This window comes from Ruania albidiflava DSM 18029 (assembly GCF_000421225.1).
GTDB lineage: Bacteria > Actinomycetota > Actinomycetes > Actinomycetales > Beutenbergiaceae > Ruania > Ruania albidiflava.
Genome location: NZ_ATWL01000003.1, coordinates 227,429 through 341,121, shown reverse-complemented (window position 1 = coordinate 341,121; position 113,693 = coordinate 227,429). Strand labels below are relative to the sequence as shown.

General features: G+C 70.3%; 101 protein-coding genes and 4 tRNA genes (2 of these 105 running past the window's edge). 25 read left to right on the top strand and 80 right to left on the bottom strand.

Going from position 1 to position 113,693, the window contains the following annotated elements; all coding sequences use genetic code 11:
• The 9 genes from K338_RS0105845 to K338_RS0105805 all read right to left on the bottom strand — a co-directional run.
• Nucleotides 1-2,638 carry the 5' portion of a DNA-directed RNA polymerase subunit beta' gene (locus K338_RS0105845; RefSeq protein ID WP_022917243.1) on the bottom strand. 1,253 nt of this gene lie to the left of the window's left edge, so the window shows 2,638 of its 3,891 coding nt (coding positions 1-2,638); the start codon lies at nt 2,636-2,638; its stop codon lies beyond the left edge, outside the window.
• Between the two features lie 94 nt (nt 2,639-2,732).
• Nucleotides 2,733-6,251 (bottom strand): DNA-directed RNA polymerase subunit beta, encoded by a 3,519-nt coding sequence (gene rpoB / locus K338_RS0105840; protein WP_022917242.1) that lies wholly within the window; start codon nt 6,249-6,251, stop codon nt 2,733-2,735.
• Nucleotides 6,252-6,612: 361 nt separating this feature from the next.
• A complete protein-coding gene (rplL, locus tag K338_RS0105835) occupies nt 6,613-7,005 on the bottom strand; it encodes a 50S ribosomal protein L7/L12 (protein ID WP_022917241.1) in 393 nt (130 codons plus the stop codon).
• A 75-nt stretch (nt 7,006-7,080) separates the two neighbouring features.
• Nucleotides 7,081-7,608 (bottom strand): 50S ribosomal protein L10, encoded by a 528-nt coding sequence (gene rplJ / locus K338_RS0105830; RefSeq protein WP_022917240.1) that lies wholly within the window; start codon nt 7,606-7,608, stop codon nt 7,081-7,083.
• A 304-nt stretch (nt 7,609-7,912) separates the two neighbouring features.
• A complete protein-coding gene (gene rplA / locus K338_RS0105825) occupies nt 7,913-8,593 on the bottom strand; it encodes a 50S ribosomal protein L1 (RefSeq protein ID WP_022917239.1) in 681 nt (226 codons plus the stop codon).
• A gap of 83 nt (nt 8,594-8,676) precedes the next feature.
• The gene (rplK, locus tag K338_RS0105820; protein WP_022917238.1) at nt 8,677-9,108 is read right to left on the bottom strand and encodes a 50S ribosomal protein L11; all 432 of its coding nucleotides are present in this window, start codon (nt 9,106-9,108) and stop codon (nt 8,677-8,679) included.
• Between the two features lie 97 nt (nt 9,109-9,205).
• Nucleotides 9,206-9,898 carry a transcription termination/antitermination protein NusG gene (gene nusG / locus K338_RS20795; RefSeq protein ID WP_022917237.1) on the bottom strand — a complete coding sequence of 231 codons (693 nt, stop codon included), beginning with the start codon at nt 9,896-9,898 and terminating at the stop codon, nt 9,206-9,208.
• 65 nt (nt 9,899-9,963) lie between these two features.
• Nucleotides 9,964-10,569: a preprotein translocase subunit SecE gene (gene secE / locus K338_RS24970; protein WP_022917236.1), complete on the bottom strand. Its 606-nt coding sequence runs from the start codon at nt 10,567-10,569 to the stop codon at nt 9,964-9,966.
• Between the two features lie 53 nt (nt 10,570-10,622).
• Nucleotides 10,623-10,695: transfer RNA gene (locus K338_RS0105805), tRNA-Trp, on the bottom strand.
• A gap of 232 nt (nt 10,696-10,927) precedes the next feature.
• Between K338_RS0105805 and K338_RS0105800 the strand changes: the two genes are divergently transcribed.
• Together K338_RS0105800 and K338_RS0105795 are read left to right on the top strand one after the other, a co-directional pair.
• Nucleotides 10,928-12,403 carry a sensor histidine kinase gene (locus tag K338_RS0105800; RefSeq protein WP_022917235.1) on the top strand — a complete coding sequence of 492 codons (1,476 nt, stop codon included), beginning with the start codon at nt 10,928-10,930 and terminating at the stop codon, nt 12,401-12,403.
• Nucleotides 12,400-13,059, top strand: coding sequence for a response regulator transcription factor (locus K338_RS0105795; RefSeq protein ID WP_022917234.1), 660 nt, complete (start codon nt 12,400-12,402; stop codon nt 13,057-13,059). Before K338_RS0105800 ends, K338_RS0105795 begins: the two co-directional genes overlap by 4 nt.
• 82 nt (nt 13,060-13,141) lie before the next feature.
• Here K338_RS0105795 and K338_RS25465 read toward each other — a convergent pair whose 3' ends face one another.
• From K338_RS25465 to K338_RS20780, 3 genes are all read right to left on the bottom strand, one after another.
• Entirely contained in the window at nt 13,142-13,600 is a 459-nt protein-coding gene (locus tag K338_RS25465; protein WP_157612242.1) for a hypothetical protein, read from the bottom strand.
• A 164-nt stretch (nt 13,601-13,764) separates the two neighbouring features.
• Nucleotides 13,765-14,223, bottom strand: coding sequence for a hypothetical protein (locus tag K338_RS0105785; protein WP_022917232.1), 459 nt, complete (start codon nt 14,221-14,223; stop codon nt 13,765-13,767).
• Nucleotides 14,220-15,518 (bottom strand): phosphotransferase, encoded by a 1,299-nt coding sequence (locus K338_RS20780; protein ID WP_022917231.1) that lies wholly within the window; start codon nt 15,516-15,518, stop codon nt 14,220-14,222. The genes K338_RS0105785 and K338_RS20780 overlap by 4 nt, the downstream gene beginning before the upstream one ends.
• A 91-nt stretch (nt 15,519-15,609) precedes the next feature.
• Here K338_RS20780 and K338_RS0105775 point away from each other — a divergent pair, with 91 nt between their 5' ends.
• Nucleotides 15,610-16,650: an adenosine deaminase gene (locus K338_RS0105775; RefSeq protein WP_022917230.1), complete on the top strand. Its 1,041-nt coding sequence runs from the start codon at nt 15,610-15,612 to the stop codon at nt 16,648-16,650.
• A gap of 75 nt (nt 16,651-16,725) precedes the next feature.
• Here the strand turns inward: K338_RS0105775 and K338_RS0105770 are convergent, their stop codons facing one another.
• The 3 genes from K338_RS0105770 to K338_RS20775 form a co-directional block, all read right to left on the bottom strand.
• Nucleotides 16,726-17,451, bottom strand: a complete 726-nt coding sequence (locus K338_RS0105770) for a hypothetical protein (protein ID WP_157612240.1) — start codon at nt 17,449-17,451, stop codon at nt 16,726-16,728.
• Nucleotides 17,452-17,557: 106 nt separating this feature from the next.
• On the bottom strand, nt 17,558-18,652 hold the full coding sequence (locus K338_RS0105765) for a UDP-N-acetylmuramate dehydrogenase (protein WP_022917228.1): 1,095 nt from the start codon (nt 18,650-18,652) through the stop codon (nt 17,558-17,560).
• Nucleotides 18,636-19,898: an MFS transporter gene (locus K338_RS20775; protein WP_022917227.1), complete on the bottom strand. Its 1,263-nt coding sequence runs from the start codon at nt 19,896-19,898 to the stop codon at nt 18,636-18,638. Before K338_RS20775 ends, K338_RS0105765 begins: the two co-directional genes overlap by 17 nt.
• A gap of 148 nt (nt 19,899-20,046) precedes the next feature.
• On the opposite strand from K338_RS20775, the gene K338_RS0105755 reads away from it, so the two are divergent.
• Nucleotides 20,047-21,081 (top strand): LacI family DNA-binding transcriptional regulator, encoded by a 1,035-nt coding sequence (locus K338_RS0105755; protein ID WP_022917226.1) that lies wholly within the window; start codon nt 20,047-20,049, stop codon nt 21,079-21,081.
• A 62-nt stretch (nt 21,082-21,143) separates the two neighbouring features.
• Here the strand turns inward: K338_RS0105755 and K338_RS0105750 are convergent, their stop codons facing one another.
• From K338_RS0105750 to K338_RS0105725, 6 genes are all read right to left on the bottom strand, one after another.
• A complete protein-coding gene (locus K338_RS0105750) occupies nt 21,144-21,566 on the bottom strand; it encodes a MaoC/PaaZ C-terminal domain-containing protein (protein ID WP_022917225.1) in 423 nt (140 codons plus the stop codon).
• Nucleotides 21,566-22,015, bottom strand: coding sequence for an FAS1-like dehydratase domain-containing protein (locus tag K338_RS0105745; RefSeq protein ID WP_022917224.1), 450 nt, complete (start codon nt 22,013-22,015; stop codon nt 21,566-21,568). Before K338_RS0105745 ends, K338_RS0105750 begins: the two co-directional genes overlap by 1 nt.
• Before the next feature lie 4 nt (nt 22,016-22,019).
• Nucleotides 22,020-22,190 carry a 50S ribosomal protein L33 gene (rpmG, locus tag K338_RS0105740; RefSeq protein WP_022917223.1) on the bottom strand — a complete coding sequence of 57 codons (171 nt, stop codon included), beginning with the start codon at nt 22,188-22,190 and terminating at the stop codon, nt 22,020-22,022.
• A 51-nt stretch (nt 22,191-22,241) separates the two neighbouring features.
• Nucleotides 22,242-22,315: transfer RNA gene (locus K338_RS0105735), tRNA-Met, on the bottom strand.
• Nucleotides 22,316-22,362: 47 nt separating this feature from the next.
• Nucleotides 22,363-22,435: transfer RNA gene (locus K338_RS0105730), tRNA-Thr, on the bottom strand.
• Nucleotides 22,436-22,607: 172 nt separating this feature from the next.
• Nucleotides 22,608-22,688 (bottom strand) — tRNA-Tyr (locus K338_RS0105725).
• Between the two features lie 95 nt (nt 22,689-22,783).
• Between K338_RS0105725 and K338_RS0105720 the strand changes: the two genes are divergently transcribed.
• The gene (locus tag K338_RS0105720) at nt 22,784-23,284 is read left to right on the top strand and encodes a YajQ family cyclic di-GMP-binding protein (RefSeq protein WP_027286488.1); all 501 of its coding nucleotides are present in this window, start codon (nt 22,784-22,786) and stop codon (nt 23,282-23,284) included.
• A gap of 126 nt (nt 23,285-23,410) precedes the next feature.
• Here the strand turns inward: K338_RS0105720 and K338_RS0105715 are convergent, their stop codons facing one another.
• The 6 genes from K338_RS0105715 to K338_RS20765 all read right to left on the bottom strand — a co-directional run bounded on the left by K338_RS0105715 (nt 23,411) and on the right by K338_RS20765 (nt 30,348).
• On the bottom strand, nt 23,411-24,091 hold the full coding sequence (locus K338_RS0105715) for a DUF624 domain-containing protein (RefSeq protein ID WP_022917221.1): 681 nt from the start codon (nt 24,089-24,091) through the stop codon (nt 23,411-23,413).
• A 4-nt stretch (nt 24,092-24,095) separates the two neighbouring features.
• Nucleotides 24,096-24,965 carry a carbohydrate ABC transporter permease gene (locus tag K338_RS0105710; protein ID WP_022917220.1) on the bottom strand — a complete coding sequence of 290 codons (870 nt, stop codon included), beginning with the start codon at nt 24,963-24,965 and terminating at the stop codon, nt 24,096-24,098.
• Nucleotides 24,965-25,918, bottom strand: coding sequence for a carbohydrate ABC transporter permease (locus K338_RS0105705; RefSeq protein WP_022917219.1), 954 nt, complete (start codon nt 25,916-25,918; stop codon nt 24,965-24,967). Before K338_RS0105705 ends, K338_RS0105710 begins: the two co-directional genes overlap by 1 nt.
• Nucleotides 25,919-26,004: 86 nt before the next feature.
• A complete protein-coding gene (locus K338_RS0105700; RefSeq protein WP_022917218.1) occupies nt 26,005-27,306 on the bottom strand; it encodes an ABC transporter substrate-binding protein in 1,302 nt (433 codons plus the stop codon).
• A gap of 94 nt (nt 27,307-27,400) precedes the next feature.
• Nucleotides 27,401-29,335, bottom strand: coding sequence for a DUF2264 domain-containing protein (locus K338_RS20770; protein WP_022917217.1), 1,935 nt, complete (start codon nt 29,333-29,335; stop codon nt 27,401-27,403).
• Complete coding sequence (locus tag K338_RS20765; protein ID WP_051154679.1) at nt 29,332-30,348, bottom strand: hydroxyacid dehydrogenase; 1,017 nt, start codon at nt 30,346-30,348, stop codon at nt 29,332-29,334. The genes K338_RS20770 and K338_RS20765 overlap by 4 nt, the downstream gene beginning before the upstream one ends.
• A gap of 179 nt (nt 30,349-30,527) precedes the next feature.
• Between K338_RS20765 and K338_RS0105685 the strand changes: the two genes are divergently transcribed.
• Nucleotides 30,528-31,649 carry a LacI family DNA-binding transcriptional regulator gene (locus K338_RS0105685; protein ID WP_022917215.1) on the top strand — a complete coding sequence of 374 codons (1,122 nt, stop codon included), beginning with the start codon at nt 30,528-30,530 and terminating at the stop codon, nt 31,647-31,649.
• Nucleotides 31,650-31,757: 108 nt separating this feature from the next.
• Here K338_RS0105685 and K338_RS0105680 read toward each other — a convergent pair whose 3' ends face one another.
• A complete protein-coding gene (locus tag K338_RS0105680) occupies nt 31,758-33,149 on the bottom strand; it encodes an FAD-dependent oxidoreductase (protein ID WP_022917214.1) in 1,392 nt (463 codons plus the stop codon).
• A 236-nt stretch (nt 33,150-33,385) separates the two neighbouring features.
• Between K338_RS0105680 and rarD the strand changes: the two genes are divergently transcribed.
• The 7 genes from rarD (at nt 33,386) to K338_RS0105645 (ending at nt 40,803) form a co-directional block, all read left to right on the top strand.
• Nucleotides 33,386-34,342, top strand: coding sequence for an EamA family transporter RarD (rarD, locus tag K338_RS0105675; RefSeq protein ID WP_022917213.1), 957 nt, complete (start codon nt 33,386-33,388; stop codon nt 34,340-34,342).
• 152 nt (nt 34,343-34,494) lie between these two features.
• Complete coding sequence (locus K338_RS0105670; protein ID WP_022917212.1) at nt 34,495-35,664, top strand: sensor histidine kinase; 1,170 nt, start codon at nt 34,495-34,497, stop codon at nt 35,662-35,664.
• The gene (locus K338_RS0105665; protein WP_022917211.1) at nt 35,661-36,401 is read left to right on the top strand and encodes a LytR/AlgR family response regulator transcription factor; all 741 of its coding nucleotides are present in this window, start codon (nt 35,661-35,663) and stop codon (nt 36,399-36,401) included. The genes K338_RS0105670 and K338_RS0105665 overlap by 4 nt, the downstream gene beginning before the upstream one ends.
• 39 nt (nt 36,402-36,440) lie before the next feature.
• On the top strand, nt 36,441-36,800 hold the full coding sequence (locus tag K338_RS0105660; protein ID WP_022917210.1) for a DUF485 domain-containing protein: 360 nt from the start codon (nt 36,441-36,443) through the stop codon (nt 36,798-36,800).
• The gene (locus K338_RS0105655) at nt 36,797-38,554 is read left to right on the top strand and encodes a sodium/solute symporter (RefSeq protein WP_022917209.1); all 1,758 of its coding nucleotides are present in this window, start codon (nt 36,797-36,799) and stop codon (nt 38,552-38,554) included. Before K338_RS0105660 ends, K338_RS0105655 begins: the two co-directional genes overlap by 4 nt.
• A 246-nt stretch (nt 38,555-38,800) precedes the next feature.
• Nucleotides 38,801-39,190 (top strand): DUF485 domain-containing protein, encoded by a 390-nt coding sequence (locus K338_RS20760; RefSeq protein WP_022917208.1) that lies wholly within the window; start codon nt 38,801-38,803, stop codon nt 39,188-39,190.
• On the top strand, nt 39,190-40,803 hold the full coding sequence (locus K338_RS0105645; RefSeq protein WP_022917207.1) for a solute symporter family protein: 1,614 nt from the start codon (nt 39,190-39,192) through the stop codon (nt 40,801-40,803). Before K338_RS20760 ends, K338_RS0105645 begins: the two co-directional genes overlap by 1 nt.
• 147 nt (nt 40,804-40,950) lie before the next feature.
• Here the strand turns inward: K338_RS0105645 and K338_RS0105640 are convergent, their stop codons facing one another.
• The 17 genes from K338_RS0105640 to K338_RS20740 form a co-directional block, all read right to left on the bottom strand.
• A complete protein-coding gene (locus tag K338_RS0105640) occupies nt 40,951-41,955 on the bottom strand; it encodes a polyprenyl synthetase family protein (RefSeq protein WP_022917206.1) in 1,005 nt (334 codons plus the stop codon).
• On the bottom strand, nt 41,952-43,526 hold the full coding sequence (gene nuoN, locus K338_RS0105635) for an NADH-quinone oxidoreductase subunit NuoN (protein WP_022917205.1): 1,575 nt from the start codon (nt 43,524-43,526) through the stop codon (nt 41,952-41,954). The genes K338_RS0105640 and nuoN overlap by 4 nt, the downstream gene beginning before the upstream one ends.
• Entirely contained in the window at nt 43,523-45,061 is a 1,539-nt protein-coding gene (locus tag K338_RS20755; RefSeq protein WP_022917204.1) for an NADH-quinone oxidoreductase subunit M, read from the bottom strand. The genes nuoN and K338_RS20755 overlap by 4 nt, the downstream gene beginning before the upstream one ends.
• 13 nt (nt 45,062-45,074) lie before the next feature.
• A complete protein-coding gene (nuoL, locus tag K338_RS0105625; RefSeq protein ID WP_022917203.1) occupies nt 45,075-46,985 on the bottom strand; it encodes an NADH-quinone oxidoreductase subunit L in 1,911 nt (636 codons plus the stop codon).
• Between the two features lie 16 nt (nt 46,986-47,001).
• A complete protein-coding gene (nuoK, locus tag K338_RS0105620) occupies nt 47,002-47,301 on the bottom strand; it encodes an NADH-quinone oxidoreductase subunit NuoK (protein WP_022917202.1) in 300 nt (99 codons plus the stop codon).
• Nucleotides 47,298-48,248, bottom strand: coding sequence for an NADH-quinone oxidoreductase subunit J (locus K338_RS20750; protein ID WP_022917201.1), 951 nt, complete (start codon nt 48,246-48,248; stop codon nt 47,298-47,300). The genes nuoK and K338_RS20750 overlap by 4 nt, the downstream gene beginning before the upstream one ends.
• Nucleotides 48,245-48,982, bottom strand: coding sequence for an NADH-quinone oxidoreductase subunit NuoI (gene nuoI, locus K338_RS0105610; protein ID WP_022917200.1), 738 nt, complete (start codon nt 48,980-48,982; stop codon nt 48,245-48,247). Before nuoI ends, K338_RS20750 begins: the two co-directional genes overlap by 4 nt.
• Nucleotides 48,975-50,342, bottom strand: coding sequence for an NADH-quinone oxidoreductase subunit NuoH (gene nuoH, locus K338_RS0105605; RefSeq protein WP_022917199.1), 1,368 nt, complete (start codon nt 50,340-50,342; stop codon nt 48,975-48,977). The genes nuoI and nuoH overlap by 8 nt, the downstream gene beginning before the upstream one ends.
• On the bottom strand, nt 50,339-52,972 hold the full coding sequence (locus K338_RS0105600) for an NADH-quinone oxidoreductase subunit G (protein ID WP_022917198.1): 2,634 nt from the start codon (nt 52,970-52,972) through the stop codon (nt 50,339-50,341). The genes nuoH and K338_RS0105600 overlap by 4 nt, the downstream gene beginning before the upstream one ends.
• Nucleotides 52,969-54,273 (bottom strand): NADH-quinone oxidoreductase subunit NuoF, encoded by a 1,305-nt coding sequence (gene nuoF / locus K338_RS0105595; protein ID WP_022917197.1) that lies wholly within the window; start codon nt 54,271-54,273, stop codon nt 52,969-52,971. Before nuoF ends, K338_RS0105600 begins: the two co-directional genes overlap by 4 nt.
• On the bottom strand, nt 54,270-55,145 hold the full coding sequence (nuoE, locus tag K338_RS20745) for an NADH-quinone oxidoreductase subunit NuoE (protein WP_022917196.1): 876 nt from the start codon (nt 55,143-55,145) through the stop codon (nt 54,270-54,272). The genes nuoF and nuoE overlap by 4 nt, the downstream gene beginning before the upstream one ends.
• Nucleotides 55,145-56,503, bottom strand: coding sequence for an NADH-quinone oxidoreductase subunit D (locus tag K338_RS0105585; protein WP_022917195.1), 1,359 nt, complete (start codon nt 56,501-56,503; stop codon nt 55,145-55,147). Before K338_RS0105585 ends, nuoE begins: the two co-directional genes overlap by 1 nt.
• Nucleotides 56,503-57,240, bottom strand: a complete 738-nt coding sequence (locus K338_RS0105580) for an NADH-quinone oxidoreductase subunit C (protein ID WP_022917194.1) — start codon at nt 57,238-57,240, stop codon at nt 56,503-56,505. Before K338_RS0105580 ends, K338_RS0105585 begins: the two co-directional genes overlap by 1 nt.
• Nucleotides 57,237-57,794 (bottom strand): NADH-quinone oxidoreductase subunit B, encoded by a 558-nt coding sequence (locus tag K338_RS0105575; RefSeq protein WP_022917193.1) that lies wholly within the window; start codon nt 57,792-57,794, stop codon nt 57,237-57,239. Before K338_RS0105575 ends, K338_RS0105580 begins: the two co-directional genes overlap by 4 nt.
• Nucleotides 57,795-57,809: 15 nt before the next feature.
• Entirely contained in the window at nt 57,810-58,172 is a 363-nt protein-coding gene (locus K338_RS0105570; RefSeq protein WP_022917192.1) for an NADH-quinone oxidoreductase subunit A, read from the bottom strand.
• A 79-nt stretch (nt 58,173-58,251) separates the two neighbouring features.
• Entirely contained in the window at nt 58,252-59,565 is a 1,314-nt protein-coding gene (locus tag K338_RS0105565; RefSeq protein WP_022917191.1) for a geranylgeranyl reductase family protein, read from the bottom strand.
• 187 nt (nt 59,566-59,752) lie between these two features.
• Nucleotides 59,753-60,502 carry a demethylmenaquinone methyltransferase gene (locus K338_RS20740; protein ID WP_022917190.1) on the bottom strand — a complete coding sequence of 250 codons (750 nt, stop codon included), beginning with the start codon at nt 60,500-60,502 and terminating at the stop codon, nt 59,753-59,755.
• 155 nt (nt 60,503-60,657) lie between these two features.
• On the opposite strand from K338_RS20740, the gene K338_RS0105555 reads away from it, so the two are divergent.
• Complete coding sequence (locus K338_RS0105555; RefSeq protein WP_022917189.1) at nt 60,658-61,956, top strand: isochorismate synthase; 1,299 nt, start codon at nt 60,658-60,660, stop codon at nt 61,954-61,956.
• Nucleotides 61,957-62,048: 92 nt separating this feature from the next.
• On the opposite strand, the gene K338_RS20735 is transcribed toward K338_RS0105555, so the two are convergent.
• The 4 genes from K338_RS20735 to K338_RS0105535 form a co-directional block, all read right to left on the bottom strand.
• Nucleotides 62,049-63,485, bottom strand: a complete 1,437-nt coding sequence (locus K338_RS20735) for a S1C family serine protease (RefSeq protein ID WP_245542896.1) — start codon at nt 63,483-63,485, stop codon at nt 62,049-62,051.
• Between the two features lie 84 nt (nt 63,486-63,569).
• On the bottom strand, nt 63,570-65,231 hold the full coding sequence (menD, locus tag K338_RS20730) for a 2-succinyl-5-enolpyruvyl-6-hydroxy-3-cyclohexene-1-carboxylic-acid synthase (RefSeq protein WP_022917188.1): 1,662 nt from the start codon (nt 65,229-65,231) through the stop codon (nt 63,570-63,572).
• Nucleotides 65,228-66,175: an o-succinylbenzoate synthase gene (locus tag K338_RS0105540; RefSeq protein ID WP_022917187.1), complete on the bottom strand. Its 948-nt coding sequence runs from the start codon at nt 66,173-66,175 to the stop codon at nt 65,228-65,230. Before K338_RS0105540 ends, menD begins: the two co-directional genes overlap by 4 nt.
• Before the next feature lie 87 nt (nt 66,176-66,262).
• A complete protein-coding gene (locus K338_RS0105535; RefSeq protein WP_022917186.1) occupies nt 66,263-67,219 on the bottom strand; it encodes a helix-turn-helix transcriptional regulator in 957 nt (318 codons plus the stop codon).
• A 91-nt stretch (nt 67,220-67,310) separates the two neighbouring features.
• Here K338_RS0105535 and K338_RS0105530 point away from each other — a divergent pair, with 91 nt between their 5' ends.
• Together K338_RS0105530 and K338_RS0105525 are read left to right on the top strand one after the other, a co-directional pair.
• Complete coding sequence (locus tag K338_RS0105530; RefSeq protein WP_022917185.1) at nt 67,311-67,550, top strand: hypothetical protein; 240 nt, start codon at nt 67,311-67,313, stop codon at nt 67,548-67,550.
• A 91-nt stretch (nt 67,551-67,641) separates the two neighbouring features.
• Entirely contained in the window at nt 67,642-68,583 is a 942-nt protein-coding gene (locus tag K338_RS0105525; protein ID WP_027286478.1) for a 1,4-dihydroxy-2-naphthoyl-CoA synthase, read from the top strand.
• Nucleotides 68,584-68,729: 146 nt separating this feature from the next.
• Here K338_RS0105525 and K338_RS0105520 read toward each other — a convergent pair whose 3' ends face one another.
• Nucleotides 68,730-68,915: a hypothetical protein gene (locus K338_RS0105520; protein WP_022917183.1), complete on the bottom strand. Its 186-nt coding sequence runs from the start codon at nt 68,913-68,915 to the stop codon at nt 68,730-68,732.
• Between the two features lie 123 nt (nt 68,916-69,038).
• Here K338_RS0105520 and K338_RS0105515 point away from each other — a divergent pair, with 123 nt between their 5' ends.
• A complete protein-coding gene (locus tag K338_RS0105515; protein ID WP_022917182.1) occupies nt 69,039-70,739 on the top strand; it encodes a cation:proton antiporter in 1,701 nt (566 codons plus the stop codon).
• Between the two features lie 121 nt (nt 70,740-70,860).
• Here K338_RS0105515 and K338_RS20725 read toward each other — a convergent pair whose 3' ends face one another.
• The 15 genes from K338_RS20725 to K338_RS0105440 form a co-directional block, all read right to left on the bottom strand.
• Entirely contained in the window at nt 70,861-72,429 is a 1,569-nt protein-coding gene (locus K338_RS20725; RefSeq protein ID WP_022917181.1) for a glycoside hydrolase family 183 protein, read from the bottom strand.
• Nucleotides 72,430-72,458: 29 nt separating this feature from the next.
• Nucleotides 72,459-75,038 (bottom strand): GH116 family glycosyl-hydrolase, encoded by a 2,580-nt coding sequence (locus K338_RS20720; RefSeq protein WP_022917180.1) that lies wholly within the window; start codon nt 75,036-75,038, stop codon nt 72,459-72,461.
• A 19-nt stretch (nt 75,039-75,057) separates the two neighbouring features.
• A complete protein-coding gene (locus K338_RS0105500) occupies nt 75,058-75,951 on the bottom strand; it encodes a carbohydrate ABC transporter permease (RefSeq protein WP_022917179.1) in 894 nt (297 codons plus the stop codon).
• A complete protein-coding gene (locus K338_RS0105495; RefSeq protein ID WP_027286476.1) occupies nt 75,951-76,871 on the bottom strand; it encodes a carbohydrate ABC transporter permease in 921 nt (306 codons plus the stop codon). Before K338_RS0105495 ends, K338_RS0105500 begins: the two co-directional genes overlap by 1 nt.
• Nucleotides 76,872-76,951: 80 nt before the next feature.
• Nucleotides 76,952-78,319 (bottom strand): ABC transporter substrate-binding protein, encoded by a 1,368-nt coding sequence (locus K338_RS0105490; RefSeq protein ID WP_169579520.1) that lies wholly within the window; start codon nt 78,317-78,319, stop codon nt 76,952-76,954.
• A gap of 61 nt (nt 78,320-78,380) precedes the next feature.
• A complete protein-coding gene (locus K338_RS0105485) occupies nt 78,381-79,472 on the bottom strand; it encodes a glycoside hydrolase family 172 protein (protein ID WP_022917176.1) in 1,092 nt (363 codons plus the stop codon).
• 279 nt (nt 79,473-79,751) lie between these two features.
• A complete protein-coding gene (locus tag K338_RS0105480) occupies nt 79,752-80,807 on the bottom strand; it encodes a glycoside hydrolase family 172 protein (protein WP_022917175.1) in 1,056 nt (351 codons plus the stop codon).
• 75 nt (nt 80,808-80,882) lie between these two features.
• The gene (locus K338_RS0105475; RefSeq protein ID WP_022917174.1) at nt 80,883-81,899 is read right to left on the bottom strand and encodes a LacI family DNA-binding transcriptional regulator; all 1,017 of its coding nucleotides are present in this window, start codon (nt 81,897-81,899) and stop codon (nt 80,883-80,885) included.
• Entirely contained in the window at nt 81,896-83,641 is a 1,746-nt protein-coding gene (locus K338_RS20715; RefSeq protein WP_022917173.1) for a glycoside hydrolase family 183 protein, read from the bottom strand. Before K338_RS20715 ends, K338_RS0105475 begins: the two co-directional genes overlap by 4 nt.
• Before the next feature lie 141 nt (nt 83,642-83,782).
• Complete coding sequence (locus K338_RS0105465) at nt 83,783-86,977, bottom strand: family 20 glycosylhydrolase (RefSeq protein ID WP_022917172.1); 3,195 nt, start codon at nt 86,975-86,977, stop codon at nt 83,783-83,785.
• Between the two features lie 57 nt (nt 86,978-87,034).
• Complete coding sequence (locus K338_RS0105460) at nt 87,035-88,138, bottom strand: glycoside hydrolase family 172 protein (RefSeq protein WP_022917171.1); 1,104 nt, start codon at nt 88,136-88,138, stop codon at nt 87,035-87,037.
• A gap of 34 nt (nt 88,139-88,172) precedes the next feature.
• Nucleotides 88,173-90,116, bottom strand: a complete 1,944-nt coding sequence (locus K338_RS0105455) for a DUF5107 domain-containing protein (RefSeq protein WP_022917170.1) — start codon at nt 90,114-90,116, stop codon at nt 88,173-88,175.
• Nucleotides 90,113-90,973: a carbohydrate ABC transporter permease gene (locus K338_RS0105450; protein ID WP_022917169.1), complete on the bottom strand. Its 861-nt coding sequence runs from the start codon at nt 90,971-90,973 to the stop codon at nt 90,113-90,115. Before K338_RS0105450 ends, K338_RS0105455 begins: the two co-directional genes overlap by 4 nt.
• Nucleotides 90,970-91,944: a carbohydrate ABC transporter permease gene (locus K338_RS0105445; protein WP_022917168.1), complete on the bottom strand. Its 975-nt coding sequence runs from the start codon at nt 91,942-91,944 to the stop codon at nt 90,970-90,972. The genes K338_RS0105450 and K338_RS0105445 overlap by 4 nt, the downstream gene beginning before the upstream one ends.
• Nucleotides 91,945-91,946: 2 nt before the next feature.
• Nucleotides 91,947-93,251 (bottom strand): ABC transporter substrate-binding protein, encoded by a 1,305-nt coding sequence (locus K338_RS0105440; RefSeq protein WP_022917167.1) that lies wholly within the window; start codon nt 93,249-93,251, stop codon nt 91,947-91,949.
• A 177-nt stretch (nt 93,252-93,428) separates the two neighbouring features.
• On the opposite strand from K338_RS0105440, the gene K338_RS0105435 reads away from it, so the two are divergent.
• Complete coding sequence (locus K338_RS0105435; RefSeq protein ID WP_157612233.1) at nt 93,429-94,631, top strand: ROK family protein; 1,203 nt, start codon at nt 93,429-93,431, stop codon at nt 94,629-94,631.
• 106 nt (nt 94,632-94,737) lie between these two features.
• On the opposite strand, the gene K338_RS0105430 is transcribed toward K338_RS0105435, so the two are convergent.
• From K338_RS0105430 to K338_RS0105420, 3 genes are all read right to left on the bottom strand, one after another.
• A complete protein-coding gene (locus tag K338_RS0105430; protein ID WP_022917165.1) occupies nt 94,738-96,381 on the bottom strand; it encodes a fucose isomerase in 1,644 nt (547 codons plus the stop codon).
• Nucleotides 96,382-96,621: 240 nt separating this feature from the next.
• Nucleotides 96,622-97,389 (bottom strand): LLM class F420-dependent oxidoreductase, encoded by a 768-nt coding sequence (locus K338_RS0105425; RefSeq protein ID WP_022917164.1) that lies wholly within the window; start codon nt 97,387-97,389, stop codon nt 96,622-96,624.
• Between the two features lie 105 nt (nt 97,390-97,494).
• On the bottom strand, nt 97,495-98,565 hold the full coding sequence (locus K338_RS0105420) for a DUF3048 domain-containing protein (protein WP_022917163.1): 1,071 nt from the start codon (nt 98,563-98,565) through the stop codon (nt 97,495-97,497).
• 32 nt (nt 98,566-98,597) lie between these two features.
• Here K338_RS0105420 and menE point away from each other — a divergent pair, with 32 nt between their 5' ends.
• Nucleotides 98,598-99,722: an o-succinylbenzoate--CoA ligase gene (menE, locus tag K338_RS20710; RefSeq protein ID WP_022917162.1), complete on the top strand. Its 1,125-nt coding sequence runs from the start codon at nt 98,598-98,600 to the stop codon at nt 99,720-99,722.
• Between the two features lie 52 nt (nt 99,723-99,774).
• The gene (locus tag K338_RS0105410; RefSeq protein WP_027286473.1) at nt 99,775-100,644 is read left to right on the top strand and encodes a 1,4-dihydroxy-2-naphthoate polyprenyltransferase; all 870 of its coding nucleotides are present in this window, start codon (nt 99,775-99,777) and stop codon (nt 100,642-100,644) included.
• On the opposite strand, the gene K338_RS20705 is transcribed toward K338_RS0105410, so the two are convergent.
• Nucleotides 100,597-100,971: a DUF4229 domain-containing protein gene (locus K338_RS20705; protein ID WP_022917160.1), complete on the bottom strand. Its 375-nt coding sequence runs from the start codon at nt 100,969-100,971 to the stop codon at nt 100,597-100,599. The two genes, K338_RS0105410 and K338_RS20705, sit on opposite strands and share 48 nt — an antisense overlap.
• Nucleotides 100,972-100,994: 23 nt before the next feature.
• Here K338_RS20705 and K338_RS24320 point away from each other — a divergent pair, with 23 nt between their 5' ends.
• Nucleotides 100,995-101,423, top strand: a complete 429-nt coding sequence (locus tag K338_RS24320) for a PLD nuclease N-terminal domain-containing protein (RefSeq protein WP_022917159.1) — start codon at nt 100,995-100,997, stop codon at nt 101,421-101,423.
• 76 nt (nt 101,424-101,499) lie between these two features.
• Here the strand turns inward: K338_RS24320 and ccsB are convergent, their stop codons facing one another.
• From ccsB to K338_RS20695, 6 genes are read right to left on the bottom strand one after another with little or no spacing between them, the layout of a single operon-like run.
• A complete protein-coding gene (gene ccsB, locus K338_RS0105395; protein WP_022917158.1) occupies nt 101,500-102,507 on the bottom strand; it encodes a c-type cytochrome biogenesis protein CcsB in 1,008 nt (335 codons plus the stop codon).
• Nucleotides 102,504-104,180, bottom strand: coding sequence for a cytochrome c biogenesis protein ResB (gene resB / locus K338_RS0105390; RefSeq protein ID WP_022917157.1), 1,677 nt, complete (start codon nt 104,178-104,180; stop codon nt 102,504-102,506). The genes ccsB and resB overlap by 4 nt, the downstream gene beginning before the upstream one ends.
• 2 nt (nt 104,181-104,182) lie before the next feature.
• Complete coding sequence (locus tag K338_RS0105385; RefSeq protein WP_022917156.1) at nt 104,183-104,947, bottom strand: cytochrome c biogenesis CcdA family protein; 765 nt, start codon at nt 104,945-104,947, stop codon at nt 104,183-104,185.
• 5 nt (nt 104,948-104,952) lie between these two features.
• A complete protein-coding gene (locus tag K338_RS0105380) occupies nt 104,953-105,579 on the bottom strand; it encodes a TlpA family protein disulfide reductase (RefSeq protein WP_022917155.1) in 627 nt (208 codons plus the stop codon).
• A complete protein-coding gene (locus tag K338_RS0105375; RefSeq protein ID WP_022917154.1) occupies nt 105,576-106,220 on the bottom strand; it encodes a histidine phosphatase family protein in 645 nt (214 codons plus the stop codon). Before K338_RS0105375 ends, K338_RS0105380 begins: the two co-directional genes overlap by 4 nt.
• A gap of 50 nt (nt 106,221-106,270) precedes the next feature.
• Nucleotides 106,271-106,744, bottom strand: a complete 474-nt coding sequence (locus tag K338_RS20695) for a MarR family winged helix-turn-helix transcriptional regulator (RefSeq protein ID WP_022917153.1) — start codon at nt 106,742-106,744, stop codon at nt 106,271-106,273.
• Nucleotides 106,745-106,847: 103 nt separating this feature from the next.
• Here K338_RS20695 and K338_RS0105365 point away from each other — a divergent pair, with 103 nt between their 5' ends.
• Complete coding sequence (locus K338_RS0105365; protein WP_027286471.1) at nt 106,848-107,390, top strand: YceI family protein; 543 nt, start codon at nt 106,848-106,850, stop codon at nt 107,388-107,390.
• Between the two features lie 83 nt (nt 107,391-107,473).
• Here the strand turns inward: K338_RS0105365 and K338_RS0105360 are convergent, their stop codons facing one another.
• The 4 genes from K338_RS0105360 to K338_RS0105350 form a co-directional block, all read right to left on the bottom strand.
• Nucleotides 107,474-107,710, bottom strand: a complete 237-nt coding sequence (locus K338_RS0105360; protein WP_022917151.1) for a glutaredoxin family protein — start codon at nt 107,708-107,710, stop codon at nt 107,474-107,476.
• Between the two features lie 10 nt (nt 107,711-107,720).
• Nucleotides 107,721-107,819 carry a 30S ribosomal protein bS22 gene (locus K338_RS24965; protein ID WP_084480631.1) on the bottom strand — a complete coding sequence of 33 codons (99 nt, stop codon included), beginning with the start codon at nt 107,817-107,819 and terminating at the stop codon, nt 107,721-107,723.
• Nucleotides 107,820-107,978: 159 nt separating this feature from the next.
• Nucleotides 107,979-108,197 (bottom strand): helix-turn-helix domain-containing protein, encoded by a 219-nt coding sequence (locus K338_RS0105355; protein WP_022917150.1) that lies wholly within the window; start codon nt 108,195-108,197, stop codon nt 107,979-107,981.
• Nucleotides 108,198-108,306: 109 nt separating this feature from the next.
• Nucleotides 108,307-109,497 carry an acetoin utilization protein AcuC gene (locus K338_RS0105350; RefSeq protein WP_022917149.1) on the bottom strand — a complete coding sequence of 397 codons (1,191 nt, stop codon included), beginning with the start codon at nt 109,495-109,497 and terminating at the stop codon, nt 108,307-108,309.
• Between K338_RS0105350 and K338_RS0105345 the strand changes: the two genes are divergently transcribed.
• On the top strand, nt 109,496-110,989 hold the full coding sequence (locus K338_RS0105345) for a TrkH family potassium uptake protein (protein ID WP_084480629.1): 1,494 nt from the start codon (nt 109,496-109,498) through the stop codon (nt 110,987-110,989). The two genes, K338_RS0105350 and K338_RS0105345, sit on opposite strands and share 2 nt — an antisense overlap.
• Nucleotides 110,982-111,677 carry a potassium channel family protein gene (locus K338_RS0105340; protein WP_022917147.1) on the top strand — a complete coding sequence of 232 codons (696 nt, stop codon included), beginning with the start codon at nt 110,982-110,984 and terminating at the stop codon, nt 111,675-111,677. The genes K338_RS0105345 and K338_RS0105340 overlap by 8 nt, the downstream gene beginning before the upstream one ends.
• Nucleotides 111,678-111,755: 78 nt before the next feature.
• Here K338_RS0105340 and proC read toward each other — a convergent pair whose 3' ends face one another.
• The gene (gene proC, locus K338_RS0105335; protein ID WP_022917146.1) at nt 111,756-112,568 is read right to left on the bottom strand and encodes a pyrroline-5-carboxylate reductase; all 813 of its coding nucleotides are present in this window, start codon (nt 112,566-112,568) and stop codon (nt 111,756-111,758) included.
• A gap of 74 nt (nt 112,569-112,642) precedes the next feature.
• On the opposite strand from proC, the gene radA reads away from it, so the two are divergent.
• Nucleotides 112,643-113,693: the 5' portion of a DNA repair protein RadA gene (radA, locus tag K338_RS0105330; RefSeq protein WP_022917145.1), read on the top strand. The gene runs 362 nt beyond the window's last position; 1,051 of the gene's 1,413 nt are visible here — the first part of the coding sequence; the start codon lies at nt 112,643-112,645; its stop codon lies off the right edge, out of view.

The following is a 113,693-nucleotide window of genomic DNA, read 5'->3' as shown; positions in this document are numbered from 1 at the left end:
TGCCGCAGTCCTCCTCGCGGATGATGACGTCCTGGGAGACGTCCACCAGGCGCCGGGTGAGGTATCCGGAGTCGGCGGTCCGCAACGCGGTGTCGGCCAGACCCTTGCGGGCACCGTGGGTGGCGATGAAGTACTCCACCACGGTCAGACCCTCGCGGTAGTTCGACATGATCGGCCGCGGGATGATCTCACCGTTCGGGTTGGCCACCAGGCCACGCATACCGGCGATCTGGCGCACCTGCATCCAGTTACCACGGGCACCGGAGGTCACCATGCGGTTCACCGTGTTGTCCTCGGTGAAGTTCTCCTGCATGGCCTTGGCGACCTTGTCGGTGGCCTCGTTCCAGATCTCCACGAGCTCCTGACGGCGTTCGTCGTCGGTGAGCAGACCGCGGTCGAACTGGCCCTGGACCTTCGCGGCCTTGCCCTCGTAGGACTCCAGGATCTCCTTCTTGTTCTCCGGCGTGGCGACGTCAGAGATCGCGATGGTCAGCCCGGACCGGGTGGCCCAGTAGTAGCCCACGTCCTTGAGCGCGTCCAGGCTCGCGGCCACGACCGCCTTCGGGTACCGCTCGGCGAGGTCGTTGACGATCGTAGAGATCGCCTTCTTGTCCGCGACCCCGTTCACGAACGGGTAGTCCACGGGCAGGGCCTCGTTGAACAGCACCCGGCCGAGCGTGGTCTCCAGCACCACGTCATCACCCTCGGTGTACCCCTCGGGTGCGTCCCAGCCGACCGGCGGGACGAGCTCGGGCAGCCGCACCTTGACCACGGCGTTGATGTCCAGCTCACCAGCGTCGAACGCCATCAGCGCCTCGGCTGCGGAGGTGAACGCGCGGCCGGTGCCGGCCGGCTCACCCGACTTGTCCACGGTGAGGTGGTACAGGCCCACGATCATGTCCTGGGAGGGCATGGTCACCGGGCGGCCGTCGGACGGCTTGAGGATGTTGTTGCTGGAGAGCATCAGGATGCGGGCCTCGGCCTGCGCCTCCGCGCTCAGCGGCAGGTGCACGGCCATCTGGTCACCGTCGAAGTCGGCGTTGAAGGCACCACACACCAGCGGGTGCAGGTGGATCGCCTTACCTTCGACCAGCTGCGGCTCGAACGCCTGGATGCCCAGCCGGTGCAGCGTGGGCGCACGGTTGAGCAGCACCGGGTGCTCGGTGATGACCTCTTCGAGCACGTCCCACACCACGGAGCGGGCCCGCTCGACCATCCGCTTGGCGGACTTGATGTTCTGCGCGTGGTTCAGGTCGACCAGGCGCTTCATCACGAACGGCTTGAACAGCTCCAGCGCCATCTGCTTGGGCAGACCGCACTGGTGCAGCTTCAGCTGCGGGCCGACCACGATGACCGACCGACCGGAGTAGTCCACACGCTTGCCGAGCAGGTTCTGCCGGAACCGGCCCTGCTTGCCCTTGAGCATGTCGGAGATCGACTTCAGCGGGCGGTTGCCCGGTCCGGTGACCGGCCGGCCACGGCGACCGTTGTCGAACAGCGAGTCCACGGCCTCCTGCAGCATCCGCTTCTCGTTGTTGACGATGATCTCCGGTGCGCCCAGGTCGAGCAGACGCTTGAGCCGGTTGTTCCGGTTGATCACCCGGCGGTACAGGTCGTTCAGGTCGCTGGTGGCGAACCGGCCACCGTCGAGCTGCACCATCGGGCGCAGGTCCGGCGGGATGACCGGGATGCAGTCCAGCACCATACCCAGCGGGGAGTTGTTCGTGGTGAGGAACGCGTTGACGACCTTGAGCCGCTTCAGCGCACGAGTCTTCCGCTGGCCCTTGCCGGTACGGATGACCTCGCGCAGCGCCTCGGCCTCGCCCTCCAGGTCGAAGGTCTCCAGGCGCTTCTGGATCGCGCCGGCACCCATCGAACCCTCGAAGTAGTTGCCGTAGCGGTCCAGCAGCTGCCGGTAGAGCAGCTCGTCACCCTCCAGGTCGGAGACCTTGAGATTCTTGAACCGGTCCCAGACCTGCTCCACGCGGTCCAGCTCCTGGTCGGCGCGCTTGCGCAGCTGGGCCATCTCGCGCTCGGCGGAGTCCTTCACCTTGCGGCGTGCGTCCGCCTTGGCACCCTCGGCCTCCAGCTCGGCCAGGTCGGCCTCCAGCCGCTCACCGCGCTGGGCGATGTCCAGGTCCCGCTTCTTGGTGATCTCCTGCTTCTCCAGGTCGATCTCGTTCTGCAGGCTGGGCAGGTCCTCGTGCCGGCCCTCCTCGTCCACCCAGGTGATCATGTAGGCGGCGAAGTAGATGACCTTCTCCAGGTCCTTCGGAGCCAGGTCGAGCAGGTAGCCGAGCCGGCTGGGCACACCCTTGAAGTACCAGATGTGGGTGACCGGTGCGGCCAGCTCGATGTGCCCCATCCGCTCCCGGCGCACCTTGGAGCGGGTGACCTCCACACCGCAGCGCTCGCAGATGATGCCCTTGAACCGGACCCGCTTGTACTTTCCGCAGTAGCACTCCCAGTCCCGGGTGGGGCCGAAGATCTTCTCGCAGAAGAGTCCGTCCTTCTCAGGCTTGAGGGTGCGGTAGTTGATGGTCTCTGGCTTCTTCACCTCGCCGTGCGACCAGGCGCGGACCTCGTCCGCGGTCGCGAGACCGATACGCAGCTCGTCGAAGACGTTGACGTCGAGCAATTTTCCTACTTCCTTCGGTGAGTCACCGTGTGGAACCAATCAAGCCGGGGCTCCGGCCGGTGCGTGCTGCTCGCTCGGCACCGGCCGGCCCCGCTCAGATCTCTTCGACGCTGCTCGCGTCGGGGCGGCGGGAGAGGTCGATACCGAGCTCCTCAGCGGCCCGGTACACCTCCTCGTCGGTGTCGCGCATCTCGATCGAGGTGCCGTCAGAGCTGAGCACCTCGACGTTCAGGCAGAGCGACTGCATCTCCTTGATGAGCACCTTGAAGGACTCCGGGATGCCCGGCTCGGGGATGTTCTCGCCCTTGACGATCGCCTCGTAGACCTTGACCCGGCCGGGGACGTCGTCGGACTTGATGGTGAGCAGCTCCTGCAGCGCGTACGCGGCGCCGTAGGCCTCGAGCGCCCACACCTCCATCTCGCCGAAACGCTGACCACCGAACTGCGCCTTACCACCCAGCGGCTGCTGGGTGATCATCGAGTACGGGCCGGTGGACCGGGCGTGGATCTTGTCGTCCACCAGGTGGTGCAGCTTCAGGATGTACATGTAGCCGACCGCGATCTCGGACGGGAACGGTTCGCCGGAGCGGCCGTCGAACAGCCGCGCCTTGCCGTCCACGTTCACCAGCTGGTCACCGTCTCGGGTCGGCGTGGCCGACTCCAGCAGACCGCGCAGCTCGGTCTCGCGCAGACCGTCGAACACAGGGGTCGCCACCGGTGTACCCGGCTCACCGGTGAGGGCCTCTGGGCGCAGGTTCTCCGCCCAGGCGGGCAGCTTGCCCTTCTTCGCTTCGGCGATACCGGCGTCCCAGCCCTGCTTGGCCACCCAGCCCAGGTGCGTCTCGAGCACCTGGCCGACGTTCATCCGCCCGGGCACGCCCAGCGGGTTGAGGATGATGTCCACCGGGGTGCCGTCCTCGAGGAACGGCATGTCCTCCACGGGCAGGATCTTCGCGATGACGCCCTTGTTGCCGTGCCGGCCGGCGAGCTTGTCGCCGTCGGTGATCTTGCGGCGCTGGGCGATGTAGACGCGGACCAGCTGGTTCACACCCGGGGGCAGCTCGTCGCCGTCGTCCCGGTTGAACTCGCGGACCGCGATCACCGTGCCGGACTCACCGTGCGGGACCTTCAGCGAGGTGTCGCGCACCTCACGAGCCTTCTCCCCGAAGATCGCGCGCAGCAGGCGCTCCTCCGGGGTCAGCTCGGTCTCCCCCTTCGGGGTGACCTTGCCGACCAGCACGTCACCGGCCCCGACCTCGGCACCGATGCGGATGATGCCCCGCTCGTCCAGGTCGGCCAGCACCTCGTCGGAGACGTTCGGGATGTCCCGAGTGATCTCCTCCGGACCCAGCTTGGTGTCGCGGGCGTCGACCTCGTGCTCCTCGATGTGGATCGAGGAGAGCACGTCGTCCTGCACCAGGCGCTGGGACAGGATGATCGCGTCCTCGTAGTTGTGCCCTTCCCAGGACATGAACGCCACCAGCAGGTTGCGACCGAGGGCGAGCTCGCCCTCGTCGGTGGCCGGACCGTCGGCGAGCACCGAGCCCACCTCTACCCGGGCACCCTCGTCCACCAGCACGCGCTGGTTGTAGCAGGTGCCCTGGTTGGACCGACGGAACTTGGCGACCCGGTAGGTCGAGGAGGTGCCGTCGTCGTTCGCGACCAGGATCGAGTCGGCGGAGACCTCGGTCACCGCACCGGCCTTGGTCGCCACGATCACGTCACCAGCGTCCACGGCCGCGCGCCGCTCCATCCCGGTACCCACCAGGGGGGCCTCGGACCGGACCAGCGGCACCGCCTGACGCTGCATGTTCGCACCCATCAGGGCGCGGTTGGCGTCGTCGTGCTCCAGGAACGGGATCATCGCCGTGGCCACCGAGACCATCTGCCGGGCGGAGACATCCATGTAGTCCACGTCCGTGGCGGGCACGTCGATCGCCTCACCACCACGGATGCGCACCAGCACCGTCTCCTCGGTGAAGTGGCCCTCGTCGTCCAGCGGCGCGTTCGCCTGCGCGATCACGTACCGGTCCTCGTCGTCCGCGGTCAGGTACTCGACGTCGTCGGTCGCCCGACCGTCGACGACCTTGCGGTACGGGGTCTCGACGAACCCGAACGGGTTGATCCGCGCATACGTCGCCAGGGAGCCGATCAGGCCGATGTTCGGCCCCTCGGGGGTCTCGATCGGACACATCCGGCCGTAGTGCGAGGGGTGCACGTCCCGGACCTCCATGCCCGCACGGTCGCGGGACAGCCCACCCGGGCCGAGCGCGGAGAGCCGGCGCTTGTGGGTCAGACCCGCGAGCGGGTTGTTCTGGTCCATGAACTGGGACAGCTGGCTGGTGCCGAAGAACTCCTTGATGGAGGCGACGACCGGCCGGATGTTGATCAGGGTCTGCGGCGTGATCGCCTCGACGTCCTGGGTGGTCATCCGCTCCCGGACCACCCGCTCCATCCGGGACAGCCCGGTGCGCACCTGGTTCTGGATCAGCTCACCCACCGCGCGGATGCGGCGGTTGCCGAAGTGGTCGATGTCGTCGGTCTCGACGTGCACCTCGATCGGCTCACCGTGACGCACACCGCCGATCGTCTGCTCGCCCTTGTGCAGGGCGGCCAGGTACTTGATGGTCGCGACGATGTCGCCCAGGGCAAGCACAGACTCACTGAGGTCCGCGTCCACGCCGAGCTTCTTGTCGATCTTGTAACGGCCGACCTTGGCCAGGTCGTACCGCTTGGCGTTGAAGTAGAAGTTGTCCAGCAGCGCCGAACCGGCCTCCACCGTCGGCGGCTCACCCGGACGGATCTTGCGGTAGATGTCCAGCAGTGCCTCGTCCTGGGTGTTGACGGTGTCCTTCTCCAGGGTCTCCAGCACCGTGGGGTAGTCGGCGAACTCCTCGCGGATCTCCGCAGTGGTCATACCGAGCGCCTTGAGGAACACGGTCACCGACTGCTTGCGCTTGCGGTCCACGCGCACACCGACGGCGTCCCGCTTGTCGATCTCGAACTCGAGCCAAGCACCGCGGGAAGGGATGATCTTCGCAGTGAAGATGTCCTTGTCCGAGGTCTTGTCCGGGGTGCGCTCGAAGTACACGCCCGGGGAGCGCACCAGCTGGGAGACGACCACCCGCTCGGTGCCGTTGATGATGAACGTGCCGCGATCGGTCATCAGCGGGAACTCGCCCATGAACACCGTCTGGGACTTGATCTCGCCGGTGGTGTAGTTGACGAACTCCGCGGTCACGAACAAGGGTGCGGAGTAGGTGAAGTCCTTCTCCTTGCACTCCTCGGCGGTGTACTTGGGCGGCTCGAAGCGGTGATCGCGGAACGAGAGCGACATGGTCGCGCCGAAGTCCTCGATCGGGGAGATCTCGGTGAAGATCTCCTCCAGGCCGGAGGTGGTGGTGACGTCGTTATTGCCGGTTTCGACTGCTTCGGCCACGCGCGCCTGCCACCGCTCGTTGCCGAGCAGCCAGTCAAAGCTGTTCAGCTGCAGCCCGAGCAGGTCGGGTGCCTGGAGCGGTTCGTGGATCTTCGCGAACGAGACCCTGCGGGAGGCGGTACGTTGGGTGATGGCGTCGGCGGTCGGAGCAGAAGGGGTGCGCGAGGCAGCCAAGAGGGGTCCTTCCCTACGAATTGTGTGCACACACGCTCACGTCGGCCAAAGCACGCTTCTTCGGACCTCGCCCGACGCGTGGCATGGCGAAGTTCGTGGATCCGACGATGGGTGCTGGGGCAGACGACAGCGCAAAGCGACAGCATACTCACACAGCAGCCAGATGTCCAGCGCCGTGGTGCGAGTCGTATTGGTCGAGCCGTGACGGTCCTGGTACGGTCCGCCCGGTCCTGGTGGTGGTCCCCGCTGGCCGGGGGCCGCTACGGCAACGAGGCCCGCACCGTTGCTGGTGCGGGCCTCGTCGTCGTGGCTCTACGGCGTGCGCCGTGGCGGGGCGTGGCAGCTGCCCGCCCCGCGTGGCTCACTTGAGGGTGACGGTGGCGCCGGCGCCCTCGAGGGCCTCCTTGGCCTTGTCCGCAGCCTCCTTGTCGACGCCCTCGAGCACCGGCTTGGGGGCGCCGTCGACGAGGTCCTTGGCGTCCTTCAGACCGAGGCTGGTCAGGGCGCGGACCTCCTTGATGACCTGGATCTTCTTGTCGCCCACAGACTCGAGGATGACGTCGAACTCGCTCTGCTCCTCCTCGGCCGGGGCGTCGCCACCGGCGGCCGGGGCGCCACCGGCCACGGCCACGGCGGCCGGAGCAGCAGCGGTGACCTCGAAGGTCTCCTCGAACTGCTTCACGAACTCGGAGAGCTCGATGAGGGACAGTTCCTTGAAAGCATCGATGAGCTCGTCTGTGCTGAGCTTCGCCATGATCGGCGTTCCTTCCTGTTGGTCCTGCTTGCGCGCACGGGCGAGAAGCAGTGGTGGTGGATCAGGCTGTGGCCGTCAGGCCGCGGCCTCGTTCGCCTGCTTCTCCCGCAGGGCTTCGATGGTGCGCACAGCCTTGGCGGCCGGCGCGTTGAAGACGTAGGCCGCCTGGTGCAGCTTGGCCTTCATGGCGCCCGCGGCCTTGGCCAGGAGCACCTCACGGGACTCGAGGTCCGCGAGCTTGGTGATGTCGTCAGCACTGATGGGGTCGCCCTCCATCAGCCCGCCCTTGACGACGAGGGACGGGTTGGCCTTGGCGAAGTCACGCAGCCCCTTGGCCGCCTCGACCGGGTCCCCGGAGACGAAGGCGATAGCGGTCGGACCGGTCAGCTGGTCCTGGAGCGAGTCGAAGCCGGCTTCCTTGGCCGCGATCTGGGTGAGCGTGTTCTTCACCACGGCGTACTGGGTGGTACTGCCGAGGGCGGTGCGCAGCTCCTTGAGCTGGGCCACCGTGAGCCCGCGGTACTCGGTCAGCACTGCAGCCGCAGACTGGCGGAACTTCTCCGTCAGCTCGGCAACTGCCGCTGCCTTGTCAGGCCGTGCCATGAGCCCTCCTTCCGTGATGTGCCGCGGCCAGGCCCACGAAAAAAGGCCCCGCGCAGGTGCACGAGGCCTGGACGGCTCACGACGACGGTGCTCGCCGTGGGCGTATCGGTCACGTTCACCTGCGCTGGCCCCGCTCGTGCGGGCTTAACCCCCGTCCAGCGACGGGCGACCGGCGGTCTGAGGCAGTGCCGAGTCTAGCGGGCGCGCGCAGGTGGTCCAAACCGTCCCGGTGAGAGGATGGTCACAGGTGCCGACGGCCCGGCCCCGGTGCGGGTACCGGGCCGTCGATCGGTCCGTACTGGTCTCAGGCAGCCAGCGGGATGCCCGGACCCATCGTGGTGGACAGCGTGGCCTTGGCGATGTAGCGGCCCTTGGCCGAGGCCGGCTTGAGCCGGAGCACCTCGTCCAGAGCAGCCTGGTAGTTCTCCAGCAGCGCCTCCTCGGTGAACGAGGTCTTGCCGATGATGAACTGCAGGTTGGCGTGCTTGTCCACGCGGAAGTCGATCTTCCCGCCCTTGATGTCCGTGACGGCCTTGGCCACGTCCATCGTCACCGTACCGGTCTTCGGGTTCGGCATCAGCCCGCGCGGGCCGAGCACGCGGCCGAGCCGGCCGACCTTGCCCATCAGGTCCGGGGTGGCGACCGCGGCGTCGAAGTCGGTGTAGCCGCCGGCCACCTTCTCGATCAGCTCGTCGGCGCCGACCTCGTCCGCACCGGCCTCGATCGCAGCCTCGGCGCGGGCGCCGGCGGCGAACACGACCACCCGCGCGGTCTTGCCGGTGCCGTTGGGCAGGTTCACGGTGCCGCGGACCTGCTGGTCCGCCTTGCGCGGGTCCACGCCGAGACGGAAGGACACCTCGACGGTCGCGTCGAACTTGGTGGTGGACGTCTTCTTCGCCAACGCCACGGCTTCGGCCACGGTGTAGTGCTCGGAACGGTCCACCAGCTCGGCGGCCTTGCGGTAGCTCTTGCTGCGCGTAGTCATGCTGCTTCTCCTTGAGATATCGAGCAGTTGTGGTACGGGCCCGCGCCGGGCCCTGCCACGTCGGCGCCGGTCGGCGCCGGAGATCAGTCGTCGACCGTGATCCCCATCGAGCGGGCGGTACCGGCGACGATCTTCGCGGCAGCGTCCACATCGTTGGCGTTCAGGTCGGCCATCTTGGTCTCGGCGATCTCCCGCACCTGCTCCTGGGTCAGCGAACCGACCTTGGTGGTGTGTGGGGTGCCGGAGCCCTTCGCCACACCCGCAGCCTTCTTGATCAGCTCGGCGGCCGGTGGGGTCTTGGTGATGAAGGTGAAGGAGCGGTCCTCGTAGACGGTGATCTCCACCGGGACCACGTTGCCGCGCTGAGACTCCGTCGCGGCGTTGTAGGCCTTGCAGAACTCCATGATGTTCACACCGTGCTGACCCAGCGCGGGGCCGATCGGCGGTGCGGGGTTCGCAGCGCCGGCCTGGATCTGGAGCTTGATCAGGCCGGTGACCTTCTTCTTGGGAGGCATGCGGTCACTCTTTCTGTCGGTGGGCCCACGCCATGGGCGATGACCCGGTTGCATGGCCGGGCGGTTGCCCGGTCAGGGGCGGCTCTGGTGGAGCCGGTCAGATCTTGGCGACCTGGTTGAACGACAGCTCGACTGGTGTCTCGCGGCCGAAGATCGAAACCAGGACCTTGAGCTTCTGGCTCTCGGTGCTGATCTCGGAGATGGTGGCAGGCAGGGTCTCGAAAGGGCCGTCGGTGACGGTGACCGACTCGCCCACAGAGAACTCGACCTGCACAGCCGGGGCGCTGGCCGGGGCGGCGCCGGCTGGGGCCGGGGCCTTCGCCTCGATGGTCGGGGCGAGCATGGACATCACCTCGTCCAGGGTGAGCGGCACCGGAGAGTGGGTGTTGCCCACGAACCCGGTCACCCCCGGCGTGTGCCGCACCGCACCCCAGGACTCGTCGGTCAGGTCCATCCGGACCAGCACGTAGCTGGGGATCCGCACCCGGCGCACCAGCTTGCGCACCGAGTTCTTGATCTCCACGACCTCTTCCATCGGCACCTCGACACCGAAGATGTAGTCCTCCATGTTCAAGGACTGGATCCGGGACTCGAGGTTGGCCTTCACGCGGTTCTCGTAGCCAGCGTAGGAGTGGATCACGTACCACTCACCGGGCAGGGTGCGCAGCTCGCTGCGGAACGCCGCGACCGGGTCCTCGACCGGTGCCTCGCTCGTCGGCGCCTGCTCGGCCTCGACGGCGTCGGTCACCTCCTCGGCGGAGGTCACCTCATCCTGGGCGTCTTCAGACACGTGCTCGACCTGCTTCCCTCATCCGTTGTCTTTTCTCGTTCGTCCTGGTGGTCCTCGGGCTGCGGCTAGCCGCCGAACGCCCAGAGCACCAGGCGCCCCACACCGTAATCCAGCACGCCGACGTAGGCCATCATGATGATCAGGAAGACCACCACCACTGCGGCGTAGGTGAACAGCTCGTTCCGGGTCGGGGTGACGACCTTGCGCAGCTCGGCGATCACCTCGCGCACGAACCTCAGGATCCGGGCGAACAGGTTCGGCCGCGGCTGGCGCCGGGCCTCGGCCTCTGCCCGGGACACGGTTGCGCGTCCCTTGCTGGCCTGAGCCGCACGCACCGAGGTGGTGCGCCCAGAGGTGGCGCGGGCCGAGCGCACGCTCCGAGCTCCGCTCGCCGAGCGGGAACGCGCCGAGGCCGCGGCGGCTGCCTTCGTACCTTTCGTACCCTCCGACCCCTCAGACTCGGCCTCGCTGGCCTCCTCCGCTCGGGAGCCGTCCTGGGCGTCGGTCGTGGCCTGGTCACCGCTGGCGCTGGCTGCACCAGAGTCGTGCGCCTCGTCTGTCACGTCGTTCACGTCGGTCTGCGACTCGCCGTCCTCGGCCCGGTCCGACGCAGAGTCACCACGGCCGACGTCCTCGGGCTCGCCCGAGTCGGGACTCGTGGATCTGCTCACAGAACTGCTTTCGTTGGCTGGATGGCTGCGGTCGGGGGTCCGGACGTGAGGTGCAGGGCAGGAGGGACTCGAACCCACAACCGCCGGTTTTGGAGACCGGTGCGCTACCAATTGCGCCACTGCCCTTCGGGGCGGACGCCACCTGAGACCAACCCCCCGTAGGGCGCAGACCAGCCTGGTGGACGTCAACCACCACTCATGGAGTGTACGGGACATCGCAGGCCAGGTCGAACCACTGTGCGCGAGAGCACTCTGCCGCGCTGCTCAGACCGCCGCCAAGGCTCCGCACCGGCGGCCGGAACCGACGCGCAGCCCGGCGGGGTGAGTCCTGCGGACCGGCACGCGGATAATGTCCGGTATGGCCCGCCGTCACCCGCAGTGGAGGATGAGCGTGCGCACCCGTGCGCTCGCGGCACTGATCGGGCTGGCGGCAATGGCGATGGTCGCAGCCGGGCTGACCGCCTACTCCGTGGAGCGGGACCACACCACCAACCTGGTGGATGCTGCGCTGCTCCGCAACGGCGCGGAGGTCGAGAACCTGTACCACGAGGGCGTGGACCCGGAGACCGGGGCGCCGTTCGCCTCGGTGGAGGCGGTCATCCGCACTGCGCTCGGCCGGGTGGTGCCGGCGGAGAACGAGGCGTTGGGCGGCTTCATGGGGACCGAGCTCGCCTACGTGCCGCGTGCGACCGGCTCGTTCCGGATCCAGGACGACCCGGAGCTGGTGGCGGCTCTCGCCCCAGTGAGCCGCTGGTCGGGTGCGGACACCATGACCGTCCAGACCCAGCAGGGCACCTACCGTGTCCGTGGCCTGCCGGTGCACAGCGAGGACGGTAGCCAGACCGGTGCGGTGGTGTTCGCGTTCGACATGGACGCCGAGTACGCCGAGATCGGCAACACCTTCCGCACCTATGCGTTGGTCGCTGCGCTGGCGCTGGTGTGGATCACCGTGATCGGTTGGTTCGTGATGGGTCGGATGCTGCTGCCGGTGACAGTGCTGCGCACGGCTGCGGCCGAGATCAGCTCCTCGGACGACCTCTCTCGACGCATCCCGGTGACCGGGCGCGATGACCTGGCTGCGCTCACCACCACCGTGAACGGGATGCTGGCTCGCCTGGAGCAGGCGTTCGGCTCCCAGCGCCAGCTGCTCGACGACGTCGGGCACGAGCTGCGTACGCCGCTCACCGTGGTGCGGGGTCACCTGGAGCTGATGAATGCCGACGACCCTCAGGATGCGGCCGAGACCCGGTCCCTGGTGCTGAACGAGGTGGACCGGATGAACCTGCTGGTCGAGGACCTGATGACGCTCGCCAAGGCTCGTCGTCCGGACTTCGTCCGCCTGGTGCCGGTGGGCGTGGCGCTGCTCACCGACGAGGTGCTGGCCAAGGCCGAGCCGCTGGGTGAGCGCCGGTGGCTGCTGGACTCGCTCGCCGACGTGCAGGTCCAGGCGGACCCGCGCCGGCTCACGCAGGCGTGGTTGCAGCTGGTCTCGAACGCGGTGAAGTTCTCCGCCGACGGCTCCACTGTGGGCATCGGGTCGCGCTACTCCCCCGCGACCGGCACCGTGCGGCTCTGGGTGCGCGACGAGGGCACCGGTATCGAACCGGCCGACCAGGAGCGCATCTTCGAACGGTTCGAGCGGTTGGATCCGGAGGTGGACGGCACCGGGCTGGGCCTGTCGATCGTGGCGCTCATCGCCGAGGCGCACGGCGGGCAGGTGGGTCTGGAGTCCACCGCCGGCGCCGGCAGCACGTTCAGCATCGTCCTCCCGGTCCCACCTGGTGCTGGTTCCGGGCAGACTGGGCAGGCAGCTGCGGAGGAGGAGGCAGGATGAGTCAGATCTTGATCGCCGAGGACGAGGAACGGATCGCCTCGTTCGTGGCCAAGGGGCTGCGCGCGGCCGGATACTCGCCCACCGCGGTGCGCACCGGTACGGAGGCGATCGACCTGGCCAGCACGGGCGAGTTCGACCTGCTCGTCCTCGACCTCGGCCTGCCCGACCAGGACGGTTTCGAGGTGCTGAACACGATCCGGGGGCAGGGCGTGACGATACCGGTGATCATCCTCACCGCCCGCTCCTCGGTGACCGACACCGTGGCCGGTCTGGAGGGCGGCGCAGACGACTACATGGCCAAGCCGTTCCGGTTCGAGGAGCTCTTGGCCCGGGTACGCCTGCGGCTGCGTGCCGAGCCGGCCAGCGACGGTGGGGCCACGCTCAGCCACGACGGGTTGGTGCTGGACCTGCGCACCCGCCGGGCCACTGTGGGCGGGCGGGAGGTGGACCTGTCCGCGCGGGAGTTCACCCTGGCGGAGACGTTCCTGCGCAGCCCGGGTCAGGTGCTCAGCCGCGAGCAGCTGCTCTCCCGGGTGTGGGGGTATGACTTCGACCCGGGCTCGAACGTGGTGGACGTGTACGTGCGGTACCTGCGCAAGAAGCTGGGTGCTGACCGGTTCGAGACGGTCCGCGGGATGGGCTACCGACTCCGGTGAGGCTGCGCAGCGCTCGCTGAGGCTGGGCACGCCGGGCCCCGGTGCCGAACCCACAGGTCACCGAGGCCCGCGTGCTGGCGACTCAGTCGGCGGAACCGGCGGACGGGGCGCTCTGCGGGCTCGCCGGGCTGTTCGGGGTGTTCGCGCTCTGCGGGCTGGCCGCGGTGTTCGGGGTCGCCGGGCTGTTCGGGCTCTGCGCGCTGGCCGGGCTCGGGGCACTGACCGGGCTTGCCGGGGTGTTCGGCGACTGCGGTGTCTGCGCACTCTGTGCCGACTGCGCACTCTGTGCCGATTGCACGCTCTGGGCGCTCTGGGCGGTGACAGCCGTGGTGGCACTCTGCGCTGCGACGGTCGCAGGGTCAGCAGTCGGCTCGGCTCCCCCGTCGCGCGCGACGGCCTGGATCCTGTCGCCACCCACGTGTGCCGCCTGCACACTCGCGGAGGAGGGAGGCAGCGCGTCTGCGGCTGCCGTCACCGCGGTGCCGGTGACCCCCAGCACTCCCAGCGCCCCGGTCACTATCCACGCGGCATGAGTCTTCATGGTGTCTCCTTCGCTGTCGTCCCGCTCTCTGCGGGATCGTTCAGCACTGATCCTGCTCCGCGCCGATGAGAGGACCAGGACAGGCGGATGAGAGCCTTCTCATCAACAGTTGCCGGCGGCTCGGGCAGCGGACGCGCACCGCCGCCGATCGTGCCGCCAGCGTCTCAGTCGTCCTCCGGTGAGGGGGCGCTGGGGGCACTCACCGGTGAGGCGATGGAGACCGTCTCCGGAGCATCGTCGTCATCGTCGTCATCGTCGTCGCGCTCACCCTCAGAGCCGCCGGTGCCAGATCCTGAACCCGAACCGGAGCTGGAGGACCCCGAGGCCTCTCCTCCGGTGCCGGAACCAGAACCCGAGCTCGACCCACTATCGCCGCTGGGGGTGGCGCTCGGTCCCGGCTCCTCGGTGGACTGATCGTCCTGCCCCCCGGTGCCGTCCTCGCCCGGGCGACCTGCGCCGTCACCGGTGGTCAGCCCAGGTTCGGAGGCCTCCGAACCTGGGCTGACCACGATCACGTCACCCGGCGCGGGGCTGGTCTCGCCCGGGTGGGCGGCGAGCACCGCCGCCACCACCCCTGCCACGCCGAGCACACCGGAGACCATCCAGGTGGTGTTCTTGTTCATCGTTCCTCCCTCGTCACCGGACTGACCGGCGGCGGGGCCGCGGCAGCGAGCCGGTGGGCATGCTCCAGCCAGAGCTCAGCGGTGCTCAGGCGTCCCAGTGCTTCGTCATGTCCGGTGCCCGCCACCAGCGAGAGCACCACACCAGCGGTCCGTGCCGCCAACGACGGTGGGTCGCAGGTGGTGGCGAGCCGGTCGAACCAGTCCGCCACCAGCTCGTCCACGTGCGGGTACACCCGTGGGGCGAGACCGCGCAGCACCGCCAGGTGGCCAAGCAGGGTGGCCAGGTCGTCCTCGCGGACCCCGGGGCCGAGCGAGTCGAGGTCGATCACCGCACTCACCTGGCCACCGGAGGTGAAGATGTTCGCCTCGTAGAAGTCCCCGTGGGTGGGCACGGTCGGTGGGGCCGGCCGGGTGGCGAGCAGGTCGCGCACGCCGTGCTCCACCGCCTGGATCCGCTCGCCCTCCTCGGGCAGCACGCCTCGGGCCGCGTCGGCGTGGAAGTCGATCCGGTCCACCCAGGAGGAGCGGGCACCCAGGTCCAGCACCCCGGCCGGCAGCGCGTCCAACCAGGCGGCCACCCCGAACGGGTCCGGCAGCTCGTCAGGTCGGCTCCGGGCGGCGGCGACCGCCTCGGCCAACGGTCGGCCGGCTGCGGCCGCGAGCACCAGCACTGTGGGCAGCGGGCGGGCGAGCACGGCAGGGGCACCCAGGATTGGGTCCGCCAGCATCCCGTGCCGGCGCTCCAGGCGCCGGGCCCGCTTCTCCGGCAGCACCTTGAGGTAGGCGACCCGGTCCGCTGCGGTCGCGCGGATCACGGCACGTCGAGTGGGCCGGTAGCTGAGCAGCTGCACCCGGGCTGGCGTACCGTCCCCGACGTCGGCCGAGGCCAGCCACAGGCCCACGGTCGCCGGGTCGAGCGCCTGCTCCAGACCAGGCAGCACCGGGTCCTGCGCACGCCGCCACACCCGCAGGGTGCGCACCCCGTCCTGCAGCACCGCCACGCCGGGCGCCTCGGGCACCTCCGCAGTCGAGGCGACCAGGTACTCGTCCACGTCCACATCGGCGACGGCGTAGCTCACCTTGTACCCGACGCTCACCCCGGCCCCGGGCCGGTGGTGCACCGAGTCCACCTCGGCGGTCCAGCCGGTGATCGTCTCCCCTGCCGCAGGCGCAGCAGCGTGCCGTCCCGCCGGCGCCGCGGGGGCAGAGCCCGTGACGGCGAGCCGAAGCAGCTCACCGGCGCCGGGGCCGGTGAGCAGGTCGATGGTCTCGCGCTCCAGGGCGGCGGTGGACATACCTCCATCTCACCATCGATCGGCACGCGATGGATGAGGCGAAGATGAGAAAGTTCTCATCTTCGCTGGTCGCGACTCCTACAGTGGGCGGGTGGTCCGAGATCTTGCTGCCCTGCCGAAGGCGCACCTGCACCTGCACTTCACCGGGTCGATGGCTCCGGCGACGCTGGTCGAGCTGGCCGCGGAGCAACAGGTCTCGCTCCCGGACTCGCTGCGTGCGGCAGTCGGCCCGCAGGCCGCGCTGCGGCTTCCGGCAGACGAGCGCGGCTGGTTCCGGTTCCAGCGGATGTACGACGCTGCGCGGGCTGTGGTGCGTTCGGAGTCCGCGATGCGCCGGATCGTGCGCGAGGCTGCTGCTGCCGACGCTGCCGAGGGATCCCGCCGGCTGGAGCTGCAGGTCGACCCCACCTCCTACGCCCCGTTCGTCGGCGGGATCACCCCGGCGCTGGAGATCGTGCTGGACGAGGCCCGGTCGGCCAGCGCGGCGACCGGTGTGGAGGTGGCGATCATCGTGGCGACCTCCCGCACCCGGCACCCGCTGGATGCGCGCACCCTGGCCCGGTTGGCGGCGCGGAACGCCTCCGACGGGCCCGGCGGGGTGATCGGCTTCGGGCTGAGCAACGACGAGCGGCGTGGGGACACCTCCGAGTTCGCCGGTGCGTTCCAGATCGCGGCGCGCGCCGGCCTGGCGCTGGTCCCGCACGGCGGGGAGCTGCTCGGCCCGGACCATGTGCGCGAGGTGGTGGCCCACCTGCACCCGGACCGGCTCGGGCACGGGGTCCGGGCGGCCGAGGATCCGGAGCTGCTGGACCGGCTGGTGGCCGACGGGATCGCGTTCGAGGTGTGCCCGGCCTCGAACGTCTCCCTGGGGGTGTACGCCGAACCGGACGAGGTTCCGCTGACGAGGCTGCACGCCGCCGGGGCGCAGATCGCGCTCGGGGCGGACGACCCGCTGCTGTTCGGCTCCCGGCTGCTGGACCAGTACGAGGCGGCTCGGTCGGTGCACGGGTTCAGCGATGCGCAGCTGGCCGACCTGGCCCGCTCCTCCATCCGTGCCTCCCGCGCCTCGGAGAGCACCACCACCCAGCTGCTCGCCGAGATCGACGACTGGCTCGCCCAGCCCGACGACTGACCCAGGGGTTCGCGAACGCCCTGCTTCGCGGCGACACGCCGGGCGCGGGTCGCGAAGCAGGGCGTTCGCGACTGGTCAGGGCTCGTCGTCGGTGGTGACCGGGTCGGACGGGGAGAACCACGCGTGGCGCAGCCACCAGGTGCCATCGTGTCCATGCACAACGTGCAGGTAGCGGTACTGCTCCTCCTGCAGCGGCTCGGTGCCGACGTAGGCCCACGCTCCGCCGCGGTCGGTAACCGCCACGGGGAGCCGGCCGTCGGTCAGGGAGAGCAGCGCGAACGCGGGCCGCGCCCCCTCGAGGACCGTCACGTTCAGCTCCCCGAAGATCGGGAACTCCCCGCTGCGGGCGATCACCGGCTCCGTGCTTTCGATCTCCACCTGCGGGTCGACCGTACCCACCTCGTAGTCGGTCTCGGTGTGCACCACCAGGGCGGTGACCTCACCCTCCGGGGTCATCCCGGCGATGAGGCGCTCACCGGGTGAGCGGCCGTAGCCGCCGTCGGGGCGCTCGGTGACCATGACCGTCCACTCGGTGTCCGGCGCGTCGAACCCGGTCAGCTCGGCGACCCGGTCGGCATCGGGCGCTGTAGCGTCCTCAGCGAGCATCGCCTCCTGGTCCTCGGCGACGGTCGCCACGTACTGCTGGGCGGTCTCGATCGCGTCCTCGTCGTTCGGCGGGATCGCGCACGCGCAGGCCGAGGTCGTGCCAGAGAACAGCACGACGACAACACTGATGACCAGCACGAGCAGCACTGCTGCCCCGGTGGCGAGAGCGACCTTGAAACCTGTAGAACGTGTCATACCTGCGAGGTTCGCCGCACCGGCTGCCGGTGTCGATGGGGACCGCTGCCCTGCCCATCGCGGCCGGGTCCCCTCCAGCGGGTCGGCCGGGTCACCTCCGGCCGGCTCAGAGCTGCACGCCGACCAGCACCGGTTCGGGGACCAGCTCGATGCCGAACGCGTCCCGCACCCCGTCACGCACCTCTCGAGCGAGGGTGAGCAGGTCCTCGGCGCTCGCCCCGCCCCGGTTGGTCAGCGCCAGCACATGCTTCGTGGACAGGCACACCGACCCGGGCAGCCCGTAGCCCTTGGCGAACCCGGCATGGTCGATGAGCCAGGCAGCACTGGTCTTCACCCGCCCCTGGCCGGCCTCGAACCGGGGCGCCTCGGCAGGCAGCAGGTCGGCACGGTCGGCGGGCAGGATCGGGTTGGTGAAGAACGACCCTGCGCTCCAGGTGTCGTGGTCAGCCGCGTCCAGCACCATGCCCTTGCCGGCACGCAGCCCGAGTACCGCCTCGCGCACCTCCGCCGCCGGCGCGCGCTCACCGAGCGGCACGTCCAGCGTGCGGGCCAGCTCGGGGTAGCGCACCGGGGTGGAGGTGTCCGCCAGCACCATCTGGAAGCTGACCTCCAGCACCACGTACCGGGGTGTGGGTTGCCACGCCCGGCCGGTGCCGTCGTCCACGAGCGACTCCTTGAGCACCGAGGTGCGGTACCCGAAGCCGAGCTCGGAGCGGGTCAGGGTCCGTATCCTGCCTGCGGCCCGGTCCCAGGTGCGCACCGAGGAGATCACCTCGGCGACCTCCTGGCCATAGGCACCGACGTTCTGCACCGGGGTGGCCCCGGTGCTGCCCGGGATGCCGGCGAGCGCCTCGATGCCCCGCCAGCCCTCGGCGACAGCGCGCAGCACCACCTCGTCCCAGACCTGCCCGGCCGGTACCCGGATCGCCGCACCGCCACAGGCGTCCGCGGACTCCACGACGATGCCGCGGCGGGCGTCGCACACCGCGATGCCGTCGAAGCCGGCGTCTCCAGCGAGCACGTTCGACCCGCCGCCGAGCACCAGCAGCGGCACCCCCTCGGCATCGGCAGCGCTGATCGTGGCAACCAGCTCCTCCTCCGAGGTCGCGCGCACGAGCGAGGCCACCGGGCCACCCACCCGCAGCGTGGTGAGCTGGGCCAGCGTGGTGGTCACGGTCTCCTGCTCAGCGGCCGTCCTCATGACCTGCCACTCTACGACCCGCAGGCTCTGCCGTGGGCGCGGACGGGGGATCGTTCTGCTCGACGGGCTGCGGTGGCCGTGCCGCAGGGATCACCAGCAGACCGATAACCAGCGGCACCAGGATCGCCAGCAGCGCGTTCCTCGTGCCGACGTGGTCGGCGAGCAGACCGAGCACGCCGGGACCGACCAGGAACGCGGTGTAGCCGATGGTGGCCACCACCGACAGCCGGGCGGCGGCCTTCATCGGGTCGTCGGAGGCGGCGCTCATCCCCACCGGGAACCCGAGGGCAGCGCCCATCCCCCACAGCACGGCACCGGCCAGTGCCACCGGCATGCTCGGCACCAGGCAGAACACGCCCAGGCCCACGATCGCCAGACCGGTGCACAGCCGCAGCACCGCCACCCGGCCGAACCGGTCCAGCAGCCAGGTGCCGGCAAACCGCATCGCGGTCATACCGACGAGGAAGATGGTCAGGCCGGTGGCCCCCACGTCGTTGGGCACCTCGAACCCGTCCACCACCGCGAGCGCCAGCCAGTCGTTGGCGGCCCCCTCGGTGAGGGCCGCCGCGAGCACCACCAGACCCACCATCAGGGTGCGCGGCTCCAGCCAGACCCGCGCGAAGGAGGCCGGCGGACCAGGTTGGGCTGCGCCGTCGTCGACCGGAGCCGGGGAGTCCGGCAGGAATCCCCGGGTGAGGAACACCACGGCGAGGAATGCGATCGCGACCACGGTCATCACGTGCAACGGCACCCCGACACCGGCGCGGATCGCCAGCGCCCCGAGGCCGGCGCCGAGCACGGTGCCGATGGAGAAGCCGCCGTGGAAAGCGGGCATGATCGATCGGCCCAGCGCCTGCTCGGCGCGGCTGCCTGCCAGGTTCATCGCCACGTCCCAGCCGCCGATGCCCATCGTGGTGATGAACAGCCCGCCGGTGAGCAGCAGCGGCAGACCGGTGCCGACCCCGGTCATCGCCACCCCGAGGCCGACGACGGCCAGACCGGCGGCGGTGAGCACCGTGCTGCGGGCCCCGATCCGGGCCAGCACCCGCCCGGCCAGTGGCAGGGAGAGCACCGAGCCGAGGGACCCGACCAGGATGATCAGGCCCAGGTCGCGTTCCCGCAAGGAGAGCTCGTCGCGGATGGTGGGGATGCGGGAGAGCCAGTTGGCGAACGTGAAGCCGTTCAGCACGAACGTGCCGAACACCATCGCCGCAGCCCGACGCGCACTACGGGACGAGGTGGGCATCGCGGCGCTTTCGTGATCAGGGTGAGGTTCCGCCGTCAGGCACGGGGCGGGCGCGCCCCTGCACTATGGTGCGGCCCAGCCGTAGCCTGGTCAAACCACGGCCGGAGCGTGCTCAACGGCCGGCCCGACGACCGACAGGAGCCTGCAGGTGAGCCGACGCGTCACCCTGACCCATGTGGCCCGCGAGGCCGGGGTGTCGCTGTCCACGGCCTCGCTGGCGTTCTCCGGCGCCGGGCCGATCGCCGAGGCCACCCGCCGGCGAGTGCTGGACGCGGCAGCATCCCTCGGCTACAGCGGGCCGAACCCGGTGGCTCGATCTCTGCGCCGAGGACACAGCGGCATCATCGGCGTGGTGGTCGGCAACGACCTGCGGGCCCGGTTCCGCGACCCGGTGGCCCTGCAGACGTTGGACGGACTGGCCACCACCCTTGCTGCTGAGGGCCTCGGCGTGCTGCTGCTGCCGTCCGGACCGGCGGCTGGCGGGCTGCTGACGCACTCGCCGATGGATGCCGCCGTGCTGCTGGTGCTGCGGGCACCGACAGCGGTGGGCACGTTGCGCCGTCGGGGCGTGCCGGTGGTGCGGGTGGACTCCACCGGTCGGGGCACCAGCTCGGTGCTGGTGGACGACGAGGCCGGGATGGCGGCGCTGGCCGCGCACCTGCGCGAGCTGGGCCACGAGCGGGTGGCCGTGCTCACCCTCGGCTGGGGTTCGGCCCGGCGGCAGGGGCCGATCGACCTGGTCAGCACGCCTCCGGCGAAGGTCCCCTATACCGCCGCCCGGATGGCGGGCATCCTCGGGGCTGGGATCGACCCGGTGGCGGTGGAGGAGACCACCGGGTCGTTGGTGGAGGAAGGCATCCGGGCCGGGCATGCGGTGCTGGCCGCCGCACCGCGTCCGACAGCTGTGGTGGCGATGAGCGACCTGCTCGCCGCCGGAGTGGTGCTGGCGGCCCGGGAGCGGGGCCTGCGGGTGCCCGAGGACGTGTCCGTGGCGGGCTTCGACGGCGCGAACCTCCCGTGGCTGGCCGAGCACGAGCTCACCTCGGTGTGCCAGCCGATCGAGGAGAAGGGGCAGCGGGCGGCGCAGGCAGCGATCCGGCTCGCCGCCGGGGAACAGGTGCCCTCGGTCACGCTGCCGTGCACGCTGCGGGTCGGCACGACCACCGGCCCGGCGGCGCGCTGAGTGCCGGCCGTCGCCGGGCCGACCCGGTCGGGGTCGGTTCCGGCCGGTGTCCGGCCGGCGTGTCAGTGCAGGCGGACCTGCGCCTGGGACTTGCCGAGCACGTGGCGGCCGTTCACGGCGACCTTCAGGTCCACCCGCGCTGTGGCTGCCTCGGTGTCCACGGCGCCGACGACGGCGACGATGTCCACGAGCACCTCCCCAGGGTCCGGGACGGCGACCGGACGGGTGAACCGCACCCCGTAGGAGAGCAGGTCGGCCGGGTCGTCCAGCCAGTCGGTCAGCGCCGCGGCGGCCAGGCCCATGGTGAGCATGCCGTGCGCGATCACCCCGGGCAGGCCGACCTCGAGGGCGAACCGCTCGTTCCAGTGGATCGGGTTGAAGTCACCGGAGGCGCCGGCGTAGCGCACCAGCCTGGCGCGGTCCACGCTGCGGGTGACGGCCAGCAGCTCGGTGCCGACGGCCACATCGGTGGCGAGGGCGCCCATCAGTCCTCCCCACGCACAGCGAGACTGGACGTGACCGAGCACACCCGGGTTCCGCCGTCATCGGTGATCTCGGTGCGGGTGGTGACCATGGCGATGCCGCCGCGGGTGGTGATCGAGTCCACGTGCACAGAAGTGTGCAGCAGGTCTCCTGCCACGATCGGTCGGTGGTAGGTGAAGTGTTCCTCGGCGTGCACCACGCGGGAGAAGTCGATGCCGGCGGCCGGGTCCTCGATGTACTCGGCCTCCGCGCGCTGGGCGATGACCACGGCGAACGTCGGCGGGGCGAGCACATCGGTGTGCCCGGCGGCCTGAGCAGCGCGGGGGTCGTGGTGTACCGGGTCGGTGGCGCCCACGGCGGCGGCGAACTCGCCGATCTTCACCCGGGAGACGGCGTAGGGCGGGGTTCCGGTGAACTCCCGCCCTACGTAGTCGGTGCTGACCGCGGTCATCGCCTCAGCGGGTCTCGCGGTGGTTGGTCTTGGCGTTGCAGCGCGGGCAGTACTTCGGCAGCTCGAGCCGCTCCGGGTTGTTCCGGCGGTTCTTCTTGGTGATGTAGTTGCGCTCCTTGCACACATCACAGGCAAGGGTGATCTTCGGACGGACGTCCGCGGACTTGGTGGCCATTGGTCTTCCTCACGATCTGCACCCGGAGGTGCTGCGGCGGCGCTGGTTGTGTAGCGGGGGCGGGGATCGAACCCGCGACCTCACGATTATGAGTCGTGCGCTCTTACCGACTGAGCTACCCCGCCGCGTCCTGCGCAGGGCCCGCACACCAGCGGGCCCCTACACAGACCAGAGCCCCGAAAGGGAATCGAACCCTTGACCTTCTCCTTACCATGGAGACGCTCTGCCGACTGAGCTATCGGGGCAGCGGGATCGAGGGTACATGCTGATCGACCCGGAGGCGAAATCAGATGGGGCCCTCAGACCGCTTCTGTGACCGGAACCACTCCCCCTGGCGAAGACGCCAGACGACGCGGGACGATCGGGGTCGGAACGAACGACCGGGCACCTCCGCAGAGGCACCCCGCGCCGGTCCGGTGGCGGGTGAAGGATTCGAACCTTCGAAGCTTGCGCGGCTGATTTACAGTCAGCTCCCTTTGGCCGCTCGGGCAACCCGCCTGGTGGTCCAGGGACCGGATGGAACAATACCAAGTTCAGCGGCAGTTCGTGACATCGCCCAGGTGCGGCGGTGGCTAGTTGTGAAGGAGATCTCAGTGGCCAGCGACTCTTCGTTCGACGTGGTGAGCAAGGTGGACCGGCAGGAGGTGGACAACGCCGTCAACCAGACCGCCAAGGAGATCGCCCAGCGGTACGACTTCCGCGGTGTGGGCGCATCGATCTCTTGGAGCGGGCAGGATGCGGTGGTGATGGTCGCCAACGCCCCGGACCGGGTGCTGGCGATCCTGGACGTGTTCCAGAGCAAGCTGATCCGCCGGGGCGTGTCCTTGAAGGCGATCGACACCGGGGAGAACGAGCCGCAGCCCTCCGGGAAGGAGTACCGGCTGGTGGGCACGCTCAAGGAGGGCCTGTCCAGCGAGAACGCGAAGAAGATCACGAAGCTGGTGCGCGACTCCGGGCCCAAGGGCGTCAAGACGCAGATCACCGGGGACGAGGTGCGGGTCTCCTCGAAGAAGCGCGATGACCTGCAGGCGGTGATCGCTCTGCTGAAGGACGCCGACATCGATGCTGCGCTGCAGTTCACGAACCGGCGCTAGCGGTGCACCGCTACGCGCGCCAGGCGCCCGGCATCCAGCACCCGGCACTGAGGCACTCTTGTGACACTGAGGTGCGATTCTTGTGCCTCGGTGTCACGTTCCTGCCTCAGTGCCGCACTGGCGGGTCTACGCCCGCGCCGGCTCCGCGGTGAGCACCGGCCGCAGGCTGTACCGGCAGTTCCCCCACACCGCGTACAGCAGCGGTGTGGCCGCCAGACCGAGCGCCCAGGCCGGGTGCAGGGTGAACAGGCCACCGAGCAGGACCAGCGCCAGGAACGAGGCGGCGGTCAGGTACCAGCGGCGCACCGCCAGGTACAGCGCCACCCGCAGCAGGTCCCGCCACCGGGCGTCCGGACGCTCCACCCCGGCGACCAGCGCAAGCAGCCCGGTGGCCAGGACGAGCAGCGTGAGCACCACGAGCACCGGCGTCAGCAGTCCGCCGGCGGTGCTGCCAAACAGCACGGCCACGTCCACGACCAGCACCACCACCATCCCCACAGTGAGGCCACCGAGCGCCAGAGATCGGCGCAGACTGCCGGCCCAAGCACGCCAGAACGTGCGCAGCACGTCGGTGGACCGCTGGGTGGTGTACCGGTGGAACACGGCGAACGCTGCGCTCAGCCCGGGGGTGGCGGCCACTGCGGCGAGCGCGAGCGCCGGCCAGGAGGCTGACGGCCGGGTGGTCGCCAGCAGCACTACGAGCGGCAGGGCAGCCAGGGTGAGCATCAGGTTCGTGGCCAGCACCAGGTAGGCGATCCCGAAGCCGGTGTGCCAGGCGTCCGCGGACGCGCGAGGGATGCGGACCATCGGCTCAGCCCTTCATCCCGGCGGTGGCGATTCCCTGCACGAAGAAGCGCTGCCCGAGCAAGAAGATCAACGCGATCGGCACCACAGAGAGCACTGAGCCGGTCATGATCAGCGCGTACTCGGCGTTGTACTGGGACACGAACGACTGCAGGCCGATCTGGATCGTCCAGATGTCCCGGTCACGCAGGTAGATCAGCGGGCCGAGGTAGTCGTTCCAGGTGTTCACGAAGGTGAGCAGCACCAGGGTGGCCACCGCCGGCCCGGACAGCGGCAGCACGATCCGCCGCCAGATGCCGTACTCGGAGAGACCGTCGATACGGGCTGCCTCGGAGAGCTCGTCCGGGATGGACTCGTAGTACTGCTTCATCAGGAACACCCCGAACGCGCTGAAGGTCTGCAGGGCGAGCATCGCCCAGAGCGTGTTCGACAGGCCGGCCTTGGACAGCAGGATGAACTGCGGGATCATGTACGCCTGCCAGGGCACCGCGATCGTGCCGACGTAGGCGAGGAACAGCACATCCCGCCCGGGGAAGCGCATCTTGGCGAACCCGTAGGCGGCGAAGCTGCCGGTGAGCACCTGCAGGAAGGTCACGCCCACCGAGAGCAGCAGGGTGTTCTTCACCCAGGTGACCATGTCCGACTTGGCCCAGATGTCCACGTAGTTCTGCCAGACCACCGGGTCCGGGATCCACTGGATCGGGATGGTGAACACCTGGTTGTTGGTCTTCAGCGAGGAGACCACCATCCACACGAACGGGATCATGATCGCCACCGCTGCGGCGATCATCACCACGTACAGGACGGTGCGGCCCACAGTGCGCTGACGCAGGCGGGCGGTCTGTGCAGGGCGTCGGTCCAGGGAGAGGGTGGTCATCAGCGCTCCCTCCTCTTGTTGATGAGGAACTGCACCACGGTGACCACGATGCAGATTCCGAAGAGCACGATGGCCACCGACGAGGCATAACCGAAGTCGTGCTCTTCGAACCCCTTGCGGTAGATGTACTGGGACAGCACCAGGGTGGAGATGCCGGGCCCGCCGTTGGTCATCACCAGGATCAGGTCGAAGACCTTGAAGCTCTCGATGGTGAGCATCACGGTGATGAAGAACGTCGTCGGCCGCAGCCCCGGCACGGTTACGTTCCAGAACCGCTGGATAGCGTTCGCACCGTCCACCCGGGCGGCCTCGTAGAGCTCCGGCGGGATGGCCTGCAGCCCGGCGAGGAACAGCAGCATGTAGTAGCCCATGTACCGCCACGTGCCCACGATCACCACTGCCGGCATCGACCAGTCGGTGGACGTGGTCCAGCCCGGCGGGTCGTCCACACCGAGGAAGGTGAGGAACTGGTTGATCACCCCGGCGTCCGGGGAGAACAGCATGTTCCACACCACCGCGATCGCCACGATGGAGGTGATGTAGGGGAAGAACGCCACGGTGCGGAAGAACGCCACCCCGCGCAGCTTGGTGTTCAGCAGCAGCGCCAGGCCCAACGATGCGGCCAACGTGAGCGGGATGTGCAGCACGGCGTAGTAGCCAGTGTTCAGCAGCGCCCGGTGGAACGTGGCGTCGGTGAGCAGGCCTCGGAAGTTCTCCACGCCCACCCACTCGGCCTGGCCGAACGCGTTCCACGAGGTGAAGCCCAGGTAGAACAGCGCCAGCACCGGGCCGAGGGTGAGCACGGCGAAGCCGATGAAGTTGGGCAGGATGAAGGTCCAGCCGATGAAGGTGTTGCGCAGCCGGAGCCGCCGGCCCGGCGGGTGCCCGCCGGGGCGGTTCCTGCCGGTCCTGCTGCTCGTGCTACCGGTGGGTGGCACAGCGGTGGTCACCACGGCATCTCCTCGTCTCCTCGGGGTGGTCTCCTCGGGGTGCGCCGGCCGGCGACGCTGGCCGGCCGGCGCCGAAGGGACCGCGAACGTCAGCCGAGCACCTCGGCGGCGGCCCGCTGCTCTGCCTCGTCGATACCGTCGGCGGGCGAGACGCTGCCGGACATGATCGCCGAGTGCGCGTCCTCCAGGATGTTCTGCAGCGCGGCTGTGTTGGCGTCGACCGGGTTCTCCGGGCGCACGTCGTGGGTGGAGAAGGCGAACCGCGAGACGCCGTCCGTGGGCATACCGTCGATACCGAAGTAGGTCTCTGCCACCGTGTCGTTGGTCACCGCCGGGGTGATCCCGATCTCCGCGAGTGCCGAAGCGGCGTCCTCGGAGCCGATGAAGGCGAGGAACTCCTTGGCGGCGGCGACCACGTCGTCGTCGGCAGCGGGGTTGATACCGATGCCGGTCGGATCAGCGAAGGTGATCGGTTCCTCCACAGTAGAGGAGTCCAGCTGCGGCGCGGGGGCGAAGCCCCAGGCGAACTCGTCGGCCTCACCGGAGTCCACCTGGGCCAGCAGGGTGGCCACGTACCAGGAACCCATCACCATCATCGCGGTCTTCTGGGTGCCGAACTGGGACTGGTAGCTCACCGAGTTGGTGGTGATGCTGCCGTAGTCCAGCTGGGTGCCCTCGTCCTGCAGGTCGACGGCGCGCTCGTAGAAGGGCACCATGTAGTCCCACTGCCCGGAGAGCAGGTCCGCACCCGGGGACTGGGCGTTGGCGAAGCCCTGCACCGTGGACTGCCACTCGTGCTGGTAGGTGCCGTACACGTTGGATTCGTCCAGGCCGGTGGTCAGCTCTTCGGCCGCGTCGGCGTAGTCGTCCCAGGTCCAGGAGCCGTCCGGGTAGTCCACCCCAGCCTGGTCGAACAGGTCCTTGTTGTAGTACAGGTACCAGGCGTCCTGCCGGTAGGGGATGGCGAAGGTGGCCCCGTCCACGGTGTAGGCGTCCACCCCGGAGACCTCGTCACCGAGCTGACCGGCGACGTCGGAGACGTCCACGAGCTGACCGCCGTCCTCGTAGGTGAAGAAGTTCTTGAGGTTCTTCATCACGTACAGGTCGGGGGCGCTGCCGGCGGACAGGTCGGCGATCATCTGCGTGTCGTAGTCGTCCGCGCTGTACTCGACCAGGTCGATGGTGACGTCCGGGTTCTGCTCGTGGAAGGCGTCGGCGAGCACCTGGAACTCCGGGGTGGTGTCCAGGCTCCACCCGGCGAGGCTGACGGTCACCGCACCGGAGGCGCCGTCCTGCCCTCCCTCACCTTGGTCGTCACCACCGCCGCAGGCGGTGAGCACGAGTGCTGCCGCGGCGGCCGTGGCGGTCGCGGTCAGATAGCTGCGCTTCATTGCGTTGTCCTCTCTTCGGGTGCGCCCGGTCTGGGCGCGGGTGCGATCTGTGGGTCTGTCGGGTCATCTGGTATCGGGGCGTTCTCGGGGCAGGTCACCCATCACCTCCCGGGCTCGAGGGCAGGCCGGTGAGCGGAACAGTGGACGTGGCACCGTCCGGCCAGGTGATCTCGGCCCGGTCGGTCTCGATGCGTACCTGGGGATGGTCGACGGCGGAGCTCACCTGACCGGTGCGGGCGCCGGTGAGCGCGAGGGCCGCCCAGGTCCATCCGCTCCGGGCCGGCCAGGTGGCTACCGCCACTGCGGCGTGTGCCCCGAGCGGGGAGGCCTGGTCCCGGTGCTCCACCCGGAGGCGGGCGGCGGTGGGGGCGAGCAGCACGGCCGCGCCCCGGGTGCTGGTGAGCGTGACCGCCGGCGTGGCGGTGTGCACGGCGACACCGGCGTCGTCGGCCATCGCCCAGCCGCCGACCTCCAGGGCGGTGGCGGCCGGGGCGGGGGCGGCGAGGTGGACCAACCGCACCTCCCAGTGCGAGCGGAGCACGGAGACCACGAGCAGGTCGCCGGCCCGGGTGGCCGACCCGATGCTGCCGCTGCCGTGGCCCTGCTGGTGGGCGGCGGCCTGGACCCAGTGTGCCCGGGCTAGGGAGCCGGCCAGCTGCGCCTCGGGCAGGTCCGGCAGGCTCAGCCTCGCCATCCCGGCGCGGTGGCTGCGCCGGCCGGCGCTGTCCACGAGCACCACGGACTGGTCCACCGGGTCCGTCCAGGACTGGGGGTCGAGCAGCGGGGCGGTGGCTGTGGAATAGCCGAGCCGGGCGTAGAGCGGGGAGTCGCCGCGGTCGCTGCCGACTTGGTCGTGGTCGGTGCCGTGGTTGGCCACGCGGACGATGCCGTCGTGGCTGGTGGAGCTGACCACCCACCCGGGTGCGTGCACGCTCAGCCGGACGTCCGCCGCGCTTCTGGCAGTGGGCTCGCCCGAGGACGGCTGGGTCCAGACCAGGTGGTCGGCGGGCAGCAGCAGGCCGAGGAGACCCTTGACCGCCCAGTACGGCGAGCCGGGGCCGGAGTAAGTCTGCGCGAGCGGGCGCCAGGGTCCCCACCAGCCGATGTCCAGCAGGCCGCGGTCGTTCGGCACGCCGTGGTCGAGGAAGTGGTTCACGATTCCCAGGGCGCACCGGCGCAGCACCGCCGGTGCCGGGTCCTCCACCCCGGCGAGGATCCCGGCCCACAGCGGAGCGGCGGCGGCGAACCGGTAGGTCAGGCTGCGGCCCTGCAGCAGCGGGGAGCCATCACCACCGGTCAGCAGCACCAGGTCGGTGAGATAGCGGCCCAGACGGTCCCGGTCCGCCTCGGCACGCTCGGCCGCGGCATCGCCGGCTCCGCGCATCTGCGCCCATAGCGTGGGGTAGAGCTGCATCGCCCAGCCGCTGTAGTGGTCATAGGCGCGCTCGTCGCCGTCGCGGTACCAGCCCTGGCCGGCGTAGAAGGAGTCCAGCACCTGCAAGTCGGTGGTGATGTCTGCCTCGTCCACTGGTCCGCCCACCGAACGCAGGAACGTCTCGACCACGATCTGGAACCAGAGCCAGTTGCACCGGGGGTAGGAACGGTCCCCGACGACCTCGGCAAGGTAGTCGACCACCTGGTGCTGCGCCGTCGGGCTGAGCCGGTCCCAGACCTGCTCGCGACTCCAGTCCAGCGCCAGGGCGAGGGAGGCGGCCTCCACCTTGGCCTGGCCGTGCTCGCTGGGTCGCACCCAGGCCTCGACGGCGGAGGGGTCGGTGCCGGCGGTCAGTCCCCGGGCGTAGCGCTCGGCCAGGCCGGCAGGGTCGGCAGGGTCGGCCCGCAGGCGCATGGCGGCCAGCAGGAAGGTGCGCGCGAAGCCCTCCAGGGCGTCCACGGCGGTGCCGTACCCGCCGGGGGTGCCGGGCAGGGTGATCAGCGCCCCGCCGGGTGAGGTGTACGGCGTCACGGCGGCGAGCAGGTCGTCGGCGAGTGCGACCAGGTCGGCGCGGGTGCGCAGCGGGGGCCTCATGCGCTCACCCCGATGCTCGCCGCGGTGAGCGCGCCCGGTAGCGGCCGCGACTCCAGGTGGGCGGCCAACGCATCCAGGGCGAAGGCGGACAACCGGCGGGTCTCCGACCCCAGGGAGCCGGCCACGTGCGGTGTGATCGTCACGTTCGGCAGGTCCAGCAACGGGTGCCCGGCCGGCAGCGGTTCGGGGTCGGTGACGTCCAGGATGGCGTCCAGCCGGCCGGCGGCGCACTCGGTGAGCAGCGCGTGGTGGTCCAGGATGCCGCCGCGGGCGGTGTTGATCAGGGTGGCGCCGTCGGGCAGCAGCGCGAGCTCGGCGGCACCGATCATCCCCTCGGTGCTGGGCAGCAGCGGGGCGTGCAGCGAGCAGATCTCCGCCTGGGTGAGCACGTCGGGCAGCGGCACCAGCTCCCCACCGGCGCTGCGGACCACGTCCGGATCGGCGATCGGGTCGGCGACCAGCACTGGTCCGGTCTCCAGCGCGCGCAGCAGGCCGAGTACGCGGCGACCGATCTTGGAGAAGCCGACGATGCCGATCGTGCGCTGCCGGTTGGACAAGGTGCGGGCTGCGAACGAGGACCCCCACCCGGCGGGGGTGCGGCGCCCCTGCTGGGCCAACGGAAGGGCCCGTTTGCCGGCGAAGATGATCGCGGCGAGGGTGTACTCGGCCACCGGCACCGCGTTCGCCTCCGCAGCAGTGGCCACCTCGATGCCGCGCCGGTACCCGGCCGCCGGGAGCAGGCCGCGGGCGCTGCCGGCTGCGTGCAGCACCAGCCGCAGCCGCGGTGCCGCATCGAGCACTCGTTCGGGGATCTCGGAGCAGCCCCATCCGGTGATCAGCACCTCCAGCTCGGCGAGGGTGGCTGGCGGCAGCTCGTCGAAGGCAGCGACGCAGACGGGTTCGCTCACCTCGGCGAGCGCACGCAGCCGGACCAGCTCCTCGGGGCCGAAGAGCTGGTCGAAGGTTGCCGGTGCCATCACCAGCACCGTGCGTGGCCGCCTCGTCACGGGCATCTCCTCACGTGATCACCGATCTGATCGTTTGATGATCGAAAGTGCGCTACGATCATAAACCGTAAGCCCGATCACCCTGACCGTCAAGATCCCGTGATCGATCGATGTCGTCGATGACCGATTCGTGATCGGGTCGTGATCTAACCTGACCCCAGCACAGCTGCAGAAGGGACCCGGAGATGGCACAGACGGAGCGAGCAGCCCCGGCACCTACCTCGTGGCGCCCGGAACCGGGCTCACGGCAGGCAGAGGTGCTCACCGCCGTCACCGAGCGCGGCACCATCCGGGTGACCGAGCTGGCCGCCGAGCTGGGGGTGACACCGGTGACGGTGCGCCGGGACGTGAGCGTGCTCGCCGATGCCGGTCTGGTACGTCGCGTGCACGGCGGGGCGACGGCCACCAATGTGCTCCCACCGGCGATCGGTGCGGCGGTGGGCGCTCGGCACCGCGTGCCGGTGGGGATGCTGGTGCCCTCCCTGGACTACTACTGGCCGGACGTGGCCCGAGGCGCGGAGGAGGAGGCGCGGCGGCTGGGGCTGCGCATCACCCTGCGCGGTTCGGTGTACCACTCCCGTGACGAGCGGGCCGACGTGCAGCGCCTGGTGGACAGCGGCGCGCGGGGCCTGCTGCTCGCCCCCACGATGGACGGGCCCGGCGGGGAGCGGATTCGCCGGTGGCTCGCCGACGCCCCGGTGCCCGCGGTGCTGATGGAACGCCGCGCCGTGCTCGGCGAGGTGCGCCGGTCCGCCGAGTCGGTGGTCACCGACCACGCGGGTGGATCGACGATGGCGGTGCACTACCTGGCCAGCCTGGGCCACCGGAAGATCGGCCTGGCGTTCAGCCAGCAGTCACCGCACGTGCACCAGATCCGGGCCGGCTGGTTGAGCAGCTGCGGCGAGCTGGGGCTGCCGACCGAGGAGGTCGTGGACCTACCGGTGCCGGACCGGCGCGACCCCGGTTTCGACGAGGCGATCGAGGCCTGCGTGGCTGCGGCGGTATCGACCGGGACCACGGCGCTGCTGGTGCACTCCGACCCGGAGGCGGTCCGGATCGTGCAGCGCGCCGAGGAGCAGGGCTTGGACGTGCCCGGGGACCTGTCCGTGCTCGCCTACGACGACCAGATCGCCACACTGACCTCACCCGCGCTGTCGGCCGTGCGCCCACCCCGGCGCACCATCGGGCGCACCGCCACCGCGCTGCTGGCCGCCCGGCTGGCCGAACCGGACCGCCCGGTGCACTGCGTGCGGGTGAGCCCCACGCTGAAGGTGCGCGACTCCAGCGGGCCGCCCCGCGCCCGCTGAGCCCCGCCCACCCGCGCAGTGCCCACCGCCGCGGCCCACCGCCGCGGCACCTCCCCCTGCGCGGAGGCACTCGTGTACCGGTGACGAGCCCCGGCAGGCGGGCGGGCCTCAGGCGCGGGCGCCCACATTTCGGGAGATCTCGGTCATGTGCTCGCGCGGGACGATCTTCACCCGCTCCCGGCCCTGCTCTTCGCCCACCGAGCGCTCGTAGGCATCCAACAGCTCCCAGCCGTGCCAGGTGGTGTAGGGCACCCCGTCGGCGTGCAAGTGGTCCAGCAACGCCTGCGGGTCGCGTTCGACGGCGGTGCTCAGCCGGCCCTGCTCGCTCGCCTCGGCCAGGTCGGCCACCAGGTGGCGGACGGTCTCCGACGCGTCGGACTTGGTGTGCCCGATCAGCCCGACCGGGCCGCGCTTGATCCAGCCGGTGGCGTACATGCCCGCGACGTGCTCGCCGTGGCTGTCCAGCACGCGGCCACCGTCGTTCGGGATCACCCCGGCGACCGGGTCGAAGGGTAGGTCGGGCAGAGGCGAGCCGAAGTAGCCGACTGCGCGGTAGACCGCCTGCACCTCGAACTCCTCGAAGGTGCCAGTACCGCGCACAGATCCGTCCCCGGTGAGCTCGGTGCGCTCAGTGCGCAGCCCGGTGACCTTGCCGTCGGCGCCGAGGATCTCGGCCGGGCGGTGCAGGAAGTGCAGGTGGATGCGGCGGGAGGCGGTACGCTCGCTCTCCTCCCGCAACGTCCAGTCGGTGAGGGTCTTGACCACCTGCTTGGTCTGGTTGGAGGACCGGATCGCTTCCTCAGATCCCTCGTCGAAGTCGAAGTCCTCCGGGTAGACCACGACGTCCACATCGGGCACACGACCGAGCTCACGCAGCTCCAGCGGGGTGAACTTCACCTGCGCCGGGCCGCGGCGGCCGAAGATGTGCACGTCGGTGACCGGGCTGGCACGCAGCCCCTCGACGACGTTGTCCGGGATCTCCGTGACCATCAGGTCCTCGACGTGCTTGGCCAGGATCCGGGCCACGTCCAGGGCTACGTTACCGGCGCCGAGCACCGCGATCTGGCGTGCCTCCAGCGGCCAGGTACGGGGAACGTCCGGGTGGCCGTCGTACCAGGAGACGAAGTCGGCTGCCCCGAAGCTGCCCTGCAGGTCGATGCCGGGGATGTTCAGATCGGCGTCCCGGATCGCGCCGGTGGCGAAGATGACCGCGTCGTAGTAGTGCCGCAGGTCGGCCATGGTCAGGTCGGTGCCGTAGTCCACGTTCCCGATGAACCGCACAGCGCCCTTCTGCAGGACCTTGTACAGGGCGTTGATGATGCCCTTGATCCGGGGGTGGTCGGGGGCGACGCCGTAGCGCACCAGACCATACGGTGCGGGCAAGCGTTCCAGCAGGTCGATCTGCACATCCAGGTCGGTCTTGGACAGGATGTCGGCCGCGTAGATCCCGGCAGGGCCGGCACCCACGACGGCGACACGGAGCGGAGTCGTGGTAGGCACGGTGATGGGATGCCTCTTTCGAAGAGTCTCAAACGGGTGCGATGGTGCGCCCAGGGTCCACGGCCCAGTGTAAGGGTGTCCTTACCGTCCGCCTATTCCAAGAGACCTAGGTCACTCCCCACGATCGCGAGCGCTCTCCTTGGCGGCGAGCAAGCGCTTTCCGGCCGCCAAGGCGAGCGTTCGCGGTGGGGTGGGGTGGGCTGGGATGCGCTGTGGCCCGGGTAGATTCACGCCTCGTGACCCTCCCCGCTCCCCCGTCCGCCACCGGCGGCGAGATCGACCGACGCGGGCTGGCTGCGGGTTTCGGCGGCTACCTCTGGTGGGGGATGCTGCCGCTGTACTTCCCGCTGCTGGCGCCAGCCGGTCCGTGGGAGATCACCGCACACCGGGTGCTCTGGTCGCTGCTGCTGTGCCTGCTGGTGCTGGCCATGCTCGGCCAGCTCGGCAGGTTCTGGCGGCTGCTGCGCACCACCCGGGTCTCCGCCCGCCTGGGGCTGGCGGCGGTGCTGCTTAGCGCGAACTGGGTGACGTTCGTGCTCGCCGTGCTCACCGGGCACGTGGTGGAGGCGTCGCTGGGCTACTACATCAACCCGCTGGTGACCGCGGGAATGGCGGTGACGATCCTCGGCGAACGACTCCGCACAGCGCAGTGGGTGGCGGCCGGGCTCGGGGCCACCGGAGTGGTGGTGATCGCCGTCGGGAACGGCACCTTCCCGTGGATCTCCCTGGTGCTGGCCGGGACGTTCGGCGGCTACGGCCTGGTGAAGAAGCAGGTGGGTGAGAAGGTGCCGGCGCTACCCGGCCTAGGGGTGGAGACGCTCACGCTCGCACCGGCCGCGCTCGTGCTGCTGGTGGTGCTGGCGGTGCGCGGCGAGGGCAGCTTCGGCGGCCCCGGCGAGCTGTTCTCCAGCACCGGGCTGGCGCTCCTGCTGGTCGGCTCCGGGGTGCTGACCACAGTTCCGCTGGTGCTGTTTGCGGCCGCGGCCCGACGACTACCGTTGGCGATGCTCGGGTTGCTGCAGTACGTGACCCCGACGATGCAGTACCTGACCGGCGTGTTCCTGTACCACGAGCAGATGTCCGCCACCCGGTGGGCCGGGTTCGCCGTGGTGTGGGTGGCCCTGGTGGTGCTCAGCACCGACGGCTACCGGGCCACGCGCACGGCGACCCCACGCCCCCGGCGCGAGACCTGAGCACCCCAGGCTCCGCCGTCACCCGCCGCCCGCGAACGCTCTCGTTCGCGACCAGCAAGCGCTTCCCCGCCGCGAACCGGAGCGTTCGCGACCGATGGGGTGACCGGGGCGGGTCGGGTGACAGAGCCGAGCGGACCTGGTTGTCTCCTGCTATGAGCCCGGAGCTGCTGGCGGCGATCGCCTCCCTGGTGGCGGTGCTCGCCGTGGCGGCCGTGCTCTGGCGGGAACTGCGCCCCCGAGTGCTGCTCGGACCGGCCGAGCACCGGTCCACCTACCGCATCCTGCACCGGATCACCTTGGCCTCCCCGCCGCTGCGCGCCGGCCTGGCCCCGGGTGCGAGCCGTGCGGTCAAGCATCTGCACGCGCTCACCGGCTCCGCTGCGCTGGCACTGGCCGACTCCGAGCGCCTGCTCGCCTGGAGCGGGGCCGGGGAGTCTCACCAGCACCACGTACCCACCGGCGAGCAGGTGTCCGAGACCCGGGTGCTCGGCCCCGACCTGGTCGCCTGCCGCGAGGACTCCTGCCCGCTGCGCTACGCCGTGACCGCACCTCTGACCACCAGCGACCTGCAGGTAGGCGCGGTCACCGCCTACGCCACCGGAGCGCCGCCCGCCGGGCTGGTGCGGGCCGTGGAGGAGATCGCCGACTTCATCTCCGGCCAGCTGGACCTGGCCGAGCTGGAGAGCTCCCGGGCCGAGCTCGCCGAGGCCGACCTGCGCGCACTGCGGGCACAGATCTCCCCGCACTTCATCTACAACTCGCTCGGCGCGATCGCCTCCTACATCCGCACCGACCCCGAGCACGCCCGCGAGCTGCTGCTGGAGTTCGCCGACTTCACCCGCTACTCCTTCCGCCGGCACGGGGAGTTCACCACCCTGGCCGAGGAGCTGAAGTCGATCGAGCACTACCTCACCCTGGAGCAGGCGCGGTTCGCCGGCCGGCTGCGGGTCACGCTGCGCATCGCGCCGGAGGTGCTCGGCGTGGTGGTGCCGTTCCTGTGCCTGCAACCACTGGTGGAGAACGCGGTGCAGCACGGCCTCGAGGGCCAGCCCCGGGGCGGACAGATCACCATCGTGGCCGAGGACGTGGGCAACGAGGCCCACCTGAGCATCGAGGACGACGGCGCCGGGATGGACCCGCAGACGCTGCGCCACCAGCTCGGCGGCGCACCCGGCGACCGGGTCGGGCTGGCGAACGTGGACGAACGGCTACGCGCCACGTTCGGCGAGGAGTACGGGCTGGTGGTGGAGACCGCGGTGGGTGCCGGGTCGAAGGTGAGCCTGCGGGTGCCGAAGTTCCACCCGGGTGTGCACGTGGCATGACTACTCTGAAGGGCATGCTCACGGTCCTCGCCGTCGATGACGAGCCCCCGGCCCTGGACGAGCTGGCCTTCCTGCTCCGCCAGGACTCGCACGTGTCCGAGGTGCGCACCGCTGCCGACGGCGCCGCCGCGCTGCGCGAGCTGGACGCCGGGGACGTGGACGTGATCGTGCTGGACATCAAGATGCCCGGGCTGACCGGGCTGGAGCTGGCCCGGGTGCTCTCCCGGTTCCGCAAGGCCCCGGAGGTCGTGTTCGTCACCGCCTACGACGAGCACGCAGTGCAGGCCTTCGACATCGGCGCCGCGGACTACGTGATGAAGCCCTACCGCCCCGAACGGCTCGCTGAGGCGATCCGGCGGGCGAACGCTGCGCTGCAGGCCGGCACGACCGAGGTGGAGGACGAGACGATCGTGGTGGAGCTGGCCGGTGTGACCCGGTACGTGCGCCGCAGCGACGTGCTGCACGTGACCGCGCACGGTGACTACGCTCGGCTGCACACCGCCGATGGTGAGCACCTGGTGCGGATGCCGCTGAGCACGCTGGCCGAGCGCTGGGCGGACGCGGGGTTCGTGCGCATCCACCGCTCCCACCTGGTGGCCTTGGACCAGGTGCGCGAGCTGCGCGGGCAGTCCGGGCGGCTGCAGGCGGTGGTGGCTGGCACGCGGCTGCCGGTGGCCCGCAGGCACGCGCGGGAGCTGCGCGAGCTGCTCGCCGGGCGGGGCGGGGAGCACAGATGACGGGGCGGCACGTGCACGCCCGCCGGGAGGGCAGCACTGATGGTCGAGCGTGAGGTGGTCACCGGCCCGCGCCGCCCGCAGCGGCGGGCCCGCCGCCCGGCCACCTCGGACATCGACGAGCAGACCCGGCTGGGGGACGTGTACCTGCGCGGGCTGATGCGCACCCAGCTGCGACTCGGCCTGGCGGTGGGACTGTCGACGCTCGGCCTGCTGGCGGCTCTGCCGGTCGTGTTCGCCCTAGCCCCGGGCACCGCCACACCCACGCTCGCCGGGATCCCGGTGCCGTGGTGGCTGCTCGGCATCGGCGCCTACCCGCTGCTGGCCGGCGCCGCGTGGCTGTACGTGCGGCAGAGCGAACGGGTGGAGCGGGAGTTCACCGACCTGGTCGACCGCCGATGAACCCCACCGCGGGGCTCCTCGCCGTGCTGCTGGTGGCGATCAGCACCGCGCTGCTGGGCATCGTGGGTGTCCGCGCGGCCCGCACCACCAGCGACTTCTACGTGGCCTCCCGCACGGTGAGCCCGTGGTGGAACGCCTCGGCGATCAGCGGCGAGTACCTGTCCGCGGCGTCCTTCCTGGGGGTGGCCGGGCTGATCCTGGCCTACGGCGCAGACATGCTCTGGTTCGGTGTGGGCTACACCGCCGGATACCTGCTGCTGCTGGTGCTGGTGGCCGCCCCGCTGCGCCGCTCCGGCGCCTACACGCTGCCGGACTTCGCCGAGCTGCGGCTCGAGTCCCAGGTACTGCGCAAGGTCGCCAGCGCCGGGGTGGTGACGATCGGCTGGCTGTACCTGCTGCCGCAGCTGCACGCCGCAGGGATCACGCTGCGCACCATCACCGGCACCCCGGCCTGGGTGGGGCCGGTGGCAGTGGCCGCGGTGGTGCTGGTCTCGGTGCTGGCCGGCGGGATGCGGGCGATCACGTTCGTGCAGGCATTCCAGTACTGGCTGAAGGTCACCGCGATCGCGATCCCGGCGATCGTGCTGGTGCTGGTGTGGCGCGCGGACGGCAGCCCGGAGATCACCAGCGAAGGTCCGGCCACGTTCACCGAGACCACCACGGTCGAAGTCGCAGCCCCGGTGGAGCTGGAGGTGGCCGAGCCGCTGCTGGTGCATGCGGAGGGCACGCTCGACGGCGATGCTGTCAGCGGTGAGGTCACGTTACCTGCCGGAGGGGTCCAGGTGGGTACCGGCACCGAGCTCACCTTCGCGGAGGATGCTCCCGTACCGCACGCGCAGGGCCTGCGCGCCGTGGACGGCCCGGGCTGGACGTACCCGATGAGCAGCGGCACCCCGTACGCGCTGTACACCACCTACTCGCTGATCATCGCCCTGTTCCTGGGCACGATGGGGCTGCCGCACGTGCTGGTGCGGTTCTACACCAACCCGGACGGTCGGGCTGCCCGGCGCACCACGGTCACCGTGCTGGCCATGCTCGGGGTGTTCTACCTGTTCCCCACCATCTACGGCGGGCTCGGCCGGCTGTACGCCCCGGAGCTGCTGCTCACCGGACGCACCGAGGCGGTGGTGCTGCTGCTCCCGTCGGCCATGCTCGGCGCCGGCAGCACAGCTGGTCAGGTGCTCACCGTGCTGGTCACCGCCGGTGCGTTCGCCGCGTTCCTGTCGACCGCCTCGGGCCTGACGGTCAGCGTGGCCGGGGTGCTCTCCCAGGATGTGCTGAACCGGCGCATCTCCTCCCCGGTCACCGCGTTCCGGGTGGGCACGGTACTGGCGCTGCTGGTGCCGACCCTGCTCGCGCTGGGCGGGCTGGACCTGGCGATCGCGGACGTGGTCGGTCTGGCGTTCGCCGTGGCAGCGAGCACGTTCTGCCCGCTGCTGCTGCTCGGTATCTGGTGGCGCCGGCTCACCGACGCCGGCGCGATGGCCGGGCTCGTGGTCGGCGGCGGGGCGGCCACGGCGGCTGTGGGCGCGACGATCATGCTCGGCTCCTCCACCGGTCTGCCCGGTGCACTGCTCGCCCAGCCCGCCGCGTGGACGGTGCCGCTGGCGTTCATCACGATGGTGGTGGTCTCCCTGCTCACCCCCGGCCGGCGCCCCCGGGGGCTGTGGCGCACCATGGTCCGCCTGCACACCCCGGAGGACGTGCCGCTGGACCGGGGTCCGTGGGATCCGGAGCGCCGGTTCCGGCGCTGATCCCTCGGCCGCCAGGGTCCCGAGCCTGTCAATCAAACCCGGGCACCGGTGCCCGGTCCTTCGTGAGGTTGCGGTGCGGGTCGGACCGCTCGTCGCGGCAGAGCGACCGTTCACCGCGCCACGGCGCGCCGCCTACCGAAGCAGAGCGCCACCTGCCGCCCGGACGGGCCAGGGGCGTTCCGCCGTCGACGACTCGCTCGTAACGTGACGGTCGTCACACCCAGACCTCGAGCAAAGGAGCCCGCAGTGACTGCCGACAGTGCCGGTCCCGCCGCCTCGGGTACAGCTGCACCCGGGGCGCCACCACGTGGCGAACGCGTCGTCACCGCAGCAGAGTTCGAACGTGCACAGGCCTCACCGGAGTTCCAGGAGCTGCGCCGGCGGGTGCGCACGTTCGCGTTCCCGATGACCGCCGCGTTCCTGCTCTGGTACCTGACCTACGTGCTGCTGTCCACCTACGCCGTGGAGTTCATGGCCACCCCGGTGATCGGGCACGTGAACATCGGCCTGCTGTTCGGACTGGCGCAGTTCGTCACCACGTTCGGCATCACGTTCGGCTACGTGCGGCACGCGAACCGGCGGCTGGACCCGATCGCGGACAAGATCCGTACCAGCCTGGAAGAGGGGGACCTCTGATGGACATCGGCAACAGCCTGGTGAACTTCACCATCTTCGGGCTCTTCGTGGTCGCCACGATGGTGATCGTGATCCGCGCCTCCCGGAACAACAAGTCCACCGCGGACTTCTACGCCGGTGGCCGGTCCTTCACCGGTCCGCAGAACGGCATCGCGATCTCCGGCGACTACCTGTCCGCGGCTTCCTTCCTCGGCATCGCCGGTGCGGTCGCGGTGTACGGCTACGACGGCTTCCTGTACTCGATCGGGTTCCTCGTGGCCTGGCTGGTGGCGCTGCTGCTGGTGGCCGAGCTGCTCCGGAACACCGGCCGGTTCACGATGGCCGACGTGCTCTCCTTCCGGATGCGCCAGCGCCCGGTGCGCACCGCTGCGGCCGCCTCCACGCTGGCGGTCTCGTTCTTCTACCTGCTCGCCCAGATGGCCGGCGCCGGGGGTCTGGTGGCGCTGCTGCTCGGCGTCACCGGCCGGACCGGGCAGTCGATCGTGATCGCCGTCGTCGGGGCAATCATGGTGTTCTACGTGCTCGTCGGCGGGATGAAGGGCACCACCTGGGTGCAGATCGTCAAGGCGGTGCTGCTGATCGTCGGCGCCGCTGGCATGACCGTGTGGATCATGGCTCAGCACGGGTTCAACCTGTCCAACCTGCTCGGCCACGCGCTGGACACCGCCGGCGCCGACGGGCTGCACCTGCTCGACCCGATGAACAAGTACGGCGCCTCGGCGATCTCCAAGCTGGACTTCATCTCCCTGGCGATCGCTTTGGTGCTCGGCACCGCAGGTCTGCCGCACGTGTTGATGCGGTTCTACACGGTGCCCTCGGCCAAGGAGGCGCGCCGCTCGGTGACCTGGGCGATCGCGCTGATCGGGTTGTTCTATCTGTTCACCCTGGTGCTCGGCTTCGGCGCCGGCGCCCTGGTGGGTGCGGACAACATCCTCGCGGCCCCGGGTGGGGTGAACTCCGCTGCTCCGCTGCTGGCCTACGAGCTGGGCGGCACGATCCTGCTCGGGATCATCTCCGCTGTGGCATTCGCGACCATCCTGGCGGTGGTGGCCGGGCTGACGATCACCGCCTCGGCCTCCTTCGCCCACGACCTGTACACCAACGTGATCAAGAAGGGCCAGGAGGACCCGAAGCAGGAGATGAAGATCGCCCGCCGGGCCGCTGTGGTGATCGGTGCGGTGGCGATCGTCGGTGGTGTGATCGCCAACGGGCAGAACATCGCCTTCCTGGTGGCGCTCGCGTTCGCCGTGGCGGCCAGCGCCAACCTGCCGGTGATCCTGTACTCGCTGTTCTGGAAGCGGTTCAACACCTCCGGTGCGCTGTGGGCGATCTACGGCGGGCTGACCACCGCGGTGACGCTGATCATCTTCTCCCCCGCGGTCTCCGGCAAGCCGGTGGACCCGGAGACGGGCCTGAGCGCCTCGATGTTCCAGGGCGTGGACTTCCACTGGTTCCCGCTGGACAACCCCGGACTGGTGTCCATCCCGGCCGGGTTCTTCTTCGGCTGGCTGGGCACGGTGATCTCCAAGGAGTTCAACAAGGCCAAGTACGCCGAGATGGAGGTGCGCTCGCTCACCGGCACCGGGGCGGAGAAGGCCACAGTGGCCCACTGAGCCACCCGCCCCAGGACGCGCAGCGCCGTCACCCTCGACCCGAGGTGGCGGCGCTGCCGGCTTCTCCTCATCTCGCGAACGCTCTCCTGTGCGGCGGGCAAGCGCTTGCCCGCCGCACAGGAGAGCGTTCGCGACCGGCTGGTGGAGTCAGGCGAGCCGGTCGACCAGCAGGTGCGCGAACTCGTGCAGGGCTTCCTTGGTGGGGCTCTCCGGCAAGGCGGCCAGCTCGGCCACCGCCTCCTGCGCCCACTGCCGGGCCATCGCCCGCGCCTGCTCCAGCACCGGGTGGGCGTTCAGCCGGCCGAGCACGTCGGCGAGCACCGCATCGTCGCTGAGGTCACCGTCCAGGTCGGTGACCAGTCGGCGGCCGGCCTCGTCCAGCTCACCGGTCTCCGCCGCGCGGCGCAGCAGCAGCACCGGCATGGTCGGCACCCCTTCGCGCAGGTCGGTGCCCGGGGTCTTGCCGGTGGTGGCGGCGTCGGAGACCAGGTCGATCACGTCGTCGGCGAGCTGGAAGGCCACCCCCACCTTCTCCGCATACGCCACTGCCGCTTCCTCCACCACGGTGCTCGCCCCGGAGAGGATGGTGCCGTAGTGCGCGGCAGCGGCGATCAGCGAACCGGTCTTGTCCGCCAGCACCTGCAGGTAGTGCTCGATCGGGTCCTCGTCCTCCCGCGGCCCGAGGGTCTCGTGCAGCTGGCCGAGCACCAGCCGCTCGAACGCCTCCGCCTGGATCCGCACCGCCTGCGGGCCCAGGTCGGCCACGATCCTCGAGGCCCGGGCGAACAGCAGGTCACCGGTGAGGATCGCCACCGAGTTGCCCCACACCTCGTGCGCGCTGGGCGCACCGCGACGCAGCGGAGCGGAGTCCATCACGTCGTCGTGGTAGAGCGTGGCCAGGTGGGTCAGCTCGGTAGCCACCGCTGCGGCCCGCACCTGGTCGTTCACCCCGGTGCCGAACTGGCTGGTCAGCAGCACCAGCACCGGCCGGATCCGTTTACCGCCGGCGGCGAGCAGGTGCCCGGCGGACGGGTCGACCAGCGGGTCGGCGCTGCGGGCGGCCTCGGTCAGCCGCCGCTCGATGTCCTCGAGCTCCTCGGCCAGGACGGCCTGCAGGCCGGAGTCACCGAGCGGAAGGTTGCCTTGGGTCACAACAGGAACTTAGTGGCATCCGCGGCCAGGTCCAACAACGGGCCGGGCAGCACGCCGAGCAGCACGGTACCGATCGCGCAGACCGCGACCGCCACCACGCTCAGCCCCTCGGTGCGCACCACGGTGGCCCGTGCCCCCAGGGCGTCCTCGGCGGGCTCGGTGAAGAACATCAGCACGATCACCCGCACGTAGAAGAACGCAGCTGCCGCGGAGGCGGCCACCGCCACCAGCACCAACGGCCACGCACCACCCTCGATCGCGGCCGCGAACACCACGTACTTGCCGATGAACCCTGCGGTCAGCGGGATCCCGGCGAAAGAGAGCAGGAAGACGGTGAAGCACACGGCCACCACCGGATGGCGCCGGCCCAGGCCGGCCCACTGGCTCAGGTGCCCCGCCTCCGCGGTCACGTTACCCTCGGCGTCCCGCTCCCGCACCAGGGAGACCAGCCCGAAGGCACCGACCGTGGCCAGACCGTAGACGAGCAGGTACACCCACACCGAGCTGATCCCCGACGAGGTCCAGGCGACCACACCGAGGAGCACGAACCCGGCGTGCGCCACCGAGGAGTAGGCGAGCATCCGCTTGATGTTCGTCTGCACGATGCCCACCACTGTGCCGACCAGCATGGTGAGGATCGCGATGATCCACAGCGCGGGGCTCAGGTCCCAGCTCAGCCCCGGGGCCACCACGTACACGAACCGCACCAGCGCCGCGAACGCCGCGATCTTGGTGCATGCTGCCATGAACCCGGTGATCGGGGTGGGGGCCCCGTGGTAGACGTCCGGGATCCAGGAGTGGAACGGTACGGCACCGACCTTGAACAGCAGCCCGATGATCACCAGGATCACTCCGGCGAGCAGCACCCCGTCCATGCCGGTCATCTGCGGGACGGCGGTGGCCACCTCGGTCAGGTGCACGGACCCGGAGTAGCCGTACAGCAGGGCCACGCCCATGAGGAAGAACGCGGAGGAGAACGCCCCGAGCAGGAAGTACTTCAGCGACGCTTCCTGGGACAGCAGCCGGCGCCGGCGGGCCAGCCCAGAGAGCAGGTACAGCGGCAGGGACAGCACCTCGAGCGCGATGAACAGGGTCAGCAGGTCGGTGGCCGCCGGGAAGATCAGCATGCCGCCCACGGAGAACAGCACCAGCGGGTAGGCCTCGGTCTGCACCAGGCCCATCCGGCGGGCCTGGGTCTCGTACGCCGACCCGGGCACCGCTGCGGCGGTGGGCGCGAACGCGTCCTCACCGCCGGAGCGCTCGGCGATCACCAGCAACCCGACGAACGCGCAGATGAGCACGATCCCTTGCGTCAGCAGCGCCGGGGCATCCTCCACCACGGCACCGGCCACCAGCGAGGTGGCACCCTGGGACTGCACCACGGTCCAACGCCAGGCGACGGTCACCAGGGCCGCGCCCAGGGCGAGCACGGACAGCAGCACCTGCACGGTGCGGCGGACCTTGCCGGCCACGAAGGCCTCGATCAGCACGCCCACCACGGCTGCGCCGAGCACGATGAGGATCGGGCTGAGCGCCGCCCAGTCGATCTCCGGCGGGACGAAGGAATTCATGAGGCGCTCCCGAGGATCGCGACGAACTGGTCAGCCGGGCCGGTGAGCAGGTCGAGCACCGGGGCTGGGTAGAAGCCGAGGAACAGCACCAGCAGGACGAGCGGCACGATGGTCCACCGTTCTCGCCCACCGGCGTCGGTCAGCTCGGCCCGGGCGGCCTCCACCGGGCCGGTGAAGATCCGCTTGTAGGCCAGCAGGATGTACAGCGCGGAGAGCACCACACCGATGACGGCGAAGGCGCCGTAGGCGGCGTGCGCCTCGAAGCTGCCGAGGAACACCAGGTACTCCGGCACGAAGCCGCTCAGGCCCGGCAGCGCCAGGGAGGCGAGCCCGGCCAGCAGCCAGGTGCCGGCGATCACCGGGGTGATGCGTTGCATCCCGGAGTAGGTGCGCATGTCCGCAGTCGCACCACGCTGGGTGAGGAACCCGGAGATGAGGAACAGGGCGGCGATCGTCACCCCGTGGGCGACCATGTACAGCATCGCGCCGACCATCGCGGTCTGGGTGCCGACGAACACACCCATCACGATGAACCCGAAGTGGGACACCGAGGAGAAGGCGATCATCCGCATCAGGTCGTGCTGGCCGATCGCCAGGATGCCGCCGTAGATGATCGACAGGATCGCCAGCACGATGATCACCGGTGCCGCCGCGGCCGATGCGCCGGGGAACAGCGGGAGGCAGATGGCGATCATGCCGAAGGTGCCCACCTTGTCCAGCACACCGACCAGCAGCGTGGAGGTCCCTGGCGGTGCCTGCCCGGCCGCATCCGGCAACCAGGTGTGCACCGGCACCATCGGCGCCTTGATCGCGAACGCCACGAAGAAGGTGAGGAAGATCCACATCTGTACGGCGGCGCTGTCCCCGGCGGCCACGTCCGCGAGGTTCTCCAGCAGCAGTGCACCCTCACCACCACCGGAACGCACGGCCACCAGCACCACACCGGCCAGCATCACCAGACCGCCGGCCAGGCCGTAGAGCAGGAACTTGATCGCTGCCGCCCGCCGGCCCGCCCCGCCGTAGGCGCCGATCATGAAGTAGACCGGCACCAGCATGGCCTCGAACAGGATGTAGAAGAGGAACAGGTCGCGGGCGGCGAACACCCCGATCATCATCGCCTCGAGGAGCAGCAGCAGCGCCACGTACCCGGCGCGCCGGTAGGCCAGCGCCTTGGCGGCGGCCTCGGCCTTGATGCCCTCGGGGAGCACCACCTCGTTCCAGGAGGCGAGCATCACGATCGGCACCAGCACCACCGAGAGCAGGATGAGCACCAGGCCCATCCCGTTCACGCCCACCGCCCAGGAGACGCCCAGCTGGGCCATCCAGGTGTAGGTCTCGGTGAACTGGTAGCCGCCGGCCGCATCGAAGCCAGTGGCCATCACGATCGTGCCGATGAGCACGAGCACGGCTACCGCCATGCCGAGCGGGCGGGCGATCTTGCGCAGTGCTGGCACCAACCAGATCAGCGCAGCGGCCACAGCGGGCACCGCGATCAGGACGGTGAGCCAGGGAAGGTCAGCGAGTTGTGCAGGCATTCGTTTCTCCGACTCAGACTCGCGTGGCGAGGACGACGACTAGGGCGAGCACCACACCGACGAGCATGAGTGAGGCGTAGGACCGGACGAACCCGTTCTGCAGGCGGCGCCAACGCTCCCCCCAGCCCACGGCGCCGGACCCGAGCCCGCCTACTGCGCCGTCGACCACTGCGGTGTCGGTGTAGGTGAGCACCCGGGTGAGGTGCTCGCCCGGCCGGCCGACGAGGGTCTCGTTGGTGGCGTCCTGGTACAGGTCCGCGCGGGCGGCGCGGGTGAGCCAGCTGCCTGCGGGCGGGGTGATCGGCACCTCCGCGGCGGCGTACTGGCGCCAGGCGAGGAAGGCGCCGAGCAGCACCAGCACCAGGGTGGCGATGATGATCACCGGCGCCGGCAGCACCGGCTCGTGGTGCTCGGCCACCCCGGTGACCGGCTCCAGCCAGGTGGTGAAGCCGTCCCCGATCATCAGCACGCCACCGAGGGCCACCGACCCGATCGCCAGCACGATCATCGGCACGGTCATCAGCGCCGGGGACTCGTGCGGGTGCTGCTCCACCCCGGGCAGGTCGTTCTTCCCGTCGTTCCAGCGGGCCTTGCCGTGGAAGGTCATGAAGAACAGCCGGGACATGTAGAACGCGGTGATCCCGGCGCCGACCATCGCGGCCAGGCCGAACACCCACGGCTGCCAGCCCTCGCCGACGAACGCGGCCTCGATGATCTTGTCCTTGGACCAGTACCCGGAGAACGGCGGGATGCCGAGGATCGCGAGCCAGCCGGCGGCGAACGTGATCCAGGTGATCTTCATGTACTTGGACAGGTTGCCGAAACCGCGCATGTCGATCTCGTCGTTCATCCCGTGCATCACCGAGCCGGCGCCGAGGAACAGGCCAGCCTTGAAGAACCCGTGGGTGATCAGGTGGAAGATCGCGAACGCGTACCCGATCGGGCCCAGGCCGGCGGCGAGCATCATGTACCCGATCTGGGACATGGTGGAGGCGGCCAGCGCCTTCTTCAGGTCGTCCTTGGCGCAACCGACGATCGCCCCGAACAGCAGGGTGATCGCGCCGACGATGACCACCACGAGCTGCGCGGTGGGGGCACCTTCGAAGATCGGGCCGGAGCGAACCACCAGGTACACCCCAGCGGTCACCATGGTGGCGGCGTGGATCAGCGCCGAGACCGGCGTGGGGCCGGCCATCGCGTCCCCGAGCCAAGCCTGCAGCGGGAACTGTGCCGACTTGCCGCAGGCACCCAGCAGCAGCATCAGGCCGGTGGCGGTGAGCACGCCCTCGTTGGTGCCGGGGGCCGCGGCGAACACGGTCTCGAAGTCCACCGAGCCGACGCTGGCGAACATCAGCATCATCGCCACCAGCATCCCCATGTCCCCCACCCGGTTCATGAAGAACGCCTTGTTCGCGGCCACGGCGTAGTCGGTGCGGTGGTTCCAGAACCCGATCAACAGGTAGGAGGCGAGACCCACACCTTCCCAGCCGAGGAACAGCAGCGCGTAGGAGTCGGCGAGCACCAGCACCAGCATCGAGGCCACGAACAGGTTCAGGTAGGCGAAGAACCGGCGCCGGGCGGCGTCCTGGGCCATGTAGGCCACGGCGTAGATGTGGATCAACGTGCCGACGAACGTGATCAGCAGCGCGAACGTCACCGACAGCGGGTCGATGAGCAGCCCCACGTCCACGCTGAAGTCCCCGGCGGGGATCCAGGAGTACAGGCTCAGCTGGCTGGCCCGGTCGCCGGCGGGCAGGCCGAGCAGCTCGACGAGGATGCCGATCGCCAGCACGGCGGAGACCGCGGAGGCGAGCACACCGAGCCAGTGGCCCCAGGCGTTCGAGCGCTTGCCGGCCAGCAGCAGCACCGCCGCGCCGAACATCGGTGCCGCGATCAGCACCCAGGCAAGGTTGGTCACAGTCATCTCCGCACGTACCCCGTCAGTTCTTCAGCAGGTTGACGTCGTCCAGCGACGCCGAACCGCGTGTTCGGAAGATGGACACGATGATCGCCAGCCCGATCACGACCTCCGCAGCCGCCACGACCATGACGAAGAACGCCAGCACCTGCCCGTGCAGGTCACCGTGCATCCGGGCAAAGGTGACCAGGGTGAGGTTGGCGGCGTTCAGCATCAGCTCCACACCCATGAACGCCACCAGGGCGTTGCGCCGCACCAGCACGGCCACCGCACCGATGCTGAACAGGATGCCGGAGAGCACCAGGTAGTTGATCAGGCTCACTGCTCGTCTCCTTCACCGGTCTTGCTCGGCTCACCGGGTCGTTCGTCCGGTGGGGTGGCCTCCGGGCCGTCGACGGCGGGGCTCGCCTGCTCGGGTGAGCTCACCTCGGCGGGGGCGCTCGTGCCGAGCTGCTCCTCCCGGTCGGCCTCGATCACCGGGGCACCGCTGGCGATCCGGGCCGCACGGGTGGTCTGCGCAGTGGCGTCCGCCTGGCCGTGCACCTGTCCGCGGACCCGCAGCACTGTGGTGATCGAGGCGTCCAGCGTCTTGCCCTGGGCGTCGATCGCGGGCATGTCCGCGGAGTTGGTGCGTGCGTACACACCGGGTCCGGGGGCGGAGACGACGCTGGTGGCCCCGGCACCGGAGGCGAAAGCGGCCAGCTTCGCCTCGACCGTCTCCTTCTGCCCGAGCTTGCGCCCGAGCCGGCGCCGGTGGCTGAGCACGAGGGCGCCGAGGGCTGCGGTGATCAGCAGCGCCGCAGTGAGCTCGAACGGGAAGATGTAGTCGCCGAAGATCAGGTGCGCCACACCGACGGGGTTGGAGTCGACGTTCACCGTGGCCAGCCCGACCGGTTCGGCGAACGCGGCCCGGGTGACGACCGCGATCATCAGCGCCACCAGGCCCACACCACCGACCACGGCGATCCACCGTTGCCCGGTGAGCGTCTCCGCCAGGGACTCCACCGAGTCCACACCCACCAGCATGATCACGAACAGGAACAGCATCATCACCGCACCGGTGTAGACCACGATCTGGGCGATGCCCAGGAACGGGGCCTCCAGTGCGATGTACAGGATGGCCAGCGCCACCATCACCCCGGCGATGCTCACCGCGATGTGCACCACGCGGCGTGCGAACAGCAGGGACAGTGCACCGAGCACGGCCAACGGTGCGAGCACCCAGAACAGCACCGTCTCACCGGTGGAGATCACCAGCTGCTCGGTCATCGCTCTCCTCCCTGCTCGGCGCGGGTGCGGGCAGCCGCCTCAGCCGCGTCCAGAGTCGGGTCCTCCGGGCGGCGCTCACGCACCCAGTCCACCTGGGTCGGGGTGGGACCATCGACCTCGTTGCGGTAGTAGTCGTCGTCGTTGGTGCCCTCGACCATCGGGTGCGGCGCGGCGAGCATCCCCGAGCGTAGCGGAGCGAGCAGCTCGTCCTTCTCGAAGATCATCTCCGCGCGGGTCTGGCCGGCGAGCTCGTACTCGTTCGTCATGGTCAGCGCGCGGGTGGGGCAGGCCTCGATGCACAGTCCGCAGAAGATGCAGCGCAGATAGTTGATCTGGTACACCTTCCCGTACCGCTCACCCGGGGAGTACTGCGCCTCCGGGGTGTTGTTCCCGGCCTCCACGTAGATCGCGTCCGCCGGGCAGGCCCAGGCGCACAGCTCGCAGCCGATGCACTTCTCCAGCCCGTCGGCGTACCGGTTCAGCTGGTGCCGGCCGTGGTACCGCGGTGCGGTCGGTTTCTTCTCGAACGGGTACTGCTCGGTCACCACCGGTGAGAACAGCGACGCCATGGTGACACCGAACCCGGCGACAGGGGCGAAGAACTCCTCGATCGCATTCTTGTCCAGGTCGCCGTCCACGTCGAAGTCGCCCTTCGCGCCCACCTCCTGGGACGACTTCTTCGCCGGTGCCGGTGATGACGAGCTCCCGGCCTTGCGGCCTCGCTTGTCAGCCATCGTTGTTCTCCTCCTCGCTGGCAGGTGCCCCTGCCGGTGCGGTGACCTTCGCGCGCCGTGGCGACGGCGGCAGCGACTGCCCGGGCAGCGGAGGCACCGGGTAGCCGTGGGCGAAGGCGTCGAACGGCTCGGTCTCCTCGGCGGTGCTCTTGCCCTTGGCGCCCGACGTGCTACCGGGCTTGGCGTCGGGGACGGTGTCCTTCTTCTCCGGGATGAGCAGCAGCACCACCGCGAACACCACCAGCACACCTGCCAGGGTGAACAACAGGGTCTGCAGGCTGATGTCGGTGAACTGGCGCACTCCCTGGATCACACCGACGCCGACCACCCAGGCGAGAGCCACCGGGATGAGCACCTTCCAGCCCAGGTGCATGAACTGGTCGTAGCGGAACCGCAGCAGCGTGGCACGGACCCACACGAAGAAGAACATCACCAACCAGAGCTTGAGCATGAACCACAGCAGGGGCCACCAGCCCTCGTTGAACATGCCGCCGTTGATCGCCGAGAGCGGCCACGGGGCGCGCCAGCCGCCGAGGAACAAGGTGGTGGCGATCGCCGAGGCGTTCAGCATGTTGATGTACTCGGCGAGGAAGAACCAGGCGAACTTCATCGAGGAGTACTCGGTGTTGTACCCACCGACCAGCTCGCCCTCGGCCTCCGGCAGGTCGAACGGCAGCCGGTTCGTCTCCCCCAGCATGGAGATCACGTAGATGATGAACGCCGGCAGCACCGCGATCGACCACCACAGGTCGGTCTGGGCGTCGACGATCTCCGAGGTGGACATCGACCCGGAGACCAGCAGCACGGACACCAGGGCGAGGCTCATCGACAGCTCGTAGGAGAGCACCTGCGCCGTGGACCGCACCGCACCCAGCAGCGGGTAGGTGGAGCCGGCGGACCACCCACCGAGCACGATGCCGTACACGCCCAGACCGGTGACGGCCAGGATGTACAGCACAGCCACCGGCAGGTCGGTCAGCTGCAGCGGGGTGATGATGTCGGTGCCGGGGATGTGCACTGCTGGCCCGAACGGGATGATCGCGAAGATCATGAACGCGCAGAACACCGAGATCAGCGGCGCCAGCTTGTAGATCAGCTTGTCCGCGGCCTTGACCGTGATGTCTTCCTTGAGCAGCAGCTTCAGCGCGTCCGGGATGGACTGCACCAACCCGAAGGGGCCGCGCACGTTCGGGCCGAGCCGCTCCTGGAACCGGCCGATGATGCGCCGCTCGAACCAGAGCGCGAACAGGACCGAGAGCAGCAGGAACACCAGGATGACCGCTGCCTTGATCACCACCAGGCCGATGGTGTCGGCGGAGAAGTCCGCACCTCCTCCGGCTGCCAGCACGGGCGGGTTCATGACTGCACCTCCGAATCAGCCGGGGCCAGTGCCACCACAGCACCCGCGCCGACGCCGAGCGAGCGATAGACCGAGCTGCCGACCGAGTGCTGTGGCACCCACACCACACCGTCCGGCATCGCCGCCAGCACGGCGGGCAGCTCCAGGCGCCCGGTGTCCGTGCTGAGCACCACGTTCCCCCCGGCCTGCAGGCCGATGCCGGTGGCAGTGGCGGCGGAGAGCATCGCCACCGGACGGTGCGCGGTGCCGGCCAGGTGGGGTTCACCGTCCTGACCGCGGCCGGCGTCCAGCATCAGCCGCCAGGTGGCGAGCACGGCACGTCCCGCACCCAGCTCGGGGGTGGGGGCGGCCTCGACGGCGGGCGCCTCGTGCCGAGGGCCGTCCCACCCGGGGAACTCGGCCAGCTCGGCGTAGGTGTCGGTCACTGTCCTCGTGCCCAGGTCGGTGCCGGCGGCCTCGGCGACCATGTCCAGCACCTTGGCGTCGGACATGCCCGGTCCCTCCAGCACGGTCTCGAACGGGCGCGGCCGGCTCTCCCAGTTCAGGAAGGTGCCGGACTTGCCGGTCGGCGGGACGACCGGCAGCACCACGTCAGCGTGCTCGGTCACCGCGGAGCGGCGCACCTCCAGCTGGACGACGGAGCCCACGCCTGCCAGGGCGCGTTCGGCCAGGGCGGGGTCGGGCAGGTCCTCCAGGTCGATACCACCGACCAGGAGCGCACCCAGGGTGCCGTCCGCTGCCGCGGCGAGGATCTCGGTGTGGTCGCGTCCCGGCGTAGCCGGGAGCTCGTCGACACCCCAGACCGCGGCGACGTCCACACGCGCCTGAGCCTCCGCCGTCGGGCGCCCCCCGGGGAGCAGACCGGGCAGCAGCCCGACCTCCACCGCTCCACGATCACCGGCGCGGCGCGGCACCCAGGCGAGCCGGGCGCCGGTGGCCTCGACGAGCTTGAGCAGCGCGGTGTACCCCCCGGGCACCATGCCCAGACGCTCACCGGCGAGGATCACGGCGCCCTCACCGCGCAGCGCCTCCGCCAACGCGGCGTACTGGGTGTGCTCACTGTCACCGGCGGCCAGTGCGGTGAGCACCTCGGTCTCCCCACCGGGGACCACCGGGAGCACCTCGGCGCGCATCTTCGTGCTGCCGCGGGTGGCCATCGGTGCGATCGTGGCGACCTTCACCCGGCCGGCGAGCACACCCTTGCGCAACCGCAGGAAGATCGTGCCGGCTTCCTCCTCGGGCTCCAGGCCGACGAGCAGCACCTGCGGGCTGCGCTCCAGGTCGCCGTAGGTGACGTCCATGCTGGCACCGGCCACCCGGTGGGCGAGGAAGTCGGACTCCTCGGCAGAGTGCGCCCGGGCGCGGAAGTCGATGTCGTTGGTGCCGAGCACCACGCGGGCGAACTTCGACCAGGCGTAGGCGTCCTCGACGGTCAGCCGTCCGCCGGGCAGCGCGCCGACCCCGCCGGTGGCGCCGGTCAAGAGCTGGGCGGCCAGGTGCACGGCCTCGGACCAGCTGGTGGGAACCAGCTCACCGGTCTCCTCGTCCCGCACCAGCGGGCTGGTGAGCACGTCCGGTGCGCTCTGCCAGGGGAAGGCGAACCGGTCCTTGTCGGTGATCCACTCCTCGTTCACTGCCGGGTCGTCGCCGGCGAGCCGGCGCAGCACGACGCCGCGCCGGTGGTCCACCCGGATCGCGGCGCCACACGCATCGTGCTCGGCGATCGCGGGGCTGGAGACCAGGTCGAACGGGCGGGACCGGAACCGGTAGCTGGCCGAGGTGAGCGCGCCCACCGGGCAGATCTGGATGGTGTTGCCGGAGAAGTAGGACGCGAACGGGCGTCCGGAGGCGTCCACCGCGGCGGGACCGACCGTGCCGGCGTTGCCCGCGGTCGCCGAGACCAGGGCGGGCTCACCCATCGGACCGACGGAGTCGTCGTCGGTGACCGTCTCACCGCCGACGTAGTCCAGGATGGCCTCGTCGAAGCGGCCGATCTGCTGGGCGTGCAGACCGTGCACCTCGTAGCCGGGGGTGCCGCCGCCACGGCCCTGCAGGTCGATGAACGGGTCGCCAGCGATCTCGTCCTGGAACCGGGTGCAGCGCTGGCACAGGATGCACCGGTCCCGGTCCAGCATGATCTGCGAGGAGATCTTGATCGGCTTCGGGAAGGTGCGCTTCACCCCGGTGAACCGTGAGGTGTTCGACCCGTGGTCGAGCGCCTGGTTCTGCAGCGGGCACTCCCCGCCCTTGTCGCAGACCGGGCAGTCCAGCGGGTGGTTCACCAGCAGGAACTCGATCTGGCCACGCTGGGCCTTCTCCGCCACCGGGGAGGTGTTCTGGGTGCTCACCTGCATCCCGGGCGTGGCTTCCAGCGTGCAGGAAGTCTGCGGCTTGGGCATCGGCCGCACGTTGCCCTCCCGGTCGGGGGCGGACACCTCCACCAGGCACTGCCGGCAGGCGCCGGCGGGCTTGAGCAGCGGGTGGTCGCAGAACCGGGGGATCTCGATGCCCACCCGTTCTGCGGCACGGATCACCAGGGTGCCCTTGGGCACGCTGACCTCGACGCCGTCGATGGTGAGGGTGACCTCTTCCACCGGGGCCGGGGACTTCTGCTCGGACGGGGCGGTCATGACGCAACTCCGGAGTACAGCGCGTTGGCTTCGTAGGGGAAGAGCTCCCAGGCCGGGGTGTGCAGACCCTGCTCGAACTCTTCACGGAAATAGGCGATCCCGCTCTTCACCGGCTGTGCAGAGGCGTCGCCCAGGGCACAGAAGGAGCGGCCGTCGATGTTGTCGGCGACGTCCAGCAGCAGGTCGATGTCACCTTCGGTGCCCTTGCCGGCCTCGAGCCGGTGCAGGATCTCCTTCATCCAGTAGGTGCCCTCTCGGCACGGTGTGCACTTGCCGCACGACTCGTGCTGGTAGAAGTCGTTCCACCGGGACACGCAGCGCACCACCGAGGTGGTCTCGTCGAAGACCTGCAGGGCGCGGGTGCCGAGCATCGACCCGGCAGCACCGACGGACTCGTAGTCGAGCACCAGGTCGAGGTGCTCGTCGGTGAGGATCGGGGTGGAGGACCCGCCGGGAGTCCAGAACTTCAGCCGGTGCCCGTCCCGGATACCGCCGGCCATGTCCAGCAGCTCGCGGAAGGTGATGCCCAGCGGGGCCTCGTACTGGCCCGGCTTGGCGACGTGCCCGGACAGCGAGAACAGCCCGTGACCCTTGGAGCGTTCGGTGCCCATGTGGTTGAACCAGTCGGCACCGTTGGCCACGATCAGCGGCACGGAGGCGATCGTCTCCACGTTGTTCACCACGGTGGGGCGGGAGTACAGACCGGCCACTGCGGGGAACGGCGGCTTCAGCCGCGGCTGGCCCCGGCGGCCCTCCAGGGAGTCCAGCAGTGCAGTCTCCTCACCGCAGATGTAGGCGCCGGCACCGGCGTGCACCACGACCTCCAGGTCATAGCCGGAGCCGAGGATGTTCTCGCCGAGGAATCCGGCGGCCCGTGCCTCCTCGACGGCTGCGAGCAGCCGACGGTAGACGTGCACCACCTCACCGCGGATGTAGATGAACGCCCGGTGGCAACCGATCGCCATCGAGGTGATGATCACACCCTCGAGCAGCACGTGCGGGTTGGCCATCATCAGGGGCACGTCCTTGCAGGTGCCCGGCTCGGACTCGTCGGCGTTCACCACCAGGTACCGAGGACCGCCGTCCGGTGGTGGCAGGAAGCTCCACTTCAGCCCGGTGGGGAAGCCTGCACCGCCTCGGCCGCGCAGCCCGGAGTCCTTCACCATGGTCACCAGGTCGGCGGTCTCCATGCTCAGCGCGGTACGCAGCGCCTGGTAGCCGCCGGCGTCCTGGTAGGCCTCGAGCTTCCACGACCGCGGGGCATCCCACAGGTCGCTCAGCACCGGTGTCAGGGTGGTCATGCCGATCCCTCCTTGCCTGAACCCTTCGCATCGGAGTCGTCACCAGCAGTGGGGCCGGACGGCGAGGTGTCCGCCGGGGCCTGCGGTTTACGTTCCGCGCTGGAGCCCGTGTCCCCCACCGGTTCGGTGCCCGCCTCGTGCTCAGCGGCCTGCTCGGTGCGCCCTGCAGGGGCCCGCCAGTCGTTCTTCCGGGCGAGCTCCAACCCGACCAGCGTCGCCGGCCCGGCGGCCTCGCCCTCGTCCGCGCGGCCGTCGTCGAAGCCGGCCAGCACCCGGGAGACCTCCTTGAAGGTGGCGACCGAGTCTGCCCCGCGGGTGGGCTTGACCGGCTCACCGGCGAGCAGCTTCTCCACGGTCTCCACGGCGGAGCCGGGGGTCTGGTTGTCGAAGAACTCCCAGTTGATCATCATCACCGGTGCGTAGTCGCACGCGGCGTTGCACTCCAGCCGCTCCAGGGTGATCTTCCCGTCGTCGGTGGTCTCGTCGTGGCCCACGCCGAGGTGGTCGGAGAGCCGGTCGAAGATGGCATCCCCGCCCATCACCGCACAGAGGGTGTTCGTGCACACACCGACGGTGTACTCACCGTTCGGGTGCCGCTTGTACTGGCTGTAGAAGGTGGCCACAGCGGACACCGAGGCGCGGGACAGGTCCAGCACGTCAGCACAGAAGGCGATACCTGCCGGGGAGACGTAGCCGTCCTCGGACTGCACCAGGTGCAGCAGCGGCAGCAGCGCGGAGCGTGCTTCCGGGTACTTGGCCAGGATCTGCTCGGCGTCGGCACTCAGCCGCTCGAGCACCTCCGCGGAGTAGGAGTGCCGGGCGGCGCGCGCATCGTGCACCGCACTGCCGGGCCTGCTCGGTGGGGTCGTCATCAGCGGTCCACTCCTCCCATCACCGGGTCGATGGAGGCCACGGCGACCACCACGTCCGCGATCGTGCCGCCTTCGCACATCATGCCGACGGTCTGCAGGTTGTTGAACGACGGGTCCCGGAAGTGCGCCCGGTAGGGCCGCGTACCGCCAGCGGAGACCAGGTGCACCCCGAGCGGCCCCTTCGGGTGCTCCACCTGCTGGTAGACCTGCCCGGCCGGGACCTTGAAGCCCTCGGTCACCAGCTTGAAGTGGTGGATCAGAGCTTCCATCGAGTTGTTCATGATCTTGCGGATGTGCTCCAAGGAGTTGCCCTGACCATCGCTACCGACGGAGAGCTGGGCGGGCCAGGCGATCCGCTTGTCCGCGACCATCACCGGTTGCTTGCCCTTGCGGTCCTGTGCTTCCAGCCGGTCCAGCACCTGCTGCACGATCTTCAGCGACTCGCGCATCTCCTTGAACCGGATCTCTACCCGGGCGAACGCGTCGGCGTCCGTGGAGGTGGGTACCTCGAAGTCGTAGTTCTCGTAGCCGCAGTACGGCTGAGCGCGGCGCAGGTCGAACGGCATCCCGGCGGAACGCAGGATCGGCCCGGCGGCGCCGAGCGCCATCGCACCGGCCAGCGGCAGGTAGCCCACACCCTTGAGTCGGCCGACGAAGATCGGGTTCTTCAGCAGGATCTTCTCCAGCTGGCTGATCCGGTGGCGGATCTTCGGGATCGCGTCCCGCACCATCTGCGTGCACCCGGCAGGCAGGTCGGTGACCACCCCACCGGGCCGGATGTACTCGTGGTTCATCCGCAGGCCGGTGATCGCCTCGAAGATCCGCAGGATCTCCTCCCGGCCGGTGAAACCGATCGTCATCACCGTGGTGGCACCGAGCTCGTTGCCCCCGGTGCCGATCGCCACCAGGTGGGATCCGATGCGGTTCAGCTCCATCATCAGCACCCGGATCAACGTGGCCCGCTCCGGCACGTCCTCGGTGATGCCGAGGAGCTTCTCGGTGGCCAGGCAGTAGGCGGCTTCCTGGAAGAGCGGCGCCAGGTAGTCCATCCGGGTGCAGAAGGACACGCCCTGGGTCCAGGTGCGGTACTCCATGTTCTTCTCGATGCCGGTGTGCAGGAAGCCGATACCGGCACGGGTCTCGGTGACCGTCTCGCCGTCGATCTCCAGCACCAGGCGCAGCACGCCGTGCGTGGACGGATGCTGCGGGCCCATGTTGACGACGATCCGCTCGTCGGCGTGCGCGTGGGCGTCCTCGGCGATCTCGTCCCAGTCGGCGCCGGTGGCGACGTACTCGCGTGCCCCGCCGGTGTCGCCGATCGGTGCGGTCGCGCTGGGTCCTGTGGTGGGTGCAGCCATCAGTTGTAGGCCCTCCGCTCGTCGGGCGCGGGTACGGTCGCGCCCTTGTACTCCACCGGCACGCCGCCCAGCGGGTAGTCCTTCCGCTGTGGGTGGCCGGGCCAGTCGTCCGGCATCTGGATCCGGGCCAGCGAGGGGTGGCCGTCGAAGATGATGCCGAAGAAGTCCCAGGTCTCGCGCTCGTGCCAGTCGTTGGCCGGGTAGATGTCGATGACGCTCGGGATGTGCGGGTCAGCGTCCGGGACGGCGACCTCCAGACGCACGTTGCGGTTGTGCGTCACCGAGTACAGCGGGTAGACGGCGTGCAGCTCCCGACCGGTGTCCTCCGGGTAGTGCACCCCGCTGACGCCCAGGCACAGCTCGAACCGCAGGTCCTGGTCGTCGCGCAGCGAACGGGCCACCAGCGGCAGGTGCTCGGGCACCACGTACAGGCTGAGCTCGTCGCGGTAGACCACGACCTTCTCCACGGCGTCGTCGAAGTCCACCCCGGCCTCGGCGAGCACCTCGGTGAGCACGTCGACGATCTCGTCGAAGTAGCTGCCGTAGGGGCGTGGGCTGGCACCGGGCATGGAGACCACGCGTTCCAGGCCGCCGTACCCGGAGGTGTCGCCGGAGCCGTGCACGCCGAACATGCCTTCGCGCACGGAGATGACGTCGAGGGGGGCGCGCCCGGCCGGTGCCACCTCCTGGGAGGCGGTCTGCTGCTCGGCGGGAAGGTTCTCTTCGCTGGAGGTCACGCCAGGAGTCCCTTCATCTGGTGGGTGGGGGTGGCTGCCAGTGCAGCGGCCTCCACCTCGCGGCGCACCTTGTCCCGGTTGGCGCCCAGCGGGGTCTTCTTGACCACCTGCTCGTGCAGCTCCAGGATCGCGTTGATCAGCATCTCCGGGCGCGGTGGGCAGCCGGGGAGGTAGATGTCCACCGGCACCACGTGGTCCACACCCTGCACGATGGCGTAGTTGTTGAACATGCCGCCGGAGGAGGCGCACACGCCCATCGAGATGACCCACTTCGGCTCGGACATCTGGTCGTAGACAGTGCGCATCACCGGGGCCATCTTGTGGCTGAGCCGACCGGAGACGATCAGCAGGTCCGCCTGGCGCGGAGAGGCACGGAACACCTCCATCCCGAACCGGGAGATGTCGAACCGGGAGGTACCCACGGCCATCATCTCGATCGCGCAGCAAGCCAGCCCGAAGGTCACCGGCCACATCGAGGAGGAACGGGCCCAGCCGACGATGTCCTCAACCTTTCCCAGCATGAAGTCGCCGGGAATCTTGTCCTCGAGTCCCATCTCGCCTCTCCTCTCTCAGTTCCAGTCCAGGCCGCCGCGGCGCCACTCGTACACGAACGGCACGGTGATCAGCACCAGGAAGGTGACCATCGCCACCAGTCCGAACACGGCCAGCTCGGAGAAGGCCACCGCCCACGGGTAGAGGAACACCACCTCGATGTCGAAGATGATGAAGGTCATCGCCACCAGGTAGTACTTCACCGGGAACTTGCCCGAGCCGCTGGCGTGCGGGGAGGGCTGGATGCCGCACTCGTAGGCATCCACCTTCACCTTGTTGTACCGCTGTGGGCCGATGATCGTGCTGGAGGCCAGTCCGCCGATGCCCATCAGCAGGGCGAGCCCACCCATGATCAGCAGGGGCACATAAGGGTTGGTCATCGTTCGTTCCTCCGAACACAGCAAGCACTGTCGGTGCTGGTGGTGGGCGCGCTGCCGGCGCCGAGGCAGGCGGTTCGTCTCATGCGGCAGGTGCGATTCTGGTCAGCGTGGTGATCACCCGGTCGGTGAGGTCACCGCCGCGGATGTCGTAGGAGTCGGACAGCAGCTTGAGCACGAACTTCATCAGCAGCGGCCGAGGCAGACCATACTTGGTGCACAGCCGCATCACCTCAGGCTGCTCGATGAGCTTCACGAACTGCCGGCCCAGCGTGAAGTAGCCGCCGAGGTCGTCACGCATCCGCTGCGGGTAGGTCGCCAGCGTGCGTTCCCGGGCGGCCGCTGTGGTGCGGGCGAAGGCCTGGGCGACCACGTCGGCAGCGATCCGCCCGGCCTGCAGCGCGTAGGCGATACCTTCCCCGTTGAACGGCGAGACCATCCCGCCGGCGTCGCCCACCAGCAGCAGCCCGCGGGTGTACAGCGGGGTCCGGTTGAACCCCATCGGCAGCGCGGCACCGCGCACCGGACCCTCCTGGTTCTCCGGGGTGAACTCCCACTCCGGCGGGGCGTTGCGCATCCAGGCGGCGAGCAGGCTCTTGTAGTCCAGCTGGGTGGCCTTGGCGGTGGAGCTGACCGAGCCCAGGCCCACGTTCGCACGGCCGTCGCCGAGGGCGAAGATCCAGCCGTACCCGGGTAGCAGCTCAGACTTGCCCGGCTCCCCGGCCCACAGCTCGAGCTGGGACTCCATCCACTCGTCGTCGTGCCGCGGGGTGCGGAAGTAGGTGCGCACCGCCACCCCCATCGGGCGGTCGTCGCGCTTGGCCAGACCGAGTGCTGTGGCCATCCGGGCGGAGACACCACCGGCGTCGATCACCACCGGCGCGTGGAACGTCATGGGCTCGGCGTCGGTACGTCGGCCCGTGGCGGTCACCTGCCGCGCGGTCACGCCGATCACCCGACCGGTGCGCTCGTGCAGCACCGGAGCGGTCACCGACACTGCCTCGCGCAGCTTGGCACCGGAGGACCGGGCGTGCTGGGCGAGCAGCTCGTCCAGGTCGCCGCGGGCGCGGGCCATCCCGTAGTCGGGATAGCGCTCGATCTGCGGCCAGGGCAGGTGGAGGGTGTGTCCGCCACCGATCACCCGCAGGCCGCGGTTGCGGATCCAACCGTCCTCTGCGCGGGTGGGCACCCCCATCCGGACCAGCTCGGAGACGGCGCGCGGGGTCAGTCCGTCACCGCAGACCTTGTCTCGCGGGAACGTGGCCTTCTCCAGCAGCAGCACGTCCAGACCGGCGAGCGCCAGGTAGTGCGCGGCGGCCGAACCGGCAGGACCTGCGCCAACGACGATGACGTCCGCGTCATCGTGGCTGCTGCGCACGCCTACCACCCGTTCCACTCTCTCGTCCTCTGTCGTGACCGACACCCGCGACCCTAGTTGCGGAAGTGCTCGCGCCAAAGCGCCGACCTGCCGCCGCGGATCGGTCCTCGGTGCCTAGGCTACCCGTTGATCGCACCTGCTGAGACCACGACCGAGCCCGGGGATCCCGCGAAAATCCGCCGCTTTTATGCGACTGGCGTGTGCGCTAATTACCGGTGCGCCCACCCTGTGGGAATCGCTGGTTCCGCACGCTGGGACGCTGAGCCGGTTTGCTGCCGCGGTGCAGGGCGACGATGCCGCCGGTGAGGTTCCGGAACGCCACCGACCGCCAGCCGGCCTGGTGCATCAGACCGGCCAGCTCGCGCTGGTCCGGCCAGTCGACGATCGACTCCGACAGGTAGGAGTAGGCGTCGGTGTTGGAGGAGACCAGGCGGGCCACCTGCGGCAGCACGTAGTCGCGGTAGAGCCCGTAGGCGGTGGCCCAGAGCCGGTTCGGCGGGCGGGAGAACTCGCACACCACGACCCGACCACCGGGGCGGGTGACGCGGAACATCTCGGCCAGACCCGCCGTCGTGTCCACGACGTTGCGCAGTCCGAAGGAGATGGTGACCACGTCGAAGCAGTCGTCGGCGAACGGCAACGCCATCGCATCCCCGACGACGAACGGCAGGTCCGGGCGCCGGCGCTTGCCGACGGCAACCATGCCGGCGGAGAAGTCGCAGGGCACCACCTCGACACCGGCATCGGCATACACCTCGCTGGAGGTGCCGGTGCCGGCTGCCAGGTCGAGCACCCGCATCCCGGGCCGGGCCTCGACCGCGGCCACCGTGGCCCGCCGCCAGAGCCGGTCGATACCCATGGTGAGTACGTCGTTGGTGCGGTCGTAGCCGGCGGCGACACCGTCGAACATGCCCGCTACCTCGCGCGGGTCCTTGGCCAGGCTGGCTCGTGACATGTGCCCCATCATCCCCTATCGACCCTGCGGGTCGTCATGCCACCGGTGCGCTATGGCGCACGGCTGGCATGACGACCCGCGAGGGGCGGGAGAAAGTGGGGCGCATCACGTGGGGCGGCCGGTACCGCAGGAGCCGGCGGCATATCCTGACCTTGATGACTGACGCTGCCGCTGCGCCGACACGTGCGACCTTGCTCGCGCGGACCGTAGCCGTCCCCACCGAAGCGGTGGGGGAGCTGCTAGACCTGCTGCCCGGACCGCAGCCACAGGAGGCGATGGCCTGGGTGCGCCGCGGTGAGGGGATCGTCGGCTGGGGCGAGGCTGCCCGGATCGACACCTCCGGGCCGGGTCGGTTCGCCGAGGCGGACGCCCGCTGGCGCGACCTGGCCGGCCGGATGGTGGTTCGCGACGAGGTGCAGGCGCCCGGCACCGGTCCGGTGGCGTTCGGATCGTTCTCCTTCGCTGCCGACTCCCCCACCGGCGGCTCCCTGGTGGTGCCGGAGGTGGTGGTCGGCCGCCGCGGGCAGCAGGCGTGGGTGACCACAGTCGTCTCCGCTGCCGAGCTGGCGCCGGTCCCCTCCCCGACCGCGCTGCGCTCCGCACGGCGACCGCTGCTGCCGCCGGTGGCTGCCGACTACCTCGCCGGTGCGCGGGACGAGGCACACTGGCGAGATGCGGTAGCCGGGGTGGTGGACCTGATCCGCACCGGCGCCGTGGCCAAGGTGGTGATGGCGCGGGACGTGTGTGCCCGCACCAGTGCGCCGGTGGACGTGCGCCGCCTGCTGAAGAACCTGGCGGGTGACTACCCCTCCTGCTGGACCTTCGCCGTCGACGCGTTGGTAGGGGCGACCCCGGAGCTGCTGGTACGGCGCGAACGCGGCCTGATCTCCTCCCGGGTGCTGGCCGGCACCATCCAGCGCACCGGTGACGACGAGGCCGACCTGGCCCGGGCCGCCTCGCTGGCCCGGTCCTCGAAGGACCTGGAGGAGCACGAGTTCGCCGTCGACTCGCTCACCGCGTCGCTGGCGCCCTACGCAGCGAGCACGAACGCCTCGGACGCCCCGTTCGTGCTGCACCTGCCGAACGTGATGCACCTGGCCACCGACGTGACCGCAGTGCTGGCCACCGAGCATGCCGACATGTCCTCGCTGCAGGTGGCCGCCGAGCTGCACCCGACCGCTGCGGTGTGCGGCACACCCACCGAGCTGGCGGCCGAGGTGATCGCCGAGCGGGAGGGTATGGACCGGGGCCGGTACGCCGGGCCGGTGGGCTGGCTGGGCGCCGACGGGGACGGTGAGTGGGGGATCGCGCTGCGCTCGGCGCAGGTGGATGCCACCGGTACCGGGCTCCGCCTGTTCGCCGGCTGCGGGATCGTGGCGGCCTCCGACCCTGCGGACGAGCTGGCCGAGTCGGTGGCGAAGCTGGCGCCGATGCGCTCCGCGCTGGACCGCTGACCCCGCCCCTCTCCCCGACTGGTCGCGAACGCTCCCCTTCGCGGCGGTTGTGACGATTCACGCCGCGAAGGGGAGCGTTCGCGACCAGGGGGTCAGGACGCGACGTCCTCCCGGGTGGCCAGGGTGGCGGTGATCTCCTGCTCCTGCCCGTCCCGGACCACGGTCAGAGTGACCTGGTCGCCGGAGGAGTAGGTGCGCACGTAGCCAGTGAGCGACTCCGCGCCGCCGACGGTGTGGTCGTCGATCTTGATGATCACGTCCCCTTGCTGCAGCCCGGCCTCGGCGGCCGGGGTGTCTGCCATCACCTGGTGCACCTCGGCGCCGACCCGGGTGGCGTCACCCACCTTCGCGGTGCCGTCGGTGAGCCTGACGCCCAGGTAGGCGTGCTCGGCGGAACCGTTCTGGATGAGCTGGTCGGCGATGGTGGTGGCCAGGTCGACCGGGATCGCGAAGCCCAGACCGATGCTGCCGGAGTTCTGCCCGGTGGAGGCGATCGAGGAGGTGATCCCGATGACGTGCCCGGACGAGTCGAACAGCGGACCACCGGAGTTGCCGGGGTTGATGGCCGCATCGATCTGGATGGCGTTGGTGACCACCTGCTCACGGCTGAACTGGTCGCTGGCGGCCACCGGGCGGTCCAGGGCGGAGATGATGCCGGTGGTCACCGTGGAGCTGAGCCCGAGCGGGTTGCCTACCGCCATCACCGACTGCCCCACCTTCAGGCCGTCCGAGGTGCCCAGGGTGGCGGCCTGCAGGTCGTCCGGCGGGTCGGTCAGCTGCAGCACGGCCAGGTCGGTGGCCGGGTCGGTGCCGACGACGTTCGCCTCGAACATCCGCCCGTCGTAGAGCGCGACGGCGATCTGCTGCGCGCCGTCGACCACGTGGTTGTTGGTGAGGATGTAGGCGTTGTCGGCGTCGAGGATCACCCCGGACCCTGCTGCCGCCCCACGCTGGGTGGCCACGTCGATGGCGACCACCGAGGGACGCACGGCACTGGAGACGGCCTCCCAGTCCGGGCTGCCGTCGGAGCTGCTGGCCACGTTCGTGCTGCTGGAAGGCACCTGGACGAGGGCCTCGCTGCTGCCGTCGGATGCCTGGTCGTGCATCACCAGGGCAGTGCCACCGCTGGCCAGGACCGCGGCGAGCACTGCGGCGGTGCCGACCATCAGCCAGGGCTTGCCACCCTTGCGGTTGCGCCCGGACGAGCCCGGGTGCTGCGGTCCGTGCGGGCCCTGGCCGGGGCCGCCGGGGCCGCCGGGGCCGCCGGGGCCGCCGGGGCCGCCCGGGCCACCATCCTGCTGGGAGTAGCCGTGCCCACCGGCCGTGCGATAGTCGGGCTGCGGCTGGCCGGGCTGGGGTCGGCCGGACTGGGACTCGCCCGGGTGCGCCTCACCAGGGTGCTGGTAGCCGCCCGGGTGCCCCTGGCCGGCGGGCTGGTATCCGCCGGGGTGGCCGGAGAAGGAGTCGGGAGCGGTCCAGGAGTAGGTGGGCGCACCTCCGGTGGGTTGCTGCTTGTCGTTGCTGGTCATCGGATCCTCCATGTCGTGATGGATCCATAGAACGACGCAGACCTGCCCAGTCGCTGAGATGTGGCTGGGAACTGGCTGAGAACCTCAGTCCAGCAGCGCCGCGCGCACCTCGGTCTCCATCTGCCGGACCAGCTGCACCGCCCGCTCGCGCTCCTGCTGGGGGTCGAGCCGCACGTGCAGCACGCTGCGCCCTCGCACCGGACCGGACACCTCCCGACCCAGGTCCGACAGCGTCTCGATGCGCACGTACCGGGCGCCGAACCCTGCCGCGAGCGCTGCGACGTCCAGATGCTGCGGGGTGGCGAAGTACCGCTCGAAGGTCCCCTGGTGCTCCGGGCGACCGTGCTCCAGGGTGGCGAAGATGGTGCCACCACCGTCATCGAGCATGATCACCTGCAGGTCCACCTCCGGTTCCAGGCGGCCACGGACCAGACCGCCCACATCATGGACGAAGGTCAGGTCCCCCACCAGCGCCCGCACCTGCCTGCCGGACAGCGCCAGGCCAGTGGCCGTGGAGATGGTGCCGTCGATGCCCGCCAGCCCGCGGTTGGCCACCACGAGCTCCGGAGCCAGCTCGTCCCCGACCCCCGCCGTCAGGTCCGCGTGCCGCACCGCCATCGAGGAACCGAGCACCACCGTGGACTCTGCCGTGCCGAGCAGCAGGTTCGCCACCGCCGTACCGTCCAGGCCCCGGGCCGAGCTCAGCACCCGGTCGGCGGCGGCCGCCGCACTCGCCCACCGCAGCCACCACAGCTGCTCCTGCGCCGAGGGCTCCCCCGCAACCATGACCTGGTCGCAGACCACCGACGCAGTACCGGCCACGTCCGCCCAGTCGGCGTGCGCGCTGAGCGCCACCACCTGCACGTCGGTGCGTGCCAGCAGGCGGCTGACGCTGCGACTGAGCGTCGGGCGGCCGAGCACCAGCACCCGCTCGACCGGCCCGGCGAGCTCCTCGACGCCCAGCAGCACCCGCCCGGCGACCAGTGCGAACGAGCTGGACCGCACCCCCGAGCTGGGTTCGGCCAGCACCGGCCACCCCCAACGCTCGGTCACGGCCGCGATCCCGGAGGGGGCGCCGTCACCGGCCACCACCACGGTGCGCGGCCCACGAGGCAGCTCCACCTCGACAGCCGGCCGGGACGGGTGCACGTCCAGCCACGGCGACGGCCGCTGCCCGGGCGACCACTCGCCGTCGGGCGTGAGCGGGTCGGCGAAGGCGACGTTCAGGTGCACCGGCCCGGGGTTGCGGGTGCGGGTCCCGTTCGCAGCCGTCACAGCCCGCACGACGGCGGAGCGCACCAGGGTGTCGACGTCGCCCTGGTCGGTGGGCACCTCCCAGCAGCCGCGTACCGCATCGCCGAAGATCTTCACCTGGTCGGTCGTCTGGTTGGCGCCGACACCGCGCAGCCCGTGCGGCCGGTCCGCGGTGAGGACCACGAGGGGCAGGTGGGCGTGCGCAGCCTCCAGCACCGCAGGGTGCAGGTTGGCCACAGCGGTGCCGGAGGTGGTGACCACCGCAGTGGGCCGGTCCCGGGCCAGACCGAGGGCGACGAAGCCGGCGCTGCGTTCGTCCACCCGCACGTGCACGCGCAACCAGCCAGCACCGGCCGCCCCCGCCAGCGCGTAGGCCAGCGGGGCGCTGCGCGAGCCGGGGGCGAGCACCACGTCGCGCACACCGGTGGCAACCAGGGCGGTGACCAGCGCGCGGGCGCACGCAGTGGACGGGTTCTGCTCGGTCAGGGTCACAGCTGCGATCCTGCCACGGCCTTCAGCCGGGCCTGCCAGCGGGCGGCCAGCTGTGGATCGGCGGCGGTAGCGGCGAGCCGCTCCGGGGTGGGCTCGGCGCGGCGCACGTCGATGGCTCCGCCGACCGGGAGCAGCGGCTGGTCGGTGACGTCGTCGGTGAACAGGTGCACTGTGGCCAGGCCGCAGGCGTGCTCCAGGGTGGGCAGCGCGGCGGCCAGCGCCAGGCCGGCCGCGATGCCCACCGAGGTCTCCAGCGCCGAGGAGACGACGACCGGCAGGCCGATGTCCTCTGCGACCCGCAGCGCGGGGCGCACCCCACCGAGCGGCTGGACCTTGACCACGACCACGTCGGCTGCCTCCGCGCGGGCTACCTCGTAGGGGTCGGCTGCGCGGCGGATGGACTCGTCGGCGGCGATCGGCACGTCGGTGGCCCGCCGCAGGGCGGCCAGGTCGGCCACTGCGGCGCAGGGCTGCTCGGCATACTCCAGCCCGCCGGCGGCGCGGTCCAGGCTCGGCAGCCGGGTGCGGGCGGTCTCGTAGTCCCAGGCGGCGTTGGCGTCGATGCGGACCTTGCCGGCGGGACCGAGGGCGGCGCGGACCGCCTCCAGTCGTGCCTGCTCCTCGGCGAGCGTCTGCCCCGGCTCGGCGACCTTCACCTTGGCGGTGGTGCAACCGCCGGAGCCGGTGACGATCTCGTAGGCGCGCTGCGGGGTGGTGGCCGGCACAGTGACGTTCACCGGGATCCGGGTGCGTACCGGATCGGGGAAACCGTGCTCTGCAGCCTCGTGGGCGGCGGCCAGCCAGGGCCGGGAGGTGGGCGCGTCGTAGTCCCAGAACGGGGAGAACTCGCCCCAGCCGGCGTCGCCCTGGATCAGCAGACCGTCGCGACGGGTCAGCCCGCGGAACTGGGTGTGCAGGTCGATGGCGTAGCAGGCGGTGCGCACGACACTCAGGATAGGCGGGCCGTGCGAACGACGGTCATAGGGCACGAGCTCGCCATATCGCCGAGCTCGTGCCCTATGACCGTCAGTTCAGCGGCGCAGCGCGGCCTGCAGGCGGACGGAGAGCTGCTGGCACCGGTCGGCGAACTCCGGTGGACCGAGGATCTCGAAGTCCACGTCCAGGGCGAACAACCAGCCGAGGAAGTCATCAGCGTCGTCCCAGCCGGCACGCAGCAGCGTGCGCTCCGGACCGTCGGCGGCGAGCTGAGCGGCGGCAGGGCTGACCCGGGAGGCGAAGTCACCGAGCGGGCCGTGCAACCGCACCGTCACGTCGTAGCGGTAGGGCGACCTGCTGATCGCTTCCTGCACGTAGCCTGCGAGGTCAGCAGCAGGCAGGTGACGCGGGGTGAACCGGGCACGTTCCGAGGGGTGGGTACGGATGCGGTCCACCCGGAACGTGCGCCAGTCGCTGCGAGCGGTGTCCCAGGCAACCAGGTACCACCGCTGCCCGGAGTCCACCAGGTGGTAGGGCTCGACCACGCGCCGGATGCGCTGCCCGTCGGCCCGCTGGTACTCGAAGGAAAGCTGACGGTGGGCGGCGATCGCCGCGGAGACCTCGGTGAGGTGCTGCGGGTCCACCGCGTCGGACGGACCGCCGATCCGGGAGACCGCCGCTTTCAGGGTGGCGAACCTGGTACGCAACCTGGCCGGGAGCACCTGCTCCAGCTTGGTCAGCGCACGGACGGAGCCCTCGGCCACACCGGCGACCGGGCTGGTGGCCACGGCTGCCAGCCCGAGGGCGACTGCGAGCGCCTCATCACCCTCGAGCAGCAGCGGAGGCAGCCGCGCGCCGGCGCCGAGCCGGTACCCACCCGCTACGCCGGCACTGGCCTGGATCGGGTAGCCGAGCTCACGGAGCTTGTCGATGTCCCGGCGCACCGTGCGGTCGGTGACGCCCATGCGTTCGGCCAGCGCAGCACCGGTCCACTCGCGCTGGAGCTGCAGCAAGGAGAGCAGCTGCAGCAGGCGCGCGGTGGCGGTGATCACGGCATCGAGCCTAGCGGTCCCCTAGGACGGAAATTGTCCTAGTTGTCCGAGATCCTGACAGCTCGGCGGACGACGAAGGAGGTGATCGGTCATGACGCAGCTCACCGGTGCACCGCTCCACGTGTTCTGGCCGACCCGTGTGGAGCTCAACCGCGCCGGGGCTGGTCCCGCCACCCCGCGCAGCCGGGTGCTGGTCCGGCTCGGCCACATGCTCCTCACCCGCGGCCAACGCCCCCGCAGACAGGGCACCCGGCTGCTGCACCTGCAGACCCAGGAGGAGCGCATCCGGACCTGCGCGGCGATGCTCCGCGAGGGTGTGCCGCTCTGCTGAGCCGGTGGCCGGTCCGGTCCCCGGCACCCGGACAGCGGGCCGGTCTCAGCCACCCGACCGACTCACGGCGGGCCAGCCTAGAGTAGGGCGGGTGAGCCACGATCTTCCCGCCCAGGTGTCCGAGCTGTTCGATCCGCGCCGGTGGCGTGAGGTGCCCGGCTTCGACCTCACCGACCTCACCTACCACCGTGGCGTGGACCGTTCCGCTGGCCAGGTGCGCGACCTGCCGGTGGTGCGGGTCGCCTTCGACCGGCCGGAGGTTCGCAACGCATTCCGCCCACACACTGTGGACGAGCTCTACCGGGTGCTGGACCATGCGCGGATGACCTCGGACGTGGCAGCGGTGCTGCTCACCGGGAACGGACCGAGCCCCAAGGACGGCGGCTGGGCGTTCTGCTCCGGCGGCGACCAGCGGATCCGCGGCCGGGACGGCTACCGGTACGAAGGTGCTACACCGGGCGAGGTGGACCCGGCCCGGGCGGGCCGGCTGCACATCCTCGAGGTGCAGCGGCTGATGCGGACCATGCCCAAGCCGGTGATCGCCGTCGTACCGGGCTGGGCGGCCGGTGGTGGGCACAGCCTGCACGTGGTGGCCGACCTGACGTTGGCCTCGGCCGAGCACGCCCGGTTCAAGCAGACCGATGCCAACGTGGGCTCCTTCGACGCCGGGTACGGGTCGGCGCTGCTGGCCCGGCAGGTGGGCGACAAGCGCGCGCGGGAGATCTTCTTCCTCGCCCGCGAGTACTCCGCACAGCAGGCCGAGGCGTGGGGTGCGGTCAACGAGGCGGTGCCGCACGCTGAGCTGGAGGAGCGGGCGCTGGAGTATGCAGCGATCATCGCCACCAAGTCCCCGCAGGCGGTCCGGATGCTGAAGTTCGCATTCAACCTCGCCGACGACGGACTCGCCGGGCAGCAGGTCTTCGCCGGAGAGGCCACCCGGCTGGCATACATGACCGACGAGGCGGTCGAGGGCCGGGATGCGTTCCTGCAGCGCCGCGAGCCGGACTGGTCGGCGTTCCCGTACTACTACTGAGCAGCGGGCAGCCACCGCTGCTCACTCACTGTGCCGGCAGCCCGCTCACTCACCGGGTCGATACCTAGCACGATGACGCGATACCCGGGAGCACGACCGCACGCGCCAGGTATCGAATGCATCGATTCAGCGCGAGGGAGGGCGGGTCAGCCACCGAAGAAGGCGAGGGTGGCGCGGAACGCCAGGCCGAGCACAGCGGCGGCGCCGGCGCACACGGCCAGCACAGCCACCAGGGACAGCCCGGCGGTGAGCGCAGAGGCGCCCGGCGAGGCCGGCTCCTGCTCGGTGGTGGGACTGGCATCGAGGGGGCTGGAAGCGTGGATCGTGGTCATGTCTCGATCGTGCTTCGCAGCGGCCGGCGGCACATCGGCCCAGCGGCGGGACCTGGACGACCGCGCTCCCCCTGGTGGCGCACCTGCGTGTCCGCCCACAGGTGGACCTGGCAAAATCAGCCCATGGACTTTGCGTGGGGTGGCGCCATCGCCATCGTCACGATCGTCCTGGTGACCCGGTTCTCCACCAAGCTGGGGGTGGCCGCCCCGCTGGTGCTCGTGCTCGTCGGCGTCGCGTTCAGCCTGGTCCCGGGCACCCCGGCGATCGAGCTGGAACCGGAGTGGATCCTCATCGGGGTGCTGCCACCGCTGCTGTACTCGGCAGCGGTCACCGTGCCGATCATCGACCTGCGCCGCAACCTCAAGGCGATCAGCAGCCTGTCCGTAGTGCTGGTGATCGTGAGCACCGGCGTCTCCGGGTACGTGCTCTACCTGGTGTTCCCCAACCTCGAGCTGGCGCCGGCGTTCGCGCTCGGGGCGGTGATCAGCCCGCCGGACGCCGTGGCCGCCACCGCTGTGGGGAAGCGGCTCGGGCTGCCGCCCCGGCTCGTGACCGTGCTCGAGGGCGAGGGGCTGGTCAACGACGCCACCGCGCTGGTGCTGCTGCGCACGGCGATCGGGGCGACCGCCGCAGCCGTCACCTTCTGGGAGGTGCTCGGCGACTTCGTGCTGGCCGTGCTCAGCGCCGTGGTGGTCGGTCTGGTGATCGGGTACCTGGCGGTCGCGGTCCGGTCCCGGCTGGACAATCCGGTGCTGACCACGGCGGTGTCGTTCGCCGTGCCCTTCCTCGCCTACCTCCCCGCCGAGCAGCTGCACGCCTCCGGGGTGCTGGCCGTGGTGCTCGCCGGACTGGTCACCGGTCACCGCGGGGCAAAGCTCCTGACCGCCCAGGACCGGATCAGCGAGCGGCTGAACTGGCGCACCATCCAGTTCGTGCTGGAGAACGGGGTGTTCCTGCTCCTCGGGGTGGAGCTCAAACCGCTGGTGGAGGCCGTCCAGGAGGACCGCCTCGGGGTCGGCTTCGCCGTGCTGGTCGGGCTGCTGGCCACAGCCGTACTGATCGTCGTGCGGGTGCTGTTCATGGTGCCCCTGGTAGCCACGCTGCGCCGGGAGACCCGCCGCGCCGCCGAGCACGGGCCACGGTTGGCGACCATGGCCGAGCGGATGAACCATGCCGAGCCGGCCGACGAGCGACTGCGCGCCCGGCTCGCCCTCGGTCGCCGGTTCTTGGCCCGCCGGCAGGCGGACATCGACTTCGCAGCGTCCCAGGGGCTGAGCTGGCGTGGTGGCGCAGTGCTCGCGTGGGCCGGGATGCGCGGGGTGATCACGCTCGCCGCCGCGCAGACCCTGCCGCGGGACCTGCCCTACCGGCCCCAGCTGGTCCTGGTGGCGTTCACGGTGAGCGTCGCCACCCTGCTGCTGCAGGGCAGCACACTACCGATGGTGATCCGCCGCCTGCACCTGCGCGGCACCGACGCCGAGGCCCACCGGGAGGAGCTGGCGAGCCTGCTGGAGGAGGTCACCCAGGCCGGGCTGGCGGCGATCAGCGACGAGGCGCTGGCGACCGCCGGCGAGGAGGTCGACCCCGCTGTGCTGGAGCGGGTGCGCAACGAGGCCCGGCTCCGTGTAGCCGCCGCCCGAGAAGCCGATAGCCACGGAACGTATGCGCAGTACCGTGCCCTGCGCCGTCGCGCCCTGGATGCCGAGCGCGGCGCGCTGCTGGAGGCGCGCTCGATCGGCGCCCGCAGCTCGGGTGTGCTCGCCGAGGCGCAGGCGCTGCTGGACCAGGAGGAGTCCCGGCTCTGGCGCGGCCCCGAGCACTGACCGCCGAAAATCGCCTGCGAGGGTGCGGTTGTGGTTGCTGAAACCGGTTTCGAACGACCATAACCGCACCCTCGCGGGGTGAGTCGGTGGGTCGGGTGGGATGGGTAGGGGTCGGGGGAGGTCAGGTTCGGCGTCTCCGGATCAGCAGCAGGCCGCCGGCGAGCAGCCCAGCACCGACCACTCCGCCGGCGGCCGCACCACCATCGCCGGCGGTCTCCACCAGGGAGCAGTCATCCCCCTGCACCCACCTGTCTCCGCCGTCGAACGTGGTGGAGATGTACACCTGGAGACTGTCCGCCGAGCCGGTGTCCACCGTGCCGCTGAGCTGCTGCCAGCCCTCCAGGTCGGTGAAGTCCACGGCGAGCTCGCCGCCGGAGCCGGCGGCCGGGCGAGCACCGAGCACCCCCGGCCCGCTGGCCCCACCGGTGCGCAACCAGCAGGTGAGCCGATAAGTGGTGTGCGGGCGCACCGGCACCGTCTGCGTCAGCTCCGCCGCGCCCTGGCTGTCCCGGAGCCAGAAGTGCTGCCCGCCGAGCTTGGCGTCGGCGATCGACACGTCGATGCCGCCGGTCCCGGTCAGCTGCCAGGGGCCGTCGGCGCCCAGGTCGGTGCTGCGCTCGAAGCTGGGGTCGGCGAGCAGGTTCGGGCGGACCAGCTGCCCGTCGGCGTCGTAGGCGGCGTGCATCAGCGCCACGTTGTACCCGCCCCACAGGCTCATCGCCAGGTACAGCTCACCGCTGGGCGACCACGGGTGGACGTACCCGCCGTACAGTCCCGGGTAGTCCGCCGAGCTGGCCAGCACCTGCGCCTCGCTCCACGGGCCGGTGGGCTCGGTGGCGGTGCGCAGCACCAGGTCCACGTCCTCGTTCAGGTAGACCATCAGCCACAGCCCGGTCTCGGCGTCCCGGTGCACGGACAGCTCGGCCACGCTCGGGTCGACCACCGGCTGAAGGTCGGCCGGGTCGGCGGACCAGCCCTGGCCGGTGAAGTACTCGTAGGCGGCCTGGTCGGCGACCTGGTCCTCGGCGACCCGCGCCAGGTGGGCGGCCCCGAACCGGCCGTTCGGCGTGCCGAAGACGTACAGGTAGCCGTCGTCGCGGACGAAGGCATGCATCTGCAGCGGGCTGGACCCGTCCGCATCGTTCTCCCACCGGGACATACCGTCGCTTCTCCAGGTCTGCCCGCCGTCGTCGGAGTAGACCAGCTGGGCGAAGTTCGTCCACCACTGGCCCGGATCGCCCCACTCCCGCACCGACATGTAGGACAGGTACTGGCGTCCCTCGATCTCGATCCCGGCGGTGGGGATGGTGGTGTGCTCCTCGCCGGGGACCTTCGCCGATCCGATGATCTCCCCGGCGTGCCCGGGGGCGTCCTCGAGCGCCCAGTCGAAGGACATCCCGTCGGTCAGGTCGGTATCGGTGGACCGCAGCAGCACGTTCGAGCGCCAGTCCCCGCCTCCGCCGCCGTCCCCGGACCAGTCGCCGAAGGTGTCCCCGAACGCGGTGAGCACACCGCCGTGGCCGTCGTCCCACATGATGCCCAGGTCGGTGCCCTCGACCTGCCACTGGGCAGCGGTGTCGGTGACGGCACCGGCGCCGGTCATCTCCTCCACCAGCACCACGCTGGAGCCGGCCTCCGAGGCCGAGGCCCCACCCGCAGCAGCCAGGCTGATCGCCACGATCCCTCCCATGCTGATCAGTGCGGCCCGTCGCCTCCTGCTCACGGCACCGGTCCCGCAACGGTGGCCCTCTCCCCGGGCCCGAGGTGCAGGTCGACGGCGGAGCTCACCTGTCCCTCCAGGGCCAGGTGGTCGATCGCGAGCTGTCCGTACCTGGCAGTCAGCACCAGGCCGTCGGTGGTCGCCTCCGCCGTGCCCCAGCCGGTGTGGGTGAGCACCGGGTAGGCGGTGCCGTGCGGTGGGCGGCGCAGGTGCAACGTCGCCGAGGTGGCGTCCCAGACATGCCCGGTCAGCGCCCCCAGCACGCTCCACCCGGACAGGGCACGCACGTAGTGGTCCCCGCACTCCACCTGGTTGTAGGGGTTGCGGCGCCGGCCGTCGTAGCGGGACCAGAGGCCCTCCAGGATGGCGTTCCCCTCCTCGACGAGCCCTTCGGCCAGGCAGTGCGCCGCCACCTGCTGCTCGGTGCCGGTCCATACCTCGTCGCAGTAGCGGGTGGGCACCTCGGGACGACCACCGTGCGGCCAGGTGCACACCAGCAGGCCGGCCTCGTCACGGTCGGCGAACACGCGGTAGCCGTGCTCGAAGTCGGTGAAGTCAGTACGCAAGTTGTGCTGGACCACGGCACGCAGCGCGGTGCGCACATGGTCGGCCGGGAGCAGGTGGCCCAGATCCAGCTGGTGCGCCCACCACTGACCGATCAGCTGGTCGGACAGGCAGCCGCGGCCCCACTGGAACTGCACCGGGTCGCCGTCCTCGAGCACCTGGACGTAGTACTCCCCGGTGAAGAGGGCCTCGTCGTAGGCCCGGGAGCCGGTCTCGAACCGTTCCCGCCAGGACTGCGCGGCCGCCCGGTCGCCGAGCAGCAGGGCCATCTCCTCAGCGGCCCGCAGCGCCGCCAGCCAGAGCGTGCCCATGAAGGAGTTCACCCCGGCCAGGTCGATGTCGTGGGTGGACGGCTGGATACCGTGCAGCACGCCGGTGTCCTGCGGGTCCCACCCCTCGACCACGTAGTGCAGCAGCCGCTGCAGCCTGGGCCAGTACCGGGCGAGCCAGTCCTGCCCGGCACCGGCGCGCACCTCCCGGTAGGTCTTCAAGACGGTGCCGAGCATGCCGTCCAGGGCGGGTTCTCCGGGTCCACCGATCTCTCGGTCCCACAGCTGCGGGGTGTCCAGCGGGAGCAGCAGCCGGTGCGGGATGAACCCCTCCGGTGCCTGCAGCACGTCCAGCTCGAGCTCGCGCATGTCCCGTTCGACCTCGGGGAACAGGTGCGCCACCGCCTGCACGTAGTTGAACACGTGGGTGCAGTTCAGCGGGCAGGAGCCGCCCACGTCCCCGGACCACATGAGCGTGGAGGCGCCGTGCACGCCCTCGAAGCCGAAGAAGTGCCCGTCGGCGGTGCGGAAGAAGCTGGGGCTGCGGATCACGGCCGCCTGCGCAGCCAGGTGCTCGACCGCTCCGGCGCGCAGCGCGCCGGTACCGAGCACGTCGGTCCAGTCGCGGGACAGCCGCTCCAGCTCGTGCCACTCGGCCTGCACCCGCTCGGCCACGGCCATCGCGTCCGGGTACCGAGTGGTGTAGTAGTTGCCGAGCCAGGCGCGGTCGGCCAGCTGCTCCGGTCGGATGCCGCCGAACTGGGTGAAGTTCACCTGCCGGTTCGGGAAGTGCCAGGTCAGCGCCAGCCGCACGGTGCTGCTCTCCCCCGGCGCCAGGGTGAACTGGCCGGCCAGGGCGGCGTTCCAGGTACTACCGGCGGGGCTCGGGCCAGCCTGGGCCCACGATCCGGTCGGCTGCGGGTCGGACGCATCTGGAGGCAGCTGCGCCCAGTCCTGAGCCGCGAACGGCTGCCGGGATGCGAGGAAGTCCAGCAGCTGCTGCGGGCTGGTCCAGGCCGGCAGCGCCGCGGTCGGGGCCGCGTCGCAGGTGAGCACCATCTGCCCGGCACCGGGATGGCGTTCGGACAGGCTCTGGTTCTCCAGCAGCAGCGACGTCCACCCGCCGGAGCGGTGCACCCGGTTGGTGTTGCCGCCGTAACCGGGGTGGTGCACTCCGTCCGGCGGCAGGACGCCATCACCACCGACGGCGTTCTGCACCCCGGCGCCGAGCCATCCGTGCACGGGCACCGAGTCGGTGTTGGTGATGGTGAACGTGAACAGCGCGGCCGGCAACGAGCTGCGGTCGACGTCCAGCGGGACCAGCGGGGTGAACGCCTCCAGGCTGATCTGCACCGGCAGGGTGTCGTCGTGGTACTCCACCCGACCGAACGGATAGGTGCCGGTGAAAGTGGTGGAGGCTACGCCGTCGGCGCGGGCGAGGAGATCGCGCTGCCAACGGGGGACGACATCATCGGTGACCAGCGGGGTGCTGGTGCTCCCCAGCGGTGCGGGCGGGGCCTGCAGCACACGCACCGCGTCGAACGGCGGCTCCCACTGCGAGACGCGGACGGCGAAGAACGACCCGGGCAGCTCCCCGCGGTGGTTGCCGATGTTGTGCAGCTGCCACTGCCGCAGACCGCCGTCGGCGCCCAGCGCCAGGTTGCCGGTACCGATACCGCCGAGGGGCATGGCCACGTGCCGACCCTCGGTGTGCGGGATCGGCCGTTGCTGGTCACCGGTGCTCATCGCTCTCCTTCCTCCTGGCTCACTTCAGCCCGGCCATCTTGATGTTGGCGATGATCTGCCGCTGGAACACCAGGAAGACCAGCACCACCGGGGCTGCGGCCAGCGCCGAGCCGGCCATGAGCATCCCCAGCTCGGAGGAGCGCTCCGAGCGGAACGAGGCCAGGTACTGCTGGATCTGGTACAGCTCCGGGGAGGTGATGGTCATGATCGGCCACACGTAGGAGTTCCAGAACGTCAGGAAGGAGGTCACCCCGACCACCACGAACGGTGCCTTGGACATCGGCAGGAAGATCCGCAGGTAGACGCCCCAGCGACCGCAGCCGTCGATCAGCGCGGCCTCCTCCAGGCTGCGCGGGATGTTCAGGTAGAACTGACGGATGAAGAACACGTGGATGGCGGCGGCGGCGCCGGGCAGGACGAGCACGGCGAGCGTGTCCAGCATGTGCAGCTTGGTCACCATGATGAACGAGGTGAGCAGGATGGTCATCCCTGGGATGAACATGGTGGTGATCACCACCACCCACAGGGTGCGCTTGAGCTGGAACTCCAGGCGGGCGAACGCGTAGGCGGCCATCGAGTTGACCGTCAGCGAGAGCAGCGTGAACAGCACCGCACCGAAGCCGGTGATGCCCAGGGAACTCAAGAACGTGGGGTCGGCGAGGATCTGGGTGTAGTTGTCCACGTTCCAGACCTGGGGGAAGAACTGGAACGGGGTGCGGACCACCTCGGTCTTCGTCTTGAACCCGGCGATCACCATCCAGGCCAGCGGGAAGAGCGCGAGCACCACGAAGAACAGCCCGGCAAGGGCTTTGAGGGTGCCGGTCAACCATCGGCGTGGCCGGCGGCGCGGGCCCGGGGAGACGGGGGTCGCCGTGCCGGTCACCGGGCGGGCGAGGGTGAGGTCCTGGGCCATCAGTCCACCAGCTTCTCGGAGTTGAGCACACGGAAGATGAGCGCGGAGACGGAACCGAGCACCACGAACAGCAGCAGTGCGGCGGCGATCGAGTAGCCGACGTAGGGGTCACCGCGGAAGTGGTTGAAGATGAACAGGTTGGGCAGCTCGGTGGAGGACATCGGGCCGCCGTTGGTCATGATCAGCGGCAGCTCGAACTGCTGGATCGAGGCGACGAACCCGGTGATGATCAGGTAGAGCAGGATGTTCTTCAGCTGCGGGATGGTGATGTAGACCGTCTTCTGCCACCAGTTGGCGCCCTCGACGTCCGCGGACTCGTAGAAGCTGGCCGGGATGTCCAGCATGCCGGCGATCATGATCAGGCAGGTCAGGCCCATGCCCAGCCATACCGCTGGGGCGGCGATGGCCACCAGCGCCAACCTCGGGTCACCGAGCCAGGCCTGGGTGGTCAGGTCGAGCTTGGCGAGCAGAGCGTTCAGGATGCCGCCGGAGTAGTCGTAGATGATGGTGAAGATCACCGAGGTGATCACCCCGGAGATGATCGTAGGGATGTAGATGGAGACCTTGAGCACGTCGGCGAACCGTCGGTTGACCGCCGTGGCCAGGGAGGCGAACAGGAAGGCGCCCACCAGCTGCACCGGCAGGGTGATCGCCACGAACTTCAGGCCGAGCAGGATGGAGGCCCGGAACTTCGGGTCGGTGAGCACGTCGGTGAAGTTCTTCAGCCCGACGAACTCCGACTCCTGGTAGAAGCTCCAGTTGTAGAAGCTCAGCACCGTCGCCTGCAGCGCCGGGTAGATCACGAAGATCCCGAGCAGGATCACGATCGGCGCGATCATCACGTAGGCCATCACCGTGTCCGGGTAGCGCTTCTTGTTCGCTGCGACCACGTGGTCGTCAGCAGGCCGCCTCCTAGCCATCTCTCACCTCTCCTCGGTGCCGCCCCGGGGTGCGCAGCACGTGACGGGCTGCGCACCCCGGGCTGGGTCGGCGTCGGCGCTCAGTCACCAAGCTCGGCGCGGTTGGCCGGCAGGTCCTCGCGCTCGATGATCTGCTCGATCGTGGCGTCGGCCTCGGCGAGCGCGTCAGCCGGGGCGACATCGCCCATCATCGACTGCTGGATCGCCAGTCCCATGGCGACGTTCACGTCCCAGGGGTACAGCGGTTCACCGATCGTGTACGGGACGACGTCCTCGGTGATGACCTCCGACCAGGGCGCCTCAGCAGCACCTGGGTCAGCGTTCACCGCCTCGGCCACGTCCTCCCGGGCGGGCGCCTTGGTGAACTGCGTGTCGACGAAGAACGGCAGCAGCACGTCGGTGTCCCCGGCGAGGGCGTAGGCGATGAACGCAGCCGCTGCCTCGGCGTTGTCGCTGTTGGCGTCCAGCACCCACTTGAAGTTCCCGACGGTGGTCAGCGACTCGGTCTGGTCGCCGTCGCTGGTGATGGTGGGTGCGACGCCGGTGTGGTCCACCACCTCCGGGTAGTCGGCCACCAGCTCGCTCATCCCCCAGGAACCTTGGGTGATCATGGCGACCTTCTCCTCGCCGAACGGGGCGGCGGAGTTCCCTGCGGCCAGCGACTGGCGCGGGATGTAGCCCTCGCTGTAGAGCGTGGTGTAGTGCTCGATCAGCTCCTCGTACGCCGGGTCGGTGGCGTCGGCCGTGGTCCAGTCCTCGGAGATCGGCAGGTGCCCGGCGACATGCATCTGCTCCGCCACGGTGCTCCAGGCGAGCGTGTCCTGGTCGCTGAACGTCTCGATGCAGAACTGGCCGTCGGCGAGCACCGGTTGGATCTGCTCGCAGGCCTCGTACAGCTCGTCCCAGGAGGTGGGCGGGCTCTCCGGGTCCAGCCCGGCCTCGGTGAAGATCTCCTTGTTCCAGTACAGCACCCGTTGCGGCTCCAGCAGCAGCGGGTAGCCGTACCAGGTGCCATCCACCTGGGAGATCTCCGCAGCAGCGTCGGTGACCTGCTCGAACGCCTCGGCAGGCAGCAGGTCGTCCAGGGCCAGGTAGCTGCCTAGCCGCACGCCGTCGTTGAGACGGCCGGGCACCGGGTACACATCAGGTGCAGTGCCGGCGGCCTGAGCGGCAGTCATCTTCTCGTCCCAGGCGTCCCCGGGGACCACGGTCTCGTTGACGAAGACCTCGTCCTGGGAGGCGTTGAAGTCTTCCACCGCCTGCTCGTACCACTCGTTCTCCGGGGTGGTGAACGTGTGGTGCCAGAACTCCACGACCTCGCGGTCACCGGCTTCGGCGTCCTCGTCCGCGGTCTGGCCAGGGGTTCCGCTGCCGCAGGCGGCCAGCAGGGCGGTCGCGGCCAGCAGTGCGGTGCCGACGCCGAGGCGGCGGCGGGTGGGTGCGGTCATCATTCCTTCTCCTCGTTGAGATCAGTTCTCGTGGGTTGCTGGGCTGTGTGCCGCGGCGGGTTCAGCCCAGTCGCGGCAGTCGTGCCTCGACCGGCGGCAGCACCAGGTGGTCGGCGGGGGTCTCCTGGTACCAGTACGCGGTCGAGGACAGGTCGTCGCTGCGCTTGTTCGCATGACCGTGCTCGATGGTGACCTTGATCGAGCGGCTGAACGGGACTGGGTCCTCCACGTGGAACCGATAGGTGGACACCTGCCCGGACCAGTTCTCTCCCCCAGGCAGGGTGAGGCCGTGGTAGGGCGCGGCATACGCCTGGGTGGGGCACCACGCCGTGTTGAAGTAGTCCTCCGTACCGGTACCGTGCAACGTGGGCGGCCAGGCTTCGCCGTCGACGAAGATCATGTCGTCCCCCTCTCCGTACCAGTTCCACATCTCGGTGTGGCGCAGGTTGGTGACGTTCAGCACGCAGCCGACGTAGTGCCCGCGCCCGGTGGTCTGCAAGATCGTGTAGTTGCCCGCACCGGTGAGGTTGGTGCCCTCGAAGAGCAGCTCGGAGTTGCCCTGGCCGTCCTCGGCGACGCCGTCGGTGGGGCACTGCCGGTTCCAGCTCGCGTGGAACCGCCCGAGTCCGTCCTCGAGCTCGTCGAACTCCTCGTAGTCGATGTAGTAGTAGAACCAGAGCACCTCCTGGTCGCACTCGCTGGTGAGCTCGAACCGCGCGCCGTCGGCGAACGGCATGTGGAAGAAGGAGTTGAACGCCTTACCGTCCTCCGGGCTCATCTGCAGCGGCAGCGAGGCGAAGTTCACCGTGCGGGCGTGCCCGACACCGAAGAAGTCGCCCAGCGGAACCAGCACGCTCGGCGTCGGCGACCCGTCCCAGTAGACCCGCAGCACGAGCTTGCGCAGGAAGTCCCGGTCGGCGGTCTCCGGGGTGTCCGGATCCCTGGGCGCCACTGTCATCCAGATGTGGTTGACCGAACCGGCGCCCTCGAGGTCGGCCAGCGTGATGGTCTGGCCGGGTCGGATGGTGATGCGGTCCTCGTTGCCGCCGCTGCGGTCCCAGCTGGACTCCCGCCGTCTACGCTGCGTGCGCAGCCGCGGCAGGTCCCGCAGGCTGCTTCCGAAGTCGCCGTACCGGCTGACGGCCATCGTCATCGATGTTCCTCCCAGTTCGTTCCCCGCGGCCTGTGCGGGTGGCTCACGGGTGTGGACCGGCGCCCGCGCCAGCACACCCACATGACCGCTTGCAGCTGGTGACGGCGACCGTCGCCCTCACCAGAAATCGTTTACAAGTAATCGATTTCAGATGATAGGGCGACCGCCTGGGGGTGTCAACAGGGATAGCTGCCCGTGCGATCGGCCCCGATGGGCCCCGGCGCTGCCGACCGGGTGGTTCTGGTGCCAAGACCGCTGGGGCGGCGCCCGCCGGCCGGATCAGCAGGGTTCGAGGTCGTCCGCACTCGGTGCCGGCGGGCGCGTGGTGGTTGCGTCGTCCAGGTAGAACAGGGCGGTCGAGGCGATGTCGTCCTGCAGCGGCAGGTACCGGCCGCCTCGGCGCCAGCCGAGCGCCTGCACCTCCACGCGCAGGTCGGTCTCGAACCGGATCGGGTCCGGCACGTGCCAGCGGTACATGCCGAACCGCTGCTGCGAGGCGTACAGCCCGTCCGGAGCGATCACCTGGTGCAACCCGAGGTACGGGGTGGTGAACGTGGTGTACCCCTCTCCTGGGACATCGAAGTTCCACGCCCCGCCGAAGTAGTCCTCGGTGCCGGTGCCGCAGATGGTCGGGTGCTCCCGATCGCCGTCCAGGTAGTGCTTCATCTCCCCCTCACCCCACCAGCCGGAGGAGTTCGCTCCCCAGGCAAGGTAGGTGCCCACGTACTGACCGCGGCCACGGACGCCGTCGAGCAGCACGTGGGTGCTGCCCGCCGTCAGCGGGTTGCTGCGCCGCCACTGGGCATGCAACCGGCCGGCGGCCGACGCTTGGTCACCAAGCTCGTAGCTCAGCTGGTAGTAGAGCACCACCTCGACCTCGGCGAGGTTCTCCACGGTCAGGTGCGCACCGTCGGCGAACGGCATCGGCCAGTAGGAGTTGAACCCGCCGTGCGGATTCACCGCGACCATCGCCGAGGACAGCTGGGCGAACCGGCCCCAGCCCTGGCCGAAGAAGTCACCGACCGGCACCTCGATGGCCGGTTCCGGAGCGCCGTCCCAGTGGGCGCGCAGCAGCAGGCTGCGCCAGTGGTCGGTGTGGGTGGTGAGCCAGAGGTGGGTGATCCGGCCCGGGCCGTCGATGTGCGCCAAGTCGTAGGTCTCCCCTGGTCCGATCACCACGGATGGGGAGACCTTCCACCCGGGACCCAGGTCGCGTGCGGCGGCCGCGCCGGTGCCCTCCCGGGCGCGGGCACCGCCGCCTGGGGCGCCGGTGGGGTTCTCCGGGCTGATCGACCGGGTCTGGATCGGGCGCAGCTCGGCGACGTCGCGGTACATGTGCTCTCCTCTCGGCAGGCCTGCGGCCAGGTGGCCTGTGGTCGGTCGGGGTCTGTGGCCTCGAGGCCACTGCGGTCAAGGACGTGCTGCGGTGCTACCGCGCTCCTCCAGCCGGGGTGGGAGCAGCACGTGCACCGGTTCCGTCTCCGGGACGGCGGCCCGCGCGAGGATCCGTTCTGCTGCGCGGATACCCATCTCGTCCACCGGTTGGGCGATCAGCGTCACCGCCGGTGTGACCATCCGGGTCCACGGGTCGTCGTCGAACCCAACCAGAGAGATCTCGTCCGGGATGGTCAGTCCGGAGGTCTGCAGCGCCCGGTAGGCGCCAGTGGTCAGCGGCCCGTTCAGCGCGAACACGGCATCCGGGCGTCGACCGGAGCCGAGCGCGGTGGACACGATGCCCTCCGCGTCGGCCGCACGCAGGTCGGTGCGCATCATCCTGCTCTGGTCGAACTCCACGCCGGCATCGGCGAATGCTGCCACGACACCGGCGAGCCGGTCCTCAGTGGTGCTCACCCCGGACGGCCCGGCCAGGCAGAGGATGTCCCGGTGGCCCAGCCCGAGCAGGTGCTCGGCGGCCATCCGCCCGGCCCGGACGTTGTCCAGCAGGATGGTGTCGCCGGTGAAGTCGTGCACCCGCCGGTCCACCACCACAGTGGGCACCTGGGCCCGGGTGAGCCGGTCCAGGTCGGAGGCTTCCTCGGAGGTGACCGATACCACCACGCCGGCCATCCGCTGGGCGATGGCGGCATCCAGGTACGTGTTCTCCCGGTCCAGCTGCTCGTCGGTGTTGCACAGCATCACCGAGTAGCCCGCGCGGACCGCGACCCGCTCCACTGCGGCAACCAGCGAGGTGAAGAACGGGTTCTGCAGGTCGGAGACGATCACCGCCCACATGTCTGAGCGCTGCCGCCGCAGAGCACGGCCGTTCGGGTTGCGCACGTAGTTGGTGGCCAGGGCCGCCTGCCGGACCCGCTCGGCAAGCTCCGGTGTGACGCTCGTGGACCCGTTCAGCACCCGGGAGACGGTCGCGGTGGAGACCCCGGCCGCTGCCGCGACGTCGGTGATGCGCACGGCATGGTGCTCGTTCATCCAGGTCCTCCGTCGTCGTAGACCGCCAGCTCGCTGATCGAGGTGTACCGTTCCCAGCCGCCCGGCCGGCCGTGCAGCCGGATCCCGGTGGTGGTCACGGGCGCAAAGGTGAAGGTGTAGGTGCGGTGCCCGGTCGCCGTGCGGTCCGCCGGGTAGGCCGGGGTGACGGTGACGTCCGGCAGGTCCTGCCAGGTGGCGCCGGTGCGGACCTGGACCGTCGGGGTGTCAGCGAACCAGCCGGAGCCGGCGTCGTGCGGACCGGTGGTGTACTCCACCCGGGTGCACCGTATCGGCTGCGGCCAGGTGTGGCCCCAGTAGTCAGCCTCCTTGCGCGATCCGTTCCAGGAGTCCACGGCGCGGTCGGTGCGTCCGTCTGCGAGCACCTGCAGGTGGCCGGTGCGCACGGCGCGGGCGACCGGGGCCGCCCCGGGCAGGGTGGCCAAGTTGGTGCCCGGTGTCTGCTCCTGCGCCGGGGAGCCGGCCGGTGGCATGGGTTCCAGGCGCATCGGCCGCAGGGAGAAGCCGTAGCTGGAACCGGTGTAGCTCTCCGAGCGGACGAACCAGTTCGACTGCAGCCACAGGTGGCGACCGTCGGCGCTGATGAACTTGCTCGGCACAGTGGTGCCGTAGCCACCGTGGTGGGCGTCCGCCGAGCGCGGCCCGGTCCACGGGTACGGCCCGAAGTCGTGGCTGAGGAAGTGGCGCCATGGGCCCCAGGGGGCCGGAGCCTCGTACAGCTGGAAGGTGTGCTCGGTCCAGGAGGTGTACAAGAAGCGGCGTAGCCCGGCTACGTACACCACTCCGCCCTGACCGAGCAGGGTTCCGGGTACCGGCGGCGGCGCCATCGGGGTGGGGTCCTGCTCACCGGTGCGGCGGGTGTCGGTGAGGACCGGCACGCGTTCGTCCAGCTCTCGGCTCCACCGAGGTCGGCCCCAGGGGCTGGTGCCGGCAGCAGTGCCGGCGAAGAACTGCCAGGCGGTGCGCTCGGCGATCCGGTCGACAGGAACCCGGGCGAGGTACAGGTCGGTGGGATCGGGGACGGCGCCGGAGTAGGAGGTGCGCCAGTTGTGGTCCAGCCCGTAGGCGTAGGCGTAGCGCGCCGGGTCCGCCTCGTCCTCGGGCAGCAGCTCGCGCAGTGCCACGGCGGCGCTGTTGCTGCGGCCCAGGTCGAGGAACATCAGGGTGGTGAACCGCTCGGTGAACATCGGCTCGGGCGGGGCAGTCCAGGTGCGGCCGTAGTCGGTGGAGGTGACGACGCCCGCGGCCGGGGCGATGTTGAAGGTGTCCGGTCCGCTGCCGCAACGCAGGTCCTGCACGGCGAGGTAGAGCTCGTCGTGGCCGTCACCGTTGCCGTCGACGGCGATCATCCCGGTGGGTTTGGAGTTGTACCGTTGCGGGTCGGTCCAGATGGGGGCGACGTCCCGGCCGGCGGCCAGGCGGGTGCCGGTCAGACCGGTCTCAGGAGTCCCCTCGATCCGGTTGACGACGATCTCGGAGAAGTCCTCAGGGGCGGTGGAGAACCCCAGCCCGTCGCCACAGGCGGTGTACAGCGCACCGTCGTCTGCCCAGGTGCTCGGCCACAGGTCACCGTCGCTGGCTGTGGTCACCGTGGTGGCGGGGTGAACGGTGGCGACCGCAAAGGCGTCCGAGGCAGGTGGACCAGCACGGTGGCCAGTGGCAGCAGCGTTCCGGCGACCCAGTCCGGGCACACCGCCGAACTCCTCCAGGGACACTGTGGACACACCCTCGTAATCGATTTCAGGCGAGTGTACCAAGGGTGTGTACCGGCCCGGACACATCGCCGCACGCGTGCCCTGGCGGCGGCAGCCGAGCCGCAGCGAGCCCGGCGGGTCGTGCGGCACCCACCGCACGACCCGCGGTCGTCAGCCCCGGGTACGCAGCTCGAGGTTGTCCACGGCGAGCGTGCCGCTGGTAGCCCGGAAACCCACCGCTGGACGGTACTCGGCACGCACCTGGGGATCGGTGATGTCGTCGTTGCCGTTCACCGGGGCGGTGTGGATCCGGTCCCACTGCCCGTCGTGCCACCGGTAGGCGGTCAGCCACCGCCCGGAGAGGGTGACGGCGAGCCGGTCCCCCGGACGCAGGTGGGCTGGGACGTCTCCCCAGCCACCGAAGGACTGCCCGTCGGTGACGATGTCGAACCCGAGCCTGGAGGCGTTCCGGTCGTACCAGGCGACGGCGCGGTTGTCCGCATCCTGGGCGAAGCCCAGGTACAGGGAGTTCTCCGAACCGCCCGGGTCGGCGAGCTCCTCGATGTCCAGCACCACTGTCGTCTCACCCTCGGCCGGAAGGTTCTCCTCGGCAAGCAGCATCGAGTAGTAGTCCTGGCCGCTGACCTGCAGGCGCCCGTCCACGACCTGAGGCGCCAGCGCGGCCTCGGAATCGCTCATGGTGAGCAGCTCGTAGTCACCGCTGGTGTCGGAGTCGAAGTCGTCGGAGAATCGGGTGCTCGAGAACTGGTCGGGGACCAGGTCGTCGCCCGGGAACTGGATGGTGCCGACGACGAAGTCCCGCCCCCAGTCCCCGATACCACCCCACCGGGTGCCGGTCTGCAGGTCACCGTAGGTGGTGGTGGCCGCATAGGTGGCCCGGCCCTCGGCGTCCCGGATCATCGCCGGCGTACCACTGGTGCTCTCCGCCAGGTGCGCCCACTGCCAGTCGGCCCCCGGGTCGTCCGGGTCGGGCTGCACGGCGGCGAGGAAGCCGCGGTCGTTCTGGCCCATGATGAGCGGTCGTCCGTCCTGCTGCACGAGGATGGCCGGGTCGTCGACGAAGTCGTACCAGGCCACCCGCGTGGACCAGTCTCCGTCCCCGCGATGGGCGTACCAGACCTCGTTGCCGCTGTGCAGGTAGGCGACGTGGGCAGTGCCGTCGGGCCCGACAGTGACCGCCGGCTGGCCGTGCGCAGCATCGGCGACCTGCGTCCAGTCGGCACCGGAGGCCAGGTCACGGGCGAGGACCTGCTCTCCGCTGCGCACCACAGCGAGCGGCTGACCGTCGTCCGCGACCAGCACCGGGTCGGCGTCCAGCTTGAGGTCCTCGGTCTCAGTCTGCCAGGTGGAGCCGGTGCGCCAGGCGTGCACCATGCCGTCGGTCGTCCCAGCGAGGACGTGCACGGTGCCATCGGCCACAGTGGCCGCCACCGGCCCGGTGACCGTGCTGGCCACGACCGACTGCTCACCGTCACCGGTACGGACCACCAGGTCTGCACCGGCCCGGACCGCCCAACCGACCCCGTCTGCGTCGAGGAACGGGGCGGGCGGACCGTCGACGGTGCGGCCCGGTCGCTCGGTCCGGTAGGTGTCGGCTCCCGGGGAGGTCTGCCAGGCGTGCAGCACCCGGCCATGGGCCGCACCGACCAGCACGTGCACCCGGCCGTCGTCGTCGACGATCGTCTGCGGATCGGTGACCACCCTGGTGGCGAGCCGGTCGCGGGACCACGGACCAGATCCCGGGTCATGCTGCTGACCAGACCAGAGGCGTCCCTCCTCGTCCCGGGCGAACCAGGCGATGGAACCGTCCGGGTTCGCAGCAAGGGCTGGCTCGCCGGTCATGCTGTGACCTCCGCTGACCAGGCCGGGCGGCAGGCCGAGCTCGTCCACCAGTGCGGAGAAGTCCGTCCAGGACTGTTCCGGCCCTTCCCCCCAGGTGTGCTGGGTCAGGGCGGCCATGTCCGGGCGCAGGTTGCTGAGCACCTCGGCGTCGCTCTCCATCGGGGTGCCGATCCACGCGAGCCAGACGGCGATCCGCGCTCCGGCCACGTGATCGGGGTCGACCTGCTGGTCGGCGGTGAACGTGTTCACGTCGAACTGCTCGTACAGGTCGCGCGGGTCGAGGTTGCGCCGGGACATGTCGTAGTAGAGCAGGTCGACGTCGGCGTTGACCAGCTGGTTGCCGCGGTCGGCGATGTCCTGCGGGGACAGCAGACCTGGGAGTGCGGGGTGGCTGATCCAGTACTCCACGGCGATGTCCTCGTCCAAGGTGACGACGTCGGACTGGCGGATCATGTCGTTCCAGACCCGCATGGTCTTGCCGTGCGCCTGCACGATCTCGTTCGCCCGGTTCTGGAAGTCGGCGAACAGGTCCGCGAACGTGGCCTCCGGGCCGAACTTCTGCTGTGCGTACTCGGTCAGCTGGGGGTGGTTCTCACCGGTGCCGGGCCAGCTGGGGAACTCGTCGGAACCTAGGTGCCACACGTCGGAGGAGAACTGGTCGATGGTGTCCTCGATGATGCTCAGCGCCCACTCGACGGCGTCCTCGTTGGTGAGGTCGAGGGCCTGCGGGTCCAAGGTCCCGTCCTGGTTGCGCAGCTGGTACTCCGGGTGCGAGGGCAGCACGGTCGCCATGTGCCCGGGCATGTTCAGCTGGGGCACCACCTGCACGTAGTAGCGCTGGCCGAGCTCGTCGATCTGGGTCATCTGCTCAGGGGTGATGCCCACGCCGTCGATGTACAGGTTGGTGTCGTTGAGCTTGAAGTAGCTCATCTGCCGGAAGAAGGACTCCCACCAGGTGATCGAGAAGTGTCGCGGGGTGTTGTCCACGAGCACGCTGCGCACGGGTTTGGTCGGCCAGTCCCGCGCGGTACCCGCTGGTACCACCTCAGCGCGGCTGAGCAGCTGCAGCACGCTGCGGGTGCCGTTGAACACCCCGTGCGCGGTGGGCCCGGTGATGGTCAGCGTGCCGTCGACGTCGAGCTGGTAGCCCTCCGCACCGAGCTCGTGGTCGCCGCTCAGGTCCAGCTGGACGTCCCCGGGCCGGGCGCGGCCGCTGTTCACCGGCACGTGCCGGCCGGTGAGTGCTTCCAGGTCGTCGGCGAACGTGGCCGCGACGGCGGTCAGCTCCTCTCCCGCGCCCTGCGGCAGCACGACGTGCCCACCCAGGTGGAAGTCGGCGCCGTCGTCGCCGTGCCACTCCTTCAACGTGGGGACGACCTGGAGGTCGGAGACCTCGGCATCCTGCGGTGGTGGCGGTGCGGCCGAGGCTGGAAGTGCGGCCACGGCAAGGCCAGCCAGCAGCGCAGGTGCTGCCAGCAGGGTGATCAGTCGTCGGGTGTGCACAGGTTCTCTCCTCCTTGAGACGTGAGCTCGAGACGTGAGCGCTGTCGGCGCTCCGGGTCAGACGGTGTCCATCCGGTCGAAGGTCGGCGCTGGCGGGAACGGAGCGTGCGGTTCGCTCTGGTACCACCATGCCGTCGAGGCGATGTCCTCCTGCAGCGGTCGGTAGCGCTCCAGGCCCTCCTGGGGGCTGGCGAACCCGAGCGCCTGGATCGTCACCCGGAGCCGGCGGGTGAAGCGGATCGGGTCGGGCAGGTGCCAGCGGTACAGACCGAACCGCAGCTGGCTGTCGTAGAACTCGTCCGGGGTGATCACCTGCGGCATGCCCAGGTAGGGCGTGCTGTAGGGCTGGTACCGGGCCCCGTCCGGGTGCTCGAAGGCCCAGGCCCCGCCGAAGTAGTCCTCGGTGCCGGTGCCGCAGATCGTGGGGAAGTCCTCGTCGTCGTCGAGGTAGAACTTGATCTCCCCCTCACCCCACCAGCCGGTGTGGTGGGACTCCCAGGCGAGGTAGGTGCCCAGATAGTGCCCCTGCCCGTGCACGCCGTCGAGGATGACGTGCGGCTCCCCGTAGGGCAACGGGTCGGACCGGCGCCACTGGGCGTGCAGGTAGCCGTGCCCGGTGCCGATCTCGGTGAGGCTGTAGGTGATCTGGTAGAAGAAGCCTTCGATGGTGTCCTTGCTGGTGTTCTCCACGGTGATCCGGGCGTGCCGGGCGAAGGGCATCTGCAGGTAGGAGTTCAGCCCTCCGGCCGGGGCGACGGCGACGGGGACCGAGGAGACCGGGGCGTAGCGTGCCCAGCCCTGGCAGAAGAAGTCCCCCAGGGGCACCTCGACCGAGGGGGTGTCCTCCTCGTCCCAGTAGCAGCGCAGCACCAGGGACCGCCAGTGCCGGGGCAACGTGGTCATCCAGATGTGCTGGATGATGCCCGGACCGTCGATCTCGGCGACGGTGAAGGTCTCACCTCCCCGCAGGTCCTTGCACGGCGACTTCTTCCAGCCGAGGCCCAGGTCACGGGATGCGTAGGCGGTGGAGTGGTCGCCACGTTCGGCGCGCCCACCGCCGCCGGGGGCACCGGTGGGGTTCTCCGCACTGATCGACCGGGTCTGGGCGTCGGACAACAGGGACATGCCGCCCAGCGGGGCGGTGGGGAGTCCGGGGATCATCGGGCTGTCCTCCTTGGGCAGCGAGCAGGGTGGGTCAGGCCATCCGGAAGTCGTAGTGGGTGGGGACGGGTCGGTCGCCGTAGACGTCGTGCCACAGGTCGCTGAGCGAGCGTTCACCTTCGCGCAGGTCGGGGATCACCAGGTCGGAGGCCAGCACGGCCTCGGCCCGGGCACGGTCTCCGGTGCGCAGCGCGGCGGTGCCCTCCAGCAGCCGTACCCGGCCGGTGCGCGTGCTGGCCACCGGTGCGGCGTCGAAGAGAGTGAGGGCGAGCTCGGGGCGGTCGGCAGCCAGGGCCGCCGACATCGCCTCGAGCAGCAGGTGCGGCTGGGTCGGCGCGAGCCGCACCGCCTCGGTGAGCAGGTCGACCGCGAGCGCTGGCTCGCCCTGCTCGGCGGCGACCCGAGCCTCCGCGCGCGCCGCCCATGCTGTGGGGCGCTGGCCGCGGGAGGTGTGCAGGTGGTCCCGGGCGCTCTGCAGGTCGCCGCGGGCATGGGCGAGCACGCCCAGGTGGTAGTCGCGCAGCCAGCCGGGTGGGACCTGGTGCAGCAGCTCTGCCCACGGCGGACCACACACGTAGGACGCCGGCGGCACGGCCGGGTCCGCGTCGGTGAACGGGTCGGCACCGGGCTCGGTGAGCAGCTGGTGCCACGGGTGCTGCTCCGGCCCGAGGGTGCTGGCGGGGAACGGTCGAGAGCTCTCGGCGATCCAGCGTTCCCCGGTCTTCCGGCGCACCTCACGCTCCAGGGCGCCCCAGCCGGAACCGGCGGCGAGAAGCTGCTCAGGTGCCTGGTCGGCGAGCGCCCGGGCGGCGGTGAGCGTCTCGGTCAGCTGCTCCGGCGGTGCCAGTGCGGCGACCCGGTCGGCCACGTGCGCCACCGCTACGTCCCAGTCCTGGCTGTGGGCGAGGTCGGGGTCGGCGGCGACGTCCCCGTACACCTCGACCCAGTCCCAGCTCGCCCCGCCGGGCATCATCACGTGCTCGAACTGGGTGCTGGTCAGTCCGGCCTGCAGCTCGACGTACTCGCCGCCGTCCGGGGAGAGCCACTGCTGCCAGTGCCGCCCGCCGGGCCCGTTGCCCCAGCAGAACAGCTTGCGTCCGTGCAGACGTGCGGTGGAGGCGATCACCAGCCCGTGGCCGCTGCCCTGCACGCCGGCGACCCACGGCTGCTGCTGGCCGTGCAGGGCGTAGAAGTAGTCCGCGGCCCGGGGGCTGGCCGCGGGCCAGGTGTGGTCGCCGTCCTCGGCCACCGGGACCGGCACTTCTCCGATCGTGCCGTCGTAGCCGGTGGCGTACGCACGGCGGGTGGGGGCCAGCACCCGCAGGTCGGGGCGCTGCTCGACCGCGGCGTTCGACCACCAGTACATCGGGACCGCCTCGTCGTTCGGGTTCTCGACCCGCACGTACACGTGCAGCCCGCGCCCGCCTGCGGGCAGCCAGGCGTCGATCTGGAAGACCACGCGGCGGATCCGGTCCAGCTCCCACATCCGAAGCCGTGGCGCACCGTCCGGACCCTCCACCCGGGCGGCGTGCAGCGGCGCCATGGTGTGCACGCTGTGCCCTTTCGTGCCCAGGTTCCACTCCACCCCTCCGGCCACCCAGGCGTTCCGCAGGGCGAGGTTCGCAGGCTGCACGCAGGAGTTGGCATAGACGAGGTCCCGCCCGGTGGTCAGGTCCACCAGCGACCACAGCCGTCCGCCCATCCCCGGCAGGAACGTCGCCTGCAGGATGCCGTTGTCCAGCACCAGCGCCTGGAGCTCGGCAGGGCGCCGCTGCCGGTCGTAGCCGTCCTGCAGCAGGTAGGGGTGCACCGACCGCGGCGGGCCGATCTGCGCTCCTTCCTGCAGCTCGACCGGCAGGTCGTCGCCGAGCTCGAACGGGGCCTCGAGCAGCCCGTCCGGCACCGGCAGGAGGCTCTCCTCTCCCAGGTGGGCGGCGGGCAGGTGCAGCGCATCTCGGCGCAGCATGGGGATGGTCACTTACCGGCTCCTACGGTCATTCCTTCGATGATGCGGCGACCCAACCAGATGTAGGCGGCGAGCACCGGCAGCAGGATGATGCCGATGCCGGCGAGCAGCTGGCCGTAGTCGTTCCCGCCGTACTGCTGCTGGGCCATGAAGTTCAACAGCGCCAGCGGGAGGGTCTGCTTGGACGTGCTCTGGATGAGGATCAGGGCGAGGAACACCTCGGCCCACAACCACACCAGGTTGAGGATGAGTGCGGTGGTCATCCCCGAGCGTGCCATCGGGGCCACGATCTGGGCGAAGGTGCGCAGGCTGCCGGCACCGTCGAGTGCCGCTGCCTCCTCCAGCTCGTCCGGCATCGACCGGAAGAAGCCGGCGAGCAGGAAGATCGTGAACGGCAGGTTCAGGGCGACGTACACCACCACCAGCCCGAAGAGAGAGTTCAGCAGCCCCAGGCGCTGCACGATGGTGAACAGCGGGATGACGATCACCTGGGTGGGCACCCCGACCCCCACGGCGATGTACATCAGCGCCACCTCGGACAGCCGGCGGTTCGTCTTGGCGAGGATGTAGCCGGCCGGGGCGGAGATGACCACGATCCCCACCGCTGCGGTGATGCAGACCAGCACGGAGTTGCCGATGGCAGCACCGAACCCGGAGGTGACCCAGGCGTTCATCCAGTTCTCGGTGTGCAGCGTGCGCGGCAGCCCCCAGGGGTTGGCGAAGATCTCGGCGTGGCTGCGCAGGGAGTTGACGAACACCCAGAGGAAGACCGCCAGGTTGAAGGCGATCACCAGCCAGACGGCCGCCGAGGCGACCTTGCGCCAGGTGCTGCTGCGCCGGGAGGACCGGCGCAGGGCTGCGATGCTCACAGCTGCACCGCCTCTCGTCGGGTCAACCGCCGCAGCAGCACCACGAGCACGATGATCGTCACCAGCGTGACGACCGCAGCGGCGGAGGCGTAGCCGAACTGGTACAGCGGCACCCGGCCACCGAAGGTGTTGCCGTAGATGAACAACGCGGTATTCCAGGTGCTGGTGGGTGGCAGGTCGTTGGTGGTGCCGCCGAAGGCGAGGATGAAGTCGAAGATCTTCAGCGAGCTCACGGTCCACAGCACGGTGGTGGTGGCGATGACGTCCCAGGTGAGCGGGAAGGTCACGTACCGGAACCGCTGCCAGGCGGTGGCTCCGGCCAGCTCGCACTCCTCGTACAGGTACGGAGGGATCTGGTCGACACCGGCCATGATGATCGTCACGTACAGCCCGGTGGACATCCACACCATGCCCAGGCAGACGATCAGCCACAGGTGGTCGCCGAGGAAGTTCGGCCGGTCGGCCATGCCGAGCCCGGTCAGCAGGCTGTCCAGCAGACCGCGCTGCTGGAACAGGAACCCCCAGAAGATTGCCAGCACCAGTGGCGAGACGATCGAGGGGAAGAAGATGACGGCGCGGGCGAACCGCCGTCCGGCCATGTCCCGCAGCAGCATGGTCAGAGCGAAGCTGAGCGCGAACACCGCAGCGCCCACACCGAAGAGGATCACCAGCGTGTTCAGCAGTGCGGTGTGGAACACCGGGTCGGCCAGCAGCAGGTGGAAGTTCGTCAGGCCGCGCCAGGTCATCGGCGTGATCCCGTCCCAGGAGTGCAGCGAGATCCAGAACGAGGCGAGGGTGGGACCGACCATGAACGCCGTGTACAGCACCAGGGCGGGCAGCAGGAACGGCCAGAACATCTTCGCCCGGCGCCGCTGCAGCGGCGAGGTCGCTCCGCCGTCTGCGCGCCGCCCGGGGCGGCTCGCCCCGGACCCGCCCGGGCGGGTCAGCGGGTCGGCCACCGGCGCCGTCATGCTCAGCCCTGCTTGGCCCAGTAGCTCTGCTGGGCCTCGATCAGCTGGGTGATCGCCTCGTCCACGTCGATCTCCCCGCGCAGCAGCTCCAGGTTCACCGGCTCGAACACGTCGGTCGGGTACCCGGGATAGTCACCGTCCACACCGTCGTAGAACCGGACGGCGGTACGGTCGTTGATCAGCTCGGCGGTGTCGGCCAGCGTCTCCGGCGGGTCGATGTCCGGGCGGGTGACCAGCTGGGCGGCGTCGTCGGCCATCGCCTGCATCACGTCAGCCTGCACGAAGTGCGCCAGCAGCTGCTCCGCCTCCTCAGGGTTGTCCGACCCGGCCAGGACAGCAAACCCGGACACGTCGCTCTGCATGAACTCGCCGTTACCGGCTGGCGGGAAGCCGAGCTGGCGGTACTCGAAGTTGTCCGTGGTCGAGGTGCTGGTCTCCTGCGGCGCCCAGGACCCCATGAACAGCAGGTCAGCCTCCCCCGCCGCCCAGCGTTCCTGCATCTGCGGGAACTTCGAGCCAAAGCTGCCGTCCGCCCAGTACCCGCCCTCGGCGAGCTCGGCGATCCGGCCGAGTGCGGTGCGCACCCCGTCATCGTCCCAGGCCTGCCCGGTCTCGTCGGCGGCGATGGTGTTGAAGCCCCCGGCGCCGAGCTGGTGGATCAACGCAGCGGAGGTCCACACCGCACCATAGGAGCCGATGTCCCCGTCGAGGGCGATCGGTCCGGAGCCACGCTCGCTCTCGAGCTCCTCGAGCATGGACATGAGCTCCGACCAGTCGGCCGGCTGGGCCAGGTCGTGGGCGTTGCCGTCGTAGAACAGGCTCTGCGCCATCAGGATGGTCGGCAGCATGAACGGCCCGTCCATCCCATCGGCGGTGATCAGCTCGTCGTAGTCGCCGAGCGCATCGCCGACGGTCCCGTCCTCTCCCGGTACCTGGCTGGCGAACAGGTCGGACAGGCCCCGGGTCTGCTCGGCGCGCACCAGCGTGGCACGGATGTCGTTGCTGGAGGCGTCCACCACATCCGGGACGTCACCGGAGCGCAACAGTGGCTGCACCTTCTGCATGATCTGCCGGCCCTGCCACTCCACCTGCACCTCGATACCGGTGTCCGCCGTGAAGTCGTCGATCGCATCCTGCAGGATCTCCGCCTGCGGCTCTCCCTGCTCCCACTGGGACCAGTAGGTGACCGTGCCGTCACCGCCTGAGCCGCCGTCACCACCGCTGCAGCTGGCCAGCGCCAACGCAGCCACGGTCAGGGCGGGCAGCACCAGCCCGGCCCGGCGCTGCCTCGCTGTTGTCGTCATCATCGACACTCCTCGTTCTTTGCAGGTCCTGTGCGGGACGGTCGCTGAGTCGTGCGGCCACGTCATCGGCGCGTGGCGACCGTTTACAATAGATTCTTTATTAAAGTTTCTCGCTAATGTACCCAGCACGATGGGCGTTTGGGAAGAGCACGGCGCCTGGGGACGAGTCCGGAGGTGACGATGCACGGCTCGGGATCGGTGCGCGGGGTGAGCCCGTCGGACCTGCGCCGGATCAACGAGCGGGTCGTGCTGGAGGCGATGGCTCCTGGTGAGCGGTACCGGGTCACCGAGCTGATGCGCAGCACCGGTCTGACCCGGGTCACCGTCACCGACGTGCTGCGCCAGCTCCAGGACAAGGGGTGGGTCGCCGCGCAGGCCTCCTCCGGCGGTCGAGGTCGGCCGGCACAGGTCTTCAGCCGGGTGGTGGCCGAGGGCCTGGTCGGCGGCCTGGACCTGGGAGCGTACGAGGTCGCGGCCTCGGTGGCGGACCTGTCCGGCACCGTGCTGGCCCGCGACCGCGCGACCGTGCACCCGGACCTGCCCCGCGCGCAACGCCTCAGCTGCGCCGCCGAGCTGCTCGACGAGCTGCTGGCACGGACCGGGAACAGCACCAGCCAGCTGTGGTCGGTGCTGGCGGCGACCACCGGAACGGTCACCGAGACCGGCACGGTCAGCCGCTCGGTGGCCATCCCGGACTGGGCCGGTACGGACCTGGCGCGCGAGCTAGGCGACCGGCTGGACGTCCCGGTCGAGGTGCGCAACGACATCCAGCTGCTCGGCCGCGCAGAGCACCTCTGGGGTGCGGCAGCCGGCTACCAGCACGCTCTGCTGGTGTGGCTGGGCCGCCGCCCCGCGGTCAGCCTGATCCTGCGGGGCCGGCCCTACACCGGGGCGCACGGCACCGCGGGCGACCTGTCCCGGGTCGGGCTGGGCCCTTCGGACACCTCCTGGCGCGGACGCGGGCGGTGGCTGCCCGACCTGGACCGCGGCACAGGTGAGGACCCGCTCCCCCCGCTGCTGCACGCCGCCCGGGCCGGGGACGAGGCTGCACTGGACGTGCTGGGCCGCTGGCTGCAGGACCTCGCGCCGTTCATCTCGCTGTTCGCCGCGGTGGTGGACCCGGAGGTGATCGTGCTCGGCGGGCCGCTGGTCCCGCTTGCGAAGTCGCTCGTGCCGGTGCTGGAGGACGACCTGGCGGCGCACCTGCAGCAGCGGCCCCCGATCCGGATCGCCTCCGGCGGCAGCGACGCGGTGGTGGACGCTGCAGCACGCTTCGCCGGAGAGCGGCTGCACAGCCGCCTGATGGACAACGGGGGCAACGGGGTGGCCCGGCTCGACCGGTCCGCCCTGCACGAGCTGACCGCAGGAGGCCACCGGACCTGAGGCACGGCTGCACCGGCGGTGCAGCGCCCGGCACGTCGTTGCCCTCACCCGTGGCGGCGCCGTCCCCTGTGCCGCACCGTCGTGCGCACCGGCCTGACGGCGCAGCTCACCCGGGCAGGGTCACGTCTCCGCACAGGTGCACGGCCAGGCCGAGCCGGTCGAACATCGCCGCCTTGGCCGCCAGCGCCTTGTCCGCGGTGGCTGCGTCCGGGGCGTAGACGACCTGGATGTGGTTGGCCTTGTGCCGGGCCATGAACTGGTCGCGGCTGACCCCGTGCAGCACGGCGTGCATCACCGGCCACTCCGGGTTGGTCATCTCCTTGCGCCGGTCGCTCTCCGCCTCGGGGAGCGCTACGGAGGTGGCGCGACCCAGATCCACGTGCAGTCCGCCGTCGGCGATGTACACCCGGGACCAGACCACCTCGCCGGGTCGGGAGACCCCGTTCAGCGTGGCCCCGCCGGCGGGGAAGAACACCGGCCCCTGCCGCCAGCCCTCGGCACTGGCGTACCCACCCTCCAGGTGCGAGGCGGGCACCGACCCGGAGATCTCCATCGTCCACACATAGTCGCCGTCGAACTCCTCGCCCCAGCGCACGTCGTGCAGCGTGGTGGCCGGATCCAGGCCCATCGCTCGCCAGATCCGGTGGGTGATCAGCGCGTCGACGGCCACCCCCTCGTCCACCTCGTTGAAGTGCGGCAGAGCGCGGCCCTCCCAGAGCACCCGGGAGCCGTCCCGGCTGGTGACCGGCGGGCGGACCTCGTTGTTCAGCAGCCCTTCGACCAGGTCGGAGGCCGGGCAGAGGTTCTTCAGCCCCTGCTGGTACTGGATGCCCACGGCGTCCAGCCCGAAGTCGTCGCTCATCCGCAGCACCGCCACGTACATCTTGTACTGCCAGCGCAGCTGGGCCTCGGTGAGCTCTGTGGCCTCGTCGGTGCCGAGCCGGAAGGTCATCCCGGCCTCACGCAGCCACTGCCCCACCGCGTCCGCCTCGGAGTCGGGCACCTGCTGCATCTGCGCCCACAGCTCGCTCTGCGAGAGCCGCTCCTTGTACACCCCGATCGGGTTCAGCAGCTCGTCGTCGATGATGGCGTTGTACATGCCCATGCAGCCCTCGTCGAAGACCCCGATGATTGCCTTCGCGTGCAGCAGCTCCTCGGCCAGTGCCCGGCCGAGCGCGGTCTCGTCGGTCTCGGGCAGCGTGGGCAGGTCGCGGACGTGGGAGTCGTCGTGGCTGACCTGGCCGTCGGCGAGCCAGGTGGCGAGCCGCTCGGTGAACCACGGGTCGGTGCCGTCCACGGTCCACAGCGTGGAGTATGGCTTGCCCATCTTGGTCAGCCCGCCGTTCAGCCCGAGCAGACCGACCAGTCCGGGCCAGCCGGGCAGGAAGTTGGCCACGGTGAGGATCGGGCCGCTGTGCGTGCGCAGCCCGGGCAGCACGTGGCTGGAGTACTGCCAGTTGCCGATCGCCACCACCAGCGGCACCTCGCGCGGGATGGTCGCGAACACCTCCAGGCCCATCCGCTGGCTGGAGATGAAGCCGTGCCCGGTGTCCGGGTCGATGCCGTGGGCGCGCACCACCCGGTAGCCCTGAGCCTCGATCGCCCGGGTGAGCATCTGCTCCAGCGCCTCCTGCACCGGCCAGCTCGCCTGGTTCGCCGACTCCCGCAGATCACCGCTGGAGACGAGGTAGACCGTGCCTGGTTCGGCCGGTGCGGGGGCGTCGATGGTCGGCATCGCGTAGCTGGTCATGGGTTGCATCCTCTCCGGCGGCGTCGCTGCGGTCTGCTGCGCACGGCCCGTGGCGGGCCCTGGCCACACACCTGGCGCCACGGTAGCAGAAATCGATTACAGGCGGCAGCGGTCGCCGCTCAGTGCCTGCCCTCCCCGCGAGGGTGCGGTCATGGTCGCTGAAAACGTTTGCGGGCGACCATAACCGCACCCTCGCGAGTGGCCGGGTCGGGGTCGGGGGTTGTTGGGCCGTCGGGGCGGCTACCGGCAGCGCGCGTCCCGCCAGGCGATCGCCTCGGCTACCTCGGTCAGGTCATAGTCCGGTCCGCTGGCGCCCACGGTGAACAGGCTCGCACCGGCTGCCACGAACGCCTCGGCCTGCTGCGGACCGGGCCAGGCCGCGGACCGGGCGATCTGAGCGACGTCCCGACCCACGTCCGCACAGTGCGCCTCGAGCACGCCACTCTTGTGGGTGAAGGTGGCCAGGTCGCCGAAGGCGTGCCAGATGTCCGCATGCTCGGCCACCAGCCGCAGCGTCTTGCGCTCCCCGCCGCCGCCGAGGAGCAGCGGCAGCGGACCGAGCGGTGCAGGGTTCAGCCGCGCCAGGCGAGAACGAATCCGCGGCAGGTACTCCCCCAGCAGCGCGATCCGACTGCCGGCGGTGCCGAACTCGTACCCGTACTCGCTGTAGTCCTTGGCGTTCCAGCCGGCGCCGATGCCCAGGATCAGCCGGCCACCGGAGATATGGTCCACAGTGCGGGCCATGTCGGCGAGGAGGTCGGGGTTGCGGTAGCCGCCGCCGGTGACCAGGGCACCGATGCGAACCCGCTCGGTCTGCTCCGCCCAGGCGCCGAGCACCGTCCAGCACTCGAAGTGATAGCCGTCGGTGTCTCCATCGAGCGGGAAGAAGTGGTCCCAGGTGAACACGACGTCCACACCGAGGTCCTCGGCACGCAGCAGGGCGTCGCGAAGCCGGGCGTAGTCGGGGGCGTGCTGGGGCTGCAGCTGGACGGCGACCTGTACCGTCATCGGGACCTCTCTTCTGGGCAGCGGGTACGGTATCCCGATCGTCGCAGACCCCGGCCGCAGAGCCGGTTTCCACCGTGGATCCGCTCAGCCGGGTCGCAGCGTGGCTCAGCCGACCTGCACCGACGAGCGGCGCACCGGCACCAGCTCGATCCAGGTGTTCCCGGGCGCCAGGGCGACCGGGTCACCATCGCGGTTCAGCTCCAGCGGGTCGGCGTCGGTGTCCTTCGTCCAGGTGCACGCCAGGCTGTATCCACCGCTGGCCACGATCGCGTCCCCGCTGCCGGTCAGCTCGGTCTCCGGCACTGACGCACCGGAGGGGTCCACGTAGGAGGTGTTCACCACCTGCACCCGCAGCACCACCACGTTCACGGCGTGGATGCGGCCGGCGTCGGTGGTCACCGCGTCCGCCCCGGCCTCTGAGCGCAACCACTGCTCGTCGCCGGAGTCCCAGGTCCAGCTCGGGGTGGCTGAGGGGAAGGTGATGCGGATGGCCTCGGCGCGCTGCCCCTCGGCGGCGGCGGTCGCCTGCTCTGCAGTCTCGGCGAAGGTGAGCTGCTCCGGCGGCGGGTCGGAGTGGCCGCTATCGGCGTTGTCGAGGAACACCTGGGGGTCGGCGTACAGGTTGTGCGGTGCATACCGGTCGCTGCTGCGACGGAACCCAGGCGAGCCCAGGTCGTCGGCGAACAGCTGCAGACCGGCCTCCCGCAGGGCCCTCACGAACGGCGCCTGCCCGCCGGAGAAGACCATCAGGCCGCCGTAGGGTGCAGCGATCGCCGGGTCCATCGGGCGCACCGAACGCACCGGACCGAAGGTCTCCGGGAGCCGGGAGTGGTATACCGCGCCGTACCGGGTGATGCCGCCCTCGACCATCTCCTCCCAGACCACGTCGGCCTGCTGCAGACCGGTCTGCGGCCGGGAGGCGATCGAGTTCTCGATCTTGACGGTCATCGCGGGCCGGTCGACGATGTCGCCAGTCTTCCCGGTGAGCGGCCAGGTCGGCTCCGGCGTCGGTGTCGGGCTCGGTGTGGGCGTGGGGGTCGGTGTCCGGCTCGGACGGGTCGTGGCGCTGGACTTGCCGAGGTCGTCGTTGCACCCGGCGAGCAGACCGACCGGGGCGAGCAGAGCAGCGGCGGACAGGACATCGCGACGCGAAGGGCGTCGCTGCGGGGTGGTCACTGTCCAACGGTACGACGCCTACCCTGGTGCTCATGCCGCAGACACGGGCCGAACCGGAGTTCGAGACGTTGCTGGCAGGTCTGACCCGGGCGCTGGACGGCGGCCCGCCGGTCGTGCTCGGTTCGGTGTCGCAGTGCCACATCGACGCGCACCCCGAAGTGGCGCTGGTGCTGTCCACCTCGGGGTCGAGCAGCGGCCGGGGCCGCCCGGTCGGGCTCACCGCTGCGGCCCTACGTGCCAGTGCCGCCGCTACCGCCGAGCGTCTGGCCGGCCCCGGCCAGTGGCTGCTCACCCTGCCGGCGCACCACGTGGCCGGTGTGCAGGTGCTCTGCCGGTCGGTGCTCGCCGGCACGGTCCCGGTACGCACCCCGCCGGGCCCGTTCCGGCCCGAGGTGCTGGCCCGCACGATCGCCCAGATGCGCACCGACGTGCCCCGGTACGTCTCGCTGGTACCCACCCAGCTGGTCCGGGTGCTGCGCAGCGAGGAGGCCGTCGCGGCGTTGCGCAGCTGCGCAGCGGTACTGGTCGGTGGGGCTGCCACGTCGACGGCGGTGCTCACCCAGGCCCGTGCGGCAGGTGTGCAGGTGGTCACCACCTATGGGATGACCGAGACCTGCGGCGGGTGTGTGTACGACGGTGTCCCGTTGCCGGGGGTGCAGGTGCGTCTCGGTGCGGCCGGGCGGGTGCTGCTCGCCGGGCCGATGCTGGCAGTGGGCTACCTGGACGGTGGGGAGCAGCCGTTCGTCGAGGCCGACGGGCAGCGGTGGCTGGCCACCGGAGATGCCGGCCAGCTGACCGACGGTGTGCTCACCGTCGTCGGCCGGATCGATGAGGTGATCGTCACCGGCGGGGTGAACGTGCATCCTGTTGCGGTGGAGTCCGCGCTGTCCGAGGCGCGCGAGGTGGCGGAGGTGTGCGTGGTCGGTGTGCCGGACGCCGAGTGGGGGCAGCTGGTGACGGCTGTGGTGGTGCCTGCACCCGGTTCGGCTGTGTCGCTGGCGGCGCTGCGCGACCGCACCGGTGGCGGCCCGCATGCTCCGCGAGCGCTGGTGACCGTGCCCTCGCTGCCGGTCCGGGGGCCGGGCAAGACCGATCGCAGGCGGGTCGCCGCGCTGGCCGCTGCGCAGCTGGCCGCAGGTCGTGGACAGCGGCACTGACCTGCCTCGCGACGACGGTATCCTGCACCCGGCTCGACGAACGGAACTTGTGATGCCCTCCCTGCGCGACTGGCTCGATGGTGCACGTCCGCGTACCCTGCCGGCGGCCGTGGCCCCGGTGCTCGCCGGTACTGGTGCAGCTGCACTGGCCCAGTCGGCCTCCGTGCTGCGGGCGTTGCTGGCCGCTGGGGTAGCGCTGGCTCTGCAGGTGGCGGTGAACTTCGCCAACGACTACTCCGACGGGATCCGTGGTACCGATGACGTGCGCGTGGGTCCGGTCCGTCTGACTGCCTCCGGTCAGGTGGCCCCGGCTGCGGTCAAGCGGGCGGCGATGCTGGCCTTCGCGGTGGCGGCGGCGCTCGGGGTGGTGCTCTGCGCTGTGGCCGGCACCTGGTGGCTGCTGGTCGTGGGCGCGGCGTGCATCGTGGCTGCCTGGTACTACACCGGTGGCCGGCGTCCGTACGGGTACGCCGGGCTAGGTGAGCTGAGCGTGTTCGTCTTCTTCGGCCTGGTCGCCACCCTGGGCACCACGTACACGCAGGCCGGGCACCTCACCGCCCCGGCAGCGCTCGCCGCCGGCGGGATCGGCTTCCTCGCCTGCGCCCTGCTGATGGTGAACAACATCCGGGACATGCCCACCGACACCGAGGCCGGCAAACGCACCCTGGCGGTCCGGGTCGGTGAGGTCTGGGCGCGGCGCAGTTATGCCGCGTTCCTCGCCCTGGGTGTGCTCTGCCCGCTGCTGATCGCGTTCTGGGCTCCGTTGGCGCTGCTGCTGGGGATTGCCCTGATCCCGGTGGTCGTGCTCTCCGGCCGGGTGCTCGGCGGCGCCACGGGGCACGACCTGATCGTGGTGCTGCGCGACACCGGCTTCCTAGAGCTGATCGTCGGGCTCGGTCTCCTGGTGATCCTGGCCGTCTGAACGCTGCTCGCCGTCGGGCGCACCGGTCTCCGCCTCTGCAGCGGTCGCACCAGTCTGGGTCGGTGCCGCCTCGTCGTCCAGGAGAGCGTCCTCCTCGTCGGCGTCCGAGGCGAGCCGGTCCTCCACCCGGGTGCGTCCGCGACCCCGCGCGGCCAGCCACTCCGCCGAGGCGCGGCGCTGGTTGTCGAGCAGCACGTAGGACAACCCGGCGCCGACGAGCACCGCCACGACCACCAGCAGCCAGCCCCGCATCCCTGCCAGGTACAGCCCCGCCCCGGCAACGAGGATCAGCAGGATGCGGAGCAGGCTGTAGACGAGAACAGGCACAGGACACAGCGTAGGCTCAGGTCATGAGGTTTCTGATCGCCCTCGCCGTGATCGCCATCACGGTGTACTCCGTGATCGACTGCACGCGTGCCGACGAGCGCCAGCGCCGTGGCCTGCCCGCGTGGCTCTGGGTCACCGTGATCATCGTGCTCCCCGGGGTCGGCGGCCTGGTCTGGCTGCTGGTCAGCCGACTGGCGGGCGAGCAGCGGCCCCGGCCACCGGTGCGCCCGAGCCGGCCCGTGGCACCGGATGACGACCCCGAGTTCCTCGCCGGCCTGTCCCGGCCGACGCCACCGCAACCCTCGACACCGCCGGCCCCCGAGCCGGAGCAGCGGCCGAACCCTCCGGCCGGACCGTCCTCCGACGACGCCGCTCCCCCGGCTGGTGACGACCCCGAGGAGGAGCGCCCCACCCGGGGAGAGGACCCCCGAGGCCGACGCAGCCCGGAGTGACACCCACCTGTTCCGCGAACGCTCTGGTTCGCAGGGTGAATCGGTTCAGCGGCCGCGAACCAGAGCGTTCGCGAACTCAGAGGCCGGAGTAGGAGTGCCGGCTGTTGAAGAAGATGTTCACCACGTAGAAGTTCGCCAGCAGGGCCATGAACCCGACCAGGGCGAAGTAGGCGAACTTCTGCGCCGCCCAGCCGGTGGTGACCCGGGCATGCAGGTAGGCCGCATAGATCACCCAGATCACGAAGCTCCAGGTCTCCTTCGGGTCCCAGCCCCAGGGCCGGCCCCAGGCGTGCTCGGCCCAGATCGCACCGGCGACGAGTACGAACGTCCAGGCGACGAAGGCGACAGCGTTCAGCCGGTAGGCGAGCCGCTCCAGGTCCGCTGCTGCCGGCAGCGGCTGGAGCACCCGGTTGAGCACAGTGGTCCCGGTGCGCGCCGGCGCCGTGGCGACCCCGCCGCCCGGGTGACCGGCCTTGCCAGCCGCACCTCCGCCGTCCCCGTCCGTGGCGCCGTCGCCCTCTGCCCCAGGCACGATCGCCGGATCCGGATGGTCGGTCGCACATGACTCGCGCCGCCCCTGCAGCAGCTGCACCACCGAGATCAGGGCACTGAACCCGAACAGCCCGGTGGCCAGGGTGGCCACCGATACGTGGATCACCAGCCAGTAGCTCTGCAGCGCCGGCTGCACCCCGTCGGCCTCCACGTAGAGCACCGAGATGGCCAGGAACAGGGCGAGGAACGCCAGCATCGCTACACCCACCCCGAGGTAGCGCACGTCCTTGCGCCGCTGGATGCCGAGGAACACTGCCACCAGGAAGAAGGTGAACATCAGGGTGAACTCGTACATGTTCGCCCACGGCACCCGCCCGGCGGCCAGTGCCCGGAGCACGATCGCGGCCAGGTGCACCACCGCGGCCAGGTGGATCACGGACATCCCGATCCCAGCGGCTCTGCGCCGGCGGTCCGCCTTCGCCCCGACCCCGAGGGCAGAGACGTCCACCGCAAAGGCGATCATGGCCACCACGTAGCACGCCATCGCGCCGTAGACCAGCAGGGTGCTGATGGTGCCGAGGTCGGTGTTCACAGGTTCTCCTTCGTCTGCTCGTCGGCAGGCTGGTCGATGCTGAGCGGGGCGAGCACACGGTCCAGCTCAGCACGCAGGCCGGGGTCGTCGCCACGGGCCAGCGCAGCCGCCGTCACCACTGTAGTCCCGCCCGGTCCGGGGATGATCCGGGCCCACAGGCGCCGCCGCGGCAGGAACAACGAGGCGGCCAGAGCGGCGATGGCGATCCCGGCGAACACCCCCATCCAGGGGATCGAGGGGTCGTAGCGCACATCCAGCGCGGCGAACCGGGGGATGTCGTTCAGGGTGATCGTGCCCAGCCCGTCCGGGAGCTCGGCGGTCTCCCCGGGGCGCAGCAGGACCTGCGCCGGTTGGCTCGGGTCGTCCGGGTCGGGCACCTCGGTCAGGTTCGTGGTGTCCAGCGTGTACAGGTTCTGCGGGATGCCGTCGTCCAGGCCCAGGTCGCCGGTGTAGACGTTGAGGACCAGCACCGGGTCGTTCAGCTCCGGATAGCTGGACATCACCGGTTGCCCCCCAGGGGTGATCACCGCCGTGGGCAGCAACGTGCCATTGAGGCCGAGCTGGTCCAGCCCAGCGGAGGTGTCGGGCACCATGATCGCGCCGTTGGAGGTGTAGCCGATGTCGTCGTCGGGCAAGAAGATCACCGGGCCGGAGAAGGCGACCTCGCCGTCGGCGTCGGTCACCGTCACGTCCGGGGCATACCCGTTGCCGGAGAGATACACCCGGGTGGAGTTGGTCTCCAGCGGGTGGTTCACCTGGATGGTCTGCTCCCGGTCCGGGGCGTCGGAGCGCATCAGGGTGACGTCGGCGGTGAAGTCGCGGGCATCGCCGAGCTCGGTGAACACCGAGGAGAAGTCGTCCAGGCGGATCCGGAACGGTTCCATCCCCTCGGCGTCGTACCAGGCTCCGGTGTCGAAGGAGTCGTAGTCCACCGGAGAGTTGACGAACGTGTCCCCCTCGACGATGACGATCTGCCCGCGGTAGTGCACCAGCGACCCCCAGGCGGTGACCACGAGCAGACCGACCAGGGCGAGGTGGAAGATCAGGTTGCCGGTCTCCCGGCCGGTACCACGCTCGGCGGACAGCGTCCGGATCGTGCGCTCCCGCCCGGCGGTGGTGGTCACCGACTCGGTGCCCCACTCCCGCCGGTAGCGCCGGCCGAGGGTGCCGGCCAGTGCCTGCTGCACCTGCTCCGGGGGCATCGCGGTGCGCAGCTCGGTGCGCACCGGGAACCGAGCGAACCTGCGCGGCACCCGGGGCGGCCGGGCGCGCAGGTTCTTCAGGTGCGAGAGGGTGCGCGGGACGATGCAGCCGATCAGGGAGATGAACAGCAGCAGGTACACCGCGGAGAACCACGGCGAGGAGAACACGTCGAACAGGTGCAGCTTGTCCAGCACCGGGGCGCTGTCCGGGTGGTCCTGGAAGTACTCCGCGACCGCGTTCGGGTCGACCGAGCGCTGTGGGAAGAACGCACCCGGCAGGGCGACTCCGGCCAGCAGCAGGAGCAGCAGCAGCGCCACCCGCATGCTGGTCAGCTGCCGCCACATCCACCGCAGCCAGCCCTTCAGTCCCAGGGACACGCCCTGCGGCGTGGGCGGTTTGCTCGACGACCGGTCCTCGACCAGCGTCTCCTCTGCTGCTGTCTTCAGCCCCTCGGGGTGGTAGGTCGCCATCCTCAGACCACCGGGGTAAAGCCGTCGATGAGGCCCTGCAGCCAGCCGGCCCAGCGCGACCACAGGCCGCTGACCAGGGCCAGGCCGAGCAGGAGGAGCAGTCCGCCGCCGGCGCGCATGACCGCCAGCCGGTGCCGGCGCAGGAACGCCACCATGCGCGCCGAGGACTTCAGCCCCATCGCCACCAGCACGAACGGCACACCCAGACCCGCGCAGTACAGCAGTACCAGCACCAGTGCGCGGACTGGGTCGCCACCACCGACCGCCAGGGACTGCACCGCGGCCAGGGTGGGGCCGATGCACGGTGCCCAGCCGAGCCCGAAGACGATACCCAGCAGCGGCGCCCCCCACACGCCGGCACGGGGGGAGATGTGTATCCGGCGCTCCCGCTGCAGGAACGGCATCGCCCCCAGGAACGCCAGGCCGAGCAGGATCACGAGCACCCCGAGCACCCGGGTGATCACGTCCTGCCAGCGGAACAAGGTGATACCGATGGTGGTCAGCGCCATCGTGACGAGGGTGAACACCAGCGCGAACCCGGCGACGAAGCCGAGCACGCCGAGCACCAGGCGGGCCCGCGAGCCGCTGCCCTTGCCGGCCGGGTCGGCGCCGACCATGCCGCCCACGTAGCCCAGGTAGCCAGGCACCAGCGGCAGCACGCACGGGGAGGCGAAGGAGACGAACCCGGCCAGCAGTGCCACTGGTGCAGCGGCGAGCAGCGAACCGGAGAAGACGACCTCGGCGAGGGAGCCAGCCCAGGAACCCACGGTGGTCAGGCCTCCTCGGCCAGCGTGTCGTCGATCAGCGCGCGTAGAGTGCTGGGATCGATCTGGCCGAGGATCCGGCCGGCGACCCGGCCGTCCCGGTCCAGCACCACCGTGGAAGGCATCGCGCTCAACGGGACCACACCCTGCATCGCCGCCACCCCTTGGGCGTCACTGTCGTCCAGGCTGGGGTAGGGCATGTCGAAGGATCGCTCAAAGGCCAGGGCGGTGCCAGCATCGTCGGTGTGGTTCACCCCGAGGGCGTGCAGGCCCTCGTCGGCGTAGTCCTCGGCGATCGTGGCCAGGTCCGGTGCCTCGGCCCGGCACGGCGGGCAGGCGGCGTACCAGAAGTTCAGCATGACGACGTCGCCACGCCAGTCTGCAAGGTCGATCTCCTGCTCGTCGTAGGTGGTGCCGCTCAGCTCGACCGGCTCGTTGCGGTCCGCCTCGGCCCAGGTCTGGACCGTCCCGTCACCGGAGACGTACCCGGCGCCGACGTCCTGCGCCTGGTCCTGAGCATCGGAGTCAGCGCACCCGGCCGCCAGCGCGAGCCCGGCCGCCGCGACGACGGCTGTGGTCGCGCGCAGCGCGCGCCTGCCTGCCCGACCCCGGGCTAGGGCGCCCCACAGGGTCATGGAAGTACCGCCGTCGAAGAGTCCGGCAGCAGGTCGCGGCAGGGTTCGGAGTAGTCCAGCGCCACCAGGGTGCCGTCGTCGAAGGTGAGGCTGGTCAGCGAGGCGAGGGTGCACCGGCGCCGACGGGGGTCGTGGATCATCGAGCCTCCTTCCAGGGTGCGCCGCACCACCCAGATCGGTAGCTGGTGGGAGACGAGCACGGCTTCGTGACCGGCTGCGCGGCTTTTCGCCTCCCGGATCGCGGCGAACATCCGCTCCGCCTGCTCGGCGTAGGGCTCTCCCCAGGAAGGTTTGGCCGGGTTGACCAGCTTCGGCCAGTGCCGGGGGTTGAGCAGCACGGTCGGGTCCTTGCCCACAGTGCTGCCCTCGAAGTAGTTCACTGCCTCGATCAGCCGGCCATCGGTGTCCACGTCCAGGTCGAACGCTTCGCTCAGCGGGGCAGCGGTCTCCTGGGCCCGCTGCAGCGGCGAAGCAGCGAGGTAGACCAGGTCCGCCGCGCGCGCGGTGAGTCCACTGGCGACGCGTTCTGCCATGGTGCGACCCCGTTCGGAGAGCCCGAAGCCCGGGCGACGCCCGTACAGCACCCGATCGGGGTTGTCGACCTCACCGTGCCGGAGGAGATGGACAGTGGTACGCACCATGGCTCCAGTCTCGCAAATCTTCCTGAGTGCTCGACGCCACCGCGGGTGGGTCAGGACACAGGGTCGGGCTGGTCCAGTGCGGCGCCGAGGACGGCGAAGATCTCCCCGAGCCGGGCGAACTGCTCCGGCGGCAGCACGTCCACCAGCCGCGCCCGGACGGAGGCTACGTGGTGCGGTGCAGCCTCCACCAGGCGGGCGAACCCGGCATCGGTGAGCACACAGTCCACGCCACGGCGGTCACCCAGGCTGGCCCGCCGAGCAACCAGCCCAGCCTGTTCCATCCGCTGCACCGTGTGGGTCAGTCGCGACCGCGAGGCCACCACCTGGTCGGCGAGCTGGGACATCCGCAGGCTGCGCCCCTCGGCCTCGCTGAGGCGCACCAGCACCTCGTACTCGCTCATCGACAGCCCGGTGCTCTCCTCCAGGTCCCGTTCCAGGGCAGTCAGCAGGGCCCAGCTGCCGCTGAGGAACGCGCGCCAGTGCGCCTGCTGCTCGGCGTCGAGCCACAGTGCGTCCTGGCTCACACCCCTCTCCTTCCCGCAGCCCTTGACAGCAGCGTAGGGGATCACCATAGTAGTTACTACAACCTTCAACTATTCAATATGCAACAACATGAGGAGGATGCAGATGACCGCGATCCCTACGGGCACCTTCGCCATCGACACCAGCCACAGCGAGATCGGCTTCGTCGTGCGCCACTCCGGCATCGCGAAGGTGCGCGGCCGGTTCACCGACTTCGTCGGCTCCTTCACGGTGGCCGAGAACTTTGCCGACTCCAGCGCGCAGGTCACGATCCAGTCCGGTTCGGTGCACACCGGCAACGAGCAGCGCGACGCCCACCTGCGCAGCGCCGACTTCTGGAATGCAGAGGAGAACCCGGAGTGGACCTTTACGTCCACCTCGGTGGAGGGCAGCGGTGAGGAGTTCGTGCTGCACGGCGACCTGACCGTCAACGGGGTGACCCGGCCGGTGGCACTGGAGGCCGAGTTCAACGGCGCCATCGGCGCCGAGGGAGAGGAGACGCTCGGCTTCACCATCGAGACCGAGATCTCCCGCAAGGACTTTGGCCTCACCTTCAACGTGGTCCTCGACGGCGGGAACCTGCTGGTCGGCGACAAGGTGAAGGTCGCCATCGAGGTCGAGGCGGTCCGGGAGCTCGTCACAGCCTGAGTCAGGACCGGCGCAGACACTGCAGCCGGCGCCGCGAGGTCGAACCTCGCGGCGCCGGCTGCAGTTGGTCGACCCGGACCCGCTCAGCCGAGAGCCGCACGTAGCCGGTCCGGGTCGATCCGGTAGTACCCGACCTGCGCGCCGTCGACGAGCACCACCGGCACCAGCTCACCGTATGCCTGGGCCAGCTCGGGGTCGTCGTCCACGTTCCGTTCCACCCAGTCCTGCCCGCGCGCCTCGCAGACTACCCGCACGACCCGTCGTGCGGCCTCGCACAGGTGGCATCCGGGGCGACCGAGGAGCTCTACCCGTGGGTCCACGTAGTCGGGGCTACTTCTTGTTGCGACGCTGGTGGCGCGTCTTGCGCAGCATCTTGCGGTGCTTCTTCTTGGCCATACGCTTGCGACGCTTCTTGATGACTGAACCCACGGGACCTCACTACGGATCTACTGGCGCGAACGGCTCACGCCGGGACGGAACAAGGGCACATCCTACCGGGTCGGCACCGCGCACCACGCCTGGGGCCGCGGCCATGGTCCCGGGCAGTACCGAGCGGGCCGGAGCCTGCCGCCGACCGGCCAGCGACGCTCAGCGTCCGGCGGCCGACCGCCCCTCGCCCCAGGAGTCCAACCCGTCGGAGAGCATCTTCTCCACCGCGGCCTGCGGCACCCGGTACGACTTGCCCACCCGGACCGCCGGAAGCTCCCCGGAGTGCACCATCCGGTACACGGTCATCCGGGACACCCGGGCCATCTCGGCCACCTCGGCGACGGTCAGGAACCGCGGCGCTGCAGTGGCGTCTGCCATGGCCGAGGTTCCTCTCCTGGATCGTGCTGGTACGGACGTGCGGGACCGATGCAGGCCCCCACTGGAGCATCTTAGAGGGTTCTGCTCCAGATAGGGAACTGTTCACCGTTCATTCTGCCGTCATCGGCTCCAGCCCGTGGTGCGGGAAGGCGGTACGACGGGTGGCCATGATCGCCCGGTCCACCGGGTCTGCCGGGTCGTAGCCGTCCAGCCACGGGCGGAAGTCCACGTTGCGTCCCTCCCCCATCCGGGTGGGCACCTCTGCCCCGGTGAGCCGGCGGGCCAGATCCTGCCACGCGGCGGGCACCTCGGTGTCCGGGTCGATCGGCCGGCCCAGACTGACCGCCACCAGGTGGGACCAGGCGCGGGGCACGGTGCTGACCAGGTCGTAGCCACCCCCACCGGTGGCCAGCCAGCGTCCACCGGCATGCTCGGCCGCCCAGCCCGCGATCAGCTGTGCGGCCGCACGCTGACCGTCCACGGAGACCTCCAGCCCGGTCAACGGGTCGCGGGCGTGGGTGTCGCAACCGTGCTGGCTGACCAGCACCTGGGGGGCGAAGGCCCGGACCACCGGCCCAGCCACGGCCTCGATCGCCCGCAGCCAGCCCCGGTCGGAGGTGCCGGCCGGCAGCGGCACGTTGATCGCACTGCCCCGGGCGTCGGCGCTGCCGATGTCCTGCGGGAAGCCGGTGCCCGGGAACAGGCTCTGCCCGCTCTGGTGCACCGAGAGGGTCACCACCCGCGGGTCGTTCCAGAAGATCCGTTCCACCCCGTCGCCGTGGTGGGCGTCGACGTCGAGGTAGAGCACCCGTTCGCAGCCGTTGGCCAGCAACCAGGCGATCGCCGCCGCGAGGTCGTTGTAGACGCAGAAGCCGGCGGCCCGGGAGGGCATCGCATGGTGCATCCCCCCGGCCAGGCTGACCGCGTGCGCCGGCCCGCCCGGGCCACCCGGCCACACGGCACGGGCTCCTGCGAGGGTGGCACCGACGATCCGGGCAGAGGCCTCGTGCATCCCCGGGAAGATCGGATCATCGTCGGTGCCCAGGCCGCGGGTCCGGTCCGGGGTACCGGTGCTGGCCGCCCGCACCGCGCGGACGTAGGCCGCCTCGTGCACAGTGGTGAGCGCAGCGTCGTCGGCGACCGGGGCGTCCACCAGGTGCACCGCCGGGTCATCGAGCAGACCGAGCGCGGTGAGCAGCTCGAGGGTCAACCTCAGGCGGACCGGGGCCATCGGGTGGCCGACACCGAAGTCGTAGCCGAGCAGGTTCTCGCTCCACGGCAGGGTCACGGGCACGGACATGCAGGTCACCGTATCGGTGTTGTCCCGCCCGCGGGCACGTGGTGCGTGGCACAGTAGGCAGCGATCATCGCAAGCGCCGACAGTGCGGAGTGTCGTGGAGCAGGAGCGGGTGCAGCGCGTGGAGGAGGAGGGTCTGTCCCTCCTCGTCCGCGTCCGCGAACGTATCGACGACGTTGCGCACCGCTCTCCTGCCCGGTTGACGATCGCCGTCTTCAGCCTGGTGATCGTCGTGATCACCGGGTTGCTCTCGCTGCCGATCGCCACTGCCGACGGTCACCGGGCCCCGTTCGCCGATGCGCTGTTCACCGCCACCACCTCGGTGTGCGTGACCGGGTTGGTCACCGTGCCGACCGCCACCTATTGGTCCCCGTTCGGGCACGCGGTGATCATGGTCGGCATCCAGATCGGCGGCCTGGGCGTGATGACGCTGGCCTCCATCCTCGGCCTGGCGGTCTCTCGCCGGATCGGGCTGACCCAGCGGCTGCTGGCAGCGGCGGAGACCAAGACGGCTCGGCTCGGCGAGGTCGGCTCGCTGATCCGGGCGGTGCTGGTGACCACTGCGGTGATCGAGGGTGCGCTGATGCTGGTGCTGCTGCCGAGGTTCCTGATGATCGGCTACTCCCCCGGCCGGGCGGTCTGGCACAGCCTGTTCCAGTCGATCTCCATCTTCAACAATGCCGGCATCATCATCGAGGAGAGCCTCGCCCCGTACGTGGGCGACTGGTGGATGTGCCTGCCGATCATCGTCGGCGGGTTCATCGGCGCACTCGGCTTCCCGGCGATCCTGGCGATCACGCAGAGCTGGCGCCGCCCGCGCCGGTGGTCGCTGCACGCGAAGCTGACCGTGGTCACCAGCGCGCTGCTGTTCGTGGTGGGTGCGGTGGCTATCGGCGCGCTGGAGTGGGGCAACCCGGACTCCTACGGCCCGCTGTCCACCAACGAGCGCGTGCTGGCCAGCCTGCTCGCCGGGATGACACCGCGGTCCTCGGGGTTCTCCACAGTGGACGTCGCCTCGATGAGCGAAGGCACCTGGCTGGTGCAGGATGCCCTGATGTTCGTCGGCGGCGGCAGCGCCTCGACCGCCGGCGGGATCAAGGTGACCACGTTCGCCGTCATGCTGCTGGCGATCCGCGCCGAAGCGCGCGGTGACCGGGACATCGAAGCCTTCGGCCGACGGCTGGACCCGGGCGTGGTGCGGGTGGCGATCGCAGTGGCGTTCGTCGGCGCCACGATGGTGGGCGCGGCCTCCCTGGCACTGCTGGTGCTCACCGACCTGCACCTGAACCAGGTGCTGTTCGAGGTGATCTCCGCGTTCGCCACCTGCGGGTTGAGCACCGGCATCACCTCGTCCCTGCCGAGCTCGGCGAAGTATGTCCTGGTCGCGCTGATGTTCGCCGGCCGCACCGGCACGATGACCCTGGCCGCGGCGCTGGCCCTGCGCGACCGTCGCCGCGTGATCCGATACCCCGAGGAGAGGCCGTCCATTGGATAGGAAGTCCGCCCGTCAGGATCCGAACGAGACCGACTACGGGCACGACGCGAGCGTGCTGGTGATCGGCCTGGGCCGGTTCGGCAGCTCCCTGGCCGCCACGTTGGACGGCCTGGGCCGGGACGTGCTGGCCGTGGAGCGCGACCCGGAGCTGATCCGCGCCTGGACCGGACGCATCCCACTGGTGGAGGCGGATGCCTCGAACCCAGACGCGCTGGACCAGCTGGGCGCACGGGACTTCCCGATCGCCGTCGTCGGGGTGGGCACCTCGCTGGAGGCGAGCGTGCTGATCACCGGGAACCTCGTGGACATCGGTACCCCGCTGATCTGGGCGAAGGCGATCTCCGCCGAGCACGGACGGATCCTGCAGCGCATCGGCGCCCACCACGTGGTCTACCCCGAGCACGACGCCGGCGCCCGCGTGGCACACCTGGTCTCCGGGCGGATGCTGGACTTCATCGAGCTGGAGGACGGGTTCACCATCGTCAAGATGCGCCCGCCGAAGGAGACGCACGGTTTCACGGTCGGCGAGGCGGACATCAAGCGCAAGTACGGAGTCACCGTGATCGGGGTGAAGGAACCGGGTCAACCGTTCGAGTACGCCACCGCCGAGACCCGGATCGATGCTGGCGACACGCTGATCCTCTCCGGGGACACCGTGCTGCTGGAGAAGTTCGCCGCCCGCCCCTGAACCCACGTTCGCGAACGCTCTGCTCTGCGGCCGCTGAACCGATTCACGCCGCGAACCAGAGCGTTGGCGGCTGGAGGGTCAGTCCGCCAGTGTCCTGCCGAGCTCGATGGAGCGGGTCCGGGCGGCCTCCACGGCGGCCACCAGCCCGGCACGCACGCCGTGCTCGTCCAGGGCGCGCACCCCGGCGACCGTGGTGCCAGCCGGGGAGCTGACCTTCTCCCGGAGCAGCACCGGGTGCTCCTCGCTCGCGGCGGCCATCGCACCGGCACCGGCCACAGTGCGGGTAGCCAGCTCCAGTGCGGTAGCGCGGCTGAGCCCGCCGAGCACACCGGCCTCGGCGAGCGCGTCGATCAGGTAGAACACGTAGGCCGGACCGGAGCCGGAGATGGCGGTGACCACGTCCTGGTCCGACTCCGGCACCCGCAGCACGGTCCCGGTGCCGGCCAGCAGGCCGGCGACCTGGTCCAGGTGCTCACCGGTGGCGTGGCTGCCCGGGCTCATCACGCTCACTCCCTGACCGATGGTCGCCGGTGTGTTCGGCATCACCCGCACCACGGGGACGGGCTGGTCGAGGCGGGTCTCGAGGAAGGCCGTGGGGATGCCGGCCGCGATGCTCACCAAGACGGTGTCGGCAGCCAGCACCGGGCCGATGTCGGCGAGCACGGCGGAGACGTCCTTGGGCTTGACCGCGAGGACCACCACCCCGGCACCCTTGGCCGTCTCAGCGTTGCTGCCGCCCCAGCGGACGCCGTGTGCAGCTGCCCGCTCCTTGCCGTGCTCGGGCCGACCGTCGGTGACCTGCACCCGGTCCGCACCGACCACGCTCACCAGCGAGGTGAGCACGGCGTCCCCCATCACCCCGACCCCGATCAGTGCCACGTCCACGGTCATGTCAGCTCCTCAGGTTGGTATGCACGGCACGCTACCTGCCCGGGCCTGTCGGTCGCGCGCACTACCGTGTGGGTATGGCTGCTGCTCGCGCTCCCCGCCCCTCCTACCGCTGCACCGAGTGCGGCTGGACCACTGCCAAGTGGGTCGGCCGGTGCGGGGAGTGCCAGGCCTGGGGCACGGTCACCGAGGCCGGAGCGTCCGCCGCTGGTCCACGCACGACGGCGGTCGCATCCGTGACCAGCCCGGCTCGCCAGATCGCCGAGGTCGACGGGCAGGAGGCGCGCTATCGCGCGACCGGGGTCGGTGAGTTCGACCGGGTGCTCGGCGGCGGCATCGTCCCCGGGGCGGTAGTGCTGCTCGCCGGCGAGCCGGGAGTGGGCAAGTCCACCCTGGTGCTGGACGTGGCCGCGCGGGCAGCCGCCGCCGGCCAGCGGGTGCTGTACGTCACCGGGGAGGAGTCAGCCAGCCAGGTGCGGATGCGGGCCGAACGGATCGGGGCGCTGCAGGACGGGCTGCTGCTGGCCGCCGAGACCGACCTGGCCACAGTGCTCGGGCACGTGCAGCACAGCGATCCGGACCTGCTCATCGTGGACTCCGTGCAGACGATCGGGTCGGCGGACGTGGATGGCACCCCGGGTGGGGTGTCCCAGGTTCGTGAGGTGGCAGCCGCGGTGATCGGGGTGGCGAAGCGCACTGCGATGCCGGTGGTGCTGGTGGGGCACGTGACCAAGGACGGGTCGATCGCCGGCCCGCGGGTGCTGGAGCACCTGGTGGACGTGGTCTGCCAGTTCGAGGGCGACCGGCACTCCCAGCTGCGGATGGTGCGGGCGGTGAAGAACCGCTTCGGAAGCACCGACGAGGTGGGCTGCTTCTCCCTCACCGAGTCCGGGATCGTCTCGTTGGCGGACCCGAGCGGGCTCTTCCTGTCCGGCCAGCGCGAGGCGGTGCCGGGCACCTGCGTGACGATCACGCTGGACGGTCGGCGCCCGATGCCGGTGGAGATCCAGGCGTTGACCACCCACCAGGTGGCACCGAATCCGCGTCGCACCACCGCCGGGGTGGACTCCGCGCGGGTGTCGATGACGCTGGCGGTGCTGCACGGACGCCTGAGGGTGGACACTGCGG

What these genes read in the sequence shown, in the direction of transcription:
- rplL (WP_022917241.1), bottom strand. Translation starts at nt 7,005, where the DNA reads ATGGCGAAGCTCAGCACAGACGAGCTCATCGATGCTTTCAAGGAACTG.
- rplJ (WP_022917240.1), bottom strand. Translation starts at nt 7,608, where the DNA reads ATGGCACGGCCTGACAAGGCAGCGGCAGTTGCCGAGCTGACGGAGAAG.
- rplA (WP_022917239.1), bottom strand. Translation starts at nt 8,593, where the DNA reads ATGACTACGCGCAGCAAGAGCTACCGCAAGGCCGCCGAGCTGGTGGAC.
- rplK (WP_022917238.1), bottom strand. Translation starts at nt 9,108, where the DNA reads ATGCCTCCCAAGAAGAAGGTCACCGGCCTGATCAAGCTCCAGATCCAG.
- K338_RS0105800 (WP_022917235.1), top strand. Translation starts at nt 10,928, where the DNA reads ATGGCCCGCCGTCACCCGCAGTGGAGGATGAGCGTGCGCACCCGTGCG.
- K338_RS0105795 (WP_022917234.1), top strand. Translation starts at nt 12,400, where the DNA reads ATGAGTCAGATCTTGATCGCCGAGGACGAGGAACGGATCGCCTCGTTC.
- K338_RS25465 (WP_157612242.1), bottom strand. Translation starts at nt 13,600, where the DNA reads ATGAAGACTCATGCCGCGTGGATAGTGACCGGGGCGCTGGGAGTGCTG.
- K338_RS0105785 (WP_022917232.1), bottom strand. Translation starts at nt 14,223, where the DNA reads ATGAACAAGAACACCACCTGGATGGTCTCCGGTGTGCTCGGCGTGGCA.
- K338_RS20780 (WP_022917231.1), bottom strand. Translation starts at nt 15,518, where the DNA reads ATGTCCACCGCCGCCCTGGAGCGCGAGACCATCGACCTGCTCACCGGC.
- K338_RS0105770 (WP_157612240.1), bottom strand. Translation starts at nt 17,451, where the DNA reads ATGACACGTTCTACAGGTTTCAAGGTCGCTCTCGCCACCGGGGCAGCA.
- K338_RS0105765 (WP_022917228.1), bottom strand. Translation starts at nt 18,652, where the DNA reads ATGAGGACGGCCGCTGAGCAGGAGACCGTGACCACCACGCTGGCCCAG.
- K338_RS20775 (WP_022917227.1), bottom strand. Translation starts at nt 19,898, where the DNA reads ATGCCCACCTCGTCCCGTAGTGCGCGTCGGGCTGCGGCGATGGTGTTC.
- K338_RS0105750 (WP_022917225.1), bottom strand. Translation starts at nt 21,566, where the DNA reads ATGGGCGCCCTCGCCACCGATGTGGCCGTCGGCACCGAGCTGCTGGCC.
- K338_RS0105745 (WP_022917224.1), bottom strand. Translation starts at nt 22,015, where the DNA reads ATGACCGCGGTCAGCACCGACTACGTAGGGCGGGAGTTCACCGGAACC.
- rpmG (WP_022917223.1), bottom strand. Translation starts at nt 22,190, where the DNA reads ATGGCCACCAAGTCCGCGGACGTCCGTCCGAAGATCACCCTTGCCTGT.
- K338_RS0105715 (WP_022917221.1), bottom strand. Translation starts at nt 24,091, where the DNA reads ATGGTCCGCATCCCTCGCGCGTCCGCGGACGCCTGGCACACCGGCTTC.
- K338_RS0105710 (WP_022917220.1), bottom strand. Translation starts at nt 24,965, where the DNA reads ATGACCACCCTCTCCCTGGACCGACGCCCTGCACAGACCGCCCGCCTG.
- K338_RS0105700 (WP_022917218.1), bottom strand. Translation starts at nt 27,306, where the DNA reads ATGAAGCGCAGCTATCTGACCGCGACCGCCACGGCCGCCGCGGCAGCA.
- K338_RS20770 (WP_022917217.1), bottom strand. Translation starts at nt 29,335, where the DNA reads ATGAGGCCCCCGCTGCGCACCCGCGCCGACCTGGTCGCACTCGCCGAC.
- K338_RS20765 (WP_051154679.1), bottom strand. Translation starts at nt 30,348, where the DNA reads ATGCCCGTGACGAGGCGGCCACGCACGGTGCTGGTGATGGCACCGGCA.
- K338_RS0105685 (WP_022917215.1), top strand. Translation starts at nt 30,528, where the DNA reads ATGGCACAGACGGAGCGAGCAGCCCCGGCACCTACCTCGTGGCGCCCG.
- K338_RS0105670 (WP_022917212.1), top strand. Translation starts at nt 34,495, where the DNA reads ATGAGCCCGGAGCTGCTGGCGGCGATCGCCTCCCTGGTGGCGGTGCTC.
- K338_RS0105665 (WP_022917211.1), top strand. Translation starts at nt 35,661, where the DNA reads ATGACTACTCTGAAGGGCATGCTCACGGTCCTCGCCGTCGATGACGAG.
- K338_RS0105660 (WP_022917210.1), top strand. Translation starts at nt 36,441, where the DNA reads ATGGTCGAGCGTGAGGTGGTCACCGGCCCGCGCCGCCCGCAGCGGCGG.
- K338_RS0105655 (WP_022917209.1), top strand. Translation starts at nt 36,797, where the DNA reads ATGAACCCCACCGCGGGGCTCCTCGCCGTGCTGCTGGTGGCGATCAGC.
- K338_RS0105645 (WP_022917207.1), top strand. Translation starts at nt 39,190, where the DNA reads ATGGACATCGGCAACAGCCTGGTGAACTTCACCATCTTCGGGCTCTTC.
- nuoN (WP_022917205.1), bottom strand. Translation starts at nt 43,526, where the DNA reads ATGAATTCCTTCGTCCCGCCGGAGATCGACTGGGCGGCGCTCAGCCCG.
- K338_RS20755 (WP_022917204.1), bottom strand. Translation starts at nt 45,061, where the DNA reads ATGCCTGCACAACTCGCTGACCTTCCCTGGCTCACCGTCCTGATCGCG.
- nuoL (WP_022917203.1), bottom strand. Translation starts at nt 46,985, where the DNA reads ATGACTGTGACCAACCTTGCCTGGGTGCTGATCGCGGCACCGATGTTC.
- K338_RS20750 (WP_022917201.1), bottom strand. Translation starts at nt 48,248, where the DNA reads ATGACCGAGCAGCTGGTGATCTCCACCGGTGAGACGGTGCTGTTCTGG.
- nuoI (WP_022917200.1), bottom strand. Translation starts at nt 48,982, where the DNA reads ATGGCTGACAAGCGAGGCCGCAAGGCCGGGAGCTCGTCATCACCGGCA.
- nuoH (WP_022917199.1), bottom strand. Translation starts at nt 50,342, where the DNA reads ATGAACCCGCCCGTGCTGGCAGCCGGAGGAGGTGCGGACTTCTCCGCC.
- K338_RS0105600 (WP_022917198.1), bottom strand. Translation starts at nt 52,972, where the DNA reads ATGACCGCCCCGTCCGAGCAGAAGTCCCCGGCCCCGGTGGAAGAGGTC.
- nuoF (WP_022917197.1), bottom strand. Translation starts at nt 54,273, where the DNA reads ATGACCACCCTGACACCGGTGCTGAGCGACCTGTGGGATGCCCCGCGG.
- nuoE (WP_022917196.1), bottom strand. Translation starts at nt 55,145, where the DNA reads ATGACGACCCCACCGAGCAGGCCCGGCAGTGCGGTGCACGATGCGCGC.
- K338_RS0105585 (WP_022917195.1), bottom strand. Translation starts at nt 56,503, where the DNA reads ATGGCTGCACCCACCACAGGACCCAGCGCGACCGCACCGATCGGCGAC.
- K338_RS0105575 (WP_022917193.1), bottom strand. Translation starts at nt 57,794, where the DNA reads ATGGGACTCGAGGACAAGATTCCCGGCGACTTCATGCTGGGAAAGGTT.
- K338_RS0105570 (WP_022917192.1), bottom strand. Translation starts at nt 58,172, where the DNA reads ATGACCAACCCTTATGTGCCCCTGCTGATCATGGGTGGGCTCGCCCTG.
- K338_RS20740 (WP_022917190.1), bottom strand. Translation starts at nt 60,502, where the DNA reads ATGTCACGAGCCAGCCTGGCCAAGGACCCGCGCGAGGTAGCGGGCATG.
- K338_RS0105555 (WP_022917189.1), top strand. Translation starts at nt 60,658, where the DNA reads ATGACTGACGCTGCCGCTGCGCCGACACGTGCGACCTTGCTCGCGCGG.
- K338_RS20735 (WP_245542896.1), bottom strand. Translation starts at nt 63,485, where the DNA reads ATGACCAGCAACGACAAGCAGCAACCCACCGGAGGTGCGCCCACCTAC.
- K338_RS0105530 (WP_022917185.1), top strand. Translation starts at nt 67,311, where the DNA reads ATGACGCAGCTCACCGGTGCACCGCTCCACGTGTTCTGGCCGACCCGT.
- K338_RS0105520 (WP_022917183.1), bottom strand. Translation starts at nt 68,915, where the DNA reads ATGACCACGATCCACGCTTCCAGCCCCCTCGATGCCAGTCCCACCACC.
- K338_RS0105515 (WP_022917182.1), top strand. Translation starts at nt 69,039, where the DNA reads ATGGACTTTGCGTGGGGTGGCGCCATCGCCATCGTCACGATCGTCCTG.
- K338_RS20725 (WP_022917181.1), bottom strand. Translation starts at nt 72,429, where the DNA reads ATGGGAGGGATCGTGGCGATCAGCCTGGCTGCTGCGGGTGGGGCCTCG.
- K338_RS20720 (WP_022917180.1), bottom strand. Translation starts at nt 75,038, where the DNA reads ATGAGCACCGGTGACCAGCAACGGCCGATCCCGCACACCGAGGGTCGG.
- K338_RS0105500 (WP_022917179.1), bottom strand. Translation starts at nt 75,951, where the DNA reads ATGGCCCAGGACCTCACCCTCGCCCGCCCGGTGACCGGCACGGCGACC.
- K338_RS0105495 (WP_027286476.1), bottom strand. Translation starts at nt 76,871, where the DNA reads ATGGCTAGGAGGCGGCCTGCTGACGACCACGTGGTCGCAGCGAACAAG.
- K338_RS0105490 (WP_169579520.1), bottom strand. Translation starts at nt 78,319, where the DNA reads ATGACCGCACCCACCCGCCGCCGCCTCGGCGTCGGCACCGCACTGCTG.
- K338_RS0105485 (WP_022917176.1), bottom strand. Translation starts at nt 79,472, where the DNA reads ATGACGATGGCCGTCAGCCGGTACGGCGACTTCGGAAGCAGCCTGCGG.
- K338_RS0105480 (WP_022917175.1), bottom strand. Translation starts at nt 80,807, where the DNA reads ATGTACCGCGACGTCGCCGAGCTGCGCCCGATCCAGACCCGGTCGATC.
- K338_RS0105475 (WP_022917174.1), bottom strand. Translation starts at nt 81,899, where the DNA reads ATGAACGAGCACCATGCCGTGCGCATCACCGACGTCGCGGCAGCGGCC.
- K338_RS0105460 (WP_022917171.1), bottom strand. Translation starts at nt 88,138, where the DNA reads ATGATCCCCGGACTCCCCACCGCCCCGCTGGGCGGCATGTCCCTGTTG.
- K338_RS0105445 (WP_022917168.1), bottom strand. Translation starts at nt 91,944, where the DNA reads ATGACGGCGCCGGTGGCCGACCCGCTGACCCGCCCGGGCGGGTCCGGG.
- K338_RS0105440 (WP_022917167.1), bottom strand. Translation starts at nt 93,251, where the DNA reads ATGATGACGACAACAGCGAGGCAGCGCCGGGCCGGGCTGGTGCTGCCC.
- K338_RS0105435 (WP_157612233.1), top strand. Translation starts at nt 93,429, where the DNA reads ATGCACGGCTCGGGATCGGTGCGCGGGGTGAGCCCGTCGGACCTGCGC.
- K338_RS0105430 (WP_022917165.1), bottom strand. Translation starts at nt 96,381, where the DNA reads ATGACCAGCTACGCGATGCCGACCATCGACGCCCCCGCACCGGCCGAA.
- K338_RS0105425 (WP_022917164.1), bottom strand. Translation starts at nt 97,389, where the DNA reads ATGACGGTACAGGTCGCCGTCCAGCTGCAGCCCCAGCACGCCCCCGAC.
- menE (WP_022917162.1), top strand. Translation starts at nt 98,598, where the DNA reads ATGCCGCAGACACGGGCCGAACCGGAGTTCGAGACGTTGCTGGCAGGT.
- K338_RS0105410 (WP_027286473.1), top strand. Translation starts at nt 99,775, where the DNA reads ATGCCCTCCCTGCGCGACTGGCTCGATGGTGCACGTCCGCGTACCCTG.
- K338_RS24320 (WP_022917159.1), top strand. Translation starts at nt 100,995, where the DNA reads ATGAGGTTTCTGATCGCCCTCGCCGTGATCGCCATCACGGTGTACTCC.
- resB (WP_022917157.1), bottom strand. Translation starts at nt 104,180, where the DNA reads ATGGCGACCTACCACCCCGAGGGGCTGAAGACAGCAGCAGAGGAGACG.
- K338_RS0105380 (WP_022917155.1), bottom strand. Translation starts at nt 105,579, where the DNA reads ATGACCCTGTGGGGCGCCCTAGCCCGGGGTCGGGCAGGCAGGCGCGCG.
- K338_RS0105375 (WP_022917154.1), bottom strand. Translation starts at nt 106,220, where the DNA reads ATGGTGCGTACCACTGTCCATCTCCTCCGGCACGGTGAGGTCGACAAC.
- K338_RS0105365 (WP_027286471.1), top strand. Translation starts at nt 106,848, where the DNA reads ATGACCGCGATCCCTACGGGCACCTTCGCCATCGACACCAGCCACAGC.
- K338_RS0105355 (WP_022917150.1), bottom strand. Translation starts at nt 108,197, where the DNA reads ATGGCAGACGCCACTGCAGCGCCGCGGTTCCTGACCGTCGCCGAGGTG.
- K338_RS0105345 (WP_084480629.1), top strand. Translation starts at nt 109,496, where the DNA reads ATGCAGGTCACCGTATCGGTGTTGTCCCGCCCGCGGGCACGTGGTGCG.
- K338_RS0105350 (WP_022917149.1), bottom strand. Translation starts at nt 109,497, where the DNA reads ATGTCCGTGCCCGTGACCCTGCCGTGGAGCGAGAACCTGCTCGGCTAC.
- proC (WP_022917146.1), bottom strand. Translation starts at nt 112,568, where the DNA reads ATGACCGTGGACGTGGCACTGATCGGGGTCGGGGTGATGGGGGACGCC.